Consider the following 85,468-nt stretch of genomic DNA (forward strand, 5'->3'; position numbering starts at 1 on the left):
GCCGGCATGAGGTGCGCGGCTTTTTGATTGCCAGCGCGCTGGAATGGCTGGAGCATTTTCACGTCGACGGGCTGCGCGTGGATGCGGTGGCGTCAATGCTGTATCGCGACTACAGCCGCAATGCCGGCGAGTGGGTGCCGAACATCCATGGCGGGCGCGAAAACCTGGAGGCGGTCGCCTTCCTGCGCGAACTTAACCAGACCGTTCATGAGCGTTGCCCCGGCGCGCTGATGATCGCCGAGGAATCAACCTCCTGGCCGGGCGTGACGGCGCCGGTGGAGCAGGGCGGACTAGGATTTTCGTACAAGTGGAACATGGGCTGGATGCACGACACGCTGCGCTATGCGGAACAGGACAGCATCTATCGCCGCTACCACCACCATGATTTCACGTTCGGCATGATCTACGCGTTTTCGGAATCTTTCGTCCTGCCGATTTCGCACGACGAAGTCGTGCACGGCAAGCGTACCTTACTGCAAAAGATGCCGGGCGACTATTGGCAGAAGTTCGCCAACCTGCGTGCTTACTTCGGCTTCATGTGGACGCATCCCGGCAAGAAGTTGCTCTTCATGGGCAGTGAATTCGGCCAGTACGACGAGTTCGATCACGACAAATCGCCCCAATGGGAGCTGCTGGACGATCCGCGTCATCGCTGCATTCAGCGCCTGGTGCGCGACCTCAACCGTATCTACGTCGATCTGCCTGCCTTGCATCGCTACGACTCCCAGGCTGAAGGATTTTCATGGGTGGTGGGCAACGACAGCGTCAACAGCGTGTTCGCGTATTTCCGTTACGGCGATGCCGGCGAGGCGCCGCTGCTGGTCGTCGTCAACATGACGCCGGTGCCGCGGCATAACTACCGCATCGGTGTGCCGCCGGGGCCGGACAACAGCTATCAATGGGAGGAAATCCTCAATACCGACGCCGACATGTATGGCGGCAGCAATCTGGGCAATGCCGGCGGCGTGACCGCACAAGCCGAGCATTGGCACGGTCATCCGGCTTCGGTTTTGCTGACATTACCACCGTTGTCCACACTGGTTTTACGCCGACGATAACTTGAAAAATATTCTGAGAAAACAATAATGACACTGATCACACCAAGAAAACTGCAGGCAGGAGCGCCTTATCCACTGGGCGCGCGTTTCGACGGACTGGGGATCAACTTTGCCGTATTTTCGGCGCATGCCAGCAAAATCGAGCTGTGCATTTTTGATGCTACCGGCAGGCGCGAAGTTGAGCGCATCACCTTGCCGGAATGCACCGATGAGGTGTGGCACGGCTATTTGCCGGACACTTCGCCGGGATTGGTTTACGGCTATCGCGCCTACGGCCCTTATGAGCCGCACAAGGGCCATCGATTCAATCCCAACAAGCTGCTGCTGGATCCTTATGCACGAAAGCTGGTGGGCCAGGTGCGCTGGACGGACGCCTTGTTCGGCTATCGCCTGCATTCGCCCAAGGGCGACCTTAGCTTTGACCGGCGCGACAGCGCTGCGGCCATGCCCAAAGGCGTGGTCATCGAAGAGATGCCGGTCGGCCAGAACTATCCGCGCCCGCGCGTCCCGTGGTCGAAGACGGTGATCTATGAGGCTCATGTGCGCGGCATTTCCATGCAGCGCGAAGGCGTGATGCCGCATGAACGCGGGACTTTCGCCGCGCTGGGCCATCCTGATTTCATCGCGCATTTGCAGAAGCTGGGCGTGACCACGATTGAGCTGATGCCGGTGCATGCGTTTCTCCAAGAAAGCTTTTTGCTGCAACGCGACCTGCGTAATTACTGGGGTTACAGCACGCTGGGATTTTTCGCTCCCGAACCGAGCTATCTGTCCACCGGCGACCTTAACGAAGTGCGTATGGCGGTGCGGCATTTCCACGCTGCCGGGATCGAGGTGATCCTCGACGTGGTCTACAACCATACCTGCTCGGGCAGCGAACTCGGGCCGACGCTGAGTTTTCGCGGGCTGGACAACGCCAGTTATTACCGGTTGATTCCGGGGCAGGAGCGTTACTACATCAACGATACCGGCTGCGGCAATACCGTCAACATGTCGCATCCGCGCGTGATCCAGATGGTGCTGGATTCGCTGCGCTACTGGGCGCAGGCCTTCGACATTGACGGATTCCGTTTTGACTTGTGCTCGACACTGGGACGTGAGCCGACCGGTTTCGATCCGCATAGCGGCTTCTTTGACGCATTGATGCAGGATCCCGTGTTGTCGCAACTGAAGCTGATCGCCGAGCCGTGGGATATCGGGCCGGGCGGGTATCAACTGGGCAATCATCCGCCACGCTTTGCTGAATGGAACGACAAATTTCGCGATGGCATACGCCGTTTCTGGGCGGGGGCGGAGGGCGTGCGCGGCGAGTTTGCCGGACGCATGCTGGGTTCTTCGGATTTGTTCGACCATCACCATCGCAAGCCATGGGCATCGGTCAACTTCATCGCTTCGCATGACGGTTTTACCTTGCGTGACTTGGTCTGCTATGAAGGCAAACACAACGAAGCCAACGGTGAAAACGGCAACGACGGCCACAACGACAACTACAGCGCCAACTGGGGCATCGAAGGGCCGAGCGACGATCCTGCAATTGAACAGTTGCGTGCAACGGTGCAGCGTTCGATGCTGACCTGCGTCTTTCTGGCGCAAGGCACGCCGATGCTGCTGGCCGGCGACGAATTCCATCGCAGCCAGCGCGGCAACAATAATGCCTATTGCCAGGACAACGAAATTTCGTGGGTCGACTGGACAGCTGCACAAAGCGAGGAAGCCGTTGCGCTGACCACCTACGTTGGCCGTCTGAGCGCGATTCGCCGGGACTTCCCGGTATTGCTGAGCGAACGCTTCTTGCACGGCCGTCGCGAAATCCAGCCCGGACTCAAGGATGTCTCCTGGTTCGACGAGCGCGGTACGCCGATTTCAGTCGAAGACTGGCAAAACCCGGTGGCACGTGCGTTGACATTGCAATGCGCCAGTGCGCCGGCGGATGACGCCACAGGCAGCAAGGACGGCAACAGCAGCAATAGCACTAGCACCGCCGCTGACCAGGACAGCCCGCAGTCTGCCGTGCAGCCGGACATCATCCTGATGTTTTTCAATGCCGGTCATGAGGCCATCGATTTCACGTTCCCACGCCCCGGGGATGCGCATTATCTGCTGATCGACAGCAATGTTCCCGATGGCGCTGCTTCTATCGAGCCCTGTACTGAGGCGAGCGTTCAGGTTGCCGCCCACAGTGTGCAGGTCTTCGCCAACCGTCCGTGCCGGGAATAATCATGAATAGTCTGGTTCCGCTTCATCCCAACAATGTTCGTTTTCATTACCGCTTGCCGTTCGGCGCCGAGTATCTGGGCAACGGCCGCACGCGCTTTCGCCTCTGGGCGCCGCTGGCCAAAACGGCCGCGGTCGAACTGGACGGACGCCACCGCGTGCCGATGTCGCCGTCCTTGTCTTCTGATGAAGAAGGCTGGTTCGAAGTCGAGACCGACTGCGAGGCGCTGACTCAGTATCACTACGTGCTGATGTCGCAAATCGACGGCGAGATCAGCGTGCCCGATCCCGCTTCGCGTTGTCAGGCCGGCGACGTGCATGCCGACAGCGTCGTGATCGATGCCTCGGCCTATCAATGGCAGACGCTCGACTGGCGCGGCCGGCCATGGCATGAGACGGTGCTGTACGAGTTGCATGTCGGCGCGCTCGGTGGTTTTGCCGGTGTGACGCAACGGCTGCAAGAGCTGGCCGAACTCGGCATCACCGCAGTCGAACTGATGCCGGTGTCGGAGTTTCCCGGCGCTTACAACTGGGGTTATGACGGCGTACTGCCGTATGCGCCCGACGCCAGCTATGGCACGCCCGAGCAACTCAAGCAGCTGATCGATACGGCCCATAGCCTGGGGATGATGGTGTTCCTCGACGTGGTGTACAACCATTTCGGCCCGGATGGCAATTATCTCGCCAGCTATTCGCCGTTCTTCCGCAACGACACAAATACGCCGTGGGGCCAGAGCATCGATTTTCACCGGCCCGAGGTGGTCGACTTCTTTGCGCAGAATGCCTTGTACTGGCTGCAAGAGTATCGCTTTGACGGCCTGCGGCTTGACGCAGTGCATGCCATTGGCGATCAAAGCTGGCTGCGTACGCTCGCGGCGAAGGTGCGCGCGGCCATCGCGCTGGAGGATGAGGAGATCGGTCTCGAAAAACGTCATGTCCATCTGGTGCTGGAGCACGACGGTAATGCCGCCTCGTTGCTCAACGGTGGTGTCGCAGGTGAATCTGGTAGCGGCAAGTATGAGGCCCAATGGAACGATGACGGCCATCACGTGTTGCATGTGCTATTGACCGGCGAAACAGGCGGCTATTACGCCGACTATGCCATCCAGCCTGCTGAAAAACTGGCGCGTTGCCTGCGCGAAGGATTCATCTATCAGGGCGAACCATCGCCATACCGCGACAACGAGCTGCGTGGCGAAAGCAGTGTTGAACTGCCGCCAACGGCGTTCGTTCTGTTTTTGCAAAATCACGATCAGATCGGTAACCGGGCCCGAGGCGAACGGCTCACGGCGCTGGCCGATCCTGCGGCGCTACGTGCGGCGCAAGCCTTGCTGTTGCTATCGCCGCAGATCCCGATGCTGTTCATGGGCGAAGAATACGGCGCGGCGCAGCCGTTCTATTACTTCACCAGCCATGCCGACGAGAAGCTGGCCGATGCGGTGAGGATGGGACGGCGCAAGGAGTTTTCGCGCTTCCCCGAGTTTGCCGATTCGGCGGCACTGGATGCCTTGCCAGATCCCAACAGTTTTTCCACCTTCATGGCATCGATTCCCGAGCCTGTCGCACCGGAGGAAGATGCCAGCGCCGGGCAATGGATGGGCTGGTGCTACCGCCTGCTGCTGATCCGGCGCGAGGCGATTACGCCGTATCTGCCGGGCGCCATTGCACTGGACGCGCAAGCAATCGGGCCTGCGGCGGTCTACGCGCGGTGGCGGTTGAATAACGGCACGGTGCTGTGCATCACGGTCAATCTGGGTAAAGAAGCGGTGACGGATTCAAGCGATACAACGCTGGATGCGCTCGCTACGCTGGCGGGTGCCGATGTCCTGTTCGATAGCGGTGGCGTACTCGATTCGTTGGCCGGCGGTGTGTTGTCGCCGCATTCCATCCTGGTCATTCGCGAGGCTGCAAGATGAGTAGCCGTCTGCCAGAACAAGCCCCCAGCGATTATGACAAGGCCGTTTATAACCTGGCGGCGTTGGCCGGCATCGCAGTCAACTGGATCGATGCCTACGACCAGCCGCAAACGGTGTCACCGGCATCGCTGCGCACCATCCTTGCCACTCTGGGCTTGCCCTGCGACAGTCACCGCCAAGCCGACGAAAGCCGTGCGCGACTGCAAGAGATCAACCGCTCGGCGGCACTGCCGCCTTTGATCACTGCGGAAGTTGGTAAAGATATTGTCTTGCCGGCGCAATGCGGTTTGCAAGGACAGTCCTGCCTGATCATCCTTGAGTCCGGCGAGCAGCTGGCACGAAAAATATCCGATAGCGACGCACCGACCATTGCCGCCATCGACCGTTACGGTTATCACCGCCTGCAGGTGGTCGGCATCGAAGTCACGCTGGCTGTGGCGCCACCGCGCTGCTATGGCGTGGCCGATGCGTTTCTCGACCAGGGCGATGCCCGCGAGCGCGGCTGGGGACTGGCGCTGCAACTCTATGGATTGCGCAGCGAAGACGATGGCGGTATCGGCAGCTTCGGCGGTCTGGCGCAACTGGCGACGAAAGCCGGCAAGGAAGGTGCGACAGCATTGGCGATCTCGCCGGTGCATGCCATGTTTGCGGCAGATACGCACCGCTTCAGTCCGTATTCGCCATCGAGTCGCTTGTTCCTCAATGTGCTGCATATCGATCCGGCGGATGTCTTGGGACGCAGCGCGATGCAGCAAGCCTTGCAGGAAGCGGGACCGGAAGCCTTGGCCCTGCAACAGCGGCTGGAACACGCGTCGCAGGTCAACTGGCCGGAAGCAGGGCGGCATCGCCTGAACCTGTTGCGACACTTATACGGCATGTTCCGCATGCAAGATACGCCTTCGGCCGAATTCGCCGCCTTTCGTTTGCAAGGCGGTCAGGCGTTGGCAGATCACGCATTGTTCGAGGCGCTGCATCACACGCTGGCCGCGAAGACGCCGGGCATTGCCAGCGACTGGCGGCATTGGCCCGAGCGCTACCACCATCCCGATTCGGCGGAGCTGCGTCGTTTTGCGCAGGAGCAGGGCGGCGAAATCGATTTCCATGTTTTCTTGCAGTGGCAGGCCGCACGCAGTTTGCAACGTGCGCAACAGGCGGCGCGCGACAGCGGCATGGCGGTTGGTCTGATTGCAGATCTTGCCGTCGGCGCCGACAACGGCGGCAGCCAGGCATGGAGCCACAGTGAAGAAATGATCGCCGGTTTGTCGGTGGGCGCACCGCCGGATCTGCTCAACACGCGCGGGCAAAACTGGGGCATCGGGGCGTTTTCACCGCTGGCGATGCGGGCGGCGGGATTCCGCTCCTACATTGCGATGCTGCGCTCGGTATTTGCACATGCCGGCGGCGTACGGATCGATCACGTGATGGGGCTGACGCGGCTATGGCTGACGCCGGAAGGTGCCGATGCCAACGACGGCGCCTACCTGCGCTACCCGGCATCCGACCTGTTGCGGCTGATCGCATTGGAATCGTGGCGGCATCGCGCCATTGTAATCGGGGAAGATCTAGGCACCGTGCCGGAAGGTTTCGACACGCAACTCAAAGACAGCGGATTGCTTGGCATCGGCGTGCTTTGGTTCGAACGCGAGCAGAAGCAATTCTTGCCGCCCAAGGCATGGCCAGCGCACGCCATTGCGACCACCTCCACGCATGACCTGCCGACGGTGGCCGGCTGGTGGAGAGGGCGCGACATCGGCTGGCGTGCGGAGCTGGATTTGCTGATGCCGGGCGACACCGAGGCACAGGCCTTGGACGACCGCAGGCAAGATCGCCGATCGCTGTGGCAAGCCCTGCAGCAAGCCGGATGCGTAAGCGGAGAACAGCCCGCCGACGATCAGCCGGAATCCGTGGTGGATGGCGCTGCTGCTTACATTGCGCAGACTCCGGCACCGTTGGCGTTGCTGCCGGTTGAGGATCTGCTGGGGCTGGAAGAGCAACCCAATCTGCCCGGCACGGTTGCGGTACATCCTAACTGGCAACGCCGTCTGCCGGCGACCGCGTCCACTTTGCTGGAACAGACTTCATGCCGCCGGCGCATGCGCTTGCTGCAACGACCCGACATAAAAAAGTAACGTAACAATGACGCGAAAGTAATCATGCCGATCTCCAATCCTCAGCAACTTCCGCGCCCGTTGCAAGCCACCTTGCGCATCCAGTTTCATCGCGGCTTCACCTTCGACGATGCTTTGGCGCAGTGCGATTACTTTGCCGCACTTGGCGTCAGCCATTTGTATGCCTCACCACTATTCACGGCGCGCAGCGGTTCGACGCATGGCTACGACGTGGTCGATCCTGGACGCATCAATCCTGAACTTGGCGGCGAAGAGGGCTTGCTTCGTCTGGTGCAAGGCCTGCACACGCGACAAATGGGATTGATTGTCGATATCGTGCCCAACCACATGGCCGTCGGTGGACAAAATCTCTGGTGGTGCGATGTCCTGCTCTGGGGGCAACACAGCCGCCACGCCAGTTGGTTCGATATCGAATGGATGGGCGCCGATCCGGCATTGCACGGCAAAGTGTTGTTGCCGGTACTGGGCAAGCCATATGGTGAATTGTTGCGCGATGCCGAAATCGGTCTCGGCTTTGATGTTGAATCGGCGCGTCTGTACGTCGCGATTCCAGGTAACCACTTGCCGGTCGCGCCGGAAGACTATGTTGAGATCTTGTCGGCTGCCGACTCGCCACACCTGAAAAAAGCCATCGCCGCCTTCGAACGTGTGCTCGACGCTGCGGTGCAGGAAGAGCGCCAGACGCACGCCGAACGGGCATGGCGTGAACTGGCAACTGCCGTCGCCGATACTGAGGGCATGGCAGCGCTGCATACTGCGCTGGCGAGCTTCAGCGCGGCCACACCGCATGGCGCGCAGGCCTTGCATGCCTTGCTGGAGCGCCAGCATTACCGCCTGACAGACTGGCGCAACGCCGGCGATGAAATCAATTGGCGGCGTTTTTTTGAGATCGGCGACCTGATCGGCATGCGGGTGGAACAGGTGGATGTATTCGAAGCGACGCATGCCGGGCTGTTCCGTCTTTATGAAGAGGGCCTGATTGACGGCGTGCGTATCGATCATATTGACGGACTGGCCGATCCAGCCGCCTACGTGCGGCGGCTGCGCGAGCGCCTGCAAAGCATCCGGCGCGACATCGTGCCCTACATCATCGCCGAGAAAATTCTGGCGCCCGATGAAAGCCTGCGCAACGGATGGGGCCTCGATGGCACCACCGGTTATGACTTCATGGATCAGGCTGGCGCTGTGCTGCACGATGGTGCAGGAGCGGTAGCACTGGATGCGATCTGGAAGGAGTACCGCGCCGACCCCGACGGTTTCGACCATGTCGTGCTGGCAACGCGGCGACGTTTGCTGACGCAGAACTTCGCCAGCGAGTTCAACGCCTTGACCGCGACCTTGCATGCGTTGGCGCGCACGACCGTGGCGACGCGGGACATCTCGCTGATGTCGATACGGCGCTGCATGCTGGAATTGCTGGCGTATTTTCCTGTGTATCGCAGCTATGGCGATCACGACGGTAGCGACAGCCGTGACGGCTTTTTGATTCGTACCACGGCAGCGCGGGTGCGCGACTATCTGCGCAAGCAGGATCTGCCGACGCTGGACGCCATCGCCGGGTGGCTGGCGGATGCGCCGGAACCGGAAAAGTTACAGAAGCTGCAAAGGCAAGACGAACACATCACCAATTACAGCCAGTTGCACTGGCGCGCGCTGACGCGGTTTCAGCAACTGACGCCGCCGCTGACGGCGAAATCGACCGAAGACACCGCCTTTTACCGCTATGGCCGTTTGCTGTCGCGCAACGAGGTGGGATCAGATCCGGCACAGCTGGCGTTGCCGATGGAGGATTTTCATCGACACGTTTTGCGACGCCATCGCGATTTTCCCCGCAGCATGCTGGCGACCGCAACCCATGATCACAAGCGTGGTGAAGACGCGCGCATGCGGCTGGCGGTATTGAGTGAGATTCCGGCGCACTGGCAACAGGCATTGCAGAGATGGCGTGCGCTCAACACAGCGGCACGGGTACAGGCACCGATCGATCCGGTGGACGAGCTGATGCTGTATCAGACACTGGTCGGCGTCTGGCCGCTGTCTCAGACCTTTCAATCTTCACAAGCCGGTGAGAGCCGCCCAAAGGAATTGACGGATCTGGTTAAACGCGTCTCTGAATGGCAGCGCAAGGCCTTGCGAGAGGCCAAGCGGCGCACCGACTGGAATGCACCGGATACAGTGTATGAAGGGCATTGCGAAGCGTTCATGCAGCGCATCTTGCGACCTGATGCCGACAATCCCTTCTTGCCGGCCTTGCGTGCCTTTGTGCAAGAGATTTCCGCCGCAGGTGCACTCAACAGTTTGAGCCAGACCATGTTGAGGCTGACGGTGCCGGGTATTCCTGATCTGTATCAGGGATGTGATCTCTGGGATTTCAGCCTGGTTGATCCGGATAACCGTCGTCCTGTGGACTATGCATTACGGCAAGAGTTGATGGCGCGCAACGGTGTGCGGGCATTGACGCTGGAAGACTGGCGCAGCGGCGATTGCAAGCAGCAGCTGATCCGCACGCTGCTGCATTTTCGCAGTGGTCGTGAGGCTTTGTTCACGACCGGAGATTACCTACCACTCACGGTGGAAGGCGAGTTGGCTGAGCATCTGCTGGCGTTCGCCCGGAGCGCAGGCGATGTGACTGTAGTTGTCCTTTGCAGCCGTCATGCCGCGCGGTTGATCGCTTCCGGCCATTCGGCGCAATCGTTGCAATCCGCTGTCCCCTTGATCCCGCCGCAGCGTTGGGCAGATACGTCGGTGCATCTGCCGTTGGAATGGACAGGTGGCGAGTGGCAAAGCATCTTGTCGGGAATGCAGGGAGCGATTCGTGAGCAAGTCATCGCCGTGTCTGACGTGCTGCGAAGTTTTCCGGTGGATGTGCTGGTGCTGTCTCGATGAGTCTGCCCTTGGAGCTCTATATGCAGTCTGGCCGGGAGGACTGCGATCGATTCCTGGCGTCGATTCTTAACGTCAATTCCTACAGGCAAATGCGTGGCGCGCCTATCGTCTTCGCCGCGCGGCAAGGATAGGCTCTTCGACAAGGCTCAATGGAGTCCCGACGACACTTAACACGAAGGAGTCCTATCATGTCCTCTATCATTGTCGGCAGATTTCAACTGCAGGATGAAACTGAATACGCTGTAGATGAGCTGGTGCAAGCCGGCTATCCACGTGACGCCATCACCACCTTTTATCTCAATCCGGCTGGTCAGCACGATCTGTATCCGGTCGGCGGCGACCGCGACAAGTCTCCCGGCGCCAAAGACACTGACACCGGCGCAGCCACAGGAGCGGCGACCGGAGCCATCGTCGGTGCAACCGTGGGTTCTGCGACAGCGCCGGTCACCGGCGTCGCCGGCCCGGCTCTGGGCGGCTTGGTCGGGGCGCATCTCGGTTCGCTGGTCGGCTCTCTCAACGCCACCGACGACACGGATGGCGGTAGCCGTCATGCGCAGGAAGTGGAAGTCCGCAAAGCAGGCATGCGGGTAGCGGTCGCAGTCGACGGCCCACCGCAAGAAAATGAAGCGATCGCCTTGTTGCACTCACTCAAGGCTGCCGATATCGAGCGCAGCGAAGGTCACATTGAGCATGGCGACTGGGATGATTTTGACCCCTTGACGCCGCCGCGCTATGTCGATTTACAAGGCAATCGTTCTTATACCGGTCGCATCTGAATAATCGAATGGTCGAATAATTGAATGGTCGAATAATTGAATGGTCGAATAATTGAATGGTCGAATAATTGAATGGTCGAATAATCGAATGGTCAGCGCTCAGGGCCAGGGCATCGGCGTGACGTCCTGGTATTGAGCGTTTTCAGCGTGTGGCGTCTCAGGAAAAGGTGAACCGGTTTTCCGTTCGTCGGTGTGCAAGCGGGCACCCAGCAACAGCAGCAGTTCGCGATCGCTGGCGATGAAATCGGATTGACCCAGCGGCTGGCTGGTGTTCGGCCAGTTTGCAACCGCCCAGCGGCGCAATTCACGGTAGCGGCGTACCAGTTCATCGGCATATTGTTCGCGTGCCAGCGGTTCGTTAGCGTGGGTGTCCATGGTGTGCTCCTAGTGTGTGTGAAATCGTGTCGAACGGGGAAAGAGATAGCGCAGCCTAACGCCCCCAGGCCTGCGAAGGCATCGGACAGGTACTTATTTCCTTGTAGGACGGTGACCGCTCAGAACAATAAACAATGGCATGGAAACTCTTATCCACACTGAGATCCCGAAGTTATCGTGCTACTTATCAAGCTGCAGACGGCGGGCTGTTTTCGGCAGATGCAGGAGAGACATCGTAGCGGTGAAGACACGCCAGGTGTAAAACGGCGTCCACAGCTTGCTCACTCTTTACCGGCAAAGCCGAGGCGCTGGTGCCATTCCAATAGTGACTCTTTCGGAAACTGAGCGAATTGCTTGTCCTTGCGGGCTGACTTGACCTCGACCCAGGGCGCTTTGTAGTCAAGCAGCAGATGGGTATATTCAGGCGGCTTCGGCAACGGCGTATCGATCGCTGAGGCGAAGGGATGAACCAGATCCGGCCAAGTGGGATCGTACAGCCACAGTGCGCTGCCGCATCGGCGGCAAAAGTGGCGCTGACCTGTGCTGGTGTGAATACGCTTTTCACCTTTGCGTTTGAGGCGGGCGTGGTAGACGCTGACGTCATCCGAACCTTTCACCTTGAGACTATGAAAATCGCCACCGAGGTTGACGGCATAACCGCCACCACCCTGAGTCTTGCGGCATATCGAGCAATAGCACCGTTGATACGGATAGGGCGTGTCGCTATTGAGCGAAAAGGTCACGGCGCCGCAATGGCAGGAGCCTTTGAGTTTCATGCGTTCCTCGCGAAAGGTTGGGACGGTTGGTAACCTCAGCTTAACCCTAATCGTGAGGTCAGGCGCCGCCCATGGAGATCATCGCTTCCTTGATCTTGGCCATGCCGAAATGCCAGATCTGGTCGAGTTTGATATGCGGCATGACCGGCAGTTCGGACGGATCGATGTAGACATTCAGGACGGCAGGCCCTGGCGTGGCGAGGAAGGGGCCGAGTGCCTCTTCCAGTTCAGCGGCAGTGTTCGCGGTGTAACCGGCGGCCCCGCAAGCGGTGGCGAACATGGCGAAGTCCAGATTGGGGAAATTCGATCCTTCGAAAGCGGGCAAGCCGGCTTCTTCCATTTCCAGATGCACTAACCCCCATTCGCGATTGTTGAATACGACCACCTTGACCGGCAGCTTGTGCTCAACGGCTGTCATGAACTCGCCCAACAGCATGGTAAAACCGCCGTCGCCGACTGCCACGATCACCTGGCGCTCACGGTCGAGCGCTTGAATGCCATTGCCTTGACCCAGCGAGGTGCCAACTGCCGCATTGTTGAATGAGGCGAGAATCCGCTGGCGGCCGGTCTGGCGAATCCAGTTGCCGCACCATAGTGTCACTACGCCGGTATCGACGACAAAGACCGCGTCTTCATTGGCGCGGTCGCTCAGACGGCGGGCAAGATATTGCGGCTTGACCGGGCCTTTTTCGGGCTGTGCCGGCGGAGAGGCATGCTTGTCGAGAGTCATGTTCCATTGGTGGCGATGGTCGCCGACCTTGTTGAGGAAGGCCGCGTCAGTTTTGCCGTGAACGTGTTGCAGCAATTGCGCGACCGCCGGGCCGACCGAACCGGTGATGCCCAGATCAACCGGCATGCGGCGACCAAGGACAAAGCCGCGCTCGTCGATCTGGATGGTCTGGGTGCGGGTAGGCAGGAATTCGGAATAGGGATAATCGGTACCGAGCATCAGCAAAAGTTCGGCATCGCGCATCGCGTCCATGCCGGGCGCACCGCCGATCAGGCCAACACCACCGATCCAGTGCGGATGATCGTAAGGCAGCATGTCCTTACCGCGGAAGGTATGGATTACCGGCGCTTGCAGTTTTTCTGCCAGTGCAGCGATTTCATGGATGCTGGAACGGCAGCCGTTGCCGACGAAAATCGCGACCGATTTGGCTGCGTCTATCATGCGTGCGGCCTGGCCGATCTCGCTCTCGGGCGGCGTGACCTCCGGTTGTGGGCGTAAGGTGTTGATGCTGTGTACCGACGTCGCAGTCGTGATTTTGCCGCCGATCACGTCGGCCGGAATGCTGATGTGCGCCACGCCGCGCTGGTGGTAAGCCTGCGCGATGGCCTGATGCACAACCTGAATCGCCTGCGCCGGGTTGATGATGGTCTGGGTATAGGCGGCAACGTCGCGAAAGAGCAGGTCGGGAACGTTCTCCTGCAGATAATCGATACCGCGCCGGCTGGCAGGCACACCGCCTGAAATCGCCAGTACCGGCGCATGATCCTTGCGCGCCTCGTACAGGCCGGCGACGAGATGGTTGGCACCGGGGCCGGTGGTGCCGCAGCAGACCGCCAGCTTGCCGGTGAGCTTTGCCTGCCCGGCGGCGGCAAGGGCAGCGCCTTCTTCATGGCGCACGCCTATCCATTCAATCCGGTGATCCTTGCGGACGGCCTCAGTCAGAGGATTGAGGGCATCGCCGACAACGCCGAAGATCTGGCGCACACCGATACGGTGCAAGGTTTCGACGAGCATTTCGGCAACAGTGGTTGACATGAAAAGTCCTTTGTTCTTTGCTTGGCGGAAGGATGAGTACGAGTAAAGGGGAAGAGCGCTGAAACAGCGCAAGTGATTCAGCATAGGCCTGGATATCGCCGATCTCTATCGGCGACTGCGGTAAATCGCTGTAGGAATCTGCGGAAGAACCTCCGTCATTACCCCGGATGAGGGTTTTGCGAGCCTTGCCCCGCATTACTCATCGTTCCACTCATCGTCTCCACTCATTTCCGGGCATCGCCACTCATCAATTCTTACAAGCGGCAGCGGCACTGTCCGATTTCATCTCTGGCTGTGTGGCACTAGAGTGAGACCATGTTGTTTGCGCCGGTGTGGAGGTTTTTCGGTGCAGATCCACTTCCATCCAATAAGGAGAATCACCATGTCGCAGCCACTATTTCGTCCGCAAGTACGCATGCAATCAGCTCGCCGTTCGGGCACCATGTTCAAAATACTTGGGTTGACCGCCATCAGCGTTGCCGGACTGGCGTTGGCCATCAATCACGCACGTGCCGATGAGCTGCCGCGATCTGACAAGAGCTTTATCAACAGCGCCGCCGAAGCCGGTAATGCTGAAGTCAAGGCCAGCAAAATTGCGCTGGAAAAGACCACCAATCCCGACGTCAAGGACTTCGCCACACTGATGGTTGATGAGCACACCACCGTGGGCGACAACCTGAAGAAGCTCGCCGCCAGCAAGAACCTCGAAGTGCCTACCGAACCAAGCATGGCGCAACGTGCCAAGATCGCCGTTCTGGAAAAACTGGATGGTGCGACTTTCGACAAGCAATACGTCCGCATGATCGGAGTGGCAGCACACAAGGATGCCGTCAAACTGTTCCGCAAGAATGCTACCGAAGCCAAGGATCCGGATGTGAAGGACTTTGCAGCCAAGACCTTGCCGAATCTGGAACACCACTTGGAAATGGCGAACGCCCTGAAGACCAAGCTGGATGCGAAGAAATAATCAGCGTCATAAACATGACCCGTTTAGACGAATTAAGCAGTAAGCCAAAGCAGCACGCATAACAATAACGGGACGCCGTTTTCTCGGCTCCCCCTCTGTCGTCAGGAAGCGGTTCCCCATTGAATCGCTCCTGGCGGCGGCTTTTTTTGTATTTTTACAATGAGCAATTCATTGTCTGCTTGCAGATAATCAGGCCTTGCCGTCTGCCTGTTCCTCGATCACCAGCTCAAAACAGATCAGCACGGGATTGCGCCCGCGTGCCAGCACGCCTTCACAGACGTTGCCGCGCGGGTCGATCAGTGCGATGTCCAGATGGCAGCGCAGGCCCTCTGCGGTCGGCTGTACATCGCCTTCACGCACCAGAATCTCCGTCGCAAGATCTTCCACCACCCGGCCATCCTCAAACTCGGCACCGATAATGCTGCCGACGCTGCCGCGCACTTTTGCGTGGCGAATACCGTGTGTGTGGCACACATCTTCAATCGCCATATTCAAGTCTTCATCAGGACGGATGCGTGCCAGTACTGTACGCAGCCCGTCGGTTTTATCCTTGGTGGTCTCGATTGCGACGACTGCCGGGTGAAATAGCGTGAAATTGGTTTCAGGATCGAAGCGTGTTTCCATCGTGGCATTCTGCAAGCCCCAGGCCTGCGCCGAGCCGGACTCGGCGACGATAGTCTGATCCATCAGCATGTGTCCGCCCTGGCGTTTGCCGTCGGCATCGCGCCAGATGGCGTGGCAGTGCACGAGAGGCGCACCGTCGCGGCGGCCATAAGTGGCACAGGCCAGCTCAATGACGACACCGCCGGCAACTTCATGCGGCGCGCTGTAAAAGGCCGCATGCTTGCCATCGTGCGACAGCGCCGGCATCAGAAAGTGATGTGGCGACACGCGCAGGTTTTCGAACCTCACGGTTGCACCGTTGATACCGGCGGCAGCCAGCGGCTCGCTGATGGCGTCGCGCAAATTCATTCCGGCCTGCAAGGTAAAACTGGCGCTGGCGGTATTGCCGGCGAGGCTGACGATGCGTACCGGATCAGGCGAGCCTGGGTGGCGGGCGCTGCGGGCGAAGGGCGGGATTGCAGGTTGTACTGGTTGTGCTTGCATGCTGGTGTGTCTCCTCGCCGGGCGGTGTGTGCTCTCGGCTTGCTGTTTTTTAGATGGAACATGTTAGCGCGCTTTCGGCTTTTCCGTTGAGGACATGCTTGAAGAGAATTCATGCAAAACAAGGAGAGAATTCGAGGGCGACGTTGTCGAGTAATTCTTTCAACAATCACTTGTTGAAATATTTCCGCATGGAATTATTTAATCTGTAGCGTGCTTTTTCCATCGAAGCTGATGGGGGAAATTTACCCGTCTAATTTCCTGTATGCATTTTGTTGTCATGCGGAAGTAATACTTGAGTGCAAGAATGCTGCGGCGTCGACAGTGGTTGATCAATGCCAGTTGAGTGCAATGAGTGCAATCGCTGCGCAATAACAAAATCACACACGAGCGCCTACCGCCACCAGGGAAGAATTCCACATGACTATCCGTCTGCGCATCACCTTGCTTGTCATTCTTACGTTCATTGCAATCTCCGCCATCGGCGGCTACGCGGTGTTCCAATCCCGCGGCAGCGCCGTGGAAGTGAAGTCGGTTACCGAAGGCGTTGTGCCGAGCGTGCTGGCGTCGTCCGACCTGGTCGGGCAGTTGAAGGATGTCCAGCTGGCCGCGATGGTGATGGTCACAGAGACCGACACCAATCTCATCGGTCAGGAAAACGAAAAGCTCGCCGCCAAGAAAGCCACACTGGAAAAAGCGCTTGAGTTCCAGGCCGGCCAAGCCGCAAGCCAGGCACAGAAAGGTCTGATCGAACAAGCCAAGGAAAGTCTGGATAACTACTTTGGCGCCATAGACAGCACGGCGAAGTTCAAGCTGGCCGGCAAGGATGCGCTGGCGCAGGCGTCCTTCTTCGGGGGCGTGGTGCAATATCAGGCCGAGCTGGAAGGCGTGGTCGATACCTTGCGCATCGAGAAAAACCGCAGCAAGGATACGGCGATTGCTTCGCTGAATCAGAATCTGGCCTCGACGACCACCACCATTTCCATCGTGACAGCGGTTGCTGTCGTGGCGCTGGCGCTGATCGGCTTCTTGCTGTATCGCCAGATCACCGGCCCGATCAGCCGCATGCAAATCATGATGACCGAGATTGCCGTCAATCAGGACTTCACGCGTCGCCTGCCGGTGGATCGCATGGACGAAGTCGGCCATTCCATCGTCGCCTTCAACGGCATGATCGAGAAAATTCAGGAAGCCTCGGCGCAGGTCAAACAAAAGACCGCCGACATGCAGGCCATGCTGCAAAACATCCCGCAAGGCATTCTCACCGTAGTCGATGGCAACAAGGTGCATCCGGAATATTCGGCCTTCCTCGAAACCGTGTTCGAGACGAAGGACATCGCCGGCCGCGACCTGATGGAGTTGGTCTTTACCGACACCACACTGGGTGCGGATACGCTGTCGCAGATCGAAGCCATCGGCGGCGCCTGCATCGGTGAAGATGTGATGAACTTCGAATTCAACGAGCATCTGATGGTCGGTGAAGTCGAGAAGAAAATGGCCGATGGCCGTGTCAAGATTCTGGATCTGAGCTGGTCGCCGATCACCGACGACGCCGATCAGGTGATCCGCCTGATGCTGTGCGTACGCGATGTGACTGAGCTGCGCAAGCTGGCAGCCGAAGCCAACGAGCAAAAGAACGAGCTGGAAATCATCGGTGAGATTCTGGCGGTGGCGGCACCGAAGTTCCAGGAGTTCATCGTTACGTCGCGCCGTTTCCTCGACGAGAACGAACAACTGGTACATCAGAACCCGGAAGCGACGGCATTCGCCATCGCCAAGCTGTTCCGCAACATGCACACCATCAAGGGCAACGCCCGTACGTACGGTCTGCTGCATCTGAGCAATGTGGTGCACGGCGTTGAAGAACATTACGACGATCTGCGCCATCCGGAAACCGGCGCGGTATGGAATCAGGAAACCCTGTTGCAGGATTTGGCCAAGGTGCGTGTCGCCGTCGACCGCTATGCCCGCATCAACGAAGTCACGCTGGGCCGTCAAGCCGCTCCGGAACAGGCTGCTGCTGTTGAACGCCACATCATGACCATCGACCGGAAGCACATTCTGGAAAGCTTGCATCGCCTGGAAACGGTCAATACGGCCAACCTGCACGAAATGGTCGCCGTACGCAATGCCGTGCGCAAGACCTTGCGTTTGCTGGGTACGGAAACAATCGACGAAGTCCTCGCCAGCGTCACCGACTCGCTGCCGGCACTCGCCGCCGAGTTGGGCAAGGCTGCGCCGGTTGTTGAGATTGAAGACAACGGCTACGTTATCCATACGCATTCGTCGGCCTTGCTGAAAAATGTCTTCATGCATCTGATCCGCAACGCCGTCGATCACGGTCTGGAAATGCCGGAAGAACGCCAGGCCAAGGGCAAACAGGAAGCCGGCACGATTCGCCTGCAAATGGGCGTGATGAACAACATGTTGCACATGGCGCTGTCGGATGACGGTCGCGGCCTGGCGCTGGCACGCATTCGTCAGACCGGCATTGAAAAGAATCTGATTACCGCGGATCAGGCACTGACCGATGCCGAGCTGGCTGAACTGATCATGCGCCCCGGCTTCTCGACGCGCAGCGAAGTCACTGATGTATCGGGACGTGGTGTGGGCATGGATGCGGTGCTGGATTTTGTTACCCGCGAACACGGCCGCATCGAGATTCAGTTCCTGGATCACGCCGAAGGTGCAGATTTCCGCCAGTTCCAGATCAATGTGCTGCTGCCGGAAAACGTGGCCGTGGAAGTCGATGGCATCGATGTCGCCTATCCGGTACCGGAACTGGATCAGATGACGGCTGGGGGCATGCCGGCGGCAGGCAACGATCCGCAGGTCGCCTGATTAGAAAGTACAAGGCCGGCATCGGAAGCTGCGGAGTTGCTCTGCTGACCGGACGTGGGGATACCAGCAGGTTTCGTAGCGCAGTTATAAGTGTCTATTGCAAGGATGTGTTTCATGATGTTGAATCCGATTATTTTTGTTGTTCTGGGAGCGCTGTTAACCGGCGTGCCACTGGCCTTGATCCTCAAGCGCCAGAATGCACGCATGAAGCGCATGGTTGATCTGGAGCAGGTCGAGATCCTCAAACGCAATGTCGAGGCGACGCTGCAGGAACAACAACAGAACATCGATGCACATCAGCAAGAGCTGGAAGCACAACGCCGAGACAACGACCTGCGTCTGGTCCATACCCAGCGCGAAACAGAAAAAGTCGTCGCCCAGCTCAGCTCGCAGAACTCCGAGAGTATGGCGCGCGTGCTGGAAAACTGCGATGCCTCGCAAGAGACCATCAGCAATCTGCTTGGCCTGATGCGCACTTTCGAGCGTTGGCATGACGACATGAATGTACTGATCACGCACAACCGCGAAATGCACCGCAAGAACGATGAGTTTGCGCTGATCGTCAATCAGGTCATCATCGTGGCGCTCAACGCTTCCATCGAAGCAGCGCGCGCCGGCGCACACGGACGCGGCTTTGCGGTGGTGGCATCGGAAGTCCGCGATCTGGCGCAACGCGCCGAGAAGCTTTCCAAGAGCTACCGTGCCAACCTGTATCAGAACGACCTGATCACGACCACGACGTTCCAGGATTTGCAGGCGGGCGGCAAGATGATCATCGGCGCCATCATCGGTCTCGATCTGATCAACAAGAAAACCAAAGAAGCGCTGGCAGCCTGAGGAAACGAATCCATGTTGAGCCAATCCGCCAAAGACGGTTTTGATCTGCTGTTGACGCAGTCCCTGAAGAACAGCCTTGTGCCGTCAGGCACCGAGGCGCAGATATTGACCTTGACCGAGTCGGCCGATTTTCCGGAAAAACAGATGGTGGTGTTGACGGTGTCGTCCTATCTGTTTCGTCTGATGGTCATGTTTTACTTCTCGCCCAACGATGCCACGCGCAGTCATTTCGCTCGCTTGAATAACGTGGATGAAGCCGAGATGAGCGAGCAGACTTTCATGGACGCCATCGCAGAGAGCGGCAATCTGTGCTGCGGCATTCTCAATCGCGATCTGGGTAATTTCTTTCCGCACATCGGCATGTCGACGCCGAATGTCATCGACAAGAACTGCGCAGCCTATCTGCAAAAACTCAATAGCCAGCACATTCAGCACTTTGCAATCGATATGGATGGTTCGCCGCGGTTTCACGTGAGCCTGTGTGTGTCGGCGTATGCAGATATCGACTTTAGCGTTTCCGCAGAAGAGCTTGGCAGCGATACCGGCGAGCTGGAACTCTTCTAATTTTATTTTTCATTACAAGAAAATCTCATGGCACAAATCCTGGTAGTTGATGATTCAAGCACTGTCCGCGCCGAAGTCGGCGATTTCCTCAAGAAGAATGGCCTCGATGTGGCTTTGGCTGTCGATGGCCGTGACGGTCTGACCAAGCTCAAGAGCGATCCATCCATCAAGCTGGTTGTTTCCGATGTCAACATGCCCAATATGGACGGTCTGACAATGGCGGAGAAGATCCGCAGCGAGCTTGGCAATGCCGCGGTCAACATCATCATGCTGACCACCGAAAACTCGCCGATCATGAAAGAGCGCGGCAAGGCTGCCGGCATCAAGGGCTGGATCGTCAAACCGTTCAAGGGCGATGCCGTGCTGGCGACGTTCAAGAAGCTGGTCGGCGCGTAATCGCTTTATCTGAAGCCGGTTGCGCCAGGCTGGTGCGGCCGGACTCAGAGAAAGTCTTTTTCTCACCAAAAATGTTCATAAAATGTCCGTGCGCTACGCCGATACGGACAAGCCTTCACGGCCTCTAATCGGCAATGTTGCCGGTGTCTCAATTTATGTTCCGCAGGTGATTGTCCTTTGCTATATTGGACGCTGACACCGATAGAGGTCAGCCAATGTCCCTGCATCAATTCAGTCATACGGTAGGTCCCATCACGTATCAGTTTCGCGATCTTGCGGATCTGATGGCCAAGGCGACGCCGCTGCGTTCCGGCGATATGCTGGCCGGTGTGGCTGCCGAGAGTGCGGAGCAACGCGTGGTGGCGCAGATGGCGCTGGCTGAGTTGCCGCTACGGATTTTTCTTGAACAGGCGCTGGTGCCTTATGAAGCGGACGAGGTCACACGCCTGATTATCGATGATCATGACGCCGCGGCTTTTGCACCGATCAGGCATTTGACGGTTGGTGACTTCCGCAACTGGCTGCTGAGCGACGACGTCGACAGCGAGACCTTATCTGCCGTCGCACCCGGCATCACACCCGAAATGGCCGCCGCCGTCAGCAAGATCATGCGTAATCAGGATCTGATCCTGGTCGCAAAAAAATGCCGCGTCGTCACAGCTTTTCGCAACACCATCGGTTTGCCGGGGCGGCTGTCAACCCGGTTGCAACCCAATCACCCGACCGACGACGCCACCGGCATCGCCGCCAGCTTGCTGGATGGGCTCCTGTACGGCAGCGGCGACGCCGTCTTCGGTATCAATCCCGCCACCGATAACGTGGCGCAAGTGATCAATCTGGTCACGATGATGGACGAGATCATTGCGCGCTACGAGATCCCTACCCAGTCTTGCGTGTTGACGCATGTGACCAATACCATTGCCGCCATCGAGCGCGGTGCGCCGGTCGATCTGGTGTTCCAGTCGATCGCGGGTACCGAGGCCGCCAATCGCGGTTTTGGCATTGACCTGGCCTTGCTGGCGGAGTCGCGCAGTGCCGCCTTGTCGCTGGGCCGCGGTACCGTGGGCGACAACGTCATGTATTTTGAAACCGGGCAGGGCAGTGCACTCTCCGCCGGTGCACATCACGGCATCGATCAGCAGACCTGCGAGGCGCGCGCCTATGCCGTGGCGCGCAAGTTCAAGCCGCTGCTGGTGAACACCGTCGTCGGATTCATCGGTCCGGAATACCTTTACGACGGCAAGCAGATCATTCGCGCCGGACTGGAGGACCATTTCTGCGCCAAGCTGCTTGGCCTGCCGATGGGGTGCGATGTCTGCTATACCAATCATGCCGAAGCCGACCAAAACGATATGGACAACCTGCTGACATTGCTGGCCACGGCGGGATGCAACTTCGTCATGGGCATCCCCGGATCCGACGACATCATGCTGAACTACCAGACTACGTCCTTCCATGACGCGCTGTATGTGCGGCGGGTACTCGGCCTCAGGCCGGCGCCGGAGTTCGAGGCCTGGCTGCAACGGATGCAGATATTCAGTAGCGACGAGCAATTCCGACTTGGCGAGACCGTGCCGCCGACTTTTCGCGACGCTTTGCAGCGTTTGCTCTGATATGGAAAACGACAAATCTCCGGTCATCGACAATCCCTGGAAAATGCTGCGTCAGTTCACAGCCGCCCGTATCGCACTCGGACGAGCAGGAGTCAGCTTGCCGACAACGCCGCAACTGGCCTTTCAACTGGCACATGCACAAGCGCGCGACGCCGTGCATCTTGCGCTCGATGCTGATCAATTACGCCGGAACCTGATAGACGCCGGTATCGATGGTGCGGAGGCTTGCCTTATTCTTGACACCGCTGCGACTGACCGGCTGACCTATCTGCAGCGCCCGGATCTGGGGCGTCGGCTGAGTGAGGCATCTCGCAATGCATTGACTTTGGCAATGCAGGAGCAGGGCGAGGATGTCTCTTACGATTTGGCCATCGTTGTCGCCGATGGCCTGTCATCGCTGGCCATCGCCAGGAATGCGGTTCCATTTCTGAGCGCTTTGCAACCTCGCATCGCAAAACATGGCTGGAAGCTGGCCCCGCTGACCATCGTACGGCAAGGGCGGGTGGCAGTCGGCGACGAAGTCGGATACCTGCTGCGAGCCAGGCTGGTGGTGGTGCTCATCGGCGAGCGTCCCGGCCTCAGTTCGCCCGATAGCATGGGGCTGTATCTGAGTTGGATGCCGCATGTCGGCATGCCGGATTCAGAGCGCAACTGCATCTCGAACGTCAGGCCTGAAGGCATGAGTTACGAAGAAGCAGCCTTCAAGTTGGACTATTTATTGTCGGAAGCGAACCGTCGCAAACTGACCGGCGTAGCTCTGAAAGATGAAAGTAGCGTATCTGCCGCAGTCGGTGGCTCGACCAGAAATTTTCTGTTGAGCGACCGCTAATTACCCATGTGATCACCCAATCAGGGTGAAAAAATGTTGCCTGAAAGTGATTAATTTTAAAAATGTGAGACAAGCGGTCAAGTCCTCTGACAATTTGCTGTGAAAATACAAGCCAGAGCAACCGGATCAGGCTTATCGCATGGTCCGAGCTTAAAAATGGAAGACAGAGAAAGCAATATTCTCAATTTTGACCTCGACGCCCGATGCGCATGTATCGGGCGTTTTTTTATTTTCGCGAGGGTAACGAAGAAGAGCGGCCTTCCAATCGGATTGACACAGGGGCAGGCATGCGACATCGTAGGCGTTTTTTGATGCCGGACGGATCGCATCAACACAACAAGAACCTTCTCTGAGAAAGCCCTGCATGAATAGCGACCAGAAACCCGACATGGTGACCATCGTCATCCAGCATGACATCCGTACCGGCTCCCAGTCCGACTATGAGCAATGGCTCAAACGCATTCTGCCCATCGCCGCGGAGGCACCCGGCCACCGTGGCGTCAATGTGATTAAACCTCCGGCAGGCACAAACCGCTATACGGTCACCATCCGGTTTGAAACACTGGAATACGCGGAGCAATGGCTGGCATCGCCTGCCAGGCGGGATTTGATTAGAGAAGCGGCGCCGTTGATGGAGCAGCAAGAGAAGGTCGATACCATCACTGGACTGGAATTCTGGTTCACGCCACCGGCAGGTCAGCCGCAAAAGCGCGCAAAGCCGTGGAAACAGTTTCTGCTGACCTTGTCGGTGATTTATCCGCTGACGCTGGTCTTACCGTGGTTGCTTGGACCGGTATTTGGAGCGGTACCGGTCTTGCAGCATCAGTTAATCAGCAAGCTGATCGCTGCTGCGATTATTGTGGGGTTAATGACCTACGTGATCATGCCGCGCTATACGCGACTGGCGCAGAAATGGCTGTTCAATTGAGTTTGCCGGTGAATTTCCGCTTTAGCGGCGTTCAATCTGCCGCGGATGACGGGCCTACGCGCTTTGCCGCAAAGAATCTGACAACTTTTTGCAGCGCAGGCCGTACGATCAGGAAGCTGCGATAGAGCCGCTCCAGCAGGAACATCATTCCCGGAAGGCGAAAGAAAGGACTCAGCCGGCGCCAGCCGGGCAGGCGATCCCAGACAAAGACAAACGCTTCGGCTCCACTCAGGATCTGGCCATCCGGACTGACCAAATGAAAGCGCTGCAGCAGTTGTTCTTTCGTCATGCCGACCGGCGGTTGAAAGTCATCGGAGGAAACATCTATCCAATGAATTTCTGCCTTCGTCTGCAACCGCCTGTAGAGCCCGATCTCGCTGCGGCAAAGAGGGCATGCACCGTCAAACATGACTTGCGTTGGTTTGCAGCCCTGACCAGTTATGCGATCTTCCATAGGTATTCCTTTTTACTGCGGCCACTGAAAAAGACCTAAGGCGTAAGTCTGAATATGCCGACAACACTAACCAGGCGCCGAACCTGCTCGCTCAGTGTTGCTGAGATGGCGGCAGCCTCTTCAACCATACTCGTGTTCTGTTGTGTCACGGCTTCCATTTCCAGCACAGCGTGATTGACATGCTCGATAGCTGAACTTTGTTCGCGTGCGGCGGCACGGATTTCTGCCATCGTCGCCGTCACACTGCGAATGCTGGCGACGACATCTTCCATGGTTTTTCCGGCTTGCGTCACAAGAACGCCACCAGTGTCGACTTCCTGTGCGGATGCGTTGATCAGTTGCTTGATCTCTTTTGCCGCAACCGCGGCACGCTGAGCGAGACTGCGCACTTCACCGGCCACGACGGCAAATCCTCGTCCTTGTTCTCCTGCGCGGGCGGCTTCCACCGCAGCATTGAGGGCGAGAATATTGGTCTGAAAAGCAATGCCGTCGATGACAGAAATGATATCGACAATTCGTTGTGACGACTCGTTAATGGATGCCATGGTGGCGACGACTTTTCCCACTTCGGCGCCGCCGCGTTCGGCAACTTCCGCAGCGGTTTTTGCGAGCGCATCGGCATGGTCGGCATGGGACGCGCTATTCTTTACGGCCGAAGTAATCTCAGCCATTGAGCTTGCGGTCTCGGTAAGAGAGCTACTTTGCTGCGCCGTCCGTTCGGCCAACGCGTTATTGTTGGTGGCAATCTTGGCTGAGGCAGCGGCAATCGTGCTGGTTCCGTCGCGAACATCGATCATGGCGTCGCGCAGCTCTGTCATCATCAATTGCAATGCCTTTCCAGCGTTACTCATCGGTGCATCGGCCTCCAGACGCAAGACGATAGTCCCGTCGCCGGCGCCAGCCATGGATGCGACTCTGGTGCTGAGTTCCCCCGCCTGTACCGCATCGCGATAGAGTAGTTGCGCCAGATAGGCGAGCACGGCAGATTCGATCACCACGAATAGAGCGTGCAGCACAACTTCGCCAAAGCCTGGTTTCGTGAAGCAAATCACACCGTATCCCCATTCTTGCAGATAGCTGAAGCTGAGATGATGAATGGCAATGACGGTCGCGGCGACGAGAATGACTTTCCAGTCGCGATAGCAAAGCAGAAAGGCCAGCAGGACAAAAATCCCGAAGTGCAGCTCAGTCATCCCGGCCGCCTGATGGATGAAGAGCGCCGCGAAGATCATCAATCCTGCCGCGACCAGCGCGCGCGTGGCAAACGCATAGGGGGCGCGCCAAATGAACAGTGATGGCACGATGGCTGTCGGAAGTCCGATCAGCAGCGCCCAGTGCCAGGTGTCGTGCAGGGTCGATAAGCCGAGCCCGCAGAGAAAAAGTAGCCAAAGCAGCGGCAGCATCAGGCGATGAGCCTGCTTGTAATATCGGTCTAGAAAGAGGTGCATGATGATCGAAAGTGATGTGACGGGCAGATAAGAGTAAATACGCGCTGCTTCAACGCGGTTGTTATGGCACCGTTGATGTGGGCCTAGATAAAGCTGGCGGCAAGCAAGGAGCCTGAGCCGACGATAGTCAGAACTCCACGCAAGCGTATAAACCACTCTGGGGCAGGTTCGGTTTTTTCAATGATTCTGTCGGCGATGTAGCAAGCCAACAGCAGGCCGGCAAGTATTCGGAGCGAGGTCACAACAGCTAGCAGCGGGACAATCCAGGATATGAGTGCCGGTACGATACTCCAGCCACATTGGAGCCAGGGCTGCTGTGAACCTCCGCGAACCGCATAGCCCCATTGAAGCGCACCGACAAAAGTACAAATGACGGCACCATAAAGAACCAGTGCATGCAATAGAAATTCCTGATGCGCCTCATCAAGCACGATGACTAATAGCGGCAGCATAACGAATGGAATCAAGCCGCCGAGTCCCAGGGCAAGTGCAGGCGCGTAGGGTTGCCGTCCATGGCTTGAGATATTCACAATGACTCGCCTGAGCGGGCGGGAAGATCCATTCCCTCTGCTTGCGCCAGGCGCACCAGAGCGTCCTCCAGCGCAGCGCGTGCATGCCCGGTGGTCCACTGCAGATCTCGGTGTAATGCCGCATCCTTGCTGTCGCGATTGGCACAGTCCGCGCTATATTTTTCGAAGCTGCCAAGGCTTAGCAAGAGTTCGGCCAAATGCCGTGGGCATTCGCAATAGATTTTGCCACCTGTTTCAGTGAACGCAGCCAGGCTGCTCTCATCAAAACGCGGCGGTGGAGGTGGCTGGGTTGCGGGCAGGAGAGGGCGTGTCCGGGTGGGCGACGCCTGTGTACGCATCAATGCATTGCAAAACCACTCAACCTCCACAGAATCCAATGGCTTTCGCACTACTTCATAGCCTGCTGCACGTAACGCCAGTAGAACGGGCGAGGGTGCAAAGCGATAGAAAACAATGCCATTGCCTGCGTCACAGGCCTGCTTGACCTCGTTGAGCGTATCGATCGTCGTTTCGTCGAGTATCGGAAATTCGACGACGATAATATCGGCCTTCGTTCCTTCCAGCTCCTCTGCGGCCTTGCTGAGGTCAGTGCACTTCCCCACAACGTTCAGCATGCTGTGTGATAGCGCTTCGCTAATGCGCCGGGAAGATATCCACGGACCGACAAGCGCAAGGCGAATGTCGGTTCGTGAAGCAAGTGCGGGGACGCTTTTTTTGGAAATAGAACTTTTCTCGAAATTAGACATTCCGGTCAGCGTTTCGATGGGCAAGGTCGCGATACTGCCGATGGCATGTCCGGCATCGACTAATCGTTTGATGATTCCCAGGCGATGCACTTCATCCGGTGTGTAAAGTCGCTGGCCGCTTTCACTTAAGCGAGGTCCCACCACGCCGTAGCGCCGCTCCCAGACACGCAAGGTCTCAACTGGTACTCCGGTAAGACGGGCTGCGACGCCACTGCGATAGCACGCAATTTCTGGCTCGACTTGAAGGTTTTCATCCGACATGACTTCATCCTGAAACGTAAACAAGGACAAATCATATCAGAATGAACCAGTATTGAACTCATTAATTCAAGATAATTGCAGTTCATTATCTGTACATTTTTGGATGTTTGATATAATATCGGTTCACTTTCGGTTCAATATCAACTCTAACAAGCATGTGGTTTCTCCCAATATGTCATTGGTGGGCGGTTAGGTATTGATCACTCACTAACCCAATTTTTTGGAATTCGCATGATCCCAATCCACCCAGACTCCACCCGCGGTAATGACAGCCAGGGGGCAGCAAACGGCTGCAATGGTTGCCGCGATTCGCCGGAGTTGGATATTCAGTTTGAGTACGCGTATCAGCCGATCGTTGAATTCGCAACGAAGTCGATATACGCCTATGAGGCGCTGGTCCGTGGTTCTCAAGGCGAGTCTGCCGCCAGCGTGCTGGCACAAGTCAACGACAGCAATCGCTATCGGTTTGATCAGGCATGCCGGATGAAGGCCGTCGAGGGCGCATCCAAGTTGGGCATGACGCAACTCCTGTCGATCAATTTTCTGCCGAACGCGGTGTACCGCCCTGAAGTCTGCATCCGTAGTACTTTTGCGGCGGCACGCAAATTTAATTTCCCGATTGAAAATATTATCTTCGAAGTGACCGAAGGCGAGCGTGTCCAGGACAGGCCGCATCTGGTCAATATTTTCAAGGAATATCGCCGCTTTGGATTCCAGACCGCCATCGATGATTTCGGCGCTGGTTATGCGGGGCTGAACTTGCTGGCCGAGTATCAGCCGGATCTCATCAAGATAGATATGGATCTGGTGCGTGACATCGATACCAATGTACCGCGTCAGGCGATCGTGGCCGGCATCGCATCCATTTGCAAGCGATTGAATATCCGTGTTCTTGCTGAGGGAATTGAAACCCGTGCTGAACGGGATTTTTTGCTGAGCATCGGCATTACGCTCATGCAGGGCTACTGGTTCGCCAAGCCGGGTTTTAAAGAATTGGCGACGATTCCGGAATCAGCTTGGTGTTAGTCATTTTCCTGTGTGACGTTCCAGATGGAGCGTTGTACATCAATCCTGTGTTTGCGTCCGGAACGGATAATCGAGCGGCTGACGTTGGCTATCAACAGAGTGTTTTCCACTGTTGAGGAGACGTCCAGGAGCGAACCCATTCAAAGAGTTCAGATGCCGGCATTGGCCGGGATATTCCATAACCTTGTGCCAGCTCGCAACCAATCCGCAGCAATTCTTCTCCATGGGCAATGGTCTCGACTCCTTCGGCGATAACCTTCCGGTGAAATGCTTCGGCCAAGCCAATTACCCCGCGAACAATAGCCAGATCTTCCTGATCGCCTAGCATGTCTCGCACAAAGCTTTGGTCGATTTTCAATGTTTCCGCTGGAAGACGCTTGAGATAGGTGAGCGATGAATAGCCAGTGCCGAAGTCATCAATGGAAAAATGCACTCCCAACTCTCGGCATACCTGCATAACTTGCGATACCGCCTCGATATCTTGCAGCGCGCTTGTCTCAAGAATTTCCAACTCCAGATTTTCCGGATCTACATCGGGATAGCATCCCAGGAGATCTCGGAGCGCAGTATAGAAATTATCTTGCTGAAGTTGTCTCGGCCCCAAATTGACACTGACTGAAAGCACCAATCCCATTGCCTTCCAGGTCGTCATTTGCATCAGGGCCTGCGTGATGACCCACATGCCAAGATCATCGCTAAGTCTGTCGCCCTCAATCAATGGCAAAAAAGAGCCCGGCGGGACTAGACCCAACTCCGGATGCTGCCATCTGATGAGCGCCTCGACGCCAACGACGGCACCGGTCCGCATGTTGACCTTGGGTTGGTAATGCAGCACAAATTCGTTGAGCTCCAGTGCCTCGGATAGTCGCCGTAGCTGGGCGCTACGGCCTTTTTCTTCTGCATCCCGCACGGCATCGAAGAGATGATATTTATTTTTCCCTGATTGTTTTGCTTCATACATCGCGAAATCCGCATGTCGTATTAGCTGGTCTTCGTCAACATCATCATGGGGGTAAAGCGTGACCCCGATACTTGCAGAGATCTGGACAAGGTGATTTCCGATAGCAATGGGCTCTGAGCAAGCTTTCAGGATTTTTTTCGTTAGACAATCGAGCTCCTCGTTGCCGGAAATATCCACCAGGACAGCGACAAATTCATCACCTCCCATGCGTGCAAGTGTATCGACCTCGCGCAAAGTAGATGCCATGCGCCGGGCGATGGCAACCAGCAGCGCATCGCCTAGTTCGTGCCCCCATTGGTCGTTGACTTGTTTGAAACCGTCAAGGTCGAGATAGAGAACGGCCAGATTTTTTTCGCTACGCTTGCTCATCCGCATGGCCTGGCGGAGCCGGTCTGATAGCAACAGGCGATTCGGTAAATCAGTGAGGACATCGAAATGCGTGATGTGCTCTAGTTTTTCCTGCTGTTTGCGCAAGGAGGTGATATCGGTAAACAGGGCAACGTACTTGTGTGTTTGTCCAGATTGATCGGTGACGGCGCTGATGGTCAATAATCCTGTATAGGATTCACCGTCTTTGCGTCGGCTCCAGATTTCAGACCGCGCGTGGCCGTTGCGCACCAATTCGACGAGTATTCCTTTCTCGATGTCAGGTCCCTGGCGGCTCGATTTGAATACGCTATAAGTCCGGCCGATCAGTTCTTCTCTGGAATACCCTGTAATGCAGGTCAAAGCCTGATTGACCTCGATAATCACGCCATGATTGTCGGTAATGGCAATGCCCTCGCTGGTATGCGTAAATACGCAAGAGGTGAGTTTGAAATTGGCTTCCGATACCTTCTGTAAGGTGACATCGCGCGCAATCTTTGATGCACCGATTATTGTTCCTTGTTTGTCCCTAATCGGTGAAATAGTGACGGAGACATGGATAGGCGAACCATTCTTACGCATGCGTATTGTGTCGAAATGATCGATTTTTTCCCCGGCAAGAATTTTCTCGAGAATGAACATCTCTTCGTTCTGTCGATCTTCGGGAAACAATTTGAGCATCTGCTGACCTAGCATTTCCTCTGCACTATAGCCAAACATGACTTGCGCTGCGGCATTCCAGCTGGTGATTCTGCCGTCGAGTGTCTTGCTGATGATCGCGTCATCGGAAGAATTGACCAGTGCCTGGAACTGCTCGACAGCATTTTCCAGCTGTACTTGCGTCGTGACGTCACGAGCTATTTTTGAGGCGCCAATTATTCGTCCCTGGCGATCTCGTATTGGAGAGATCGTGACCGATACATTGATCGGGGATCCTCCTTTGCGAATACGCACGGTTTCAAAATGGGTGACATGCTCGCCGCTGATAATCTTGTCGAGAATCAGGGCTTCCTCATCGGTTCTGTCAGATGGAAACAGACGTAGCATCGGTTGACCCAGCATCTCATCCTCTGTATAGCCGAAGATGACTTCTGCCCCGTGGTTCCAACTGGTGATAGTGCCATCAAGAGTCTTGCTGATGATGGCATCTTCGGAGGATTGAATGATTCCTTCGAAGTAATCTTTGGATGAGTATAGTCGCCGGGTACGTTCGGTCGATGCGCGGGGCCACGGCTCGGGGGCATCCACCTCAGTGCCGTCCAGGTCATCTTTGCCCGAGTAATTTTTCATGGATTTCTGTTCCTCGCAGTATGGTTCTTGGCGTCGGCTCTCGACGGGGAGAGTGGCAACCTACCAATTGGTATTTTTAGTGGGAACTAACTGCAGTGCAGCAATACAGCTCGGAACGGCGAGCAAGCTTTTTTTAGTAGCGGCAATTGTCCTGATACTACATGGGTATGGCCTTTTTGCCACATAGGGAATTTCCTGATTGTCGTCAGGCTTATACATCCGATGCGTGACTCTACTGCAGGGAAAAAAGAATCGATTTGAGCTATCTCAATTCGCTACACATCACAAGCGATCATAGTGAAGAAAATCCTTCCATTCATGGATAGTTACGAGGCCAATGTGTCGAAATTCAGATCGTATTTTTCTTTATCGTCCCGGCCACTATTGATGGTCGCCTTGTTGCTGAGTATTCCCGCCTTCTATCTGGTGCTCAACAGCGATGCGCTGCCATATCGAGATACCGGACGATGGCTGTATGGTGCGGTGGCATTGCTTGCCGGTTTTGAATTGTGGCGGCACTACCAGGTGCCGCCTTTGAACACGAAACACAGGAGACTGGCTGCCGCGGACTTGCTGATAGTCTTTGGCGCTGTTGCCAGTGCGTGGCCATACGAGTCGTCGTGGCATTTTATGGAGTGGTTATTCAGACTGGCCTATTGTGCCGTCGTGTTCTTACGGCTGTCACTGTTGCTGGCGCGTTATGTCGCACCGCACAGGCTGTCGCAGATCGGTGTTTTTGCCTTGTTTGTGTTGGCGATCGCAGGCGAAGGATTTTTATTGCTGGAGCCAAAAATCCATAGTTATGCGGACGGTGTCTGGCTGGCATTTCTGACCGTCGCTACGCTGGGATATGGCGACCTGGTCCCCTCCGTACCCGGATCCAGAGTCTTCGCCGTATTTATTGTTCTATTGGGCTATGCCTTATTTTCTGTCTTCACCGCGAGTATTTCAGCAATTCTGGTAGGAGAAGACGAAAAGCGCCTTCGGCATGAACTGCATATGGACACCCGGATGTTGCGTGCCGAGATTGCAGCGCTACGCAAGGAACTCAGAGAAGGGTTGCTGCAAGAGGGGCGTCGCAGCAACGGCGACAGCGTTCGCCAGGAAGAGGCTTAGAACCGCCCAAGGTTTCAAGCCTCTTCTCTGAACGGCAGCGTCAATGTGACAAGAGGACGGGTAGTGTCATCGTATTGAGAATCAGCGACGTCACACCTCCAAGCAATACTTCGCGGAAACGTGAGTGGCCATATCCACCCATGACCAGCAGATCGGCTCCTTTATCGGCGGCCAGAGATAGCAGGGCGTTGCCGACATCAAGCTCCGTATTTTCTTCCTCGATCTCGATTTTTACCCCATGACGCGCCAGGTATAGCCCTATGTCGGCCCCCGGTTGTTCACCATGCGTGGCAAATCGTTGGGAGGGGTTGAAGATCGCGATGGTGACCTTCTCGGCGCGTTTGAGCATCGGCAACGCATTAGCGACTGCATGTGTGGCTTCCATGCTGCCGTCCCAGGCAACCAGAATGTTACTGCCGGTGTTGCTGAATTTGCCCGCATAGGGAACTACCAGTACCGGTCTCGATGAGTTGAGCATGACGTATTCAGGCAGATCGGAAATGTCGACGGCATCGGGTTCATTGAGATCCATCTGACTGACAACGACCAGATCGCTATAGCGTGCCTGCAGCGCAAGAGCACCTTGTGCATCATCTTCGCTGACACGTCGTTCGTAGGAATTCACTCCCATTTTTTTAACGATTTCTTCGAAATGATCAAGGCTGTGCTGTGCACGTTGCCGGAGCGTATCGATTACCGATGTCACGAACACCATGCCGTCCGGGTAGATGAAACGTGAGATGCCGGTAACGGCGACCCCGATAAGATGCGCATCGTGAGCAATCGCAATTTCTGCAGCAAGTTTGATGCGCTCGGCCGAACGGCGGGACTGGTCGACATAGACGAGGATAGTTTTATATGACATGAGTTCACCAGGAGGTTGTCGGTCAAAGTGTGCAAGTTTTTGCACTGAGGAAAACTGGCTCCAACATAGCATTTGAGGTGATGCCGGAGATTGACATACATCAAGCGCCTTAGCGGTTTCTTGCCGTATCCATTGCCTGCTTTGGCATCCTTCTACCCGGATCAAAGCTGTTTTTAATCCCTTATTTATGCTGCGGATTGTCATCCTTTTGACGTGGATCAAATATAAAAAGCAATGCCGTACTACAGTCGACCTATGCTGATCGCACATTTTCAATTTGCCTTGAGGATCGAAGATCTGGATACGGTCGCCGCCGTGCCTAAAGACGTACTGGAGAAAATCGTCGCCGGCATTCCGGTCGGCCATCTTGGCAGCGGCAGTGATATTGCGCGGTTGGTCTTGTTTCTTGCGGATGATGCGGCAGGTTTCATCACGGGCGCTACGCTTGACATCAACGGCGGTCAATTCATGGCCTGACGTCGCGCGCATCAGGTCAGAAATAATGTATGCAGGAGCAATAGATGAAAACACTTACATGGTCACCGCAGATGTCTTTAGGCATCGTTGAAATGGACAATGCTCACAAAGAATTGATTGAGGAATTGACCGAGATCATGGTCGCGCCCGATCACGAATTTGTGACGTGTTTGCTGCGCATAGTGGAGTTGCTGGAAACCGATTTTCGGGAAGAAGAGACGCTGATGGAGAAAATGAACTATCCCGCATTGCGGGAGCATCGCGCAGAGCATGCGGATTTACTGAGTACCTTGCATCACGTGGTTCCCAAGGCAATGAACGGTGAGTATGTGTTGCCCCGGCAAGTACTTGGCATGCTGCCTCAATGGTTTTTAAATCATTTGATAAGAATGGACGCCGAGCTGGTTAAAGCGCTTAGCAAGTGCGGGGCCAAGCCGAGCATCCATGCGCAGGCATCGGTGCCGTAAAGGCGACATGTTGCGTTGATTTTCGAAATTTTTCGTTGTTTGAATCAGGTCTCTGACACTGAGCCTGTTAGCCAAGGAGTTGTTATGTTCTCGTTCCCTTCGATGCAAAATCCCGACGAAGTCAGGCGCATGTTCAATGCAGAGTTTCGTTTGTATAACTCTGTCATTACAAATGCCGTCGACGTCGCATTCAGAATCGCTGATTTGAATCTGTGCGTTCTGAAGCAAACCGCCGCCGGTTGGTCAGAAAAATCGGCCAAAATTGGACTGGCGGAAGGTAAAACCATGCCAGAATGGCTCGACGCGAGCCATCTCAAAAAGGATGTTGAAAACTTGACGACCTATGGGCAGCAAGTCAGCAAGCTGATGCTGGACTTGCAGGGGGAGCTGGTAAAAGTAGCGCAGCAGCGCGCCTCGCAGACGCTGAGTGCAAATACTGCAACCGGCGCCAATCAGCCGTCTGCGCAGTCCCTCGTGCCAGCAAGCGGGGCTTCTGCCATGGCGTTTATTCAGAACATGGTTGAGCAAGCTAGCAAGGGATACACGCAATGGGCCAGTACTGCACTGAGTGCGATGGATGCGGTTGAGAGCGAGGCAGCTCACGCTGACGGCGCAAAGAATGTGGCACAGGCAACAAAGACGCGTACGCGCAAATAAGCCCCAAGACATCGTCGATTTGAGGTCTGGCCCGACAGCATCGACTGAATTTCTCGTCGATGCTGTTTTTACTGTCTCTTATTGCGCCTGCTTCTTTCTTATACGGTTGCGCGATGGGGCGCATTGCCGGAGGACCTGACTAGTAGTACCGGCACAGGCGATGTTCGTGCAACCTGCTCAGCGTCGCTTCCCATGAGAAAACGGCGAACGCCGCGACGGCCATGTGTTCCGATCACAATAACATCAGCCTTCCAGGTCGCTGCCCGTTCAACGATGACATCTGCAATGTGCGCGCCCATGGCTTCCTTGATTTCGGTCTCAACAGCTATTCCTGATTTTTCCATCTCGGTACGTGTGCGAGTCAGTAGTTCCTCAGCTTCCTTCAATGCGAGAGGCCTGGTTGTCGTGACGTAGACATCCGGCTCCTCGAAACCATTGCTCAGCGTTGTCATATCGAGGACATGCAGCAAGCGTACACGCGCTTTGCATAGCATTGCCAGCCGGCACGCTTCCTTGACTGCAGATTCGGCGGTGTTGCTGCCATCGATGGGGACGAGAATGGTCTTGTACATGATGAGCTCCTGGTGAGATAAGTCCTTGATCAGACTGCTTGAAAGTGAATGGATATTGCCGCCAAGAGCGGCTGTGCCAGGCTGGCGGCCATCCACTCTTCGTTGGTTGGTTCCACAGCCACAGCGACGTTGCTCTGCGGGGATGAAATCAAGGGTAAGTTGCTTTGATTGCACTGCGGATCCAGCTTCAACCCGAGAAACGACAGGCCCTTGCAGATCCGGTTTCGAAGTTCGGCATGGTGTTCGCCGATGCCGGCGGTAAAGACCAACATGTCGAGGCCGCCCATTACTGCCGTCAGTGCGCCGACTTCGCGGACAATCCGACGCACATACAGCGCCAGCGCATCGAACGCGCGTGGATTGTCGGACTCCGCAGAGATCAACTCACGCGGATCGGACGACATGCCGGAGACGCCCAGTAAGCCGGACTCGTGATAAAGAAGGTGACCAAGCTGTTGCGAAGAGAGGTGCTTTGCCTCCATCAGATACAGCAATACACCGGGATCCAAAGATCCGCACCTGGTCCCCATCATCAGGCCGTCCAGGGCAGAAAACCCCATGGTGGTTGCAACACTACGCAGGTTCTGCATGGCGCACAGGCTCGCACCGCTCCCCAGATGCGCGACAATGATATTGCCGCGAGCGGCATCGCCATAACGTTCAGCCAATGCTACAGACATGTACTCGTACGATAGTCCGTGAAAGCCGTAGCGTTGTATCCCGCTTTCCCAGGCGGAGTAGGGAATCGGCAGCATTTTCTCGACACGGGGCAAGGTGTGATGAAAAGCCGTGTCAAAGCAGGCAATCTGTATCAGGCCCGGCCGTGCGTCCAGCAAGCTCTCGATGGCCTCCAGCGAGAAAGGCTGATGCAGCGGCGCCAGAGGAATGTAACTGCGCAAGTCTGCAAGAACCTGATGATCAATTCGTGCAGGTGAAAAATACTTTGCACCCCCATGCACAACGCGATGTATGACGGCAATGAGGCGACTGCTGCCCAATCTGTTGACGGTATAGTCCCGAATGCGTTGCAGGGCCGCATGATAAGGCGCAGCCGTATCGACGGTCAGCGTCTCGGTTGCCTGACCCGATACCGAGAACGTTGGCGTCGCTCCGGTAATTCCATCAGCCTTGCCGCTCCAGAGTGGCGTTCGCTGTAGCGGTAGAGGCATATTGAAGAGTGCAAATTTTATGCTTGATGAACCGCAGTTCAATACCAGGACGCAATCGTTCATGTCTGGTCCTGTTTATGGTTGGCCAGTAGCAGCGCAATCGCGCAGGACGCAATGCGTGATTCGCGCGAATCCGCCCGGCTGGTCAATATGATCGGCACGCGAGCGCCGAGCACGATACCGGCGCTCGCGGCGCCGCCCAGATATTCAAGTTGCTTGGCCAGCATGTTGCCACTCTCCAGATCCGGCACGACAAGGATGTCGGCGCGTCCTGCGACTTCGGAGGTAATGCCCTTGATACGCGCCGCGGCGATGGATACCGCGTTGTCGAATGCGAGAGGACCATCAAGAATGGCGCCGCTGATTTGTCCCCGATCGGCCATCTTGCATAACGCGGCGGCATCCAGCGTAGCTGCCATTCGGGGATTGATGGTTTCTACCGCAGCGAGAATGGCAACGCGCGGCTGTTGTACGCCGATGGCCTGCGCAAGTCCGATGGCGTTGCGAATGATGTCCGCTTTTTCTTCCAGATTCGGCGCTATATTGATGGCGGCATCGGTGATGATGAAAGGGCGCGGATAGCTGGGTGTCTGCATCAGGAAGCAATGGCTCAGGCGTCTTCCGGTGCGCAGAGCAGGGCTGGCCAGCACCGCCGACATCAGTTCATCGGTATGAAGGCTTCCCTTCATCAATGCGCCGACCTCACCGTTTGCAGCCATCTCAACAGCGCGCGCCGCGGCGGCGTGGCTATGCGCCACGTCTTCAATGCGCAGCGCCGAGATATCCAGGCTGTTGCTGTCAGCAATGGCTTGCAACTTGGCAAGTGGCGCGACGAGAATCGGAACGATGATGCCGGCGGCTTGTGCGTCAAGTGCCGCAGACAGGCTGAGGAAGTCGCAAGGATGTATCACCGCAGTTGCCACCGCGCCCATTGGGCGAACATGATCGAGCAATCTGATCAGGCCGTTGTCTCCGGTCGACAGGCGAACCTCAGGCAATGTACTGCGCGGCATGGAGATGCGTTCCGTGGGGGCGATTACCTCCGCCACACCTTCGATCACGATGACGCCGTTCTGATTGAGGCATGAGCATGCCAGTGTGAGACGTTTCTTTGCTTCATCACGTTCAGTCACGCGTACGCTGATGGTCAGCGTGTCACCGATGCGTGCCGGCGCCTTGAAACTCAAGGTCTGACCGAGATAGATCGTTCCAGGCCCTGGCAGGCGCGTGCCGATAACCGCTGATATCAGCGCGCCACCGAGCATGCCATGCGCGATGACACCATGAAAGCGAGTGGACGACGCGAACTCTGCATCCAGATGTTGGGGATTGACGTCTCCCGAGAGGATCGCAAATAACTGAATGTCTTGCGCTGTTAGCGTCCTTTCGATGGAAGCGCTGTCGCCCAGTGATATTTCATCGAAAATGCGATTTTGAACTACACATAGATCGTTGTTACCCATGATGCCTCCGGCTATGAAGTGCCTGTTCGGGAAAAAATAGTAATGAAAGAACACTCAGGCCATTTGCCCGATGGTCTTTCGAAAACGTGCCAAGGAAGCGAAGAACAAAATCATTCCGATTACCGCGATCGCAAGCATTTGCGGCCAAATGACGCTGATTCCTGCACCTCGGTACAGGATCGCCTGTGCGGCGGACACGAAATGCGTCGTTGGTGCCGCGAGCATCACGTCTTGTACGAACACCGGCATGCTTTCTCGGGGTGTCGATCCTCCCGAGAGCAATTGCAGCGGCAGCAATACCAGCACCAGCAGCATGCCGAACTGAGGCATGCTGCGCGCCAGCATCGCCATAAAAATGCCCATCGAGGTCGTCGCGAATAGATGCAGTGCCGCTACCAGCAGGAACAGCAAGATTGAGCCTTGAATCGGCACCCGCAAGGCGCCTTGAACGATAACGAGAAGCGCCGCTGCAGCAGCTAACAGAACTATCAGCCCCATGGACCATACTTTGGCGAGCATGATTTCCAGGGGAGTCACCGGCATGACGAGCAGATGCTCGATGGTGCCGTGTTCGCGCTCACGGATGAGTGCGGCGCCAGTCAGGATGATGGACAACATGGTGACGTTATTGATGATCTCCATGATCGAACCGAACCAGGCCCGTTCGAGATTGGAATTGAAGCGGGTGTGCAGTACCAGATCGACAGCGACGGGCGCGGTTCCGCGATAGCGTTGCAGGAATTCGGAAACCTCGGCATTGATGATGTCGAGAATATAGGAATTACCGGTAAATGCCTGGCTCATGCGCGTGGCATCAACGTTCAGCTGCATCGCTGGTGAGCGGCCCGCCAGCACGTCGCGTTGAAAATCAGGCGGGATATCGAGCACAAAGGTGTAGTCGCCATTGTCCATGCCGACATCCATCTGGCTCAGAGAAATCATCTCCGGTGTTTTGAAATAAGGCGGATAGAAACTGGCAGCGATGCGCGCCGACAGTGGCGACCCGTCTTCGTCAACAATAGCAATTGCCGCATTGTGCAGACTGTCCGGCATGGCTGTTGCCGCCACATAGATAGAGATGCTAAAGGTATAGACGATCAGCACCAGCATGGCTGGATCGCGCGCCAGGCTCCACAGTTCCTTGATGCCAAGGCGAGCGATATTGGTGGCGGTGCGCAAGGATAGATAGCGTTGCATCTCAGCCTTCCTGCTTTCTGAGAAGGAGGATGGAGGCGCCAAGAATCACCGGGACTGCCGCCAGCAGGGACCAGAAGGATGGCATCAGCCCGGACAGGTCGAGCGCCTTGTTAAAAATTCCTCGGCTGATAGTGAGAAAGTGCGAGGCTGGATAGAGCTTTCCAATCCAGGCGCCCACGCCCTCAAGCGATGACACAGGATTGAGCAGACCGGCAAACTGCACGCAGGGGATGATGGTGCCGATCATGGTGACGAAAACGGCTGCGATCTGGCTGTTCGTGAAGGTGGAGGCCAGCAAGCCGAATCCGGTTGAACAAATGATGAAGACAAACGCGGTCAGGGCCAAAGAAACAAAATCGCCTTTGATCGGGACGTTGAAAATAGTCACCGCCAACAGCACCAAAAACAAAAAGTTAAGCATGCCCAGCAACACATACGGCACTTGTTTTCCCAGCAGAAACTCCGCACGCGTAATCGGTGTGACGTAGAGGTTGATGATCGAACCGAGCTCTTTCTCACGCACCACCGACAAGGCCGTCAGCATCGCCGGGATCATCATCAGCAACATCGGGATGACCGCAGGCACCATGGCGGGAAGACTTTTGACGTCGGGATTGTAGCGATAGCGCGTTTCTACCGAGCTGGCTGCGACCGGATACATGCCCAGGCGACGTGTCGCCATATCAACCAGCCACATCTGATGCATGGCCTGCACATAACCGCGGACGGTCTCCGCACGCATCGGCATGGCGCCGTCGATCCACGCGCCAATCTGTGGCGTCGCGCCACGTTCAAGGTCTCGCCCAAATCCGGAAGGGATCTCGATCGCCAGGGACAATTCTCCATCACGCATACGGCGATCAAGTTCGGCATAGTCTGACAGCGGTGCTTTTTCGATGAAGTAGCGCGAGCCGGACAAATTGAGTGCATAACTTTGGCTAAGCGACGTCTGATCACGGTCAAGCACTGCATAGGAAAGATTTTCGACATCCAGGCTGATGCCGTAGCCGATGATGAACAGCAGAATTGCGGTCCCCAGCAGAGCGAGTGTGGCTCTTACAGGATCGCGCCGCAACTCCAGTGTTTCGCGCAATGCGTAACTATAAGCCCGTCCGAAATGAAAGCCTCCGGTTCGGCTATCTGAAGGGGAGACCGCGGCCGGGGATGGGGGCTGTTGCCCGCTTGGTTGCGACGGCGTGGCTGAAATTTGCGCAGCCGCCGGTGCGTTGCTTTGCTCGCCCACAGCTTCTTTCAGGTAGCTGATGAAGGCTTGCTCAAGCGTTGCCGCCCCCCGTTGCCGCACCAAATCTGATGGACTTGCGCTGATGAGCACGCGGCCGGCATGCATGAGCGAAATGCGGTCGCAGCGTTCGGCCTCATTCATGAAATGTGTCGAGATGAAAATCGTCACATGGTCGTCGCGCGCCAGATCGATCATCAGTTGCCAAAACATGTCGCGTGCGATCGGATCAACACCCGAGGTCGGTTCATCCAGAATGAGCAATTCCGGGCGATGCACCATGGCGACGGCCAGCGAGAGTCGCTGGCGCACGCCCAGTGGAAGCCCCTCAGGCAAGTCGTCAAGAACTTGTTGCAGATCGAAGCGCTGCGCCATTTCGCTGACTCTTGCCGCAATGGTGCTTTCTGGTACCTGGAACAAGCGCGCATGCAGCACCAAATTCTGCCTGACGGTCAATTCGCTGTAGAGAGAAAACGCTTGCGACATATACCCCACGCGCCGCCGCGTGGCTAAATCATTGCTGTCCACTTCATGGCCAAAGAGCCAGGCTTTTCCTTCGCTGGCCGGAATCAGGCCAGTCAGCATTTTCATCGTGGTTGACTTGCCACAGCCGTTGGAGCCGAGAAATCCGAAAATCTCACCTCGCCTGATTCTGAAGTCGACATGATCGACAGCGACGAAATCACCGAAGCGCATCGTCAATCCTTTCGCTTCGATGGCGATCTCATCGGTCTCGGTGGTTTGCAATGGCGGGACGACGACGATGCGATGATTGCGTCGTTTGGATTCGGGAAGCATGGCGATGAACGCCGCCTCCAGAGAGGGGGCATTGAAGCGTTCACGCAGTTCGCGCGGGGTGCCCGTGGCAAGGATTTTTCCGTCGTCCATCGCGACCAGCCATTCAAAGCGGTCAGCTTCTTCCATGTAGGCGGTGGCGACAATCACGCTCATTCCAGGGCGCTCACTACGGATTCGCTCAATCAAATCCCAGAATTGTGCGCGTGACAAAGGATCGACACCGGTGGTGGGTTCGTCCAGGATCAGGAGATCAGGGTCATGGATGAGCGCGCAGCACAATCCCAATTTCTGTTTCATGCCGCCGGACAATTTTCCGGCCGGACGGGACAGAAACGGACTCAGTCCGGTACTTAGCGTGAGTTCGTCAATGCGGCGCCGGCGCGTAGCCGCGTCATGACCGAACAAGCGACCAAAGAACTGCAGGTTTTCCTCCACCGATAGCGTGGGGTAGAGATTCTTCCCCAAACCTTGAGGCATATAGGCAATACGTGGGCAGGTTCTGTCACGATGACGGCTGTCGCTCATGTTCCCGCCAAGCACGTCGACTTGTCCGAGTTGCAGGCGCCGTGCACCCGCGAGCAAAGACAATAGGCTGGATTTTCCGACACCGTCGGGACCGATCAGGCCAACCATGCAGCCGGCAGGAATGGAGAGATTGATGCCGTCCAGCGCCTGCGTTTTGCCAAGTACGAGACTGACGCCCGACAAGCGTGCGACCGGCTCTTGAAAAGCAGGCGTGCTCACTGCGGAACTTTCACGTTGAGTTCGGCCGGCCATTCTGTTTGCTCGGACAACTTGACCCAGGCGACGCCGGGCAGGCCGGTTTTAACCAGTTTCAGATGTTTGACCAGTAGTTCCCTGTCAATCTGCGCTTTGACGCGGAACATGAGTTTCTGCCGCTCGTTGGCAGTCTCTACGGTCTTTGGCGTGAATTGAGCAGTACTGGCAACATAAGAGACCTTGGCGGGGATCACATATTGCGAGGCGGCGTCAAGAATCAATCGAACGTCGCTGCCGATCGCCAGTTTTCCTGCGACCGTTTCCGGCACGAAAAAGGTCATGTAGACATCGCTCAGATCAACCAGATTGAGGACTTTTCCGCCCCCGGCAAGCACTTCGCCGGGTTGCGCAACACGATATTGGATCCGGCCGCTACGTGGCGCAGTCAATGCGCTGTCATTGATGTCTGCATCAATTCTGGCGACGGTCGCGCTGGCCGCAGTGACTGTCGCTGCGGCGCCGATAGCCTGCATACGTGCTGCATTGATGGCGGCAGCTGCGGCTCTGGCTTGTGCATTGGCGGCGGTGAGAGCCGCCTGCGTGGTACGTACGCGGGTACGGTCGTCGTCTACCTCCTGAATGGAAGAGGCGCCTTCCTGCACCAATGTTTCGGAACGCTTTAGCCGACGTTGCGCTGCATCCAGTTCGCTTTCACGCTGGGCGATCTGGGCTTGCGTCGCTTGCCAGTCGCTTTCGCGCACTGCGACTTGTGCCTGGGCACTGGCGACTGCTGCAATAAGCTGTTGTTTCTGTGCGCTGGCCTCATCGCGCTGTGCTTGCAGTACCTGAGTCTGCATATGCGCCAGCAACTGACCGGCAACGACGAAATCGCCTTCGTTGACAAGAATATCGTCGATACGGCCAGGCAGCTTTGCTGCGACATCGATCTCGGTAGCCTCAATGCGGCCGTTTCCGCTCGCGAAGTCGTCACCGGGACCGCTTCGATGAAAGTATTTCCAGCCGTACCACGCCACGGCCAGCCCCAATAGGATCAGCAGAACAGAATACAAAGACCGACGGGAAGGGATGTTCATTGTGAGCTACCTGTTTTCTTTTTGAGATCGAGTTGCTTGTCCTCAATCGGAATGTCATCGGATGCACCGCCCAACGCGGCATACAAGCTCACGTTGCTGGTTGCCAAAGCACGCTGTAACTGAACCAGTTGCTGTTGGGCTGTCAGCAGGTCACGCTGGGCGTCCAGCACATCCAGAAAGGATGCCGAGCCGTTGTCGTAGCGCAGCGTGGAGAGATGAGCGCGTTCCGATTGCACTGCAAGCGTCGTGGAGGCGATGTCTACCTGATAGTCCAGCCATATTCGGGCGGACAGTGCGTCCGACACATCCCGGAAGGCGTTTTGGATGGTCTTCTCATAGTTGAGTACGGCGATATGGCGGCGCGCTTCGGTCAATTGCAGATTGCTGTTGCGCAAACCGCCGTCAAACAAGGGCAACGAAATGCTGGGAGAGAATGTCCATGCGTGACTGCCGCTGTCGAATAAGCCGCCCAGTTCGGCGCTGGCGCTACCGGCCGATCCGGTCAATGCGATACGTGGGAAGAACGCGGCCCGCGCGGCACCGATATTCGCGTTGGCGGCACGAAGCTGATGCTCCGCCGCAATGATGTCGGGCCGATAAGTCAGTAGATCGGATGGAACTCCGGCGTGCAGTCGGCGCGGGGCATCAATTGTGGACAGCCTTTGCTGCAGCACCGTGTTGTTCAACGCGGTGCCGACCAGCAAAGTGAGTCGATGTATCTGCGCGGCACGATCTTGTTCCAGCTGCGCTACCAGACTTTGTGCTTGTGTCACAAGAACTGCCACCTGTGTCAGGTTGAGCCGGGAAGTCGATCCTACCTCGACGCGCCGTGAAAATATGCGATAGCTCTCGGCGCGGCTGGAGAGCGTCTGATCGGCAAGAAACAAGCGTTCGTTGAGCTCAGAAAGCGTCAGATAGCTGATTGCGACTTGCGCAATCAGATCAATGCGCACCGCGCGTTGCGCTGCATTCGTAGCCAGATAATTTTCAAGCGCGGCATCTTTCAGGCTACGCACGCGTCCCCAGAAATCCAGCTCCCAGCTGGCCATGCCCAAGCCAACCTGATACTGGCTGCCGACGATGGGCTTGCCCGTCAGATTGAGGTCGCCTGGTACGCGTGAGCGGTCCAATCCTGCCTGGGCGCCAATCGAGGGATATTGCGCGGACCGTTCAATGCCATATGCCGCACGTGTTTCATCGACGCGCGCGATAGCAATATGAAGATCCCGGTTGTTTTCCAGCGCAAGCTCAATCAATGATTGCAGGCGGACATCCTGGAAGTAGTTTCGCCAGCCGATCACATCGATAGTTTCACGCGACGAATTTGCCACCTCTTCGTACGACCGAGCCACAGGAAGGGGCGGGCGCACATAGTCAGGCGCAAGCGAAATGCAACCGGTGAGCTGCAACGCAAGGATAGCCCCCACACAATAGGTCCGAGCAGGATGTTTTCCGCTGACTGCCGCTATTCTTGCTAACTTCACGCTCGCTCCCGTATTGATGACTCCCATGTAAAGGAGTCTACGGGGCACCCGCGCGGGGTAACTTGATATCAATCAAATGTCCGCAAAGGAACATCCCTAAGCAATCATTTGAGACCAAAACGTGAAATCAGCCACGATTTGACAAGCTGTGTCATTGCAAGATATGCGAAGACGATCGCCATAATCGCCAGATTAAGATTGACTGGCAGCGCCGTGAGACCCAATGCATGCGCGATTGAAGATGCAGGTAGCCAAAACGCCAGTAAGCAAATGAGCAGGGTAGTGAGCAGTAACGGCAAACTGGGCTTGCTTTGGATGAAGGGGATTTTTCCCGTGCGAATGACATGTACTACCAATGTTTGCGACAGCAGTGACTCGACAAACCATCCGGACTGAAAAAGCAGAGGCTGACTGGCAGCGCCGAAGACGTACCACAACGTGCCGAAAGTCAGATAGTCAAATAACGAACTGACCGGGCCAAGTACCATCATGAAGCGGCCGATGTCGCGTATTTCCCAGCGCCGCGGTTCCTGTAAGTATTCTTCATCGACATGATCGGTGGCAATCGTTGTTTGCGAAAAATCGTAGAGCAAATTGTTCAACAGTATCTGTACCGGCGCCATGGGAATAAATGGCAGTATTGCGCTTGCCCCAAGTACGCTCAGCATATTGCCGAAAGCGGAGCTGGAGCTCATCTTGATATATTTTGTGATGTTGCCAAATACCCGCCGACCTTCAAGAACCCCCTCTTTCAAGACCATCAGGCTCTTGTGCAACAGAATGATATCGGCAGATTCCTTGGCAATATCAACTGCGCTGTCGACGGATATGCCGACATCGGCAGTTTTTAATGCCGCACCGTCGTTGATGCCGTCACCGAGATAACCGACGACGTGATGACGCATTTGCAGACAACGAATGATGCGGGCTTTCTGCTGCGGATTGAGTTTGGCGAAAATATCAGATTGTTCTGCGAGTACGCCTAAAGCATCATCGTCGAGTACGTCGATGTCGCTGCCAAGGACCGCATGCTCTCCAGGCAATCCGACGTGATGACAGACATTGCGGACCACGGCGCCGTTATCACCGCTCAGTACTTTTACCGTCACGCCATAGGCGTGCAGGCTGGCAATGGCTTCCGCTGCACTGTCTTTTGGGGGATCGAGGAAGGCGATATAGCCGACCAGGGTCAGCGTCGATTCATCGTCATTGTTGAAGCTGCTGTCATCAGTCGGCTTGAGGGCCGGCAATTGCTTGTATGCCACGGCAATGACGCGAAAACCATCTTCGTTCAGATCGTCTACGGTTTTGCTCAGCGATGCGCCATGCTCAGCCGCCAGAGGCATGGCCACACCATTGTGTTCAGCGTGCGTACAGATGCTTAAGATTTCTTCCGGAGCGCCTTTACAGATGAGTACACGCGTATGGTCGGCTTGTTCAACGATGACGGACATCCGACGCCGCTCAAAATCGAACGGCAACTCATCGACTTTGCTGAACTGGAGACCCGATTGCATTTTTTCATGCTGTTCCGCGTAGCTCAGAATTGCCACGTCCAGGAGATTTTTCAGACCGGTCTGAAAGAAGCTGTTCAGGTAAGCATATTCAACGACCTTTTGTGATTCCACACCATCGATATCGACATGTTTTTCAAGCAGGATGCGATCCTGGGTCAGTGTTCCCGTCTTATCGGTACAAAGAATGTTCATTGCGCCGAAGTTCTGGATTGCATTGAGTCGTTTGACGATGACTTTCTTTTTTGACATGGCCAGTGCACCCTTGGCCAGGTTGATCGTGATGATCATGGGGAGCATTTCGGGAGTGAGCCCGACAGCAACGGCGACGGCAAACAGCAAGGCCTCCAGCCAGTCGCCTTTGGAGAATCCATTGATGAGGAAAACCAGCGGCGCCATGACCAGCATGATACGAATGATCAGACGAATGTATCTGTCGATGCCACGGTCGAAGCTGGTCAGCTCGCGTGCTTTGACAAGATCTGCAGCGATGTGACCAAACGCCGTACGCTGACCAGTGGCAATGACGAGCGCAGTTCCGCTTCCGCTGATCACATTGGTACCCATGAACGCCAGATCAGGCAGGTCGGTAATATCCTTTGCCGAAAGATTTTCTGGCACGGCCGGCGTCTTTTCCGTCGGAAGTGACTCACCGGTCAGAGCTGCCTGGCTAATAAACAACATCTTGGAAGAAAGGATACGCACATCGGCTGGGGCGATATCGCCTGCGGACAGGAGAACAATGTCGCCCGGCACCAGATCCGACAGCGGTAATTCCTGCCTCCCTTGATCTGCCCGCAGCACCGTCGCGGTAGTCGCCACCATTGAGCGCAATTGCTGTGCGGCTTTATCGGCACGATGTTCCTGGACAAACGAGAGGAGCGAGGAAAGAACGACCATCACGCCAATCATCAGCGCGCCCCAGGTTTCGCCAATCAGAAGATTGAGACAAGTAAGCAGCAACAGGAGCAACGATAAAGGGCTCGCGAGCAGTTTGAAAAAATGACGCCATCCCTGCGATCTGGTTTCGGCTGCGATCGTATTAGGGCCGTATTTTTCGCGCCGGCTGGCTGCTTCCGCGGCTGAGAGTCCGAGATGGGAGGAGTTTTGTTGCGCCAATGCCGCTTCAGCGGTCATTGCGGCTACGCTTCTGAGTGCTGTCTCCGCAGCTTGCGCCGGCAAATGCGAAATCCGGCGATGGGCGTCGGGATGTATGCCGGAGATGGGCGGCGGAAGGGATGAAGATGTGATCAGGGGCGAGCTGGACATGCATCGATCCTCTTCATCAGGATTGCATGACATGCTTGCCCGGCGCCGCAAGTGTATGCAAGGGCATGGGTGGCGGCGAAATGCGTTTTCCCGAATGCAGGCGCAGCCATGACTCCCATGCAGGCCACCAGGAACCTTCTCGGCGTTGAACACTTTTCTGCCAGGTATCTGCGTCAATTATCTGGTCGTTTTCAGCGTGTGTCGCGATCTGAAAACTTCGATGCGGGTGGCCCGGGGGGGATACGACGCCGGCATTGTGACCACCTGACGTCAGGACAAACGTCACCTCGGTGTCCGACAGGCGGTGAATTTTGAATACCGAACGCCATGGTGCGACGTGATCGGTCACCGTCCCCACGGCGAAGATGGGCAGCCGGATGTCAGCCAGGTTGATGGACTTTCCATCCGTGAAGTGGCGCCCCTCAGCCAGATCGTTGTGCAAAAAAAGCTGGCGCAAGTACTCTGAGTGCATGCGATAGGGCATGCGTGTGGCGTCAGCGTTCCACGCCATCAGATCGCTCTTGGGTTCCGGCAGACCCAGAAGATATTGATTGAGTCTGTGTGACCAGATCAGATCATTCGATCGCAATAGCTGAAACGCACCGGCCATTTGCTTGGTGTCCAGATAACCTTGATTCCACATGATTGCTTCGAGAAAGCTGACCTGGCTTTCGTCGATAAACAGGGACAGCTCGCCGGGTTCTTCAAAGTCGACCTGTGACGCGAAAAGACTCACGCTGGCCAGGCGATCATCTCCATCACGCGCCATGCTGGCCGCTGCAATTGACAGCAAGGTACCGCCAAGACAGTAGCCGACGGCATTGATCTGTTTTGTTTTGGTTTTCGCGGTGATCGCGTCTATTGCTGCCATTACGCCGAGCCGGCGATAGTCTTCCATGGACAGATCACGGTCTTCCGCCTGAGGATTTTTCCACGAAATCATGAATACCGTATAGCCCAGATCGACCAGATATTTGACCAGCGAATTCTTCGGCGACAGATCCAGGATGTAATACTTCATGATCCATGCAGGAACAAACAGCAGGGGTGTGGCATGGACTGTTTTTGTTGTCGGCGTGTACTGAATCAGTTCGATCAAACTATTGTGAAAGACAACCTTTCCCGGTGTGACCGCCACATCTTTCCCAACGCAAAATCCATTTTCCTCAGATTTTTTTTCGGGCTCCACACTTTGACGCCAGTCACCCAGGGCATTGATCCATCCCTGTGCAAGGTTGCTGCCGCCCGAGGCGAGAGTCGCTTGCTGCACGACGGGATTGGTAAACAGAAAGTTCGATGGCGCCAACATGTCCAGCACTTGGCGCACGGTAAATGTCACGACATCTTCATGGTGTTGCGATTGCCCGCGAACGCCGGTCGTCGCGCGGTGCCACCATTGCTGTTGCAGCAAGAAACCTTGGGAAATGGCGTTAAACGGCCATTGCTCCCATGCCGGATCGCTGAAGCGGCGATCTTGCGGTAGCGGTTCTATACACAACGGAGATGCCGTTTTTTGATCGGTGCCGCAACAGTCTCGGCTATAGGCGTACCAGCGCCACCAGTTTTGCCAGGCCTTCTGCATCAGTTCCACACGCTTGGACGGCGATAGGGCCAAATGCGTTACCCAGTCGCCGTAGGCATTCAACATCGCAGCTGGTGAAATATTGCCGGTCAGTCGGCCCAGCCACGCATTGCTCATCAGATCCAGACGCGCCGAATCCGTGTCGTTTCCTGGAGTCTCACAGACTAACGGCGTAAGCCACGCGCTGGCTAGCCGCTCTGAAATTTGACGTGGGGAAGACGTTTTATCCGTCATGGAAAATCTCTCTGAAAACGATGACGCCAGCCCGGCAATGTTGCTTGTCATCGATAAATGATCACCGGCACTTCGCTGTGAATAAGCACTTTGTTGGTCTGGTCACCAAGCAAAATCCGATTCACGCCGCTGCGGCCGTGCGAGGCCATGAATATCGAGTCGCAGGCATAGCACGAAGCTGCTTCAACGATTGCCCTCCATGGATAAGGGCTTTCCACGGTATGTACCTGGCAAGCTATGCCGGCTGCGCCGGCCAGATCTTCAATGATCTGAACATAGTCTTTCGCCCCTTGCCGGATAGACTCCGACAGCAATGTGAAATCATTGCGTCGGCTGATCAAAGTGAAGGATTCGTAGGGAAGAGTCTTCGCGACCGAGAATCCTACTACTTCACTGCCATGATCCTTGGCGAACTCAATGGCAGCGCGTACTGCCCGATTTGACAGATCTGAACCATCTGTAGGGACTAAGATTTTTTTGAACATAAGATCCTCTGCAAAACGTATTCACCATCAGCATCAATGGGTAGCATCAATAAGCAGTATCCGACTGACTCTCCGTCGATATCATCGTGACAGCAATAAGGAAACCTGTGATTCAGCGATCACCACGCCTGTGGTCCCGCCCAATAGCGTGCTACGCCAACGTGGATGCGCAACGCATCCCATTACGATGAGGTCGACATTCAACTCATCGGCAAGCGCCAATAGCGCATGCCCGACATCGGCTGTTGGCGGACGACGAATGATATTGATCGGTTTCGCCAACGCTGTCAGGCATTGCTGTATGTCCTCTTCAACAGCCGGGCCGTGGGAACCGGGCGCAGTACCGTCCCCGAAAATCACGGCGCTGACAACATCGACATCCTGAATTATTGGAATCGCATTGCGTGCTGCTCTGGAGGCGACACTGCTGTTGTTCCAGGCGATCAGTGCATGTCGCCATAGAAACGGTTTTTCATTGATGACAAATACGGGTGCAGCTGCGTTCAAGGCGACAAACTCGACAAAGTCGCTTTCTTCGCGTCTGGCAATACACCTTAACTCACTCTTGCCAAGAATGATCAGGTCTGCAGCATTGCCATAGTGACTTAAAGCGCTGGCAGCATCATCGTCGACCTGTAACTGCTGAATGGTGGCAATACCATTTGCTCGCGCCAACAGGGTGAAACGCTCCAATGCCTCGGTCATTTCCAGACGTAGCTTTTCCCGTTGGCCGTATTGCTCTGGAAGATGCGCAGAAGCTGGCACATCCTCGACAATCGTCTCTCCGGAAAGACTGAGCAACCGCGACATGAATCTCGAAATCCCTGTGATGGCCAATCCGATGACGGTCGTGCGTGCGTGAGACGCTAAATGCGCTGCGAGTTTTACCCGACGCTCCAGATCGGCCGCATCGCTGACGTATATCAAGATAGATCTGTAATTCATGATTCGCCTCTCGCCAGCAGGTTAATGCCTCGCATTGGATGAAGAGATAGTAGACGTCAGTACGAAAATGGAATTGACTTATATCAAGCAAAGTGCGCCGGAGTGCCCCCACACGAAATTAATTTCTTGGTTATGTCGATTTTGATCCAAGTCAAATGGCGGCAGGGCAGCGGGGCATAGGATGATTTCCGTCGAGTCTCTTTTGATTGGAGAAAAAATGCTAAAGAAGATATTGCTTGCGACAGACGGATCGGATCTCTCAAAAAATGCCGTGAGGGCTGCGGTAGATTTTGCCGCATCGTATGGCAGCACCATCGTCGGCCTGGCGGTGTCCGAGATTTTTTCAAGCCTGATCATGCCGGAGATGGGAGCAGGGTACGACCTGAAGGGGATAGAAGACGAGATCTTGGAGCAGTCGAAGCTCAATGCTGAGTTCGTTGCCGAATGCGCGAAGAAATCAGGTGTTGCCTGTGAAGTACATGCCGTCAAGGGAACCCACCCCCATGAAGAAATCCTTCGCTTTGCTGCCGAATATGGTTGTGACTCCATCTTCATGGCGTCGCATGGGCGTCGAGGTCTGGACAAGCTGATATTGGGCAGCGAGACCCAGAAGGTGCTGACATTCAGCAAGTTGCCAGTCCTTGTATTCAAATAAAAGTATCGCAGGCAGACCGCTTTGCCAACGCGAACCATGACCAACAACATGAGAGGTGTTTCAATGAAAACCGATTTTCAGATCAAAAAAGACGTCATCGACGAACTGGCATGGGAAGCAGCCGTGAATGACAACGAGATTGGTGTCGAGGTGCGCGACGGCGTCGTCACTCTGGCGGGAAATCTTGACAGCTATGCAGAAAAATACGCAGCAGAGAAGGCCGCGCAGCGTGTTGCTGGCGTCAAGGGACTCGCCGTTGAAATCGATGTCGTGCTGCCAGGTTCCAGTAAACGCACGGATGCCGATATTGCCCGAACCGCAGCACATGGTTTGGAGTGGAATGCCTTGCTGCCAAAAGATCGGGTCAAGATCATGGTCGAGGATGGCTGGATTACCTTGAGCGGCGAGGTGGATCATCAATATCAGCGCGTGGCTGCAGAAAGCTCCCTGCGCAGCCTGCTTGGCGTCGTTGGTATCAGCAACCAGATCGCCGTAAAAAATATTGCAAGGCCGGTCGACATCAAGCTGCATATCGAAGCCGCATTGCAACGCCGCGCCCATTCAGCGGTAAAAGCGATCGATGTTGTCGTAAATGGTGATCAGATCACGCTCAACGGATCGGTTTCTTCGTTGGCAGAACGGCAGGCGGCGTTCGCTGCAGCACTCAGAACGCCAGGTGTGACGAAGGTGATTGACAAGCTTTCTGTCGGCATTTAAGTCGCCTTTATTCGCGTATCTACGTTGATCTTCAGCGTCCTTTAATAGCGTATTTCATATTGAGTATCCCAATGAAAAACACGATGCAAGCAGCAGTGGTGGAGCAGTTCGGAAAACCACTCGTCATCAAGGAGATTCCGTTGCCTTCTCCCGGGCCAGGGCAGATTTTGGTCAAAACGGAAGCATGCGGGGTCTGTCATACGGATCTCCACGCTGCACGCGGAGACTGGCCGGTGAAACCCGCCTTGCCCTTTGTTCCCGGGCATGAAGGAATTGGCGTTGTCGTGGGCATTGGTGCCGGCGTGACGGAAGTGAATATGGGCGACCGTGTCGGTGTGCCATGGCTTTACTCCGCGTGTGGGCATTGCGAGCATTGTCTGGCGGCGTGGGAGACGGTATGCGCCGAAGCAGAGTTTGGCGGCTACACCAAGAATGGCGGTTTCGCAGAATACATTCTGGCCGATCCAAGATACGTGGCGCATATTCCTGCGGGACTGTCCGCAACGTCGGCAGCACCCATCATCTGTGCAGGCGTAACATCCTATAAGGGTATCAAGGAATGCAAGGCACAGCCTGGCGAATGGCTTGCCGTCTCAGGGATCGGTGGACTGGGCCATCTGGCAGTTCAATATGGCAAGGCGATGGGGCTGCGCGTGTGCGCGATTGACATCGACGACGACAAACTCGAACATGCCCGTCTTCTCGGAGCAGAAGCTGTCATCAATGCACGTGTCGGTGATCCTGTTGCTCGTTTGCGAGAAATCACGGGAGGCGGGGCACATGGTGTGTTGATTACAGCGCCGTCTCTGGAGGCATTTCATCAAGGTGTTGCGATGACACGAAAACGTGGAACTTGTGTGCTGGTCGGATTGCCTCCCGGTGAATTTCCGACGCCCTTGTTTGACGTTGTTGCCAACTGCATCACGATTCGCGGATCCTTTGTCGGCACACGCAAAGATATGGCGGAAGCGCTCGCTTTTGCTGCTGCAGGTAAGGTCAAGGCAGATATTGAGCTGCAACCCCTGGCGTCAATCAATCATGTTTTCGAGCGGCTGGAACATGGTGACGTGCCGTCGCGCGTCGTATTGACGTTTGTTTGATAGCGCCAGGCTGATCATTGCTTTGGATAGTAGACGGGAGTCGAGACCAGAATCTCACTCCCGGATGCAAGTTTGCCCAATGCAGACAAATTAAGTATTTCAACGTCGCGCTGACGCACTTGAATCAGTCCATCTCTGCGCATTTTGGCAATCATACGGCTGATGCTTTCTATCGTCAGACCAAGATGATTGCCGATATCTTCACGCGTCATCCGCAGTTGGAAGCGTGTCGCAGAATATCCGCGTGTCGCGTAGCTCATCGACAGATTGATCAGAAAAGATGCAAAGCGTTGTTCGGCACGCATATTGCCGAGCAGCATGATGATTCTTTGTTCGTTGGTAATTTCCTGGCTCAGGGCGCGATGGAAATGGTGTAGCAGCGTCGGCATCTGGGCAAACAAGTTCTCCAGCAGTTCGAAGGGAATTTCGCATACCTCGCTATCCTCCAAAGCGACGGCATCGCATTGGTAACGCTCGGTATTGATGGCATCCATGCCGAGGAGCTCTCCCGTCATCGGAAACCCCGTGATTTGGCGATCGCCGGCAATATTTTGCTGATAGCTTTTGAAGTGCCCGACACGTACCGCATACAGCGACGTGAACGGATCGCCAATGCGATAAAGAAAGCTGTCGCGGGGCACCTTGCGTCGACCGATGATCTTATCAAGTCGCTGTGTATCGCACTCATTGAGACCCGTGGGCAAGCAGATCTGATGCATGCTGCATCCGGAACAGCTTCTCAATGCGGAATTGAGTGCAAAGACGGGTGCCGGGGTGTGATTAGACGTAGCGGATTGCAAGGGATAGTTCATAAGTTGCTCCGGTAGACGATACGATGAGTCAAACAGCGAGTGAGCTGAGTGTAGGCGTCAATGGCTCTTGCGTCGCGTTCTCTCTGACGTATACCTGTTCTGGATCAACTTGTTTGCATTTTTGAGTCGCTGACTCAATTGATTCTGTTCGCTTCGGGTAACACCCGTCCAGAAATGCTCGCTTTTTGCAAGATACTGCGCCGGATTTTGATCTGGGTCAGCATGTTTTGTTGCGATTGCCCTAGCATCTTTATAGAAGCAATTTCAACAACACCTTCGGCGCAACGTCCATGCTCAGTAAACAACATCGCTCCGTTATTCGATCCGCAAAGATATTTGTGGCGTCGGTTTGCATTCTATTAGCGATTCTCACGATATGGAGCAACTGGCGCGCACGAGAAGTTCAACTAGGTGAGGCACGTAGCACAACCACGAACATTGCCCGCGCATTGGTTCAACATGCTGAAGACACGTTTAAAGAAGCGGATACCGCGTTGATCGGCATCTCTGAGCGGCTTGAGTACGATGGGCGAAAAGCGCCGGCGTTGCAGAGATTGGGACGCTTTCTGACAATACAGGTCGCAGAGCTTTCGCAATTACACGCATTGTTTGTCATTGATAGGAGTGGAAATTGGATTGTTACCTCAGAAAAATCGACCAGCCTGACCGCTAACAGCACGGATCGTGAATATTTTCGGTATCACCAGACTCATGAGAGTAGCGCGCCGTACATCGGTCATCCCGTTCAGAGCCGTATGAGCGGGGAGTGGATTGTGACCATTTCTCGTCGATTGAATAAAGCGGACGGCAGTTTCGACGGGGTCGTCATGGCCGCGATCAAGCTAAGCTATTTCACGGAGTTTTATGGCAACTTCGATATTGGTAATGCTGGTGCGCTGCTGCTTGCATCGAACGACGGCAACATTCTTGTTCGACGTCCATTGCTTAATGACTCGGTCGGCAAGAGCCTGGAGAACGCCTCCATTTTCCGTGATTATGCAGCCAAGACGGAAGCGGGCGTGGCGCGTATTCTCTCCGCACAGGATGGAATTACTCGCGTCAATAGCTATCGCCATCTAAGTCGTTATCCGCTTTTTGTTGCAGCAGCACTATCGGAGGATGAAATTCTTGCTGGCTGGAGAACGGATGCTTTCTTACATGGTTTCGGATTGCTGCTGCTGATCCTGTTTCTGGGATTTTTTGGAAACCGCCTTATTCTTCAGATTCAATTACGCGTTGCAGCCGAAAATGAAGCAATTGACAGTCGATCGAATGTAGAGCGTCTCAACGAGACACTGCAGGGGTTGGCAATGCATGACGGCCTCACGGGGTTGGCAAACAGACGCTGCTTTGATGATGAAATTCTAAAGGAGCTGCGGCGTGCTGCGCGTAGTGGCGAGTCACTTGCCGTAGTGATGATTGATGTTGATTACTTCAAGCGATATAACGATACGTACGGACATCTTGCAGGCGATGAGTGCCTGCGGCGTATTGCGTCCTTGCTTAAGGTAGCCGGGCAGCGCCCAGGAGACCTTGTCGCACGATATGGCGGTGAGGAGATCGTGATCCTGTTACCAGATTGCGATGAGAAAAGCGCCGCACAGATTGCCTTCGGCTTGCTAAAAAATATCTGCGCTCTGGCAATTCCACATACTGGAAATCCGCCGGGAATTGTTACTGCTAGCGCAGGCGTTGGTGTATTGGCCGAGGTGTCCAGCATCGACACACCGGAAGATGTTATCGACATGGCGGACAAAGCCCTTTACCAAGCAAAATCTACGGGGCGAAATCGTGTTTGCGTCTACCAAAATATCGCTGCTGCGGCATAACGAAGGTGTATGACTGGAGCCCAATTCCTGGCACATGAAAGAAGCAGTATCCGGATCTAGAGTGGACATGGCGACGACCCGGCTGTTGTCAATACATTTCTCGTGATTGTCGCTGGAGAAAGGGATTGAATGCCTCTGGGAGTAAATCGCTTGAGCCTGAGCAACTCTGCATCGGCATGCGATTGTGGGACGATCTATGTACGCCGGACGGCGTCTCGCGGCTTACCCGACATCAAGTCCTGGCTCAAATACGACGCATTGAGCAAATCGAAGATGCGTGCCTGAATGTCTCTCGCCGGCTTGCTTCACTGATGAACGCTCAGCGAACCAGCCCACAGTGATTCAAGATTAGGAAAGTTCCACCGCTCCCTCGCTTCCCGGTCAATGATCGCATCGTCGACGTCCGGGGCTGACAAATCCAGACGCTCTACAGCGATGGGTTCGTGGGACTCTTCAGAAAAGAAAACTTTGACCACCGGCTTGGTCAGGGAGGCTTTGTTTTGTTCCAGGACGACCGCCAATCTCCCTGAACGGAGTTTTACCAGGGCGCCGGTTGGATAGATACCGAGGCTTTTGACGAATGCTGAAAGGACGGTGGGATCAAAGTGGCCTTTCCATGACGCCATGCGGGCAAGTGATTCCGCCGGATCCCATCCATTTTTATACGGACGCTGAGAGGTGACAGCATCGTACACATCGCATACTGCGCCCATGCGTGACAGTAAGGAGATTTTGTTGCCGCTCAAGCCCTCCGGATAACCGCTGCCGTCGATTTTTTCATGGTGATGGAGGCAGACATCGCCGGCAGCAGCAGGAATGGCCACATCACTGCTCAGAAGCTGATATCCGATCGATGGATGCCTCTTCACCATTTCATACTCTTCTGCGCTGAGTGCACCCGGCTTGTTCAAGATTTCCAACGGTGTCAGCGCTTTGCCTATGTCGTGCAATAGCCCGGCGATTCCCGCTTCCCGACAATATTCCTCATCCATTCCCAACGTCCGACCCAGCGACACCATCAATGCGCAGACGGCAACGGAATGCATATAAGTGTAGTCGTCGCTGGTCTTAAGGCGTGCCAGGCTGATCAACGCTCCAGGATTGCGTAACACCGACGCGGCGATCTCGGCGACAAGCGGCAGGCAACCTTCGACATCGATGGCTTTTCCGAGCCGTACTTCATTGAACATGGAGATGGTGGCTGCACGAGCACTCTTGCAGAGAACGGCGGCTCGCTGGAGTTCTTCATCAAAAGAGGTGGTTTCCGCCACGGCCGGGACAAGGTCGACAGGAGCGGTATCGACGAATTCATCACTCGTGTCCATGTCCTCCTGCGCCACATCCTTTCCCTTGCTGATATCAATCCAGCACGACTCTATTCCACATGTCCATGCAGCTTGCAGATCTGCATAATCACGCAATAAAAATTTGCCTTTCCAAAAGGGATGTTTGATCCAGGCATCATCGAATCCATGCAGATACATGCCCAGGCGCAGTTCGCTGATTTTTATTTTCTTGAGACGGCTCATGTTGAGATCCTATAAGAACTCAAGCCCTTGCGATCCTGGCAGGCTGGCTGGTTCGCGGGCGTTCGACCGCAAGCACTACAGACTTGGCAGGGCTATGGTTGATGTGGTTCACTAATTTGAAAATGCTGACCGCCTGCGACAGTTTAACGGTCTGTTCTTCCAGGCTAGCCGCTGCTGCTGCTGCTTGCTCAACCAACGCGGCGTTTTGCTGAGTGACTTCGTCCATCAAGGTAACGGCTTCGTTGACTTGTTGAATACCATTGCTTTGCTCGCCGGACGCGGCCGAGATTTCGCCGATGATGCTGGTGACGCGCTGCACGGAGGATACGACACCTTCCATCGTTGTTCCCGCCTGCGCTACCAGCGTGACACCGGCGTCGACTTTTTGAACCGACACGTTGATCAGGGTTTTGATCTCTTTGGCAGCAGCTGCCGATCGATGCGCCAGACTGCGTACTTCGGTGGCGACGACGGCAAATCCGCGGCCTTGTTCACCAGCACGCGCCGCTTCAACGGCTGCGTTGAGCGCAAGGATGTTGGTCTGAAATGCGATGCTGTCAATAATTCCGATGATGTCGACAATGCGTTTTGCAGAGTCGCTGATTTCGCCCATGGTCGTAGTGACCTTATGTACCACTTCTCCGCCGGCAATCGCGACTTCGGATGCGGACGATGCGGACTTGTTGGCTTGCATGGCATTGTCAGCATTTTGCCTTACGGTGGCAGCCAACTCTTCCATGCTGGCAGCGGTCTCTTCAAGACTGGATGCCTGTGCTTCCGTACGGCCGGACAAGTCCATGTTGCCCTTGGCGATTTCTTTCGTCGAGACCTGAATCGAATCTACGTTTGCGCGGACATCACCGATGATGGCAACCAGGTTGACCGTCATTTGTTGCAACGCACGTAACAACTGACCGGTATCGTCTTTACGGGAAGACGAAAATTTGCTGGACAGATCGCCGCCGGCAATCGATCGGGCCACGTCTGTCGCCAGCTTGAGCGGCTGTGAAATCGACGTCAGCAAAGAATGCCAGAAGTACAGGATCATGGCTGCGCCGCCCAGTGTTGCACCGCCAATCCAGTAAGCCCCGGTATTGCCTTGCGTCCCGGCGTGCAGATTTGCACCGCCCAGTACGAGGAGAAGCGCGATCATGAAGCTCATGATCAGGCCGATGCGCAATGTCAGGGAGATGTCGCGCAGGTTGCGGAGGCGCGCAAGGACACCGGTACTGACGACCTCGCCTTGACGGATAGCGAAACCCTTGGCCTTGCCGTCCTTGAACATCCGGTAAGCCTTGCCGGCCTCAGCAACCTGTTGAGAGGAAGGGCGGGTGCGTACCGACATGTACCCGACGGGTTTCCCGTTCTCACGGACAGGAGTGACATTGGCAAGGACCCAGTAGTAATCACCATTTTTACAGCGATTCTTGACCATGCCAGTCCATGGGACGCCTAATTTGAGTGTCGCCCACATGTCGGCAAACGCCTCAACCGGCATGTCAGGATGGCGCACGATATTTTGCGGGGCGCCGATCAGTTCCGCCTCGGTAAAGCCGCTCACTTCCAGGAAGTAAGGATTGACGTACTGGATATTTCCTTGCAAGTCGGTTTTGGAAACAATTGACTCACCATCTTTGAAGGGATGTTCGTTGTTGGTGACGGGCAGATTGGTGCGCATGCAGTGCTCCCTTTTCAAGTGGTGCTTCGTATTGGAACTTGCCTTCGGTGGACGTCAGGCCGGAACAGCGTGCAAGTTGCTTGCAGGCGAGGCGGCGGATTTTTGCAGGGCGGCTTTGATGGTCGCTGCCAGTTCCTCGACTGCAAACTTGGCAACATAGCCGTCCGCTCCGACGCTGCGTACGTGATCTTCATTTGCAGATCCGGACAGGGAAGAGTGGATGACGACCGGAATACTTTTCAAGCGCGGATCGGATTTAACGTTTCTGGTGAGCGTAAAGCCATCCATCTCCGGCATTTCCAGATCGGTAAGAATCAAGGCAACCCGGTCGCTGATTGGCGTACCGGCCTGTTTTGATTCTGCGACGATGGACTGCAATTTTTCCCAGGCTTCCTTGCCGGTCTTTGTCATGATGTACGGCAGACCGAGTGTTTCCAGTCCATGTTCAATGAGTGAGCGGGCCACTTTGGAGTCGTCTGCTGCCAGCGCGACCGAGCCTGGCTTGATCATGGACTGCAGTGAGGTGACCTGCGTTTCGTTCAGCGCCTTTTGAATCGGCGATGTCATATGCAGAATCTGCTCCACGTCCAACACTTGCACCAGATGTCCGCCTTCGCCTTCAGAGTCCAGGCGTGCGATGCTGGTGACGATGTCGCCACCGGCGCGCGATTCTGCAGACAGTACCTGGCTCCAGTCAAGGCGAACGATTTCTTCGACTGACTCGACCGCAAATGCTTGCGTGCTGCGTGCATACTCGGTAATCAACAGAATGTTGAGACCGGTACGCGGCGTGCAGCCGGCGACCGCAGGCAGATCAATGACCGAGATCACCTGACCGCGGATGTTGACCATTCCCAGCACGGGCGACTGTGTTCCCGCTGCTTTGGTGATCGGCATCATCGGGACAATTTCCCGAATCTTGAAGACGTTGATACCGAAGAGTTCACCGGGTGTATCTTCCGTACCGCCACCGAGGCGAAACAAAAGCAATTCGAATTTGTTGCTGCTGGTGAGATTCGTACGTTCGTCGATTTCTTTTTGAAATGCATCCATGGAAACCTCAAGGTTATGTGTGGCCGGCAGGAACTATGTGCCTGCTTTGCTTTGCTTTGCTTTGCTTTGCGTCGTCTGGTGTCCAATCGGCTTCGACCGGACCTGATTTATTTCAGAACTGCTCCCAGGAGCCATTCATATCGTCGGTCGCGGTTGCAACTTGCTTCTGCGCCAACGATCGGATGTCTTTGCGTGGAAGCTGAGATGCACGTGGGGTAATGTCGATACTGCGATGGCTTTGGTGCGGAATACTATTCAACATCAAGCCGTCGTTATGGCCCAGCTTGAATACACCAACTGCGACTGACAATCTGCCAGCCTGTTCTTGCAGTGACTGGGCTGCGGCAGCGGCCTCTTCGACCAGCGCGGCGTTCTGCTGAGTCACTTCGTCCATTTGCGCAATGGCTTGATTGATCTGTTCGAGGCCGCTGCTTTGTTCAACACTTGCCGCCGAAATTTCTCCCACAATGTCGGTCACACGCTTGACGCTGGCTACCACTTCATCCATGGTCGCACCGGCCTGAGCCACCAATTTACTACCGTCGTCGACTTTGGAGACGGAGTTGTCAATCAGGGTTTTGATTTCTTTGGCTGCGGCTGCCGAACGTTGGGCCAGATTGCGAACCTCTGAAGCAACAACGGCAAACCCACGACCTTGTTCACCAGCACGTGCGGCTTCCACGGCCGCATTCAGGGCAAGGATGTTGGTCTGGAAGGCAATGCTGTCAATGACGCTGATGATGTCAACAATCTTGCGTGAGGACTCATTGATGGCATCCATCGTGCTGACCACTTTCCCGACAACATTGCCGCCCTGAACAGCAACCTCGGACGCGGAGACCGCCAACTGATTGGCCTGACGGGCATTGTCCGCATTTTGTTTTACGGTCGATGTCAGTTCTTCCATGGCCGACGCGGTTTCTTCCAGCGAGCCGGCTTGTTCTTCGGTACGTGAAGACAGATCCAGGTTACCGGCCGCAATTTCGCCGGAGGCGGTATTGATGGTATCGGTACTGGTGCGCACTTCGCCGACGATTTTGAGCAAATTGTCATTCATGGACTTGAGCGCCAGCATGAGTTCGCCTGTTTCGTCCTTGCTATGGGCTTCGATATCGGCAGTCAGGTCTCCGGCCGCAACTCGTTTCGCGACGTCGAGAGCCTCACCTAAAGGGCGCGAGACTATTTTTGCAATCCATACGGCAAGACACAGCGAGAGAGCAATGGCCGCGATCAGGAATCCTGAGATCAATACCTTGGCGCTGGCGTAGGTCTGCGCAGATAACTGATTGGACGTTGCCGCACCTTTTTCATTAACAATCACCAGCTTTTCCACCGAGTCCATCGCTTCCCGATATGAGGCGGTCGACAGGCCATTGAGCAAGACGAGAGCTTCGTCTCTCTTGCCGGTAGCGACCAGTTTCATGATCTTCGGATGCTCGTCCACAAAAGCCTGAATTTGCTTTTCTGCCTGTGGATAGATGGCTTTCTCTTCTGGTTCCGAGATTTGCTCGGTATAGAGTTTTTGAGCGCGAATGATAAGGGCCAGTTGATTGGTGGCATTTTTATCGGCTTCGGCAGCTCGTTCCGGAGTGAGCGCGGAAATATGTTGAAGCTCGAAGCTGCGTAAGCGGGATAAGGTCAGTTTAAGATCTGCCAGCGTACGAATACTGGGCAGCCAATTGGACGCAATTTCGTTGGATGCCTGATTGACCTTATTAAGCTGGATCAATGCGAAGCCACCTAAGGCAGTAACAAGCAAGAGGATTACTGAAAAAGACAAAATCAGTTTTTTTGCAATTTTCAGATCGTAGAACCATTTCATGCGAATCTCCCGAGGTCGACTATTGAAGGAATACTGTCGAGTGGCGATGTGCATCATATGTTTGTTGCGCCAAATCCGACACAACAATTATAACGATTTTATTGAATTAATCAAATATTTGTTTTATTTGTTTTATTTAATTATTTAATTATTTGATTTTTTGTGGTTTTTGCAGTTCGTTTTATGGTTACTTAAGCAGCAAGGAGCGTGTTTGGGCGATAAAGGGTGGTCTTTGCGCTATCAATTCCTGGTAGGGGCGTCCTGTTGCGCTCTTTGCAACCAGCGTTCGACGATGGCCAGAAATGCGGCCGCAGTGAAGGGCTTGGGTAGGTAGTCATCCATGCCGGCGGCCAGGCAACGCTCCCGATCGCCTTCGATCACACTGGCCGTCAATGCGATGACGGGAAGGTGTGGAAGTCCTTGTGACGCTTCCCACTCGCGCAGAAGGCGAGTGGCTTCATAGCCATCCATTAAAGGCATCATGCAGTCCATCAGCACCAGGTCGTAATGTTCCTGTTTCATCGCGGCCAAGGCTTCTGCGCCGTTTTCTGCTTCGCTGACGCGGTAACCGTTCTTTGTCAGCAGCATGCGCGCCAGTTGCCGGTTGATCAGCGTATCTTCGGTCACCAGAACATGGGCACCCGCCTGGGTAGGGGACGGCGGCGGGGAGGACATGTTGTCCTTGTTGTCCGCGTTGTCGTCGGCAAGTGCCGCCGGCACGGCTGCCACTTCTGCAGCCAACGGCTTGACTCCGTCGGCGGTACTGACGTTGCGGCAAGGGACTTCAAAGCGAAACGTTGTTCCTTTTTCTGACTCACTCTCGCAGAAAATCTTCCCCTGCATCAGCTCTACCAGTCGCTTGCAGATCGATAACCCTAATCCGGTACCGCCGTATTTTCTGCTGATGGAGCTGTCTGCCTGGCTAAATGGCTGGAACAGCCGTGCTTGCTGCTCGACACCGATACCTATGCCGGTATCAGCGACCGCATAGTGCAATATGACCATCCCGGGGCGTGCCGCATCGGCGATGCATTGCAGCGAGACGTTGATATGCCCGGATGCGGTGAACTTGATGGCATTGCTCAGCAGATTTCCCAGTACCTGGCGGATATGTGCGGAGCCACCTTCGACCTCGGCTGCAGCGGATTCACCGATCTGAATATCGATGCGGAGATTTTTTTTCTGCGCAGTAGCGCGATGCAGGGCCACTACATCGTTGAGCAATTGTGAAGGTGAGAAAACACTGTTTTCACAGTCCATTCGCCCGGATTCGATTTTGGAGAAATCAAGAACTTCGTTGATGATGCGCATCAATTCCGAGGTGGCAAGGTGGACTTGCCGGGCATAGCTGTGCTGCACCTTATCGAGCCTGGTATCGAGCAATAGCTCGCTCATTCCGAGAACACCGTTCATCGGCGTGCGGATCTCATGACTCATCATGGCGAGGAACCGTGATTTTGCCTGGTTAGAGGCGTCAGCCTGTTCTCGGAGTATCGCTGCCGCCACAGCATCTTCCTCGCGTCGCTTGAGTATGATTGCCATGACGCCGAACGCAATAACCAACACGAGCATGCTGGCGCCGGCAATGCCGCCCAGGACGCGCATGGCGCGTAGCCAACCGTCCCGAAAGCCGCTTTCAGTGATGCTGACGTTGATGCTCATCGGCGTACGTCGGATCGCCCGTTGGGAATAGATATCCGGCGTATCACTGAGTATGCCCGCAAGCAATCTGTTTACGGGCGCGGCTTTAGTACCGTGGCGATCTGCCGTCTTGTTTGTGTCGCTGTCTCCGGTTTGCTGCGGCCAGCCTGCCAGCAAATTACGAGCGCCTCCGAAAAGTCCAATGGATACGTGCTTCTCCAGGCTGATACTTTTGAAAAAGTTAGTAAAGAAATCGCACGAGATAGCAACCAGAGCAATCCCCACCATATTGCCGCGGGCATCATTGATGCGACGGCTCAGGTAAAACGTCCACGCTTGACTGGTCCGATTACGCACCGCAACGCTGTAGAAGATCTCATCGGTGTTGTGTCTGACGTGATAGAGATAATAGTCTCGGTCGCTCACGTTGATGCCGCTTGTGGGGAGTAGCCGTGTCAGTGCGAGGACGCTGCCGTCGGCGGCAACAATTGCCGCGCCGGAGATCTGGGGGAGGCCACTGATCTTGTCGCGCATCATTTGACTGATGGCTGGATTGGAAGCGGCTATACGAAAAGTTCGATCATCCTTGGCGCCGGCCCGGGACAACCGGCTGATATCGTCAAGCACCAGAGTGGAGGAGGCTATTGTCTGCGCTGCGTTCTCTGCCAGCACCAGCGAAAGGTTTTCGATATCCTCCTGCCAGTCATCGGTGGCCCAGTTGTAGAGGATGGAGCTCGCGCTTAGAGTGGCTATGCCGAGAAGGATAAGCAATAGTGCGCCGATTGTCAGTGTGACGCGGCGCGCGCTGCGCCCCAGCCATAACAATGGGTGCAGGAATGCAAAAAGGAGCGAGGTGGTGGAGCGTGTCGGCATTGACAGCTAGCCGTCCCGAGAATCTTCGGAGCATGCCGTCGACTCCTGGAAGTGCCGGATACTGAGGTGCACTTCGGCGATGGTCTCTTTATAGGCTTCGGCAAGGTCTGCCCAAAGCGGATGGATTTCTTCTAGTGACGCCTTGCGCGACAGTGCTTCAATGCGCCCCAGCATGCTCGCCAGTTGATCTGCGCCAATCAATGCAACAGTTCCTTTGAGGGAATGGCTTTGGAGTGTTATGTCAGCAGCCTGACTCGCCGTAATGGCATGGCGCAGGCGCTCATACATGGGCGGAGCGATATCGAGAAAGGTGGCGGACAATTCCAGAAAAGCCTGAACGTCTTGCCCTGCGGCATCGAGAAGTACTGCCGGATTGATATGCTGATAGCTTGGCGTCATTTGCCTATCCCCCTGTTGCCTCAGTCAGGCTTATTGTTATTTTATTGTACGCGCCACAACGGGTTCTGTGCCATTCAACAGGGGCAGTTGAAAAGAAAATGTACTGCCAACACCCAGCTCTGATTGGACGCTGATCTCTCCACCCATTAGCTCAACCAGCAGAGCGGCAATCGTCAGCCCGAGCCCGGCTCCGTCATGGGGGCGCGCGGCTGAGTCATCGATTTGAGCGAATTTTTCAAAGATGGTATCCAGCGCTGCTTCCGGGATACCTGGGCCGGTGTCGATGATGCTGAAACGCAAGTCCTTGCCGACCGTCTCGACAGTCAGTTGTACATGACCTGCAACGGTATATTTGCAGGCATTGGTGAGCAACTTGTCGAGCACTTGCAGCAACTTGTTCCGGTCACAACGCAGATAAGGAGGTGCATCGTCGGCGATGAAGGAATTAATCCACAATCCCTTTTTTGCAGCCGCTTCTTCGCAGGCACTGACTGCGTTGCGGACGACATCGCTGAGCTTTTCTTCGCTGATATTCAAACTGATTTTTCCTGAGCGCAGGGAGCTCAGTTCCAACACCGAATCAACCATGCCGAGCAGACGCATGCCGCTGTCATGGATGGCGCGCGCGAACTCGCCATGGCGGGTGCCTGTAAACTCTTCTACCAGCGTTTCAGAGTAGCCCAGAATGCCGTTGAGCGGCGTGCGAAATTCGTGCGACATATTCGACAGGAAGTGCAGCTTGGCCTTGCGCGCCAGCACCGCTTCACGGCGGCTCGCGACGAGGTGGCGAATGAGGACGACCAGCGCAGCCGTCCCGAGAATGATCAGCAACGAAGTCAGGCTGACGAGCGTCAGCGTTTGTGATCGGATGGCATGGTAGCCGTCAAGGCGCTCATCGATGTCGATGCCAACCACCACATACAAGGGATAACTCTCCAGCTTTTGATAGGCATAAAAGCGATCCCGATGGTCGATGATGCTGGTGGCGCGCAGTATGCCGCTGCCATTCATGTGCATAGCCTTGAATACTTCACTGAGAGAAATGTCTTGCCCCATCGCGTCGTCGTTGCCCACATGACGCACCCGCAGCACACCGTCGTCACCCACCAGGGAGATCGTGCCGAACTGACCGACGTCAACCTTTTTGTACAGGGAAGTGAAATATCCCGGATCCATCGAGGCGATCACCACACCATTGAATACGCCATCGGGCCCGTCAATACGCCGCGTCATTTGCAGGGACCATTTCCCAGACACCCGCCCCAGCAAGGGCTTGCTGATATACAAGCCTGTATCGGCAGATCGCATGTGCACCTTGATGTGCTCGCGGTCGCTCAGATTCAGCGGCTTAAATGGCTTAGTCGACAGCACGACGTCTGCCTTGTCATCAACGATGCTGAACAGGTTGTAAATATCCGATGGCGCAATGCCGTCCTTGAGCTCTTTATTGATATTCAGCTGCTTTCCCAGGACGTTATAGCGGGAACGAAGATAGACGATCGCCTGGTCAGTTGACTCAACGGTACGTGAAGCATGTTCCTTGAATAACAGAGACAGGCTGATTGCGTCGCGCTTTGCGCCGGCAATTTCATCGCGATAGTTTTTGTCGAGCTGCCACCATGCAGTCGCCCATAGCCCGGCGATGAGCAAGGCTGCAAAAATGCATAAGATGGAGCCAACATTGACCTCCATCGCGTCCCTCATTCTTTGCAGGCGAGAAGTCGGTATTTGAGGAGCGTGTGAGAATCGCATGGCGTTGTACAGATATGAAGCTGCTAGCTACGCGTCATGCGAGCTTTTTGGGCGCAGCATGCTCGCAGATAGCCGGATAACTCATCGTAATTGACGGGTTTTCTAAAAAACACCACGCCCTCAGGAACGCCGCCTCGCGCATCGAGTTCTTCCGGCGCCAGACTGGAAAGAATAGCGATATTAATATCTGACAAGGACGGGTAGCCGAGAATGGTCGAAATTACTTCATAACCGTCGATGCCATCCATGACGATATCGGCCAGCACGATGTCGGGCTTGTTGATGGCGATTTCCACCAGGGCCTGATAGCCGTTTTCGCAAAATGTTGTGCTTGCAGGGAGATTCCAGGAGGCAATCTTCTTCGCGTAAATATCACGCTGCAGCTTATTATCCTCGACGACCAGAATAGATGTCTGCTTGCTCGGCGCAGGCTTGTCCTGTACATCTTGCGGCGCATTGGGCGACGACTTATATGCCTCAACCGCGGCAAGCGGGATGCGCCGGTGCCCGCCTTTTGTTTTCCAGGCTTCAATCACTCCAGACTCAACCAATTGTTGAACCGATGTCACGGAAATGCCCAGTATCTGCGCAGCTTCCTGTGTTGTGCATACCTCGGTTGTCGTCATGCTCATCTTTCCTGTCATTTGTGTTGAATTTTAAACGAATTAAATAAATTTGCAAATTTAATGTTTAATTTGTTAAAATTAATTTATTCGGTGGGTTTCGAGTTTGGGCCTGCCCTGCGGCAACTTAGTGCCGTAATTATGAGGTGAAACACTCAAATCTGAAAGGGTGGGCAGAAAACATGAAAAACAACGAAATCGTTAGTGCGGTGGATATCGCTGAGTTTTCTCGCCTGATGCGTGAGGCACGCCTTTCATTTGTGCATGCTCTTTTGGAAGAGTGCTGGATGTTGCAGCGGCGGATCGAGTTGGAAAAGCTGGCCTCAACAGTGACGCTGGCAGAGTTCGCCTGGATCGATGCCATGGATGCAGACCAACAGCCGTTGGCGCACGACCCTGCAACGTTATTGGCAGAATTGACTACCACGCTCGATAGTTTGTCGAAAATAGACTACGTCTTGAATGACCTCGCCGCCGTTGTTGGCAAGGATCAACTCTCATTAGGGAGCATGTTGTGAGTGAAGTGATGGCCAGATTTGCAGGAGCCATCAGGCAAATTCGCACACAACACTTCATATTGCTGAGCGGAATCTTGTTGTCCGTCAGCGTTCTGAGCGCCAGTATCTATCTGGAGAATTGGGAGCGGCAGCGTGTGGATGCTAATCGCGTCGGGCACGGTGCGGACACAGTGCGAACTCTCTCCTCGCATGCTTTTGCAGTTTTGTCTGCACTCAATGACAGCGCAGCATTGTTTGCTGCGTCGAATCTGTCTGAAAATTCTGCGATTGCAACGTCTTCGGAATCGAAGGGAACGTTGTTGCAATGGAAATCACTTTCTTTGCTTGATCAGGACCAGCGTGTATTGAGGAGTTCCGAGCCTCTAGCCCGAGGAACCTATATCAATTTGAAAAAACTTGGATTCGTAAAGCCACCTACCGAAATACTTGCTCCCGGAAAGCCGTTGCGCGTGGGCGGGGCGTATATGATCCCATTTGTTCGCCAGATCCAGGTTGGACGCGCACGCATTCTTATGCTGGCAATGCTTGATCCTACGGTGCTTTTTTTTGGTCTCGATAAGGCGCCTTCATTGTCTTATACGGCATTGCTGGATGGTGACGGTGATGTTATCGGCGCGTCTGATGATAACGACAGGCTGATTGGTCAGCACTATTCAGTGGGTGTGATGTTGACGCAGTTATTGCGTGACACCAGTCACCCACACGATCATCACGGGCGCTTCGCCATGGAGTCGCCGATGGCGAGCGATTCTACGCAGATCAGCTATCAGTTTTTGCCTAAATTCCCAATCATTGCGATAGCAGCGGAGGCTGGATCGCCTGACAGTAATGTATCGCCACTCATCAGACTTTCATGGGCCGGTGGCGCAATTGCGGTGGCAATGCTGATCCTCAGTCTGTTTCTTTGGCGCTTCATGCGTCAGCGTGCTGATGTTGAATCTGAGTTGCACAGCGCGAAGGACGCGGCAGACAAAGCCAATTCTTCGCGGGGAGAATTCTTGTCGACAATGAGCCATGAGATACGCACGCCAATGAACGCGATCATTGGCATGGCCAGCTTGATCCGGACCACGCATTTGGATGCGCAGCAAGACAGTTTCGCAAAAGGAATCGAGGATTCTGCGCAAGCGCTGATGAATATCATCGACGACATTCTTGATTTCTCGAAGATCGATGCGGGCAAGTTAAAAATCGAAGCGCTTGAGCTTGATCTGCTCGCGATCGTGGAGGCCAGCGTCGATGTCTTGGCGACGCGGGCAAACGAGAAGGGCTTGCGGTTAAGCAGTTACGTCGATCCTCGCGTACCGGCGTTGCTGCGTGGAGATCCAGGCCGTCTGAGGCAAGTGCTACTGAACTTGCTGGGCAATGCCATCAAGTTTACCTCTGCCGGTGAGATTGCCGTTCAGGTTCAGCTTGTTGGTGAGGTTCCTGGACATTGCCGAATTCATGTTCAAGTCAGCGACACAGGGATTGGTATCAACAAACAAACCCAGGAAAAACTATTCATGCCATTTTCGCAGGCAGACGGTTCCGTCACCCGAAAATACGGCGGAACCGGATTAGGTCTCTCCATCTGCAAGCGATTGATTGGTCTGATGGAGGGGGAGATTGGCGTGGAAAGCGAATACGGATCTGGCTCGACGTTCTGGTTTGAATTATCGCTGCCAATCATTCAGTCCGGGTCATCGCCAGAGTACATGGCTGGTGAGCTGCTGTTGATCGCTCCGGATGACGACGCGATACGTGCATTGCGTAGATACGCAGAGGCGAGGGGGGTAACCGTACATCGTGCGTTGACCCTTGAGCAAGGGCGGCAATTGATGCGCAGACTGGCTTCCAACGTCATCGCTGTCGTCGATACCGTCATTCCTGACTTTTCCTTGCCGGCGTTTGCGCAGATTCGTCGCGAATGGCACGCGGTGAATACCTGGTTGCTTCTCGCACAAGACGAGGATATGCGTGAAGACCTGCGTGCGCAGGTCAGTACCCCCGTTTTGTCTCTCCCGATCAAGCGGTCGGTTTTCTATCACGCACTGTCAGGAAATGCAGCATCTCTTGGCCATGATTCAGCAATGGTCCAGGTCAGCACCGGTTCAGTTGATGCTGTTTTAGACAAGGCAGACGGTGACGTCCTGATTTTGTTGGTGGAAGACAATCCCATGAACCAAAAAGTTGCGATTCATCAATTGCAATTGCTTGGTTATGAGACGGACGTTGCCGCCGACGGGCAAGAGGCATTGGTGATGTTGGAGCGCAATCGCTATGCGGCAGTGTTAATGGACTGTCAGATGCCCGGGATGGACGGATTCGAGGCGACGCGACGCATCCGTGCACGTGAGAAAACGGGTGGAAAGCATATTCCAATTATTGCGATGACCGCCAATGCCATGACCGGTGATCGCGAACGATGTCTTGAAGCTGGTATGGACGACTATCTCAGCAAACCAATTTTGCGCAATCGTCTGGATGACACTTTATCCAAATATGTGTGCCGGAACGCGTCAGACACAATGAGTTCATCGAGTACGCTGAACACAGCACCCGGCGGCCCGCAAGAGATTCTCGACATGGCGCGTTTGTTGGAGTTGTTCGATGATGACCGTGGTGCCATGCAGGCAATGTTGTCGTTTTTCATCACGAATACCCGTCCCATCCTGATGGAATTGAAAGCGGCTGCCGCACGCGATGATTTTGGTGCTGCCATCGATCTGCTGCATCGATTAATTGGCTCTTGCAGCAACTTGGGCGCCGCCCAGATGACGGTGCTTGCAAACGAGGGGGATGCTGCGGCCAGATTGAAGGACGGCGATCGCCTGCGTCAACTTGGTAATGCGTTAATTCAGGCATTTCAGATCCTGGAACAACGCACTAACGAAATGAAAGAAACAATATGAATGTCCTGATTGTTGACGACGACCGTATCAACCTGGCTTTGTTCTCGCACCTCCTGGAAGATATCCCGGATGCGACGATATTTGAGGCATCAGACCCGAACGAAGCCCTGACCTGGTGTCAGGAACATGATACGGATCTGCTGCTGCTCGACTACATGATGCCGAAGATGGATGGTTTTACATTCCTTCAGCAATTTCGAGATTTGTCGGGGCAGGATCATGTTCCGGTCATCATGATTACGGCCGACGCCAAGACCGCTGTTAAACACGCAGCCTTGGAGCTGAGCGCCAATGACTTTTTGACCAAGCCCGTGAACAAAGCCGAACTGCGTTCCCGGGTCAGCAATATGCTGACTATGCGCAAAGCGCAATTGCGTCAGGTCGGACTGACGCGCAATCTCGAGCGAGAAGTGAAAGCCGTCGAAGAGAGGCTGCGGGAAAGCGAGCAGGGTACGGCCAATCGTCTCACGGCTGCCGCGCAATATCGCGACCCGGAAACCGGCGCTCACTTGCTCCGCATGGCTAACTATGCGCGTCTTATCGCAGCCAACCTCGGTTTGTCTGAGGAAGAACAAAATGATATTTATGATGCCGCCCCCTTGCACGACATAGGGAAAATCGGCATTCCTGATCATATCTTGCTCAAGCCCGGACGCTTGGATTGCGCAGAAATGGCGATCATGCGGACCCATCCCACGATTGGCGCGCACATTCTTAAAGATGAGAGTTCCAAGCTGATGTGCAATGCATCGGCCATCGCGCTGTCGCATCATGAAAAATTCGATGGCAGTGGCTACCCCCAAGGCTTGGCAGGTGAGGACATTCCCCTCTATGGACGTATTGTTGCTGTCGCCGACGTATTTGATGCGCTGACTTCAAGCCGGCCGTATAAGGCAGCCTGGAGTATCGACAGAGCAATTGCCTGGGTACGGCAAAACTCGGGGATTCATTTCGATCCGCTGTGTGTCAGTGCACTGTTGGCTGATCCAGACAAGATTCAGGACATCATCGATGCGCATCAGGAGGAGGACGGTCACGTATCATGAGCGACAAAATTAATTTCGACGAAATAAAAGAAGCCCGGACATTGCCATCGCCAACTGGCGTTGCATTGAACGTGATGAGAATGTGCCGCAGCGACAATGTCTCATTACCTGATCTGTCCACCCAAATACAGGCCGACCCGGTGTTGGCAGGGCGCCTTATTCAAATTGCGAATGCAAGCAGGAGGCCGAGAACCCGTCCGATTGTCGCAGTCTCGACGGAAGTTCTCCTGCTCATTGGTGTGCAGGCGGTGCGTCAGGTCGCACTAAGCGTCTCGCTCATCAATTCATACCAGAACGGCGCCTGTCATAGTTTTGACTACAACCAGTTCTGGTCTCGGTCGCTGGCCATGGCATGTGTGGCACAGGCAATTGGCGAGCGCCAGCCGATTGCACCGGCTGCCGAATTGTTTACCTGCGGCCTGCTTGCCGGTATTGGCCGCCTGGGGCTGGCGGCAGTGCGCCCCGACGCTTACGGTGATCTGCTGGAGAAAAACAGCAGCGCAACCGTGGGTGAATTGATGGTGCTGGAGCGCGATCGTTTTGGCTATGATCGGGTGCAACTGTCTGCCGCCATGATGGACGACTGGAAAATTCCAAGCCTGTTTGTCGATGCCGTTCGTTTTTACAAAAAACCTGTGCTGTCCGGATGGGACGAAAGCAATCGGAGGCAGCGATTGGCTCGGTTGCTTAATCTCTCCGCTTTCATCGCCGATATCGACGTTGCTACGGATGATGAGAAACAGGCGTCCATGCCAAGCTTGTTTGAAAAATCGGAGGCGCTTGGCCTGGATATCGAAGAGGTGACGCAGGCCATGAAGGACGCGTCTAAAGAATGGATAGGATGGCGAGAGGCTCAACGATTTTCTCAAAGAAGTTTGCAGTCTTTGAGTGGCTGAGAGCATCAGGCTCTGATATCAGATCTGACATTGCACCTGGATTGGATCTGATGTCGGTAGAGGGAGGAGGGGGCTATGCCACATCTCCTTCCTCATACACATTTTGGCACTCCAGGCAGCGTTTTGCGGTGACATTCGCCTCCAGCCTGGCATAGTCAATCGGGCATCCGCAATCTACACAGATCCCGTACTGTTCTTCAGCCATGCGTTGACGTGCGGCTTCAATCTCATTGAGTTCGTGCAGTTCCATCACTGTGCGAGCATCACTGACATCTGCAACGTCACAGTCGTCTGCTTGCTCCAGAATATGTAGCCGCGCCCTGATGCGGGTGGAAGTCTCTTGTACGTCCAGAAGCTCTTGCAGATAACGCAATTGTTGCGCGTTAAGATGGTTCATGATGGGATCCATTGCACTGATTGACGTTCGATGGAAAATTCGACGGGGAAGTCGAATTCATTATCGGAAGTCCTCAAGAGTCAGTTTCTGATCCAAATCAAAAAGTACGGACATCCTGCAAAGAGCGTCATCACGGCGCAGCTCTGCGCCATTCTCGGTTCAGGAGGGGTTTATGCCAGGGGGAAAGTGGTGTCATAGCCGCTTCGGGCGGGATAAGACACCCAGCGGCATAAGAAACAGGGCGATGTCAGAACTTCATGCGTTGAAAAATCCCATCCCTCCGCATGAAATGATGCCAAAGGGCGCCCACTACATGCAGGCCGACCAGGAAGTACACCGCGTTACCCATTAACTCGTGAATGTCCTGCAGCGTGTCAGATAACTCTGCATTCAGGCCGATAAAGCGAGGGAGCGCCACGCCAAAAAACATCACATCTTTGCCATCTGCCTGCGTAAAGAGAATGCCGGTGATGGGGAGCATGAACATCACCACATACAAGAGGATGTGAACGATTCTGGCACTCTGCGTTTGCCATGACGGGCCGTCAAGTTTGGCCGGTGTACCGAATCTCCAGCGCGCGGCCAGCCGGAACACGACAAACAGAAGAATCAGCTGGCCTGCCGTCATGTGCACAATCTTGAGTGTTGCCCGCAAAGGCATGCCTTTCGGAACTTCACCGCGAAGTTCGATCGCTGCCAGTGCGATTGCGAATAGTAAAAACATGAGCCAATGCAGGACCACGGATGTCGGATGGTATTTTTTCATGCCATAAACAGGTTGGTTGAATAAGTAAACATATCACTCAAAACGACGTGCCTCGATCAAAAAAGAAAGGTGTTAACCGGCCCTAGATCGCTGTGCCAAAAAAGCTCCCTATGCCGGCTGTCGCCGCCATGGCAAGGGAACTCCAGAAAGTAACCCGGACGGCACCGTCCCATACTTTTGCCCCACCGGTCTTTGCCGCAACGCCTCCCAAAAACGCAAGTGAACAAAGCGCTGAAATAACAACGGCAGGAATGAGCCATGCCTTCGGTGCCAGCAGCACGACCGCCAACGGTAGCGCGGCACCGGCAGCGAAGCTCAATGCAGACACCGTGGCCGCTTGCAAAGGATTGGCCATCGTCGTTTCCGAGATTCCCAGCTCATCGCGCGCATGGGCGCCGAGTGCATCATGCTCCATGAGCTTTTCTGCAACCTGGCTCGCCATCTGATGATCAAGCCCTCGTCGCATATAAATTGCCGTCAACTCGCGATGCTCGCCATGAAAATCGGTCTCCAGTTCTGCTCGCTCTTGTTCCAGCGCCGCTTTTTCACTATCGGCCTGAGAATGTACGGAAACATATTCGCCGGTCGCCATCGACATTGCTCCGGCGACGAGGCCCGAGATGCCGGTCAGGACTGCGGTCTCATGTGATACCTGTGCGGCAAGGACTCCTGTCAACAGGCTCGCGGTAGAGACAATGCCATCGTTGGCGCCGAGCACGGCCGCTCGAAGCCATCCTATTGCATCGATACGATGCCGCTCTGAGTGGCGTTTGGAAAGAACGTGGCTCATGCAATTCTCAACCGGTATGTGTAGTGAATGCGATTGTAGTGAGCGCCACTGCAATTGACCATCACGGATGACCTGAATTGTTGTGAGACGCATTTTTATTTGAGATGGACTTAGGGCCTGTCAACAACCAATTTTCTAGATGCAACGACCTTGGCGCGGTCGTGGCTAACTGTAGGATGATCCTATGCAATCTCCTTTGATATAGGTCAAGGTGTCGATGATGGGGAGCCGATAGACTTGCTCCCATCACGCTGCCCGCTATGTCTCACCGGGGCGGCAATTTTGTGCAGTCACATCCGGAGTTAAATAAATGGTGGTATCAGCAATGTCGATGATCACCCCGTTGGCTGCCGGATTCGACGTGCAACGGCAGCATGCATGGACACCATGAATAGCGTGAGCCTTATTTCCATGTTCATGATCGGCTTGCTGGGAAGCGTGCATTGCATTGGCATGTGCGGCGGTATTGTCGGCGCATTTTCTTTGGTTCCGGCGGGCGCGAAGCCGCGCAAACCGTTTCCTGTTGGGGTGAGAACCAGCGAGCAGGACGCCGGCATGTCGGTGATGTTGCGGACGATCTCTTACAACATGGGCCGGATAGCCAGCTATGCCCTGGCTGGCGCCATTGTCGGCGGCATCGTCGGCAGCGGACGCCTGCTGGCCGGTATGACGCTTTGGCAGACCGGCGCCTATGTTTTCGCGCACGCAATGTTGATTGCGCTGGGCTTATATCTGATGAATGTCTGGCACGGGCTATCCCGGCTTGAGCAGCTCGGCAATCACCTCTGGAAACATATTCAACCTTTGACCGCATTGCTGCTGCCGCTCGATAGTCCGATCAAGTTGATGTTGGCCGGCAGCCTGTGGGGTTGGCTGCCATGCGGGATGGTCTATAGCGTCTTGTTGACTGCGATGCTGAGCGGTTCGGCTGCTTCAGGTGCCGCGGTGATGCTGGCCTTCGGTCTGGGCACCTTGCCGGTGTTGCTGGCTGTGGGCGTATTCGGTGCTCAGTTGAGAAGCATCTTGCAGCGCCGTAGCGTGCGGCTGACGTGTGGACTGGTGGTGCTGCTGTTTGGCGTATCGGGCTTGCTGCGCGCAAGTCATGGATTGACTCCGGATTGGCTCGCGGCCTTGTGCGTGACGCCGGTACATTCGACGGAGCCGCCATGATCCCGGTCGAGCGGGGTATCACGGACAGCGCCTGTTTTCATTGTGGCTTGCCGGTGCAAGAGGGCGCTGCGTGGCGCGTTCGCATTGACAATGTTGAGCGCGCCATGTGCTGCCCTGGCTGCAAGGCGGTGGCAGAGAGCATCGTCGGCAACGGATTCTCCGACTATTACGCATCGCGTAGCGGCTTTGCTGCCACGCTGGACGGACAGGACCTGATACCGCCGGAATTGCAGCTCTACGACGACACAGCGGTGATTGCCGGCGCGGATAACGGCATTGTCGAGGCGGATTACTCGGTGCGCAACATCCGCTGCGCAGCCTGCGTCTGGTTGATCGAACGTCATCTTGCCCGCTTGCCCGGCGTCCTCAGTGCCGACCTCAATGCCGTTACCGAACGCCTGCGAGTACGTTGGCAAGCAGATGCCTGCAAGGCCAGCGACATTCTCAAGGCGATGCGCGCTATCGGCTACGTTGCCTATCCCTACGATCCGGTACAGCACGGCGAACAGCTGGAACGCAGCCGCAAGACCCTGTTCCGCCAACTGTTCATCGCCGGACTGTCGATGATGCAGGTGATGATGTACGCCGTTCCCGCCTATCTGGCGGGCGAAGGCGGCATGGACGCAGACATGGAAGCCCTGATGCGGTGGGCCGGGCTGCTGCTGACGATTCCGGCGCTGGTCTATTCGGCGCAACCATTCTTTCGCGGTGCGTGGCGCGACATTCGCAATCGTGCGCCCGGCATGGACGTGCCAGTGGCGCTGGGCATCGCCGCCGCCTTCAGCGCCAGCGCCATTGCGACCTGGCAGGGCCGGGGCGAGGTTTATTTCGACTCGGTGACGATGTTCATTTTTCTGTTGCTGTGCAGTCGTTATCTGGAATTGACGGCGCGCCGCAAGGCCGCGTCGGCGCTGGATCAGTTGCAGCAATCCTTGCCTGCCTCCGCATCGCGCATGCCTGCTTACCCGCAACGGGATACCGAATTGATCGCCGCCGCACAGCTGCGTACCGGCGATCGGATTTTGGTACGGCCCGGTGACGCGGTGCCGGCTGACTGTTCCGTGGTTGATGGTGAAACCGACGTCGATCTATCGCTGCTCACCGGCGAAAGTCTGCCGCAGCGCAAAACATTCGGCGATACGATTCCGGGCGGAGCCGTCAACATCGCGCAACCCATCGTCGCCCAAGTCGTGCGCAACGTGACGGACAGTACCTTGTCCGTGCTACTGGGCCTGATCAATCGCGCCGGACTTGCCAAGCCGAAGCTGGCCCTCTGGGCTGATCGGGTCGGCGCCTGGTTTGTGATGGCCTTGCTGGTGTTTTCCGGCGTCGTGTTCATGGTCTGGCATTTTCTGGATCCGGTGCGGGCCTGGCCGGTGGCGATTGCCGTGCTGGTGGTATCGTGCCCCTGTGCGCTATCGCTGGCGACACCGACTGCGCTTGCGGCTGCGACCGGCCGCTTGCTGCGGCAAGGCATCCTCGTCGTGCAGCCCCATGTGCTTGAGACCTTGCAGCGCGCCACGCATATCGTCTTCGATAAAACCGGCACACTGACAAAAGGGCAGCCGTGCCTGCAAGAGATCATCGTGCTGGGCTCTGTGAAGCAATCCGATTGCCTGCGCATTGCCGCAGCGATGGAAAAGTCCAGCACGCATCCTATTGCTCAAACTATTCTGAAAGCGGCTGCGGGACTCAATCCTGCAGAAGCAACAGCTTTGCATCACGTTGCAGGGCAAGGTCTGGAAGCGACGGTCGACGGTGTGTTGTACCGGCTTGGGAATTTTGCGTTTGTCCATGCAATGATCCCCTCGGCATCCACGATGCCCGCGGCGGATGCCGATCCGGCTGCGGAAGCAAGCTATGTTTTCCTGGCCTCCCGTCACGGTTGGCTGGCGCGTTTCGATATTGCAGACGAAATTCGCGAGGAGGCGCTGGCAGTGGTCAGCCATTTCATGAAGCAGGGTAAGTGCCTGGTATTGCTCAGTGGCGACCGCCATGAGGTGACACAACGCGTGGCTGACAGGCTCGGTATACCTACGGCGCTCGGCGATTGTCTGCCTGAGGCCAAGCTGTCTTTTGTGCAAGGCTTGCAGCGGGGTGGGGCTGTCATCGCAATGGTTGGGGACGGCATCAATGATGCCGCCGTGCTGAGTGCCGCTGACGTCTCCTTTGCGATGGGCAATGGCGCCGCGCTCGCACAGACACATGCAGATTGTGTATTTTTGTCAGGCCAACTATCGGCGCTGTGCGAGACAGATCGTGTCGCAGAAAAAACCTTATCTGTTGTCCGCCAGAACCTGGCATGGGCCATGCTCTATAACGCCGTGGCAATACCGGCAGCAGCGCTGGGCTGGATCACACCCTGGATGTCCGGTATCGGCATGTCGGTCAGTTCTGTCGTTGTGGTGGCAAATGCCTTGCGCTTATGCCGACACCGCGCCGGTGATCGAAAAGGCTGATCGTCATGGAAGCTCTCTATCTGCTTGTCCCGCTCAGCATCGCCGTGGTCTTTGCCGCAATCTGGCTGTTTTTCAGGATGTCCGACGACGGGCAGTTTGATGATCTGGTCAGCCCCGGATGGCGCATTCTCGAAGATGATGACAAACCATCGCTGGCACCTGTCAACGAGTCGGCAGTCTCTCTGAAAAAAGACACATAAAAAAGACACATCAAGTCATCGCCAACCTGCATATCCATGGTTCATTCCAGTGCGTTTGATACATATCAAGGACACTGAGCGCCTGCAAATCTACTCTCCCATCATCAACGTGGTACACGGAAAACCGCGACACAATTCTGGGAGAGGGTGTGGACAAAGAACTCAATTACAACTACAGGATCGTCAAGCAATTCACGATCGCCACCGTAGTCTGGGGCGTCATCGGTATGCTTGCCGGCGTCTTCATCGCAGCACAATTGGCCTGGCCGGCCCTCAACTTTGATATTGCCTGGCTGACTTACGGCCGTCTGCGTCCCTTGCATACCAATGCCGTGATCTTTGCGTTCGGTATTTGCGGGTTGTTCGCAACTTCCTATTACGTCGTACAGCGCACTTGCCAGGTCAGATTGTTTTCGGACAAGCTGGCGGCTTTCACTTTCTGGGGCTGGCAACTGGTGCTGGTGTCTGCAGCCATCACTCTGCCGATGGGCTTCACCCGGGGTAAGGAATACGCCGAACTGGAATGGCCCATCACATTGCTCATCGCCGTAGTGTGGATTGCTTACGCAGTCGTATTTTTTGGCACGCTGATCAAGCGCAAGGTCAAACATATCTACGTGGCCAATTGGTTCTTTGGCGCGTACATCATCGCTGTCACATTGCTGCACGTCGTCAACGGCGCGAGCATGCCGGTGTCAATGTGGAAGTCCTATTCGGCCTACGCCGGCGTGCAGGACGCGATGATTCAATGGTGGTACGGCCATAACGCAGTCGGCTTTATCCTCACTGCCGGCTATCTCGGCATGGTGTATTACTTCATTCCCAAGCAGGCTGAACGCCCGGTGTATTCGTACCGGCTGTCAATTGTGCACTTTTGGGCACTGATCTTTACCTACATGTGGGCGGGCCCACATCACTTGCATTACACAGCGTTGCCGGACTGGACGCAATCGATCGGGATGGTGTTCTCACTGATCCTGCTGGCGCCGTCGTGGGGCGGGATGATCAACGGCATCATGACGTTGTCGGGTGCATGGCACAAGCTGCGCTCCGACCCGCTGCTCAAGTTCATGATCGTCTCGCTGTCGTTCTACGGGATGGCGACGTTTGAAGGTCCGATGATGTCCATCAAGACCGTCAACGCCTTGTCGCATTACACCGATTGGGGCATTGCTCACGTCCATTCAGGTGCGCTGGGCTGGGTCGGTTTTATCACAATGGGGTCGATCTATTACCTGATCCCACGCATGTCTGGAAAACGTGAAATGTGGAGTGTGCGTCTGGTCGATCTGCATTTCTGGGTCGCAACTATTGGTGTGGTGCTGTACATCGCTTCGATGTGGATCGCCGGCGTGATGCAGGGGTTGATGTGGCGCGCGGTCAATGCCGACGGCACGCTGACCTACACCTTTGTCGAAGGTGTCAAAGCGACCTATCCGTATTACGTGATTCGTTTCACCGGCGGCCTCCTTTATCTGGGCGGCATGGTGATGATGGCTTTCAACACGTTCAAGACAATGCAGGACGCTCAGCCGGTTGAGGCGCGCATCCCCACCTTGTCGACCACCCACGCTTGAGCAGGAGTATCGAATGAAATTTTCGCATGAATGGATCGAAAAGAATCCCTGGCTCCTGATCGCGCTGGTCGTACTGGTGGTGAGCGTCGGCGGACTGGTAGAGATCGTGCCGTTATTTTTCCAACGCTCGACGACGGAGCCGGTTGCCGGACTCAAACCGTATTCACCGCTGAGGCTGGCCGGCCGCGACGTCTATATTCGTGAAGGCTGCTACAACTGCCATTCGCAAATGATCCGTCCGTTCCGCGCCGAGACTGAGCGCTACGGCCACTATTCCGTCGCAGGCGAGTACGTGTATGACCATCCGTTCCAATGGGGCTCAAAACGTACCGGCCCGGACCTGGCCCGCGTGGGGGGACGCTATAGCGACGAATGGCATCGCATCCACCTCAACAATCCGCGGGACGTCGTGCCTGAGTCGAACATGCCTGGCTATCCGTGGTTGGCGGCGACCAAGCTCGATCCACAGAGCATCCTGCCGAAAATGCGCGCCTTGCAGCGTTTGAGCGTGCCTTACACCGATGCCGAGATCAAGGTTGCGCCGGAAGAGTTGGCCGGAAAAACGGAAGAAGACGCGTTGATCGCCTATTTGCAAGGCCTGGGCACGCAAATCAAGACAAGAAACTAAGAAAGCAGGGGAGCAACATGGCTATCGACAATTTTACGATCCAGGCCAGCAGTGTCATGACTGTTGTCAGCCTGACGACCTTCATCGGCATTCTGTGGTGGACTTTCAGCGGCCGTCGTGATGACGACTTTGCGGAAGCGGAGCGCATTCCTTTTGCAGATGAATTTCTGGACAGACCGGCGTCCTTAACGTCCTTAACACCGACGCATGAGGCGAATCAGGCGAATGAGGCGGAGAATCGTCATGTCTGATTTCACTAGTGGTTTCTGGAATATTTATATTGCAGGACTGACCATCATCAGCATTCTCGGTTGCGGCATCTTGTTGTGGTCGCAATCCAGAGTGAAGATGGAAAAGAAACCTGGAGAGGATCCGGCTTCGGTTGGCACCACCGGACACGTCTGGGACGTTGATCTGACCGAACTGAATACACCGATGCCGCGCTGGTGGATGTGGCTGTTCTACATCACCATCGTGTTCGCTCTCGCGTATCTGTTCCTTTATCCCGGCCTGGGCAGCTATGCCGGCAAGCTTGGCTGGAAATCCAGTGAGGCCTATCAGAGCGAGCTGAAGAAAGCCGATGCAGAATACGGCCCGCTGTTCAACAAATACTTGCAGCAAGACATCAAGGCTGTTGCCGCCGATCCGCAGGCTCATGTTATCGGTGAGCGCTTGTTTCTGACTTACTGCGCGCAATGTCACGGTTCGGACGCACGCGGCAGCAAGGGTTTCCCCAATCTGACGGACAAGGACTGGCTCTACGGTGGTGATCCTGATGTAATCAAGACCACGATCCTGCATGGCCGCAATGGTCAGATGCCGTCGATGGCAGCAGCACTCGGCTCGGACAAGGATGTCGAAAACGTCGCGCACTATGTATTGAGCCTCTCAGACTCGACGCATGACCCCATTAAAGCGGTATTCGGCAAATCCAAATTCGCCATATGCGCCGGTTGCCACGGCGCCAATGGAGCCGGCAATCAGGCGCTCGGCGCGGCCAATCTGAGCGACAAGATCTGGTTGTATGGCGGCGGCGTGGAGACCGTGATGGAAACCATCCGCAAGGGTCGCAACAACACCATGCCTGCGTTTGAATCGTTCCTCGGCGAAGCAAAGGTTCATGTTCTGGCTGCCTATGTCTGGAGTCTGTCGAACGCGCCCTCCAACGCCGATCAGAAGTAGGGTGCACAACCATGGATAAGCCGCAGCCGGATATCGCCATCGTCAAGATGTACGCTGCGCGCGAAGAAATTTATCCGCGCGAGATCAAGGGCCGTTACGCCAGCTTGCGCTGGATTTGCCTGTGGCTGACGCAGCTCGTGTTCTACGGGCTGCCGTGGTTGAACTGGAACGGTCGTCAGGCTGTGCTGTTCGACCTCGGCGCACGCAAGTTTTACATCTTTGGCATCGTGTTGTGGCCTCAGGATTTTATCTATCTGGCTGCACTGCTCATCATCTGCGCCTACGCCTTATTCCTGTTTACGGCGGTGGCGGGGCGCGTGTGGTGTGGTTTCGCTTGTCCTCAGACTGTCTATACGGAGATATTTCTGTGGATAGAACGGCGCATTGAAGGTCCCCGCAGCGCCCGCATGCGTCTGGATCGCCAGCCCTGGAACGCGCAAAAAGCATTCAAAAAAGGTGCCAAGCATGCTGCATGGGCGATATTGTCGATATGGACAGGATTAAGTTTTGTTGGATACTTCACGCCGATTCATGAACTGATGGGCGAGATACTATCCCTCGGGCTCGGCCCGTGGGAAACATTCTGGATCGGGTTCTACAGTTTTGCGACCTATGGCAACGCCGGCTGGATGCGCGAGCAGGTGTGCAAGTACATGTGTCCCTACGCCCGGTTTCAGAGTTCGATGATCGACAAGGACACGCTGATCATCACCTACGATCATCAACGCGGCGAACCACGCGGCGCCAAAGGCAAGGGCGCACAGACCGGCGACTGTATCGATTGCTCAATGTGTGTGCAGGTCTGTCCGACCGGTATCGATATCCGCAATGGATTGCAGTACGAATGCATCGGCTGTGCCGCCTGCATCGACGCCTGTAACAGCGTCATGACCAAAATAGAGGCGCCTCTCGGCCTGATCCGGTACTCGACCGAGCGCGCCATCATGTCGCGTCTTTCGTTGCCAGAGATGCGCCGTCGCGTCTTGCGTCCTCGTGTGCTCGCTTACACGGCGCTTCTGGCAATCATCGTCGTCGCATTTTTGTCCATGCTGGCGATACGTACCCCGCTCAAGCTGGACGTGATCCGCGACCGGGGTGTGATGGCCCGCGAGGTCGAAGACGGCATGATCGAAAACGTCTATCGTTTGCAGATCATGAACACCGGCGAAACCCCGCATCGTTTTCGCATCGCTGTATCCGGCATCGACAGTATTACGCTGGCCACGCCGCCGGAAGTGGATATCGATGGCGCCACGACGCGCGCCATTCCGGTGCGGGTACGCGTCAATGCAGGCAAGGGCGCACATGGTTCAAACAAGATTATTTTTGAATTGATCGCTGTCGACAATCCCGCTGTGGAAGTACGTGAAAAAGCCGTATTTTTTGTGCCGCGATAAGCTTGAAAGGAAACCATATGCAAGCAATGCCAACCTGCCGCCCCTGGTACGCACACCGCTGGCCCTGGCTGCTCATGCTCGGGCCAGCGCTGGTCGTCGTAGCCGGCTCTTACACGATGTGGCTGGCCTTCACACGTGAAGATGCCATGGTAGTCGGCGACTATTACAAGGAAGGCCGCGCCATCAATCAGGATTTAAAGCGTGACCGCGTTGCCGCCGGCCTGGGTATTTCTTTGCGCATGGGCTACGATCCCGGCGCCGGACAACTGACCGGCAACGTGCGATCTCTCAACGCGCCATTGCAGCAAAAGCTTCGTTTGCACATGGCGCATCCAACGCGTCCGGAAAAGGACGTGCAACTCGACGTCCAGACTGACAGCAACGGCGATTTCAGAGTTGCCTTGCCCATGTTGGAAATGGCACGCTGGCAGGTCCAGCTGGAAAACGAAAATCACGACTGGCGTATAGAAGGTATCTGGCGGTGGCCGCAGCAGCGTCTGGCTGAGCTGGCTGCCGATCGCCCGGCAGACGATTGATTTTCCAAAGAAAGGCTACCGCCATGCAACGCATCGTGCCGAATATCCTATGGGCGTCGTTTCTGGCCGCAATCGCAGCGGAAGGATGTTTTTTTGCCTGGTTCGACCCGGACGAACTATTAAACCTGACCACGCAACGCGACCGCTTGGCTGCTTATACCTTAGGCTTTTTCTTTCTATGGCTGTTCTGTGCCATCTCCGGTGGACTGGCGTTCATGCTCAATTTGCCGGGGCGGCGGGACACTCTGGCCCGGCCGGAGAGTACGGAAAGTACGGAGCGTACGGAGAGATAGGGCTGGGTGCCTTGATTGGACTGGGGGTGGCAGGTGGTCGCCATGAATGGCAATTGCTGTTGCTGATTCGCAAAGGCGAATTTTATAAGTCGGCTCAATTTGTTCACGGAAAAATGTTCACGGTGGCAGGCAGTTCAATGATTCAAGGTGAACATAGTGACGGTTTTCGTCATCCCCACCCAGCCTACCGAGACATGCCAACCTGAGTATTTGGTGCTCAATTGGTGTCGCTAAGCTTTTTATCACCTAAGTCCCGCAGATCCCGATTAGTCGTCAGTTCTACGTGCGCCAAACATCGGATGTTTGCCGTATTTCACGCACATATTGAGTCCCGCCTTTCTGATCGCTTCTGACAGGACGCGACGGTGCAAGCATACCAGCCGAAATAAATAAAATTACCTGGCGGTAATATTTGCATCGCTCCCTGCGCTGCGATGCGGCATGCCGAATGAATATGCATTTTATTGCCGCGCGTAAATCAGAATATATTTTGAAAAAGTGAGACAGGAAGTCAATTCTTGCAGTGATTCAGTGGCACTATTGCGTGCAGAAAATATCCTCATTTTTGCGAGGAAGAATTGAGTATTCAGCGACGTCGGCACGCCTCATGATGAGCGGGGAACGATGGTTCGTTGCGTCGTAAAAAATAAAGGCAACATCAAATCACCCTTGCAGGATGGGGCTTTGCTTGTTAATCGGATTGTTTGCCGGAATAAACAAGCTTGCCGATGTTAGGTCGGGAATGCTCAGGGGAGCGGGATGCTGGAGAACACTATCATTGCCGCGCTCAGAACAGGGCTGCTGGCAGTGCCGACCGTATCGGCCGTCCATCTCGTCGCTGCAGCGACGAAGGGGGAGGCTGGTCTGGTCGCCTATGTCGTCGGCGGTCAGCGCAAGGCTTTGGACGCCGCCATTGTGGACTCAGGGTATCCGGGGTCAGTAGCGCTGGTGCGCGTGCACGCTTTGCCGCTGCGGGCCGACGGCTGCGTGGATGATAAGGCCCTTGCAGCATTGCCTGCCTGGAGCCAGGCCTCGTTGCCGCCGACTGCCGTCTATCGGCAGATTGCGCCGTTGCGGACGCGCATCCATCTGGCGGACCTCCTGCCGGACTATCCTTTGCTGACTTCCACTGTGCAGGAAACACCGCTTTCCCGGACGCCGGCGAACGGCGCTGCCGGCAAGCCAGCGGTTTCCCGTCTCAGACCGCTTCCTGCGCAGCCGCAAATGCCCGCCAATCTGGCCGAAGCATTGGTGCGCGCGGCGCAGCATCCCGAACTCGGCATCGTCCATGTCGCCGCCGACATGAGTGAAATCCGGGTCAGCTATGCCGAATTGTTCGATCAGGCGCGCCGGATATTGGGCGGCTTGCGCACAAGCGGCGTTCGCAGCGGCGATGTGGTCGTCGTCGATGCCGTGGACAGCCGCAGCCTGTTGCCGCTTTTCTGGGCCTGCATACTCGGGGCCATTGTGCCGGCGCCGTTCAAGCTGGCTGCAGCAGCAGCGGGCGGCGCATCGCTCAAACGTCTGCGCGACTCCTGGGAAGTGCTGGGGCGACCGGTCATTGCCGCCGATCCGGCCAGTTTGCAAGCGCTGGCGCCGCTGGGCGTGGATGCATTGAGTGAAATGACCTTGCTGGATGCGTCTGAACTTGGCCGCGCCGAAAGCGCAATCCCTTCGCCGGCAAGCGACCTGCACGCCTTGTCCATGGTGTTCATGACCTCCGGCAGCACTGGCCTTCCTAAAGGCGTCATGCTGAGCCAGGCCAATATGCTCGCAATGATCGGCGGTATCGCCGAACGGGCGCCGGCATTGACACCAGGCGCCACCACAAT

The 85,468-nt window shown here is 55.5% G+C and carries 70 protein-coding genes (1 of these 70 running past the window's edge); 37 read left to right on the forward strand and 33 right to left on the reverse strand.

Translation table 11 applies throughout. The features are described from left to right. From glgB to PQR63_RS16245, 6 genes are all read left to right on the forward strand, one after another. Nucleotides 1-1,058, forward strand: partial view of a 1,4-alpha-glucan branching protein GlgB gene (gene glgB / locus PQR63_RS16220; RefSeq protein WP_408169104.1) — the 3' end only. 1,276 nt of this gene lie to the left of the window's left edge; the window shows 1,058 of its 2,334 coding nt (coding positions 1,277-2,334); its start codon lies off the left edge, out of view; its stop codon occupies nucleotides 1,056-1,058. A gap of 27 nt (nucleotides 1,059-1,085) precedes the next feature. Further along, complete coding sequence (gene glgX / locus PQR63_RS16225; RefSeq protein WP_408169030.1) at nucleotides 1,086-3,275, forward strand: glycogen debranching protein GlgX; 2,190 nt, start codon at nucleotides 1,086-1,088, stop codon at nucleotides 3,273-3,275. A gap of 2 nt (nucleotides 3,276-3,277) precedes the next feature. Next, complete coding sequence (gene treZ, locus PQR63_RS16230) at nucleotides 3,278-5,188, forward strand: malto-oligosyltrehalose trehalohydrolase (RefSeq protein WP_408169031.1); 1,911 nt, start codon at nucleotides 3,278-3,280, stop codon at nucleotides 5,186-5,188. Beyond that, nucleotides 5,185-7,317 (forward strand): 4-alpha-glucanotransferase, encoded by a 2,133-nt coding sequence (gene malQ / locus PQR63_RS16235; RefSeq protein ID WP_408169032.1) that lies wholly within the window; start codon nucleotides 5,185-5,187, stop codon nucleotides 7,315-7,317. Before treZ ends, malQ begins: the two co-directional genes overlap by 4 nt. A gap of 24 nt (nucleotides 7,318-7,341) precedes the next feature. Continuing rightward, nucleotides 7,342-10,203: a malto-oligosyltrehalose synthase gene (gene treY / locus PQR63_RS16240; protein WP_408169033.1), complete on the forward strand. Its 2,862-nt coding sequence runs from the start codon at nucleotides 7,342-7,344 to the stop codon at nucleotides 10,201-10,203. 188 nt (nucleotides 10,204-10,391) lie between these two features. Then, nucleotides 10,392-10,979, forward strand: a complete 588-nt coding sequence (locus PQR63_RS16245; RefSeq protein WP_408169034.1) for a YMGG-like glycine zipper-containing protein — start codon at nucleotides 10,392-10,394, stop codon at nucleotides 10,977-10,979. A 99-nt stretch (nucleotides 10,980-11,078) separates the two neighbouring features. On the opposite strand, the gene PQR63_RS16250 is transcribed toward PQR63_RS16245, so the two are convergent. From PQR63_RS16250 to PQR63_RS16260, 3 genes are all read right to left on the reverse strand, one after another. Beyond that, nucleotides 11,079-11,354: a hypothetical protein gene (locus PQR63_RS16250; protein ID WP_408169035.1), complete on the reverse strand. Its 276-nt coding sequence runs from the start codon at nucleotides 11,352-11,354 to the stop codon at nucleotides 11,079-11,081. A gap of 281 nt (nucleotides 11,355-11,635) precedes the next feature. Beyond that, entirely contained in the window at nucleotides 11,636-12,130 is a 495-nt protein-coding gene (locus PQR63_RS16255) for a GFA family protein (protein ID WP_408169036.1), read from the reverse strand. Nucleotides 12,131-12,188: 58 nt separating this feature from the next. Beyond that, nucleotides 12,189-13,895, reverse strand: coding sequence for a thiamine pyrophosphate-binding protein (locus tag PQR63_RS16260; RefSeq protein ID WP_408169037.1), 1,707 nt, complete (start codon nucleotides 13,893-13,895; stop codon nucleotides 12,189-12,191). A gap of 382 nt (nucleotides 13,896-14,277) precedes the next feature. On the opposite strand from PQR63_RS16260, the gene PQR63_RS16265 reads away from it, so the two are divergent. After that, nucleotides 14,278-14,862, forward strand: coding sequence for a DUF4142 domain-containing protein (locus PQR63_RS16265; RefSeq protein WP_408169038.1), 585 nt, complete (start codon nucleotides 14,278-14,280; stop codon nucleotides 14,860-14,862). A 189-nt stretch (nucleotides 14,863-15,051) separates the two neighbouring features. On the opposite strand, the gene PQR63_RS16270 is transcribed toward PQR63_RS16265, so the two are convergent. Further along, entirely contained in the window at nucleotides 15,052-15,969 is a 918-nt protein-coding gene (locus PQR63_RS16270; RefSeq protein WP_408169039.1) for a PCC domain-containing protein, read from the reverse strand. Between the two features lie 417 nt (nucleotides 15,970-16,386). Between PQR63_RS16270 and PQR63_RS16275 the strand changes: the two genes are divergently transcribed. From PQR63_RS16275 to PQR63_RS16305, 7 genes are all read left to right on the forward strand, one after another. Beyond that, nucleotides 16,387-18,807, forward strand: a complete 2,421-nt coding sequence (locus tag PQR63_RS16275; RefSeq protein WP_408169040.1) for an Hpt domain-containing protein — start codon at nucleotides 16,387-16,389, stop codon at nucleotides 18,805-18,807. A gap of 117 nt (nucleotides 18,808-18,924) precedes the next feature. Further along, nucleotides 18,925-19,644: a methyl-accepting chemotaxis protein gene (locus PQR63_RS16280; RefSeq protein ID WP_408169105.1), complete on the forward strand. Its 720-nt coding sequence runs from the start codon at nucleotides 18,925-18,927 to the stop codon at nucleotides 19,642-19,644. Between the two features lie 12 nt (nucleotides 19,645-19,656). After that, nucleotides 19,657-20,208, forward strand: coding sequence for a BTB/POZ domain-containing protein (locus PQR63_RS16285; protein ID WP_408169041.1), 552 nt, complete (start codon nucleotides 19,657-19,659; stop codon nucleotides 20,206-20,208). 27 nt (nucleotides 20,209-20,235) lie between these two features. Beyond that, nucleotides 20,236-20,604, forward strand: coding sequence for a response regulator (locus PQR63_RS16290; protein WP_408169042.1), 369 nt, complete (start codon nucleotides 20,236-20,238; stop codon nucleotides 20,602-20,604). Nucleotides 20,605-20,819: 215 nt separating this feature from the next. Next, entirely contained in the window at nucleotides 20,820-22,217 is a 1,398-nt protein-coding gene (locus tag PQR63_RS16295; RefSeq protein WP_408169043.1) for an ethanolamine ammonia-lyase subunit EutB, read from the forward strand. Between the two features lies 1 nt (nucleotide 22,218). After that, nucleotides 22,219-23,046: an ethanolamine ammonia-lyase subunit EutC gene (eutC, locus tag PQR63_RS16300; protein ID WP_408169044.1), complete on the forward strand. Its 828-nt coding sequence runs from the start codon at nucleotides 22,219-22,221 to the stop codon at nucleotides 23,044-23,046. 364 nt (nucleotides 23,047-23,410) lie between these two features. Beyond that, entirely contained in the window at nucleotides 23,411-23,974 is a 564-nt protein-coding gene (locus PQR63_RS16305; RefSeq protein WP_408169045.1) for an antibiotic biosynthesis monooxygenase, read from the forward strand. Nucleotides 23,975-24,005: 31 nt separating this feature from the next. Here PQR63_RS16305 and PQR63_RS16310 read toward each other — a convergent pair whose 3' ends face one another. From PQR63_RS16310 to PQR63_RS16325, 4 genes are all read right to left on the reverse strand, one after another. After that, nucleotides 24,006-24,428, reverse strand: coding sequence for a thiol-disulfide oxidoreductase DCC family protein (locus PQR63_RS16310; RefSeq protein ID WP_408169046.1), 423 nt, complete (start codon nucleotides 24,426-24,428; stop codon nucleotides 24,006-24,008). 35 nt (nucleotides 24,429-24,463) lie between these two features. Then, nucleotides 24,464-25,831 carry a methyl-accepting chemotaxis protein gene (locus PQR63_RS16315; RefSeq protein ID WP_408169047.1) on the reverse strand — a complete coding sequence of 456 codons (1,368 nt, stop codon included), beginning with the start codon at nucleotides 25,829-25,831 and terminating at the stop codon, nucleotides 24,464-24,466. Between the two features lie 128 nt (nucleotides 25,832-25,959). Next, nucleotides 25,960-26,406 carry a DUF3429 domain-containing protein gene (locus PQR63_RS16320; RefSeq protein ID WP_408169048.1) on the reverse strand — a complete coding sequence of 149 codons (447 nt, stop codon included), beginning with the start codon at nucleotides 26,404-26,406 and terminating at the stop codon, nucleotides 25,960-25,962. Then, nucleotides 26,403-27,413: a MerR family transcriptional regulator gene (locus tag PQR63_RS16325; protein ID WP_408169049.1), complete on the reverse strand. Its 1,011-nt coding sequence runs from the start codon at nucleotides 27,411-27,413 to the stop codon at nucleotides 26,403-26,405. The genes PQR63_RS16320 and PQR63_RS16325 overlap by 4 nt, the downstream gene beginning before the upstream one ends. A gap of 231 nt (nucleotides 27,414-27,644) precedes the next feature. On the opposite strand from PQR63_RS16325, the gene PQR63_RS16330 reads away from it, so the two are divergent. Then, complete coding sequence (locus tag PQR63_RS16330; RefSeq protein ID WP_408169050.1) at nucleotides 27,645-28,439, forward strand: EAL domain-containing protein; 795 nt, start codon at nucleotides 27,645-27,647, stop codon at nucleotides 28,437-28,439. A gap of 91 nt (nucleotides 28,440-28,530) precedes the next feature. Here the strand turns inward: PQR63_RS16330 and PQR63_RS16335 are convergent, their stop codons facing one another. Beyond that, nucleotides 28,531-31,056, reverse strand: a complete 2,526-nt coding sequence (locus PQR63_RS16335; protein WP_408169051.1) for a sensor domain-containing protein — start codon at nucleotides 31,054-31,056, stop codon at nucleotides 28,531-28,533. 297 nt (nucleotides 31,057-31,353) lie between these two features. Here PQR63_RS16335 and PQR63_RS16340 point away from each other — a divergent pair, with 297 nt between their 5' ends. Further along, entirely contained in the window at nucleotides 31,354-32,172 is an 819-nt protein-coding gene (locus tag PQR63_RS16340) for a potassium channel family protein (protein ID WP_408169052.1), read from the forward strand. Nucleotides 32,173-32,212: 40 nt separating this feature from the next. Here PQR63_RS16340 and PQR63_RS16345 read toward each other — a convergent pair whose 3' ends face one another. Continuing rightward, complete coding sequence (locus PQR63_RS16345; protein ID WP_408169053.1) at nucleotides 32,213-33,037, reverse strand: universal stress protein; 825 nt, start codon at nucleotides 33,035-33,037, stop codon at nucleotides 32,213-32,215. A gap of 521 nt (nucleotides 33,038-33,558) precedes the next feature. Here PQR63_RS16345 and PQR63_RS16355 point away from each other — a divergent pair. Beyond that, a complete protein-coding gene (locus PQR63_RS16355; RefSeq protein WP_408169055.1) occupies nucleotides 33,559-33,981 on the forward strand; it encodes a bacteriohemerythrin in 423 nt (140 codons plus the stop codon). Between the two features lie 129 nt (nucleotides 33,982-34,110). Continuing rightward, nucleotides 34,111-34,638, forward strand: a complete 528-nt coding sequence (locus tag PQR63_RS16360; RefSeq protein WP_408169056.1) for a hypothetical protein — start codon at nucleotides 34,111-34,113, stop codon at nucleotides 34,636-34,638. A 98-nt stretch (nucleotides 34,639-34,736) separates the two neighbouring features. Here the strand turns inward: PQR63_RS16360 and PQR63_RS16365 are convergent, their stop codons facing one another. From PQR63_RS16365 to PQR63_RS16415, 11 genes are all read right to left on the reverse strand, one after another. After that, nucleotides 34,737-35,210 (reverse strand): universal stress protein, encoded by a 474-nt coding sequence (locus tag PQR63_RS16365; RefSeq protein WP_408169057.1) that lies wholly within the window; start codon nucleotides 35,208-35,210, stop codon nucleotides 34,737-34,739. 29 nt (nucleotides 35,211-35,239) lie between these two features. Continuing rightward, on the reverse strand, nucleotides 35,240-36,442 hold the full coding sequence (locus PQR63_RS16370; RefSeq protein WP_408169058.1) for an acetate/propionate family kinase: 1,203 nt from the start codon (nucleotides 36,440-36,442) through the stop codon (nucleotides 35,240-35,242). Continuing rightward, on the reverse strand, nucleotides 36,439-37,842 hold the full coding sequence (locus PQR63_RS16375) for a bifunctional enoyl-CoA hydratase/phosphate acetyltransferase (protein ID WP_408169059.1): 1,404 nt from the start codon (nucleotides 37,840-37,842) through the stop codon (nucleotides 36,439-36,441). The genes PQR63_RS16370 and PQR63_RS16375 overlap by 4 nt, the downstream gene beginning before the upstream one ends. Before the next feature lie 54 nt (nucleotides 37,843-37,896). After that, entirely contained in the window at nucleotides 37,897-39,039 is a 1,143-nt protein-coding gene (locus PQR63_RS16380) for an ABC transporter permease (RefSeq protein WP_408169060.1), read from the reverse strand. Nucleotide 39,040: 1 nt separating this feature from the next. Beyond that, a complete protein-coding gene (gene rbbA / locus PQR63_RS16385) occupies nucleotides 39,041-41,854 on the reverse strand; it encodes a ribosome-associated ATPase/putative transporter RbbA (protein ID WP_408169061.1) in 2,814 nt (937 codons plus the stop codon). Next, entirely contained in the window at nucleotides 41,818-42,891 is a 1,074-nt protein-coding gene (locus PQR63_RS16390) for an HlyD family secretion protein (protein WP_408169062.1), read from the reverse strand. Before PQR63_RS16390 ends, rbbA begins: the two co-directional genes overlap by 37 nt. Then, nucleotides 42,888-44,447, reverse strand: a complete 1,560-nt coding sequence (locus PQR63_RS16395) for an efflux transporter outer membrane subunit (RefSeq protein ID WP_408169063.1) — start codon at nucleotides 44,445-44,447, stop codon at nucleotides 42,888-42,890. The genes PQR63_RS16390 and PQR63_RS16395 overlap by 4 nt, the downstream gene beginning before the upstream one ends. 32 nt (nucleotides 44,448-44,479) lie before the next feature. Further along, a complete protein-coding gene (gene mgtA / locus PQR63_RS16400) occupies nucleotides 44,480-47,158 on the reverse strand; it encodes a magnesium-translocating P-type ATPase (protein ID WP_408169064.1) in 2,679 nt (892 codons plus the stop codon). 16 nt (nucleotides 47,159-47,174) lie between these two features. Next, nucleotides 47,175-48,974, reverse strand: coding sequence for a PHA/PHB synthase family protein (locus PQR63_RS16405; protein WP_408169065.1), 1,800 nt, complete (start codon nucleotides 48,972-48,974; stop codon nucleotides 47,175-47,177). A gap of 47 nt (nucleotides 48,975-49,021) precedes the next feature. Beyond that, the gene (locus tag PQR63_RS16410; RefSeq protein WP_408169066.1) at nucleotides 49,022-49,459 is read right to left on the reverse strand and encodes a universal stress protein; all 438 of its coding nucleotides are present in this window, start codon (nucleotides 49,457-49,459) and stop codon (nucleotides 49,022-49,024) included. An 81-nt stretch (nucleotides 49,460-49,540) separates the two neighbouring features. Further along, entirely contained in the window at nucleotides 49,541-50,404 is an 864-nt protein-coding gene (locus tag PQR63_RS16415) for a universal stress protein (RefSeq protein ID WP_408169067.1), read from the reverse strand. Between the two features lie 181 nt (nucleotides 50,405-50,585). Here PQR63_RS16415 and PQR63_RS16420 point away from each other — a divergent pair, with 181 nt between their 5' ends. The 3 genes from PQR63_RS16420 to PQR63_RS16430 all read left to right on the forward strand — a co-directional run bounded on the left by PQR63_RS16420 (nucleotide 50,586) and on the right by PQR63_RS16430 (nucleotide 52,876). Further along, nucleotides 50,586-51,059 carry a universal stress protein gene (locus PQR63_RS16420; protein WP_408169068.1) on the forward strand — a complete coding sequence of 158 codons (474 nt, stop codon included), beginning with the start codon at nucleotides 50,586-50,588 and terminating at the stop codon, nucleotides 51,057-51,059. Nucleotides 51,060-51,122: 63 nt separating this feature from the next. Next, nucleotides 51,123-51,776, forward strand: coding sequence for a BON domain-containing protein (locus PQR63_RS16425; protein WP_408169106.1), 654 nt, complete (start codon nucleotides 51,123-51,125; stop codon nucleotides 51,774-51,776). 71 nt (nucleotides 51,777-51,847) lie between these two features. Continuing rightward, a complete protein-coding gene (locus PQR63_RS16430; protein ID WP_408169069.1) occupies nucleotides 51,848-52,876 on the forward strand; it encodes a zinc-dependent alcohol dehydrogenase in 1,029 nt (342 codons plus the stop codon). A 14-nt stretch (nucleotides 52,877-52,890) separates the two neighbouring features. Here PQR63_RS16430 and fnr read toward each other — a convergent pair whose 3' ends face one another. Next, a complete protein-coding gene (gene fnr, locus PQR63_RS16435) occupies nucleotides 52,891-53,688 on the reverse strand; it encodes a fumarate/nitrate reduction transcriptional regulator Fnr (protein WP_408169070.1) in 798 nt (265 codons plus the stop codon). A gap of 290 nt (nucleotides 53,689-53,978) precedes the next feature. Here fnr and PQR63_RS16440 point away from each other — a divergent pair, with 290 nt between their 5' ends. Then, nucleotides 53,979-55,517, forward strand: a complete 1,539-nt coding sequence (locus PQR63_RS16440) for a sensor domain-containing diguanylate cyclase (RefSeq protein WP_408169071.1) — start codon at nucleotides 53,979-53,981, stop codon at nucleotides 55,515-55,517. Nucleotides 55,518-55,822: 305 nt separating this feature from the next. On the opposite strand, the gene PQR63_RS16445 is transcribed toward PQR63_RS16440, so the two are convergent. From PQR63_RS16445 to PQR63_RS16480, 8 genes are all read right to left on the reverse strand, one after another. After that, the gene (locus PQR63_RS16445) at nucleotides 55,823-57,046 is read right to left on the reverse strand and encodes a cyclic di-GMP phosphodiesterase (RefSeq protein ID WP_408169072.1); all 1,224 of its coding nucleotides are present in this window, start codon (nucleotides 57,044-57,046) and stop codon (nucleotides 55,823-55,825) included. A 19-nt stretch (nucleotides 57,047-57,065) separates the two neighbouring features. After that, nucleotides 57,066-58,724 carry a methyl-accepting chemotaxis protein gene (locus PQR63_RS16450; protein WP_408169073.1) on the reverse strand — a complete coding sequence of 553 codons (1,659 nt, stop codon included), beginning with the start codon at nucleotides 58,722-58,724 and terminating at the stop codon, nucleotides 57,066-57,068. Between the two features lie 54 nt (nucleotides 58,725-58,778). Beyond that, nucleotides 58,779-59,777 (reverse strand): chemotaxis protein, encoded by a 999-nt coding sequence (locus PQR63_RS16455; RefSeq protein WP_408169074.1) that lies wholly within the window; start codon nucleotides 59,775-59,777, stop codon nucleotides 58,779-58,781. A gap of 112 nt (nucleotides 59,778-59,889) precedes the next feature. Next, nucleotides 59,890-61,599, reverse strand: a complete 1,710-nt coding sequence (locus tag PQR63_RS16460; protein WP_408169107.1) for a methyl-accepting chemotaxis protein — start codon at nucleotides 61,597-61,599, stop codon at nucleotides 59,890-59,892. Nucleotides 61,600-61,839: 240 nt separating this feature from the next. Continuing rightward, complete coding sequence (locus PQR63_RS16465) at nucleotides 61,840-64,113, reverse strand: hybrid sensor histidine kinase/response regulator (RefSeq protein ID WP_408169075.1); 2,274 nt, start codon at nucleotides 64,111-64,113, stop codon at nucleotides 61,840-61,842. A 6-nt stretch (nucleotides 64,114-64,119) separates the two neighbouring features. Then, nucleotides 64,120-64,512 carry an Hpt domain-containing protein gene (locus PQR63_RS16470; protein ID WP_408169076.1) on the reverse strand — a complete coding sequence of 131 codons (393 nt, stop codon included), beginning with the start codon at nucleotides 64,510-64,512 and terminating at the stop codon, nucleotides 64,120-64,122. Between the two features lie 36 nt (nucleotides 64,513-64,548). Next, a complete protein-coding gene (locus PQR63_RS16475; RefSeq protein WP_408169077.1) occupies nucleotides 64,549-66,204 on the reverse strand; it encodes a cache domain-containing sensor histidine kinase in 1,656 nt (551 codons plus the stop codon). Between the two features lie 83 nt (nucleotides 66,205-66,287). Then, entirely contained in the window at nucleotides 66,288-66,890 is a 603-nt protein-coding gene (locus PQR63_RS16480) for an excisionase family DNA-binding protein (RefSeq protein ID WP_408169078.1), read from the reverse strand. 179 nt (nucleotides 66,891-67,069) lie between these two features. Between PQR63_RS16480 and PQR63_RS16485 the strand changes: the two genes are divergently transcribed. Genes PQR63_RS16485 through PQR63_RS16500 form a run of 4 tightly spaced genes read left to right on the forward strand, consistent with a single transcriptional unit; the run spans nucleotide 67,070 to nucleotide 72,241 of the window. Continuing rightward, on the forward strand, nucleotides 67,070-67,405 hold the full coding sequence (locus PQR63_RS16485) for a hypothetical protein (protein WP_408169079.1): 336 nt from the start codon (nucleotides 67,070-67,072) through the stop codon (nucleotides 67,403-67,405). After that, nucleotides 67,402-70,299 (forward strand): hybrid sensor histidine kinase/response regulator, encoded by a 2,898-nt coding sequence (locus PQR63_RS16490; protein WP_408169080.1) that lies wholly within the window; start codon nucleotides 67,402-67,404, stop codon nucleotides 70,297-70,299. The genes PQR63_RS16485 and PQR63_RS16490 overlap by 4 nt, the downstream gene beginning before the upstream one ends. Further along, nucleotides 70,296-71,345, forward strand: coding sequence for an HD domain-containing phosphohydrolase (locus PQR63_RS16495; protein ID WP_408169081.1), 1,050 nt, complete (start codon nucleotides 70,296-70,298; stop codon nucleotides 71,343-71,345). The genes PQR63_RS16490 and PQR63_RS16495 overlap by 4 nt, the downstream gene beginning before the upstream one ends. Continuing rightward, nucleotides 71,342-72,241 carry an HDOD domain-containing protein gene (locus PQR63_RS16500; protein ID WP_408169082.1) on the forward strand — a complete coding sequence of 300 codons (900 nt, stop codon included), beginning with the start codon at nucleotides 71,342-71,344 and terminating at the stop codon, nucleotides 72,239-72,241. The genes PQR63_RS16495 and PQR63_RS16500 overlap by 4 nt, the downstream gene beginning before the upstream one ends. Nucleotides 72,242-72,314: 73 nt before the next feature. On the opposite strand, the gene PQR63_RS16505 is transcribed toward PQR63_RS16500, so the two are convergent. The 3 genes from PQR63_RS16505 to PQR63_RS16515 form a co-directional block, all read right to left on the reverse strand. Further along, complete coding sequence (locus PQR63_RS16505) at nucleotides 72,315-72,638, reverse strand: TraR/DksA family transcriptional regulator (protein WP_408169083.1); 324 nt, start codon at nucleotides 72,636-72,638, stop codon at nucleotides 72,315-72,317. Between the two features lie 247 nt (nucleotides 72,639-72,885). After that, the gene (locus PQR63_RS16510) at nucleotides 72,886-73,404 is read right to left on the reverse strand and encodes a cytochrome b (RefSeq protein WP_408169084.1); all 519 of its coding nucleotides are present in this window, start codon (nucleotides 73,402-73,404) and stop codon (nucleotides 72,886-72,888) included. Nucleotides 73,405-73,486: 82 nt separating this feature from the next. Further along, nucleotides 73,487-74,194 carry a VIT1/CCC1 transporter family protein gene (locus PQR63_RS16515; protein WP_408169085.1) on the reverse strand — a complete coding sequence of 236 codons (708 nt, stop codon included), beginning with the start codon at nucleotides 74,192-74,194 and terminating at the stop codon, nucleotides 73,487-73,489. Between the two features lie 378 nt (nucleotides 74,195-74,572). Between PQR63_RS16515 and PQR63_RS16520 the strand changes: the two genes are divergently transcribed. The 11 genes from PQR63_RS16520 to PQR63_RS16570 all read left to right on the forward strand — a co-directional run. After that, the gene (locus PQR63_RS16520; protein ID WP_408169086.1) at nucleotides 74,573-75,364 is read left to right on the forward strand and encodes a sulfite exporter TauE/SafE family protein; all 792 of its coding nucleotides are present in this window, start codon (nucleotides 74,573-74,575) and stop codon (nucleotides 75,362-75,364) included. Next, the gene (locus PQR63_RS16525; protein WP_408169087.1) at nucleotides 75,361-77,823 is read left to right on the forward strand and encodes a heavy metal translocating P-type ATPase; all 2,463 of its coding nucleotides are present in this window, start codon (nucleotides 75,361-75,363) and stop codon (nucleotides 77,821-77,823) included. Before PQR63_RS16520 ends, PQR63_RS16525 begins: the two co-directional genes overlap by 4 nt. Before the next feature lie 5 nt (nucleotides 77,824-77,828). Beyond that, a complete protein-coding gene (gene ccoS / locus PQR63_RS16530) occupies nucleotides 77,829-78,023 on the forward strand; it encodes a cbb3-type cytochrome oxidase assembly protein CcoS (RefSeq protein ID WP_408169088.1) in 195 nt (64 codons plus the stop codon). A gap of 149 nt (nucleotides 78,024-78,172) precedes the next feature. After that, a complete protein-coding gene (ccoN, locus tag PQR63_RS16535) occupies nucleotides 78,173-79,600 on the forward strand; it encodes a cytochrome-c oxidase, cbb3-type subunit I (protein WP_408169089.1) in 1,428 nt (475 codons plus the stop codon). 13 nt (nucleotides 79,601-79,613) lie between these two features. After that, nucleotides 79,614-80,228, forward strand: coding sequence for a cytochrome-c oxidase, cbb3-type subunit II (gene ccoO, locus PQR63_RS16540; RefSeq protein ID WP_408169090.1), 615 nt, complete (start codon nucleotides 79,614-79,616; stop codon nucleotides 80,226-80,228). Nucleotides 80,229-80,245: 17 nt separating this feature from the next. Continuing rightward, entirely contained in the window at nucleotides 80,246-80,479 is a 234-nt protein-coding gene (locus PQR63_RS16545) for a cbb3-type cytochrome oxidase subunit 3 (protein ID WP_408169091.1), read from the forward strand. Further along, nucleotides 80,472-81,410, forward strand: coding sequence for a cytochrome-c oxidase, cbb3-type subunit III (gene ccoP, locus PQR63_RS16550; protein WP_408169092.1), 939 nt, complete (start codon nucleotides 80,472-80,474; stop codon nucleotides 81,408-81,410). The genes PQR63_RS16545 and ccoP overlap by 8 nt, the downstream gene beginning before the upstream one ends. An 11-nt stretch (nucleotides 81,411-81,421) precedes the next feature. Continuing rightward, entirely contained in the window at nucleotides 81,422-82,807 is a 1,386-nt protein-coding gene (gene ccoG, locus PQR63_RS16555; protein WP_408169093.1) for a cytochrome c oxidase accessory protein CcoG, read from the forward strand. Between the two features lie 17 nt (nucleotides 82,808-82,824). Beyond that, nucleotides 82,825-83,343: a FixH family protein gene (locus PQR63_RS16560; RefSeq protein WP_408169094.1), complete on the forward strand. Its 519-nt coding sequence runs from the start codon at nucleotides 82,825-82,827 to the stop codon at nucleotides 83,341-83,343. Between the two features lie 23 nt (nucleotides 83,344-83,366). Next, entirely contained in the window at nucleotides 83,367-83,636 is a 270-nt protein-coding gene (locus PQR63_RS16565) for a hypothetical protein (protein ID WP_408169095.1), read from the forward strand. Nucleotides 83,637-84,395: 759 nt separating this feature from the next. Further along, nucleotides 84,396-85,468: AMP-binding protein (locus PQR63_RS16570; RefSeq protein ID WP_408169096.1), on the forward strand; the 1,073-nt coding region annotated here is incomplete at its 3' end.

Origin of the sequence: Herbaspirillum rhizosphaerae (assembly GCF_046025915.1) — a bacterium.
In the GTDB taxonomy this organism is placed as follows: domain Bacteria; phylum Pseudomonadota; class Gammaproteobacteria; order Burkholderiales; family Burkholderiaceae_D; genus Herbaspirillum; species Herbaspirillum rhizosphaerae_A.

What these genes read in the sequence shown, in the direction of transcription:
- glgX (WP_408169030.1), top strand. Translation starts at nt 1,086, where the DNA reads ATGACACTGATCACACCAAGAAAACTGCAGGCAGGAGCGCCTTATCCA.
- treZ (WP_408169031.1), top strand. Translation starts at nt 3,278, where the DNA reads ATGAATAGTCTGGTTCCGCTTCATCCCAACAATGTTCGTTTTCATTAC.
- malQ (WP_408169032.1), top strand. Translation starts at nt 5,185, where the DNA reads ATGAGTAGCCGTCTGCCAGAACAAGCCCCCAGCGATTATGACAAGGCC.
- treY (WP_408169033.1), top strand. Translation starts at nt 7,342, where the DNA reads ATGCCGATCTCCAATCCTCAGCAACTTCCGCGCCCGTTGCAAGCCACC.
- PQR63_RS16245 (WP_408169034.1), top strand. Translation starts at nt 10,392, where the DNA reads ATGTCCTCTATCATTGTCGGCAGATTTCAACTGCAGGATGAAACTGAA.
- PQR63_RS16250 (WP_408169035.1), bottom strand. Translation starts at nt 11,354, where the DNA reads ATGGACACCCACGCTAACGAACCGCTGGCACGCGAACAATATGCCGAT.
- PQR63_RS16255 (WP_408169036.1), bottom strand. Translation starts at nt 12,130, where the DNA reads ATGAAACTCAAAGGCTCCTGCCATTGCGGCGCCGTGACCTTTTCGCTC.
- PQR63_RS16260 (WP_408169037.1), bottom strand. Translation starts at nt 13,895, where the DNA reads ATGTCAACCACTGTTGCCGAAATGCTCGTCGAAACCTTGCACCGTATC.
- PQR63_RS16265 (WP_408169038.1), top strand. Translation starts at nt 14,278, where the DNA reads ATGTCGCAGCCACTATTTCGTCCGCAAGTACGCATGCAATCAGCTCGC.
- PQR63_RS16270 (WP_408169039.1), bottom strand. Translation starts at nt 15,969, where the DNA reads ATGCAAGCACAACCAGTACAACCTGCAATCCCGCCCTTCGCCCGCAGC.
- PQR63_RS16275 (WP_408169040.1), top strand. Translation starts at nt 16,387, where the DNA reads ATGACTATCCGTCTGCGCATCACCTTGCTTGTCATTCTTACGTTCATT.
- PQR63_RS16280 (WP_408169105.1), top strand. Translation starts at nt 18,925, where the DNA reads ATGTTGAATCCGATTATTTTTGTTGTTCTGGGAGCGCTGTTAACCGGC.
- PQR63_RS16285 (WP_408169041.1), top strand. Translation starts at nt 19,657, where the DNA reads ATGTTGAGCCAATCCGCCAAAGACGGTTTTGATCTGCTGTTGACGCAG.
- PQR63_RS16290 (WP_408169042.1), top strand. Translation starts at nt 20,236, where the DNA reads ATGGCACAAATCCTGGTAGTTGATGATTCAAGCACTGTCCGCGCCGAA.
- PQR63_RS16295 (WP_408169043.1), top strand. Translation starts at nt 20,820, where the DNA reads ATGTCCCTGCATCAATTCAGTCATACGGTAGGTCCCATCACGTATCAG.
- eutC (WP_408169044.1), top strand. Translation starts at nt 22,219, where the DNA reads ATGGAAAACGACAAATCTCCGGTCATCGACAATCCCTGGAAAATGCTG.
- PQR63_RS16305 (WP_408169045.1), top strand. Translation starts at nt 23,411, where the DNA reads ATGAATAGCGACCAGAAACCCGACATGGTGACCATCGTCATCCAGCAT.
- PQR63_RS16310 (WP_408169046.1), bottom strand. Translation starts at nt 24,428, where the DNA reads ATGGAAGATCGCATAACTGGTCAGGGCTGCAAACCAACGCAAGTCATG.
- PQR63_RS16315 (WP_408169047.1), bottom strand. Translation starts at nt 25,831, where the DNA reads ATGCTGCCGCTGCTTTGGCTACTTTTTCTCTGCGGGCTCGGCTTATCG.
- PQR63_RS16325 (WP_408169049.1), bottom strand. Translation starts at nt 27,413, where the DNA reads ATGTCGGATGAAAACCTTCAAGTCGAGCCAGAAATTGCGTGCTATCGC.
- PQR63_RS16330 (WP_408169050.1), top strand. Translation starts at nt 27,645, where the DNA reads ATGATCCCAATCCACCCAGACTCCACCCGCGGTAATGACAGCCAGGGG.
- PQR63_RS16335 (WP_408169051.1), bottom strand. Translation starts at nt 31,056, where the DNA reads ATGAAAAATTACTCGGGCAAAGATGACCTGGACGGCACTGAGGTGGAT.
- PQR63_RS16345 (WP_408169053.1), bottom strand. Translation starts at nt 33,037, where the DNA reads ATGTCATATAAAACTATCCTCGTCTATGTCGACCAGTCCCGCCGTTCG.
- PQR63_RS16355 (WP_408169055.1), top strand. Translation starts at nt 33,559, where the DNA reads ATGAAAACACTTACATGGTCACCGCAGATGTCTTTAGGCATCGTTGAA.
- PQR63_RS16360 (WP_408169056.1), top strand. Translation starts at nt 34,111, where the DNA reads ATGTTCAATGCAGAGTTTCGTTTGTATAACTCTGTCATTACAAATGCC.
- PQR63_RS16365 (WP_408169057.1), bottom strand. Translation starts at nt 35,210, where the DNA reads ATGTACAAGACCATTCTCGTCCCCATCGATGGCAGCAACACCGCCGAA.
- PQR63_RS16370 (WP_408169058.1), bottom strand. Translation starts at nt 36,442, where the DNA reads ATGAACGATTGCGTCCTGGTATTGAACTGCGGTTCATCAAGCATAAAA.
- PQR63_RS16375 (WP_408169059.1), bottom strand. Translation starts at nt 37,842, where the DNA reads ATGGGTAACAACGATCTATGTGTAGTTCAAAATCGCATTTTCGATGAA.
- PQR63_RS16380 (WP_408169060.1), bottom strand. Translation starts at nt 39,039, where the DNA reads ATGCAACGCTATCTATCCTTGCGCACCGCCACCAATATCGCTCGCCTT.
- rbbA (WP_408169061.1), bottom strand. Translation starts at nt 41,854, where the DNA reads ATGGCCGGCCGAACTCAACGTGAAAGTTCCGCAGTGAGCACGCCTGCT.
- PQR63_RS16390 (WP_408169062.1), bottom strand. Translation starts at nt 42,891, where the DNA reads ATGAACATCCCTTCCCGTCGGTCTTTGTATTCTGTTCTGCTGATCCTA.
- mgtA (WP_408169064.1), bottom strand. Translation starts at nt 47,158, where the DNA reads ATGTCCAGCTCGCCCCTGATCACATCTTCATCCCTTCCGCCGCCCATC.
- PQR63_RS16405 (WP_408169065.1), bottom strand. Translation starts at nt 48,974, where the DNA reads ATGACGGATAAAACGTCTTCCCCACGTCAAATTTCAGAGCGGCTAGCC.
- PQR63_RS16410 (WP_408169066.1), bottom strand. Translation starts at nt 49,459, where the DNA reads ATGTTCAAAAAAATCTTAGTCCCTACAGATGGTTCAGATCTGTCAAAT.
- PQR63_RS16415 (WP_408169067.1), bottom strand. Translation starts at nt 50,404, where the DNA reads ATGAATTACAGATCTATCTTGATATACGTCAGCGATGCGGCCGATCTG.
- PQR63_RS16420 (WP_408169068.1), top strand. Translation starts at nt 50,586, where the DNA reads ATGATTTCCGTCGAGTCTCTTTTGATTGGAGAAAAAATGCTAAAGAAG.
- PQR63_RS16425 (WP_408169106.1), top strand. Translation starts at nt 51,123, where the DNA reads ATGAAAACCGATTTTCAGATCAAAAAAGACGTCATCGACGAACTGGCA.
- PQR63_RS16430 (WP_408169069.1), top strand. Translation starts at nt 51,848, where the DNA reads ATGAAAAACACGATGCAAGCAGCAGTGGTGGAGCAGTTCGGAAAACCA.
- fnr (WP_408169070.1), bottom strand. Translation starts at nt 53,688, where the DNA reads ATGAACTATCCCTTGCAATCCGCTACGTCTAATCACACCCCGGCACCC.
- PQR63_RS16440 (WP_408169071.1), top strand. Translation starts at nt 53,979, where the DNA reads ATGCTCAGTAAACAACATCGCTCCGTTATTCGATCCGCAAAGATATTT.
- PQR63_RS16445 (WP_408169072.1), bottom strand. Translation starts at nt 57,046, where the DNA reads ATGAGCCGTCTCAAGAAAATAAAAATCAGCGAACTGCGCCTGGGCATG.
- PQR63_RS16450 (WP_408169073.1), bottom strand. Translation starts at nt 58,724, where the DNA reads ATGCGCACCAATCTGCCCGTCACCAACAACGAACATCCCTTCAAAGAT.
- PQR63_RS16455 (WP_408169074.1), bottom strand. Translation starts at nt 59,777, where the DNA reads ATGGATGCATTTCAAAAAGAAATCGACGAACGTACGAATCTCACCAGC.
- PQR63_RS16460 (WP_408169107.1), bottom strand. Translation starts at nt 61,599, where the DNA reads ATGAAATGGTTCTACGATCTGAAAATTGCAAAAAAACTGATTTTGTCT.
- PQR63_RS16465 (WP_408169075.1), bottom strand. Translation starts at nt 64,113, where the DNA reads ATGCCGACACGCTCCACCACCTCGCTCCTTTTTGCATTCCTGCACCCA.
- PQR63_RS16470 (WP_408169076.1), bottom strand. Translation starts at nt 64,512, where the DNA reads ATGACGCCAAGCTATCAGCATATCAATCCGGCAGTACTTCTCGATGCC.
- PQR63_RS16475 (WP_408169077.1), bottom strand. Translation starts at nt 66,204, where the DNA reads ATGGAGGTCAATGTTGGCTCCATCTTATGCATTTTTGCAGCCTTGCTC.
- PQR63_RS16480 (WP_408169078.1), bottom strand. Translation starts at nt 66,890, where the DNA reads ATGACGACAACCGAGGTATGCACAACACAGGAAGCTGCGCAGATACTG.
- PQR63_RS16485 (WP_408169079.1), top strand. Translation starts at nt 67,070, where the DNA reads ATGAAAAACAACGAAATCGTTAGTGCGGTGGATATCGCTGAGTTTTCT.
- PQR63_RS16495 (WP_408169081.1), top strand. Translation starts at nt 70,296, where the DNA reads ATGAATGTCCTGATTGTTGACGACGACCGTATCAACCTGGCTTTGTTC.
- PQR63_RS16500 (WP_408169082.1), top strand. Translation starts at nt 71,342, where the DNA reads ATGAGCGACAAAATTAATTTCGACGAAATAAAAGAAGCCCGGACATTG.
- PQR63_RS16505 (WP_408169083.1), bottom strand. Translation starts at nt 72,638, where the DNA reads ATGAACCATCTTAACGCGCAACAATTGCGTTATCTGCAAGAGCTTCTG.
- PQR63_RS16510 (WP_408169084.1), bottom strand. Translation starts at nt 73,404, where the DNA reads ATGAAAAAATACCATCCGACATCCGTGGTCCTGCATTGGCTCATGTTT.
- PQR63_RS16515 (WP_408169085.1), bottom strand. Translation starts at nt 74,194, where the DNA reads ATGAGCCACGTTCTTTCCAAACGCCACTCAGAGCGGCATCGTATCGAT.
- PQR63_RS16520 (WP_408169086.1), top strand. Translation starts at nt 74,573, where the DNA reads ATGGACACCATGAATAGCGTGAGCCTTATTTCCATGTTCATGATCGGC.
- PQR63_RS16525 (WP_408169087.1), top strand. Translation starts at nt 75,361, where the DNA reads ATGATCCCGGTCGAGCGGGGTATCACGGACAGCGCCTGTTTTCATTGT.
- ccoS (WP_408169088.1), top strand. Translation starts at nt 77,829, where the DNA reads ATGGAAGCTCTCTATCTGCTTGTCCCGCTCAGCATCGCCGTGGTCTTT.
- ccoO (WP_408169090.1), top strand. Translation starts at nt 79,614, where the DNA reads ATGAAATTTTCGCATGAATGGATCGAAAAGAATCCCTGGCTCCTGATC.
- PQR63_RS16545 (WP_408169091.1), top strand. Translation starts at nt 80,246, where the DNA reads ATGGCTATCGACAATTTTACGATCCAGGCCAGCAGTGTCATGACTGTT.
- ccoP (WP_408169092.1), top strand. Translation starts at nt 80,472, where the DNA reads ATGTCTGATTTCACTAGTGGTTTCTGGAATATTTATATTGCAGGACTG.
- ccoG (WP_408169093.1), top strand. Translation starts at nt 81,422, where the DNA reads ATGGATAAGCCGCAGCCGGATATCGCCATCGTCAAGATGTACGCTGCG.
- PQR63_RS16560 (WP_408169094.1), top strand. Translation starts at nt 82,825, where the DNA reads ATGCAAGCAATGCCAACCTGCCGCCCCTGGTACGCACACCGCTGGCCC.
- PQR63_RS16565 (WP_408169095.1), top strand. Translation starts at nt 83,367, where the DNA reads ATGCAACGCATCGTGCCGAATATCCTATGGGCGTCGTTTCTGGCCGCA.